Origin of the sequence: Halocynthiibacter styelae (assembly GCF_016123485.1) — a bacterium.
Taxonomy (GTDB): domain Bacteria; phylum Pseudomonadota; class Alphaproteobacteria; order Rhodobacterales; family Rhodobacteraceae; genus Halocynthiibacter; species Halocynthiibacter styelae.
Genome location: NZ_JADCKQ010000007.1, coordinates 56097 through 169824, shown reverse-complemented (window position 1 = coordinate 169824; position 113728 = coordinate 56097). Strand labels below are relative to the sequence as shown.

Annotated in this window: 113 protein-coding genes (2 of these 113 only partly in view); 51 read left to right on the top strand and 62 right to left on the bottom strand. The window is 56.2% G+C overall.

Going from position 1 to position 113728, the window contains the following annotated elements:
* Nucleotides 1-116, top strand: the end of a protein-coding gene (locus H1D41_RS11145; RefSeq protein WP_107497962.1) for an SspB family protein. It extends 382 nt beyond the left edge of the window; 116 of the gene's 498 nt are visible here — the last part of the coding sequence; its start codon lies off the left edge, out of view; its stop codon occupies nucleotides 114-116.
* Nucleotides 117-429: 313 nt separating this feature from the next.
* On the opposite strand, the gene H1D41_RS11140 is transcribed toward H1D41_RS11145, so the two are convergent.
* Nucleotides 430-585 (bottom strand): hypothetical protein, encoded by a 156-nt coding sequence (locus H1D41_RS11140; protein WP_228848976.1) that lies wholly within the window; start codon nucleotides 583-585, stop codon nucleotides 430-432.
* Between the two features lie 12 nt (nucleotides 586-597).
* Nucleotides 598-1518: an AEC family transporter gene (locus H1D41_RS11135; RefSeq protein WP_228848975.1), complete on the bottom strand. Its 921-nt coding sequence runs from the start codon at nucleotides 1516-1518 to the stop codon at nucleotides 598-600.
* 115 nt (nucleotides 1519-1633) lie between these two features.
* Between H1D41_RS11135 and fumC the strand changes: the two genes are divergently transcribed.
* Genes fumC through H1D41_RS11120 form a run of 3 tightly spaced genes read left to right on the top strand, consistent with a single transcriptional unit; the run spans nucleotide 1634 to nucleotide 3513 of the window.
* On the top strand, nucleotides 1634-3028 hold the full coding sequence (fumC, locus tag H1D41_RS11130) for a class II fumarate hydratase (protein ID WP_228848974.1): 1395 nt from the start codon (nucleotides 1634-1636) through the stop codon (nucleotides 3026-3028).
* 33 nt (nucleotides 3029-3061) lie between these two features.
* Nucleotides 3062-3250, top strand: a complete 189-nt coding sequence (locus tag H1D41_RS11125; protein WP_228848973.1) for a DUF4169 family protein — start codon at nucleotides 3062-3064, stop codon at nucleotides 3248-3250.
* Entirely contained in the window at nucleotides 3247-3513 is a 267-nt protein-coding gene (locus H1D41_RS11120; protein ID WP_107497966.1) for a ribbon-helix-helix domain-containing protein, read from the top strand. The genes H1D41_RS11125 and H1D41_RS11120 overlap by 4 nt, the downstream gene beginning before the upstream one ends.
* 65 nt (nucleotides 3514-3578) lie before the next feature.
* Here H1D41_RS11120 and H1D41_RS11115 read toward each other — a convergent pair whose 3' ends face one another.
* The 3 genes from H1D41_RS11115 to H1D41_RS11105 form a co-directional block, all read right to left on the bottom strand.
* On the bottom strand, nucleotides 3579-4961 hold the full coding sequence (locus H1D41_RS11115; protein WP_228848972.1) for a cytochrome P450: 1383 nt from the start codon (nucleotides 4959-4961) through the stop codon (nucleotides 3579-3581).
* Entirely contained in the window at nucleotides 4958-6178 is a 1221-nt protein-coding gene (locus H1D41_RS11110; RefSeq protein WP_228848971.1) for a hypothetical protein, read from the bottom strand. The genes H1D41_RS11115 and H1D41_RS11110 overlap by 4 nt, the downstream gene beginning before the upstream one ends.
* A 121-nt stretch (nucleotides 6179-6299) precedes the next feature.
* On the bottom strand, nucleotides 6300-7067 hold the full coding sequence (locus tag H1D41_RS11105; RefSeq protein WP_228848970.1) for a cytochrome c biogenesis CcdA family protein: 768 nt from the start codon (nucleotides 7065-7067) through the stop codon (nucleotides 6300-6302).
* Nucleotides 7068-7188: 121 nt separating this feature from the next.
* Between H1D41_RS11105 and H1D41_RS11100 the strand changes: the two genes are divergently transcribed.
* The gene (locus H1D41_RS11100; protein WP_228848969.1) at nucleotides 7189-7431 is read left to right on the top strand and encodes a sulfurtransferase TusA family protein; all 243 of its coding nucleotides are present in this window, start codon (nucleotides 7189-7191) and stop codon (nucleotides 7429-7431) included.
* Nucleotides 7432-7490: 59 nt separating this feature from the next.
* Here H1D41_RS11100 and H1D41_RS11095 read toward each other — a convergent pair whose 3' ends face one another.
* On the bottom strand, nucleotides 7491-10640 hold the full coding sequence (locus H1D41_RS11095) for an Rne/Rng family ribonuclease (RefSeq protein ID WP_228848968.1): 3150 nt from the start codon (nucleotides 10638-10640) through the stop codon (nucleotides 7491-7493).
* Here H1D41_RS11095 and H1D41_RS11090 point away from each other — a divergent pair.
* Nucleotides 10621-10830, top strand: coding sequence for a hypothetical protein (locus H1D41_RS11090; protein WP_157947000.1), 210 nt, complete (start codon nucleotides 10621-10623; stop codon nucleotides 10828-10830). The genes H1D41_RS11095 and H1D41_RS11090 overlap by 20 nt on opposite strands.
* Nucleotides 10831-11182: 352 nt before the next feature.
* Here H1D41_RS11090 and H1D41_RS11085 read toward each other — a convergent pair whose 3' ends face one another.
* The 8 genes from H1D41_RS11085 to purC form a co-directional block, all read right to left on the bottom strand.
* A complete protein-coding gene (locus tag H1D41_RS11085; RefSeq protein ID WP_228848967.1) occupies nucleotides 11183-12082 on the bottom strand; it encodes a hypothetical protein in 900 nt (299 codons plus the stop codon).
* Nucleotides 12083-12091: 9 nt separating this feature from the next.
* A complete protein-coding gene (locus tag H1D41_RS11080) occupies nucleotides 12092-13429 on the bottom strand; it encodes a sigma-54-dependent transcriptional regulator (protein ID WP_107497972.1) in 1338 nt (445 codons plus the stop codon).
* A gap of 33 nt (nucleotides 13430-13462) precedes the next feature.
* Entirely contained in the window at nucleotides 13463-15244 is a 1782-nt protein-coding gene (locus tag H1D41_RS11075) for a sensor histidine kinase (protein ID WP_228848966.1), read from the bottom strand.
* A gap of 85 nt (nucleotides 15245-15329) precedes the next feature.
* Nucleotides 15330-15998, bottom strand: coding sequence for a phosphoribosylformylglycinamidine synthase subunit PurQ (gene purQ, locus H1D41_RS11070; RefSeq protein WP_228848965.1), 669 nt, complete (start codon nucleotides 15996-15998; stop codon nucleotides 15330-15332).
* Nucleotides 15999-16007: 9 nt separating this feature from the next.
* Nucleotides 16008-17051, bottom strand: a complete 1044-nt coding sequence (locus H1D41_RS11065; RefSeq protein WP_228848992.1) for a zinc-dependent alcohol dehydrogenase family protein — start codon at nucleotides 17049-17051, stop codon at nucleotides 16008-16010.
* Between the two features lie 90 nt (nucleotides 17052-17141).
* On the bottom strand, nucleotides 17142-18443 hold the full coding sequence (locus H1D41_RS11060; RefSeq protein ID WP_228848964.1) for a reverse transcriptase family protein: 1302 nt from the start codon (nucleotides 18441-18443) through the stop codon (nucleotides 17142-17144).
* A gap of 305 nt (nucleotides 18444-18748) precedes the next feature.
* Entirely contained in the window at nucleotides 18749-18988 is a 240-nt protein-coding gene (purS, locus tag H1D41_RS11055) for a phosphoribosylformylglycinamidine synthase subunit PurS (RefSeq protein WP_228848963.1), read from the bottom strand.
* Nucleotides 18989-18999: 11 nt separating this feature from the next.
* The gene (gene purC, locus H1D41_RS11050) at nucleotides 19000-19761 is read right to left on the bottom strand and encodes a phosphoribosylaminoimidazolesuccinocarboxamide synthase (protein ID WP_107497977.1); all 762 of its coding nucleotides are present in this window, start codon (nucleotides 19759-19761) and stop codon (nucleotides 19000-19002) included.
* 238 nt (nucleotides 19762-19999) lie between these two features.
* Here purC and H1D41_RS11045 point away from each other — a divergent pair, with 238 nt between their 5' ends.
* The 3 genes from H1D41_RS11045 to bmt all read left to right on the top strand — a co-directional run bounded on the left by H1D41_RS11045 (nucleotide 20000) and on the right by bmt (nucleotide 23662).
* A complete protein-coding gene (locus H1D41_RS11045) occupies nucleotides 20000-20314 on the top strand; it encodes a DUF1476 domain-containing protein (RefSeq protein WP_228848962.1) in 315 nt (104 codons plus the stop codon).
* A 168-nt stretch (nucleotides 20315-20482) separates the two neighbouring features.
* Complete coding sequence (locus tag H1D41_RS11040; protein ID WP_228848961.1) at nucleotides 20483-22492, top strand: phosphatidylglycerol lysyltransferase domain-containing protein; 2010 nt, start codon at nucleotides 20483-20485, stop codon at nucleotides 22490-22492.
* Between the two features lie 147 nt (nucleotides 22493-22639).
* A complete protein-coding gene (gene bmt, locus H1D41_RS11035) occupies nucleotides 22640-23662 on the top strand; it encodes a betaine--homocysteine S-methyltransferase (protein ID WP_228848960.1) in 1023 nt (340 codons plus the stop codon).
* Nucleotides 23663-23721: 59 nt separating this feature from the next.
* Here the strand turns inward: bmt and H1D41_RS11030 are convergent, their stop codons facing one another.
* Entirely contained in the window at nucleotides 23722-24807 is a 1086-nt protein-coding gene (locus H1D41_RS11030; RefSeq protein ID WP_228848959.1) for a PA0069 family radical SAM protein, read from the bottom strand.
* A 178-nt stretch (nucleotides 24808-24985) separates the two neighbouring features.
* Here H1D41_RS11030 and H1D41_RS11025 point away from each other — a divergent pair, with 178 nt between their 5' ends.
* Together H1D41_RS11025 and H1D41_RS11020 are read left to right on the top strand one after the other, a co-directional pair.
* Nucleotides 24986-25684, top strand: a complete 699-nt coding sequence (locus tag H1D41_RS11025) for a corrinoid protein (protein WP_228848958.1) — start codon at nucleotides 24986-24988, stop codon at nucleotides 25682-25684.
* Between the two features lie 116 nt (nucleotides 25685-25800).
* Entirely contained in the window at nucleotides 25801-26454 is a 654-nt protein-coding gene (locus H1D41_RS11020; protein ID WP_228848957.1) for a DUF1638 domain-containing protein, read from the top strand.
* A gap of 60 nt (nucleotides 26455-26514) precedes the next feature.
* Here the strand turns inward: H1D41_RS11020 and H1D41_RS11015 are convergent, their stop codons facing one another.
* On the bottom strand, nucleotides 26515-26928 hold the full coding sequence (locus H1D41_RS11015; RefSeq protein WP_228848956.1) for a SufE family protein: 414 nt from the start codon (nucleotides 26926-26928) through the stop codon (nucleotides 26515-26517).
* Nucleotides 26929-27070: 142 nt separating this feature from the next.
* Between H1D41_RS11015 and H1D41_RS11010 the strand changes: the two genes are divergently transcribed.
* Entirely contained in the window at nucleotides 27071-27553 is a 483-nt protein-coding gene (locus H1D41_RS11010) for a hypothetical protein (RefSeq protein ID WP_228848955.1), read from the top strand.
* 9 nt (nucleotides 27554-27562) lie between these two features.
* Here H1D41_RS11010 and H1D41_RS11005 read toward each other — a convergent pair whose 3' ends face one another.
* Nucleotides 27563-31015 carry a YhdP family protein gene (locus H1D41_RS11005; protein ID WP_228848954.1) on the bottom strand — a complete coding sequence of 1151 codons (3453 nt, stop codon included), beginning with the start codon at nucleotides 31013-31015 and terminating at the stop codon, nucleotides 27563-27565.
* 116 nt (nucleotides 31016-31131) lie between these two features.
* Here H1D41_RS11005 and bcp point away from each other — a divergent pair, with 116 nt between their 5' ends.
* The 4 genes from bcp to H1D41_RS10985 all read left to right on the top strand — a co-directional run bounded on the left by bcp (nucleotide 31132) and on the right by H1D41_RS10985 (nucleotide 34524).
* Complete coding sequence (bcp, locus tag H1D41_RS11000) at nucleotides 31132-31623, top strand: thioredoxin-dependent thiol peroxidase (RefSeq protein ID WP_228848953.1); 492 nt, start codon at nucleotides 31132-31134, stop codon at nucleotides 31621-31623.
* Nucleotides 31620-32438: a ferritin-like domain-containing protein gene (locus tag H1D41_RS10995; protein WP_228848952.1), complete on the top strand. Its 819-nt coding sequence runs from the start codon at nucleotides 31620-31622 to the stop codon at nucleotides 32436-32438. The genes bcp and H1D41_RS10995 overlap by 4 nt, the downstream gene beginning before the upstream one ends.
* A 291-nt stretch (nucleotides 32439-32729) precedes the next feature.
* The gene (locus H1D41_RS10990; RefSeq protein ID WP_228848951.1) at nucleotides 32730-34043 is read left to right on the top strand and encodes a DUF5930 domain-containing protein; all 1314 of its coding nucleotides are present in this window, start codon (nucleotides 32730-32732) and stop codon (nucleotides 34041-34043) included.
* A complete protein-coding gene (locus H1D41_RS10985) occupies nucleotides 34033-34524 on the top strand; it encodes a bactofilin family protein (protein ID WP_228848950.1) in 492 nt (163 codons plus the stop codon). Before H1D41_RS10990 ends, H1D41_RS10985 begins: the two co-directional genes overlap by 11 nt.
* Nucleotides 34525-34979: 455 nt before the next feature.
* Here H1D41_RS10985 and H1D41_RS10980 read toward each other — a convergent pair whose 3' ends face one another.
* The 5 genes from H1D41_RS10980 to H1D41_RS10960 all read right to left on the bottom strand — a co-directional run bounded on the left by H1D41_RS10980 (nucleotide 34980) and on the right by H1D41_RS10960 (nucleotide 42124).
* Nucleotides 34980-35783, bottom strand: a complete 804-nt coding sequence (locus H1D41_RS10980) for a DUF2189 domain-containing protein (protein WP_228848949.1) — start codon at nucleotides 35781-35783, stop codon at nucleotides 34980-34982.
* A gap of 166 nt (nucleotides 35784-35949) precedes the next feature.
* Complete coding sequence (locus tag H1D41_RS10975; RefSeq protein ID WP_228848948.1) at nucleotides 35950-36762, bottom strand: hypothetical protein; 813 nt, start codon at nucleotides 36760-36762, stop codon at nucleotides 35950-35952.
* A 139-nt stretch (nucleotides 36763-36901) separates the two neighbouring features.
* The gene (gene prfB, locus H1D41_RS10970; protein WP_228848947.1) at nucleotides 36902-38029 is read right to left on the bottom strand and encodes a peptide chain release factor 2; all 1128 of its coding nucleotides are present in this window, start codon (nucleotides 38027-38029) and stop codon (nucleotides 36902-36904) included.
* Nucleotides 38030-38136: 107 nt separating this feature from the next.
* Complete coding sequence (locus H1D41_RS10965; RefSeq protein ID WP_228848946.1) at nucleotides 38137-40680, bottom strand: penicillin-binding protein 1A; 2544 nt, start codon at nucleotides 40678-40680, stop codon at nucleotides 38137-38139.
* Between the two features lie 193 nt (nucleotides 40681-40873).
* Complete coding sequence (locus H1D41_RS10960) at nucleotides 40874-42124, bottom strand: N-acetylmuramoyl-L-alanine amidase (protein ID WP_228848945.1); 1251 nt, start codon at nucleotides 42122-42124, stop codon at nucleotides 40874-40876.
* Nucleotides 42125-42326: 202 nt separating this feature from the next.
* On the opposite strand from H1D41_RS10960, the gene H1D41_RS10955 reads away from it, so the two are divergent.
* The 5 genes from H1D41_RS10955 (at nucleotide 42327) to H1D41_RS10935 (ending at nucleotide 46975) form a co-directional block, all read left to right on the top strand.
* The gene (locus H1D41_RS10955; protein ID WP_228848944.1) at nucleotides 42327-43682 is read left to right on the top strand and encodes a M48 family metalloprotease; all 1356 of its coding nucleotides are present in this window, start codon (nucleotides 42327-42329) and stop codon (nucleotides 43680-43682) included.
* Between the two features lie 20 nt (nucleotides 43683-43702).
* Complete coding sequence (locus H1D41_RS10950) at nucleotides 43703-44467, top strand: DsbA family protein (RefSeq protein WP_228848943.1); 765 nt, start codon at nucleotides 43703-43705, stop codon at nucleotides 44465-44467.
* A gap of 82 nt (nucleotides 44468-44549) precedes the next feature.
* Complete coding sequence (locus H1D41_RS10945; protein ID WP_228848942.1) at nucleotides 44550-45527, top strand: hypothetical protein; 978 nt, start codon at nucleotides 44550-44552, stop codon at nucleotides 45525-45527.
* A 10-nt stretch (nucleotides 45528-45537) separates the two neighbouring features.
* Entirely contained in the window at nucleotides 45538-46467 is a 930-nt protein-coding gene (locus tag H1D41_RS10940; protein ID WP_228848941.1) for a hypothetical protein, read from the top strand.
* Between the two features lie 79 nt (nucleotides 46468-46546).
* The gene (locus H1D41_RS10935; protein WP_228848940.1) at nucleotides 46547-46975 is read left to right on the top strand and encodes a DUF4112 domain-containing protein; all 429 of its coding nucleotides are present in this window, start codon (nucleotides 46547-46549) and stop codon (nucleotides 46973-46975) included.
* A 388-nt stretch (nucleotides 46976-47363) separates the two neighbouring features.
* Here the strand turns inward: H1D41_RS10935 and ndk are convergent, their stop codons facing one another.
* A complete protein-coding gene (ndk, locus tag H1D41_RS10925) occupies nucleotides 47364-47786 on the bottom strand; it encodes a nucleoside-diphosphate kinase (protein ID WP_107497997.1) in 423 nt (140 codons plus the stop codon).
* 323 nt (nucleotides 47787-48109) lie between these two features.
* Here ndk and H1D41_RS10920 point away from each other — a divergent pair, with 323 nt between their 5' ends.
* The 4 genes from H1D41_RS10920 to H1D41_RS10905 all read left to right on the top strand — a co-directional run bounded on the left by H1D41_RS10920 (nucleotide 48110) and on the right by H1D41_RS10905 (nucleotide 52696).
* Nucleotides 48110-49042, top strand: a complete 933-nt coding sequence (locus tag H1D41_RS10920) for a LysR family transcriptional regulator (protein WP_324250275.1) — start codon at nucleotides 48110-48112, stop codon at nucleotides 49040-49042.
* 78 nt (nucleotides 49043-49120) lie between these two features.
* Nucleotides 49121-50020: a LysR family transcriptional regulator gene (locus H1D41_RS10915; protein WP_228848937.1), complete on the top strand. Its 900-nt coding sequence runs from the start codon at nucleotides 49121-49123 to the stop codon at nucleotides 50018-50020.
* A 235-nt stretch (nucleotides 50021-50255) separates the two neighbouring features.
* Nucleotides 50256-52106: an ABC-F family ATP-binding cassette domain-containing protein gene (locus H1D41_RS10910; RefSeq protein ID WP_228848936.1), complete on the top strand. Its 1851-nt coding sequence runs from the start codon at nucleotides 50256-50258 to the stop codon at nucleotides 52104-52106.
* A gap of 11 nt (nucleotides 52107-52117) precedes the next feature.
* Complete coding sequence (locus tag H1D41_RS10905) at nucleotides 52118-52696, top strand: retropepsin-like aspartic protease family protein (RefSeq protein WP_228848935.1); 579 nt, start codon at nucleotides 52118-52120, stop codon at nucleotides 52694-52696.
* 152 nt (nucleotides 52697-52848) lie between these two features.
* Here the strand turns inward: H1D41_RS10905 and H1D41_RS10900 are convergent, their stop codons facing one another.
* The gene (locus H1D41_RS10900; protein WP_228848934.1) at nucleotides 52849-53307 is read right to left on the bottom strand and encodes a DNA polymerase III subunit chi; all 459 of its coding nucleotides are present in this window, start codon (nucleotides 53305-53307) and stop codon (nucleotides 52849-52851) included.
* A gap of 15 nt (nucleotides 53308-53322) precedes the next feature.
* The gene (locus tag H1D41_RS10895; protein WP_228848933.1) at nucleotides 53323-54795 is read right to left on the bottom strand and encodes a leucyl aminopeptidase; all 1473 of its coding nucleotides are present in this window, start codon (nucleotides 54793-54795) and stop codon (nucleotides 53323-53325) included.
* 138 nt (nucleotides 54796-54933) lie between these two features.
* On the opposite strand from H1D41_RS10895, the gene lptF reads away from it, so the two are divergent.
* The 6 genes from lptF (at nucleotide 54934) to rsmA (ending at nucleotide 62613) form a co-directional block, all read left to right on the top strand.
* A complete protein-coding gene (gene lptF, locus H1D41_RS10890) occupies nucleotides 54934-56058 on the top strand; it encodes an LPS export ABC transporter permease LptF (RefSeq protein WP_228848932.1) in 1125 nt (374 codons plus the stop codon).
* A complete protein-coding gene (lptG, locus tag H1D41_RS10885; RefSeq protein ID WP_228848931.1) occupies nucleotides 56055-57209 on the top strand; it encodes an LPS export ABC transporter permease LptG in 1155 nt (384 codons plus the stop codon). Before lptF ends, lptG begins: the two co-directional genes overlap by 4 nt.
* The gene (locus H1D41_RS10880) at nucleotides 57206-59392 is read left to right on the top strand and encodes an LPS-assembly protein LptD (protein ID WP_228848930.1); all 2187 of its coding nucleotides are present in this window, start codon (nucleotides 57206-57208) and stop codon (nucleotides 59390-59392) included. The genes lptG and H1D41_RS10880 overlap by 4 nt, the downstream gene beginning before the upstream one ends.
* A gap of 158 nt (nucleotides 59393-59550) precedes the next feature.
* Entirely contained in the window at nucleotides 59551-60783 is a 1233-nt protein-coding gene (locus tag H1D41_RS10875) for a peptidylprolyl isomerase (protein WP_228848929.1), read from the top strand.
* On the top strand, nucleotides 60783-61763 hold the full coding sequence (gene pdxA / locus H1D41_RS10870) for a 4-hydroxythreonine-4-phosphate dehydrogenase PdxA (protein ID WP_228848928.1): 981 nt from the start codon (nucleotides 60783-60785) through the stop codon (nucleotides 61761-61763). The genes H1D41_RS10875 and pdxA overlap by 1 nt, the downstream gene beginning before the upstream one ends.
* A gap of 1 nt (nucleotide 61764) precedes the next feature.
* On the top strand, nucleotides 61765-62613 hold the full coding sequence (gene rsmA / locus H1D41_RS10865; protein WP_228848927.1) for a 16S rRNA (adenine(1518)-N(6)/adenine(1519)-N(6))-dimethyltransferase RsmA: 849 nt from the start codon (nucleotides 61765-61767) through the stop codon (nucleotides 62611-62613).
* 688 nt (nucleotides 62614-63301) lie between these two features.
* Here rsmA and H1D41_RS10860 read toward each other — a convergent pair.
* The 7 genes from H1D41_RS10860 to H1D41_RS10825 form a co-directional block, all read right to left on the bottom strand.
* Nucleotides 63302-63955 (bottom strand): DUF4167 domain-containing protein, encoded by a 654-nt coding sequence (locus H1D41_RS10860; protein ID WP_228848926.1) that lies wholly within the window; start codon nucleotides 63953-63955, stop codon nucleotides 63302-63304.
* A 260-nt stretch (nucleotides 63956-64215) separates the two neighbouring features.
* The gene (gene prmC / locus H1D41_RS10855; protein WP_228848925.1) at nucleotides 64216-65061 is read right to left on the bottom strand and encodes a peptide chain release factor N(5)-glutamine methyltransferase; all 846 of its coding nucleotides are present in this window, start codon (nucleotides 65059-65061) and stop codon (nucleotides 64216-64218) included.
* Entirely contained in the window at nucleotides 65061-66110 is a 1050-nt protein-coding gene (gene prfA / locus H1D41_RS10850) for a peptide chain release factor 1 (RefSeq protein WP_228848924.1), read from the bottom strand. The genes prmC and prfA overlap by 1 nt, the downstream gene beginning before the upstream one ends.
* 296 nt (nucleotides 66111-66406) lie before the next feature.
* Entirely contained in the window at nucleotides 66407-66832 is a 426-nt protein-coding gene (locus H1D41_RS10840) for a DUF1499 domain-containing protein (protein WP_228848922.1), read from the bottom strand.
* A gap of 103 nt (nucleotides 66833-66935) precedes the next feature.
* Nucleotides 66936-67913 carry an agmatinase gene (gene speB, locus H1D41_RS10835; RefSeq protein ID WP_228848921.1) on the bottom strand — a complete coding sequence of 326 codons (978 nt, stop codon included), beginning with the start codon at nucleotides 67911-67913 and terminating at the stop codon, nucleotides 66936-66938.
* A gap of 43 nt (nucleotides 67914-67956) precedes the next feature.
* The gene (locus tag H1D41_RS10830; RefSeq protein WP_228848920.1) at nucleotides 67957-68505 is read right to left on the bottom strand and encodes a pseudouridine synthase; all 549 of its coding nucleotides are present in this window, start codon (nucleotides 68503-68505) and stop codon (nucleotides 67957-67959) included.
* 71 nt (nucleotides 68506-68576) lie between these two features.
* Nucleotides 68577-69737 (bottom strand): M20 aminoacylase family protein, encoded by a 1161-nt coding sequence (locus tag H1D41_RS10825; RefSeq protein ID WP_228848919.1) that lies wholly within the window; start codon nucleotides 69735-69737, stop codon nucleotides 68577-68579.
* Nucleotides 69738-69865: 128 nt separating this feature from the next.
* On the opposite strand from H1D41_RS10825, the gene mazG reads away from it, so the two are divergent.
* The 4 genes from mazG (at nucleotide 69866) to H1D41_RS10805 (ending at nucleotide 73446) form a co-directional block, all read left to right on the top strand.
* Nucleotides 69866-70705 (top strand): nucleoside triphosphate pyrophosphohydrolase, encoded by an 840-nt coding sequence (gene mazG / locus H1D41_RS10820; protein WP_228848918.1) that lies wholly within the window; start codon nucleotides 69866-69868, stop codon nucleotides 70703-70705.
* Nucleotides 70706-70778: 73 nt separating this feature from the next.
* A complete protein-coding gene (locus H1D41_RS10815; RefSeq protein WP_228848917.1) occupies nucleotides 70779-71795 on the top strand; it encodes a Fe(3+) ABC transporter substrate-binding protein in 1017 nt (338 codons plus the stop codon).
* A 263-nt stretch (nucleotides 71796-72058) separates the two neighbouring features.
* A complete protein-coding gene (locus H1D41_RS10810; protein ID WP_228848916.1) occupies nucleotides 72059-73000 on the top strand; it encodes a nucleoside hydrolase in 942 nt (313 codons plus the stop codon).
* On the top strand, nucleotides 72997-73446 hold the full coding sequence (locus tag H1D41_RS10805; RefSeq protein ID WP_228848915.1) for a GNAT family N-acetyltransferase: 450 nt from the start codon (nucleotides 72997-72999) through the stop codon (nucleotides 73444-73446). Before H1D41_RS10810 ends, H1D41_RS10805 begins: the two co-directional genes overlap by 4 nt.
* A gap of 59 nt (nucleotides 73447-73505) precedes the next feature.
* Here H1D41_RS10805 and H1D41_RS10800 read toward each other — a convergent pair whose 3' ends face one another.
* Nucleotides 73506-74159, bottom strand: coding sequence for a hypothetical protein (locus H1D41_RS10800; protein WP_228848914.1), 654 nt, complete (start codon nucleotides 74157-74159; stop codon nucleotides 73506-73508).
* Nucleotides 74160-74209: 50 nt separating this feature from the next.
* Here H1D41_RS10800 and H1D41_RS10795 point away from each other — a divergent pair, with 50 nt between their 5' ends.
* The 6 genes from H1D41_RS10795 (at nucleotide 74210) to H1D41_RS10770 (ending at nucleotide 79669) form a co-directional block, all read left to right on the top strand.
* Nucleotides 74210-74920, top strand: a complete 711-nt coding sequence (locus H1D41_RS10795) for an endonuclease/exonuclease/phosphatase family protein (RefSeq protein ID WP_228848913.1) — start codon at nucleotides 74210-74212, stop codon at nucleotides 74918-74920.
* Between the two features lie 66 nt (nucleotides 74921-74986).
* Complete coding sequence (locus H1D41_RS10790) at nucleotides 74987-76258, top strand: cation:proton antiporter (RefSeq protein WP_228848912.1); 1272 nt, start codon at nucleotides 74987-74989, stop codon at nucleotides 76256-76258.
* An 8-nt stretch (nucleotides 76259-76266) separates the two neighbouring features.
* Complete coding sequence (locus H1D41_RS10785) at nucleotides 76267-76668, top strand: Fur family transcriptional regulator (RefSeq protein WP_107498024.1); 402 nt, start codon at nucleotides 76267-76269, stop codon at nucleotides 76666-76668.
* A gap of 224 nt (nucleotides 76669-76892) precedes the next feature.
* Nucleotides 76893-77777, top strand: coding sequence for a DMT family transporter (locus tag H1D41_RS10780; RefSeq protein ID WP_228848911.1), 885 nt, complete (start codon nucleotides 76893-76895; stop codon nucleotides 77775-77777).
* Between the two features lie 118 nt (nucleotides 77778-77895).
* Nucleotides 77896-79170, top strand: coding sequence for a phosphopyruvate hydratase (gene eno / locus H1D41_RS10775; protein ID WP_228848910.1), 1275 nt, complete (start codon nucleotides 77896-77898; stop codon nucleotides 79168-79170).
* Nucleotides 79171-79234: 64 nt separating this feature from the next.
* Nucleotides 79235-79669, top strand: coding sequence for a cupin domain-containing protein (locus tag H1D41_RS10770; protein ID WP_228848909.1), 435 nt, complete (start codon nucleotides 79235-79237; stop codon nucleotides 79667-79669).
* A 2-nt stretch (nucleotides 79670-79671) separates the two neighbouring features.
* On the opposite strand, the gene H1D41_RS10765 is transcribed toward H1D41_RS10770, so the two are convergent.
* Both H1D41_RS10765 and H1D41_RS10760 read right to left on the bottom strand, forming a co-directional pair.
* On the bottom strand, nucleotides 79672-80244 hold the full coding sequence (locus H1D41_RS10765) for a DUF4329 domain-containing protein (RefSeq protein ID WP_228848908.1): 573 nt from the start codon (nucleotides 80242-80244) through the stop codon (nucleotides 79672-79674).
* 74 nt (nucleotides 80245-80318) lie between these two features.
* Nucleotides 80319-81428 (bottom strand): anhydro-N-acetylmuramic acid kinase, encoded by a 1110-nt coding sequence (locus tag H1D41_RS10760; protein WP_228848907.1) that lies wholly within the window; start codon nucleotides 81426-81428, stop codon nucleotides 80319-80321.
* A gap of 67 nt (nucleotides 81429-81495) precedes the next feature.
* Between H1D41_RS10760 and tyrS the strand changes: the two genes are divergently transcribed.
* Both tyrS and H1D41_RS10750 read left to right on the top strand, forming a co-directional pair.
* The gene (gene tyrS, locus H1D41_RS10755) at nucleotides 81496-82749 is read left to right on the top strand and encodes a tyrosine--tRNA ligase (RefSeq protein WP_228848906.1); all 1254 of its coding nucleotides are present in this window, start codon (nucleotides 81496-81498) and stop codon (nucleotides 82747-82749) included.
* Between the two features lie 327 nt (nucleotides 82750-83076).
* Nucleotides 83077-83931: a GNAT family N-acetyltransferase gene (locus H1D41_RS10750; RefSeq protein WP_228848905.1), complete on the top strand. Its 855-nt coding sequence runs from the start codon at nucleotides 83077-83079 to the stop codon at nucleotides 83929-83931.
* Nucleotides 83932-83968: 37 nt separating this feature from the next.
* Here H1D41_RS10750 and H1D41_RS10745 read toward each other — a convergent pair whose 3' ends face one another.
* Nucleotides 83969-84571 (bottom strand): peptidylprolyl isomerase, encoded by a 603-nt coding sequence (locus tag H1D41_RS10745; RefSeq protein ID WP_228848904.1) that lies wholly within the window; start codon nucleotides 84569-84571, stop codon nucleotides 83969-83971.
* Nucleotides 84564-85070 (bottom strand): peptidylprolyl isomerase, encoded by a 507-nt coding sequence (locus tag H1D41_RS10740; protein WP_107498034.1) that lies wholly within the window; start codon nucleotides 85068-85070, stop codon nucleotides 84564-84566. The genes H1D41_RS10745 and H1D41_RS10740 overlap by 8 nt, the downstream gene beginning before the upstream one ends.
* A gap of 127 nt (nucleotides 85071-85197) precedes the next feature.
* Here H1D41_RS10740 and H1D41_RS10735 point away from each other — a divergent pair, with 127 nt between their 5' ends.
* From H1D41_RS10735 to H1D41_RS10705, 7 genes are all read left to right on the top strand, one after another.
* Nucleotides 85198-86400, top strand: a complete 1203-nt coding sequence (locus H1D41_RS10735) for a phosphoglycerate kinase (RefSeq protein WP_228848903.1) — start codon at nucleotides 85198-85200, stop codon at nucleotides 86398-86400.
* A gap of 126 nt (nucleotides 86401-86526) precedes the next feature.
* The gene (locus tag H1D41_RS10730; protein WP_228848902.1) at nucleotides 86527-87420 is read left to right on the top strand and encodes a fructose bisphosphate aldolase; all 894 of its coding nucleotides are present in this window, start codon (nucleotides 86527-86529) and stop codon (nucleotides 87418-87420) included.
* A gap of 183 nt (nucleotides 87421-87603) precedes the next feature.
* Nucleotides 87604-87897 carry an FtsB family cell division protein gene (locus H1D41_RS10725; RefSeq protein ID WP_228848901.1) on the top strand — a complete coding sequence of 98 codons (294 nt, stop codon included), beginning with the start codon at nucleotides 87604-87606 and terminating at the stop codon, nucleotides 87895-87897.
* Between the two features lie 168 nt (nucleotides 87898-88065).
* Nucleotides 88066-89061, top strand: a complete 996-nt coding sequence (gene pdhA / locus H1D41_RS10720) for a pyruvate dehydrogenase (acetyl-transferring) E1 component subunit alpha (protein ID WP_228848900.1) — start codon at nucleotides 88066-88068, stop codon at nucleotides 89059-89061.
* A gap of 26 nt (nucleotides 89062-89087) precedes the next feature.
* On the top strand, nucleotides 89088-90455 hold the full coding sequence (locus H1D41_RS10715) for a pyruvate dehydrogenase complex E1 component subunit beta (RefSeq protein WP_228848899.1): 1368 nt from the start codon (nucleotides 89088-89090) through the stop codon (nucleotides 90453-90455).
* Nucleotides 90456-90467: 12 nt separating this feature from the next.
* Entirely contained in the window at nucleotides 90468-91769 is a 1302-nt protein-coding gene (locus tag H1D41_RS10710; RefSeq protein WP_228848898.1) for a pyruvate dehydrogenase complex dihydrolipoamide acetyltransferase, read from the top strand.
* 320 nt (nucleotides 91770-92089) lie between these two features.
* Nucleotides 92090-92422 carry a carboxymuconolactone decarboxylase family protein gene (locus tag H1D41_RS10705; RefSeq protein WP_228848897.1) on the top strand — a complete coding sequence of 111 codons (333 nt, stop codon included), beginning with the start codon at nucleotides 92090-92092 and terminating at the stop codon, nucleotides 92420-92422.
* Here the strand turns inward: H1D41_RS10705 and cysE are convergent.
* The 24 genes from cysE to H1D41_RS10585 all read right to left on the bottom strand — a co-directional run bounded on the left by cysE (nucleotide 92410) and on the right by H1D41_RS10585 (nucleotide 112659).
* The gene (cysE, locus tag H1D41_RS10700; protein WP_228848896.1) at nucleotides 92410-93264 is read right to left on the bottom strand and encodes a serine O-acetyltransferase; all 855 of its coding nucleotides are present in this window, start codon (nucleotides 93262-93264) and stop codon (nucleotides 92410-92412) included. The two genes, H1D41_RS10705 and cysE, sit on opposite strands and share 13 nt — an antisense overlap.
* A gap of 182 nt (nucleotides 93265-93446) precedes the next feature.
* Entirely contained in the window at nucleotides 93447-93764 is a 318-nt protein-coding gene (locus H1D41_RS10695) for a DUF7742 family protein (RefSeq protein WP_228848895.1), read from the bottom strand.
* Nucleotides 93761-97765 (bottom strand): baseplate multidomain protein megatron, encoded by a 4005-nt coding sequence (locus H1D41_RS10690; protein ID WP_228848894.1) that lies wholly within the window; start codon nucleotides 97763-97765, stop codon nucleotides 93761-93763. Before H1D41_RS10690 ends, H1D41_RS10695 begins: the two co-directional genes overlap by 4 nt.
* A complete protein-coding gene (locus tag H1D41_RS10685) occupies nucleotides 97765-98202 on the bottom strand; it encodes an NlpC/P60 family protein (protein WP_228848893.1) in 438 nt (145 codons plus the stop codon). The genes H1D41_RS10690 and H1D41_RS10685 overlap by 1 nt, the downstream gene beginning before the upstream one ends.
* Nucleotides 98199-99173, bottom strand: coding sequence for a DUF2163 domain-containing protein (locus tag H1D41_RS10680; RefSeq protein ID WP_228848892.1), 975 nt, complete (start codon nucleotides 99171-99173; stop codon nucleotides 98199-98201). The genes H1D41_RS10685 and H1D41_RS10680 overlap by 4 nt, the downstream gene beginning before the upstream one ends.
* Nucleotides 99173-99805, bottom strand: a complete 633-nt coding sequence (locus H1D41_RS10675) for a DUF2460 domain-containing protein (protein WP_228848891.1) — start codon at nucleotides 99803-99805, stop codon at nucleotides 99173-99175. Before H1D41_RS10675 ends, H1D41_RS10680 begins: the two co-directional genes overlap by 1 nt.
* A gap of 73 nt (nucleotides 99806-99878) precedes the next feature.
* Nucleotides 99879-100544: a phage tail tape measure protein gene (locus tag H1D41_RS10670; RefSeq protein WP_228848890.1), complete on the bottom strand. Its 666-nt coding sequence runs from the start codon at nucleotides 100542-100544 to the stop codon at nucleotides 99879-99881.
* Nucleotides 100531-100746 (bottom strand): phage tail assembly chaperone, encoded by a 216-nt coding sequence (locus tag H1D41_RS10665; protein ID WP_228848889.1) that lies wholly within the window; start codon nucleotides 100744-100746, stop codon nucleotides 100531-100533. Before H1D41_RS10665 ends, H1D41_RS10670 begins: the two co-directional genes overlap by 14 nt.
* Nucleotides 100730-101071: a gene transfer agent family protein gene (locus H1D41_RS10660; RefSeq protein WP_228848888.1), complete on the bottom strand. Its 342-nt coding sequence runs from the start codon at nucleotides 101069-101071 to the stop codon at nucleotides 100730-100732. Before H1D41_RS10660 ends, H1D41_RS10665 begins: the two co-directional genes overlap by 17 nt.
* Before the next feature lies 1 nt (nucleotide 101072).
* Entirely contained in the window at nucleotides 101073-101486 is a 414-nt protein-coding gene (locus tag H1D41_RS10655; RefSeq protein WP_107498051.1) for a phage major tail protein, TP901-1 family, read from the bottom strand.
* 24 nt (nucleotides 101487-101510) lie between these two features.
* On the bottom strand, nucleotides 101511-101921 hold the full coding sequence (locus H1D41_RS10650) for a DUF3168 domain-containing protein (protein ID WP_107498052.1): 411 nt from the start codon (nucleotides 101919-101921) through the stop codon (nucleotides 101511-101513).
* Nucleotides 101918-102253, bottom strand: a complete 336-nt coding sequence (locus tag H1D41_RS10645; RefSeq protein ID WP_107498053.1) for a head-tail adaptor protein — start codon at nucleotides 102251-102253, stop codon at nucleotides 101918-101920. Before H1D41_RS10645 ends, H1D41_RS10650 begins: the two co-directional genes overlap by 4 nt.
* Nucleotides 102250-102837, bottom strand: a complete 588-nt coding sequence (locus tag H1D41_RS10640) for a head-tail connector protein (RefSeq protein ID WP_228848887.1) — start codon at nucleotides 102835-102837, stop codon at nucleotides 102250-102252. The genes H1D41_RS10645 and H1D41_RS10640 overlap by 4 nt, the downstream gene beginning before the upstream one ends.
* Nucleotides 102838-103006: 169 nt before the next feature.
* Complete coding sequence (locus tag H1D41_RS10635) at nucleotides 103007-104188, bottom strand: phage major capsid protein (protein ID WP_228848886.1); 1182 nt, start codon at nucleotides 104186-104188, stop codon at nucleotides 103007-103009.
* 218 nt (nucleotides 104189-104406) lie between these two features.
* Nucleotides 104407-104976, bottom strand: a complete 570-nt coding sequence (locus H1D41_RS10630; protein WP_228848885.1) for an HK97 family phage prohead protease — start codon at nucleotides 104974-104976, stop codon at nucleotides 104407-104409.
* A gap of 20 nt (nucleotides 104977-104996) precedes the next feature.
* Nucleotides 104997-105245 (bottom strand): GTA head formation protein, RCAP_rcc01685 family, encoded by a 249-nt coding sequence (locus H1D41_RS10625; protein WP_107498057.1) that lies wholly within the window; start codon nucleotides 105243-105245, stop codon nucleotides 104997-104999.
* Nucleotides 105238-106416 (bottom strand): phage portal protein, encoded by a 1179-nt coding sequence (locus H1D41_RS10620; protein WP_228848884.1) that lies wholly within the window; start codon nucleotides 106414-106416, stop codon nucleotides 105238-105240. Before H1D41_RS10620 ends, H1D41_RS10625 begins: the two co-directional genes overlap by 8 nt.
* A gap of 97 nt (nucleotides 106417-106513) precedes the next feature.
* Nucleotides 106514-107899 (bottom strand): DNA-packaging protein, encoded by a 1386-nt coding sequence (locus H1D41_RS10615; protein WP_449271801.1) that lies wholly within the window; start codon nucleotides 107897-107899, stop codon nucleotides 106514-106516.
* Nucleotides 107808-108155, bottom strand: a complete 348-nt coding sequence (locus tag H1D41_RS10610; RefSeq protein WP_107498060.1) for a hypothetical protein — start codon at nucleotides 108153-108155, stop codon at nucleotides 107808-107810. Before H1D41_RS10610 ends, H1D41_RS10615 begins: the two co-directional genes overlap by 92 nt.
* Nucleotides 108156-108435: 280 nt before the next feature.
* Nucleotides 108436-109611, bottom strand: a complete 1176-nt coding sequence (gene mltG / locus H1D41_RS10605; protein ID WP_228848882.1) for an endolytic transglycosylase MltG — start codon at nucleotides 109609-109611, stop codon at nucleotides 108436-108438.
* Nucleotides 109611-110873, bottom strand: coding sequence for a beta-ketoacyl-ACP synthase II (gene fabF, locus H1D41_RS10600; protein ID WP_228848881.1), 1263 nt, complete (start codon nucleotides 110871-110873; stop codon nucleotides 109611-109613). The genes mltG and fabF overlap by 1 nt, the downstream gene beginning before the upstream one ends.
* Before the next feature lie 108 nt (nucleotides 110874-110981).
* Nucleotides 110982-111521: a GNAT family N-acetyltransferase gene (locus tag H1D41_RS10595; protein WP_228848880.1), complete on the bottom strand. Its 540-nt coding sequence runs from the start codon at nucleotides 111519-111521 to the stop codon at nucleotides 110982-110984.
* Entirely contained in the window at nucleotides 111518-112030 is a 513-nt protein-coding gene (locus tag H1D41_RS10590) for a GNAT family N-acetyltransferase (RefSeq protein WP_228848879.1), read from the bottom strand. Before H1D41_RS10590 ends, H1D41_RS10595 begins: the two co-directional genes overlap by 4 nt.
* Nucleotides 112030-112659 carry a TetR/AcrR family transcriptional regulator gene (locus H1D41_RS10585; RefSeq protein WP_228848878.1) on the bottom strand — a complete coding sequence of 210 codons (630 nt, stop codon included), beginning with the start codon at nucleotides 112657-112659 and terminating at the stop codon, nucleotides 112030-112032. Before H1D41_RS10585 ends, H1D41_RS10590 begins: the two co-directional genes overlap by 1 nt.
* A gap of 98 nt (nucleotides 112660-112757) precedes the next feature.
* On the opposite strand from H1D41_RS10585, the gene H1D41_RS10580 reads away from it, so the two are divergent.
* The gene (locus H1D41_RS10580; RefSeq protein ID WP_228848877.1) at nucleotides 112758-113621 is read left to right on the top strand and encodes an MBL fold metallo-hydrolase; all 864 of its coding nucleotides are present in this window, start codon (nucleotides 112758-112760) and stop codon (nucleotides 113619-113621) included.
* A 74-nt stretch (nucleotides 113622-113695) separates the two neighbouring features.
* On the opposite strand, the gene H1D41_RS10575 is transcribed toward H1D41_RS10580, so the two are convergent.
* Nucleotides 113696-113728, bottom strand: the 3' end of a protein-coding gene (locus H1D41_RS10575; protein ID WP_107498065.1) for an acyl carrier protein. The gene runs 201 nt beyond the window's last position; the window shows 33 of its 234 coding nt (coding positions 202-234); the start codon falls outside the window, past its right edge — the gene reads right to left on this strand; the stop codon is at nucleotides 113696-113698.

Sequence of the window (113728 nt, the reverse complement as noted above, 5' to 3'; positions counted from 1 at the left end):
ACCATGATCCGGATCCTGAAAATGACGAGATCCCGGAAGCCCCCATGGAAGAAAACGCTGAAGACGATACACCGCATGAAGCGGAAGTCGTCAGTCTGGATGCCTTCCGCAAGTAAGGCTCAGGCATGCAAAATCCACCGCATAGGCCTTGCCGGGCCTGTGCGGTTTTTCATTTGCTCATCATCTGGATCATCATTGCCGTTTATAAAAAGGCGGCGCCGCCATCCGGAACCCCACGATTCAGGGTTTTCACCCCTGTGTGAGAAAGCTTTTTCACGGTCCCTGGAGTGTTTTACGCTCCAATCAGGACGTTTCCGTTGGTGCAGGTCTGGTGGCCTGCTGATGTCATGACGCGGTCAAAGATGCCTGTGAGGGATTGAGAAAACGTGAGGTGAGCGTGCGCAGCTGCACAATCGGCGCCCCCTAAGGTTAACAAAACCAGTTTTCCAGTTTTCCAGTTTTCCAGTTTTCCAGTTTTCCAGTTTTCCAGTTTTCCAGTTTTCCAGTTTTCCAGTTTTCCAGTTTTCCAGTTTTCCAGTTTTCCAGTTTTCCAGTGAACTGACGTTGTTCAGAAAACGTCGGCAAGGGGTATCGTCTTTAAAGCGGTAAAAGATACAAAAGTCCGGGCAAAACCAGCATCCCGGCAATCGCCTGCCATGTCATAATATCCGCATACAGCCCTGCATTCCCGCCCATACGCCGCGCGATAATATAACCGTTTGCCGCCGCAGGCACCGCCATGACCATCGCCCCAATCAGCAGTTGCAACGGCACAAGTCCTACCCAGGATCCAAGCAAGATGAAGATCGCGGGGGCCAGCAGCGGACGCAGGATCAGGCCCAGCACGACCAGTGGTCCAACCCGCAACAAACGACGGAAAGTGATGCCGGCCCCCACCGCCAACAGCCCCACACCAAGCGCTGCGCGTCCAATAAAATCAAGGGATTGTGCAATGGGGCCTGGGATGCTCAGACCGGATACACTCAGCGTCAGACCAATGGCACAGGCCTGGACCAGTGGATTTGTCACAATGGTTTTCATCATCACTTTCAGACTGAATTGCCCCGGCCCATAGACGGACAGCATAATGATGTTCACGATATTGATCAGCGGAATCAGAAACGCCATGACGACCGCGATCAATAGGATCCCCTCCTGCCCTGCAATCTGTTCCGCCAGTGCCAGACCAATAAACCCGTTCCAGCGGGTGGCAGACTGGAAAAGAGTGGTGAAAGACGCATCATCCATCCGGCTTTGTGGCAGGATCAGACGCAGCAGGAACATCAGAACGCCAAGGATCACCAAAGTCAGCACCAGCATGGCAATCAGCGGGCCAAAGCGCGACATTTCCAGATCTGATTCTGCGATCGCCCCGATCAGAACCGCCGGAATCAGCAAACGGAAACTCATGACCTCAACCCCGGTCCACTGATCCGCAGGCAGGCCACCACTGACCGCAAGCCCATAGCCACAGAGGATGGTCAGAAAGACCGGCAGAACCAAAAGTGCGAGATCCATAGGCTGTCCTTCATAAATGCGACACAATACCGACGCTTTGCGGATTGGAAATTCTTACCCTCTGCGGTATGAAATGCGCAACCTAAGAACTGGCACCGATCACCGGAGAATGATTATGACCGATACCCGTACCGAAACCGACAGCTTTGGCCCTCTTGAAGTTCCTTCCGACAAATACTGGGGCGCGCAGACACAGCGCAGCCTGATGAACTTCCCGATTGGCTGGGAAAAGCAGCCGGTGGCGATTGTCCGGGCGCTTGGCGTGATCAAACAGGCCTGTGCCGAAGCCAATATGGCCGCCGGTGTTCTGGAAGCCGACAAAGGCAAAGCCATCATTCAGGCCGCTGGCGAAGTGTTTGAAGGCAAGTTTGACGACAACTTCCCGCTGGTTGTCTGGCAGACCGGTTCTGGTACGCAATCCAACATGAACTCTAACGAAGTCATCGCGAACCGCGCGATTGAAATCATGGGCGGTGTGATTGGTTCCAAAGACCCTGTTCACCCGAATGACCATTGTAACATGGGCCAGTCGTCCAACGACACTTTCCCAACCGCCATGCATATCGCAACCGCCATGTCTGTGCGTGATGTTCTGCTGCCGGGTCTCGAAAAACTGCTCGCAGGTCTTGACGCCAAAGCGGAAGAATTCAAAGATATCATCAAGATCGGCCGCACCCACACCCAGGATGCGACCCCTCTGACCCTGGGCCAGGAATTTTCCGGTTATGCCCATCAGATCCGCCAGGGTATTGCGCGCGTAAAAGCCTGCCTGCCTGGCATTTATGAACTGGCACAGGGCGGCACTGCAGTTGGCACCGGGTTGAACACACGTCCCGGCTGGGGTGAAGAAGTGGCTGGCAACATGGCCCGCATCACCGGCCTGCCTTTCGTGACTGCACCAAACAAATTCGAAGCCCTCGCCGCCCATGACGCGATGGTGTTTATGTCTGGTGCGCTGGCGACTGTGGCGGGTTCCGCTTATAAAATCGCCAACGACATCCGTTTCCTGGGGTCTGGCCCGCGTTCAGGCCTGGGCGAGTTGATCCTGCCTGAAAATGAGCCAGGGTCTTCCATCATGCCGGGCAAAGTGAACCCGACTCAGGCCGAAGCCCTGACACAGGTCGCAGCCCACGTCATGGGCAACAATGCCGCGATGACATTTGCTGGCAGCCAGGGCCATTTCGAGTTGAACGTCTATAACCCGATGATGAGCTACAACCTGCTGCAATCCATCCAACTTCTGGGCGATGCTGCCGACAGCTTCACCGAACGTATGCTGAACGGCATTCAGGCCAATGAACCCCGCATCGACAAGCTGATGAAAGAAAGCCTGATGCTGGTCACCGCCCTTGCGCCGACCATTGGTTACGATAACGCAACAAAAGTTGCCAAAACCGCGCATAAAAATGGTACAACCCTGAAAGAAGAAGCGATTGCTCTGGGATTTGTGGATGAAAAAACCTTTGACGAGGTCGTCCGCCCTGAACAGATGATCGGCCCGAAAGCGTAACGAAAAGTTTAACCGGTCAGGGGTGGAACCAGGATGGCGAAGCTCATAAATCTAAACCGGGCCCGTAAACAGCGGGCCCGCGACGCCAAACGTGATAAATCAGCGGAAAATGCTGTAGATCATGGGTTGAGCAAGGCGGAAAAACGCCTTATGGCCACACGCAATACGCGGGCACAAAAGATGCTCGATCAACACAAACACGAAGACGACCACGACGCATGAACAGCTACATTGATACACGGCCTAAAAAACGTTCACTGACCCTGAAGGGTCACCGGACATCTGTTACGCTGGAGGATGATTTCTGGCGGGCGTTTCGGGCGATCGCCTCTGAAAAATCTGTTGCGGTAAATACGCTTGCAGCAGAAATTGACGCAGAGCGTGGCACAGAATCTGGCCTGGCTACGGCCATCCGCCTTTATGTTCTGCGCCACTTTCAGGCAATCGCAAATGATCAGACACAGCCCCAGGCACAAGCCAGCTGATATCTGACACCAGACACAAAAAAACCGGTCATTGTATGCGCAATGGCCGGTTTTTTTGTATGTATTCAGTGTGCAGCATCCCTGCGTTCAAGGCGCAACCAAATGCCATCCTTTGACCGCACCGTCAGATGCGCAACAGGCACCGGTTCACGCCCTTCTGCGCGCGCAATGCGGAAGTTCTTCAGGATCATTGACAGGATCAGCGGCCCTTCTGCCATTGCAAACCCCGCGCCTGTGCAGACACGACTGCCGGCGGAAAACGGGATCCAGGCGTTGCGCATGCACTCCCGGCCATTTTCCGTGTCCCAACGTGTGGGATCAAATCCATCCGGATTTTCCCACAGGCGCTCATGGCGATGCAGATGCCAGGGCGAAATCACCACCTGCGCGCCCGGATCAATGTCACGATCCCGAAAGCGTTCCGGGCAGGTATTCTGGCGCACCATCATCGGCACAGGCGGATAAAGGCGCAGGGATTCGCGGAACACATCGCGGCTGACGCGCAGGGTTTTCAACGCTGAGAATTCGGGATTTTCCAGATCAGCCGCCTCTTGTGCGATCTTTTCCTGCCATTCCGGATACAGCGCCATCAGATACAGCGTCCAGGCCAGCGCCGACGCGCTGGTTTCATGCCCTGCAAGAAAGAAGATCGCCACCTGATCAACCATTTCCTCAGTCGTGAATTTTTCGCCGGTCTGCGGATCTGTTGTGGTCATAATCTTGGTCGCAAGATCATCTGGCGCAGTGCCTGCCTCAATCGCTGCCATACGTTCAGACGTCAGCTGTGTGATCAGATTGCGGATATTGGCGGCGGCCTGGCGGGTGTCTTTGCGAAACAGGCGCGGCATCCAGTCTGGCAGCGGCACAAAAGCCGCGATATTCAGGATCGGCTGACTGCGCTGATAATCACGAAACCGGGTGAAGACCTCGCGCGCGATTTCATGTTCAATCGGGATTGAAAACAGGGTGCGGAAGATCACATCGGCAGCGGCGTGGCTGGTCTCTTCCTCAATCTCAAGCGGCACGCCCTGCCCGACCTCAGCGCGTGCATTCAGACGCGCCACACAGGCCTCTGCCGCGTCCACCATCGCAGGCCAGGTTTCCCGCAAACGCCCGCCTTCAAACGACGGATCAATGATGCGACGCTGACGTTTCCAGGTCTCGCCATTTGTCAGAAAGACGGAATTGCCCAGAAGCGGGCGCAGGCCTTCGGAAATACGGCTTGATTTGGGAAAATCATCCGGGCGCTTCTTCAGAACTTCATCAATCAGTTCCGGCTGATTGATCATATAGCTGCGGAAAAACGGCGTCTTAAACGCCGCCATCCAGGCCCGGTACAGGCGCTGTGGCTGGGCCGACAGAATATCCTGGCGGAACAGTTTCACATACCGCCAGAGCGTCACCTTATCCGGGCGCGCCGGGGGTTTTGGGGGGATCTCATCGTTCATGTCATATCCTTAAACGGCGAGAGCGGGGTTTCCAGACGTGACTTTGACGCAGGACGATCTTTGTAACGATCCCAAAGCGTTACCGGGCCAGCCGTGATCTGGAAGTAATCGTAATCTTTTGGCGCATCAAAGGCGCAGAGATACTGGAAATGCAGTCGGAAAAACCGCCAGCGCAATTCCTGCCAGCGCGCCGGTGTCAGGCTTTGGGTGAAAGCGGCGGAAAACACCAGCGGCCAGTGTTTCTCATCCGGCGCTACGCCGGTCACTGCAACCGGATCACACAGGGCAAAGGCGCAGCCATCCCCCGGGGCTGTCACATCAACCCAGGGGATCTTTTTCTGCCCGGCCATAAAGTGCAGATCAGCCCGTAAGCGACTGGCATTTTTAAGAAATGACACCATAGGCACCACCTGACCAAGGGTCAGGAAGGACAGTACCGGTGCATCGGCTCGATATTCATCGGCCCGCAGCAGATCCGCCAGCAAAGACACGCCGATATGCGCGCCAGAACTGTGACCGACTACAAGAATTTCATCATAATCCTGCGTCAGGGCCTCGCGCAGGCGGCCCCTGAATTCATCAAGCTTAGCTTCCAGTTCCGGCGGGCTGGCTCCATGGTTACGGGCGGACCAGGAATAGTCGTGCATCAGGTAATAAGCGAACAGCTTATTGTCGATCTTACGGAAGAAGCGCAGGGTGAACATCACGGTGGTCAGAAGCACCGGCCAGAAGGCCAGCCCATGGATCAGCCAGGACGTCAGCGTGCCAATCCCCCACCCCAGAAACAGGCCCACGATCAGTTGCAGCGTCAGCATGAAGATCGGATAAAGCGCCGCGATCATCGGGCCTTTGCGGGTTTTCAGCAATCTGCCGAACGCACCAGATCCGATATAAGTCCAGGCGGTGCGGGCCAGCATCAGATAGGTGCGCGGGATGTTCTGTGTCATCGTGTCTTTGACGATGTCGGACCAGACCAGCACCTCAAAATCCGCATGCACATCCTGGTCATCAATTCTGGCATCCACCTGCCAGCCATAGGGGCCGCCGGATTTCGCGGCTTTCAGGGCGATGTCATACCCTGTGATCTCTGCCTGCGCGGAACTTTCCTTGCGGTAAAGCTCGCGGTAGCGGCGGGGATGAAAAGGATCATAACCCGGCAGATAAAAGATCTTACGTCTGCGCACGGGGGTGGCAGAGGATTGCGTGTCTTCAGACATATTGTGGGCACCATTGATCGTCACCCCGCTTTGATAAACCGGGAACAGGGTGAGATTAAGTTAAATTCGTGATGTGCCCGCCGTTGCACCGATGATCTGCGGCATTTGCGCCGCAGAAGGGTTAACCAAAGGCCTGAAGAACCGGGAATTTCTCATTGATCCAGAGGGCAAATTCCGTGAACTGCCCCGTCGCCATCATCAGGCCCACCGTCCAGAGCAACAAACCCATGGTGGCCTCAATCCGACCCATGTGGCGTTTCATCCAGTTCATAAGACCCTTAAGGCGCGGGAAGAAGGCCGCAACCAGCAGGAACGGAATACCAAGCCCAAGGGCATAGAAGCCCAGCAGAAGGACGGAACGGGCGGCATCGCCTTCCATCATCGCCATCGTGCTGATCGCGCCCAGGATCGGGCCAAGGCATGGCGACCAGCCAAAGGCAAAGGCCAGACCCAGGATAAAGGCACCAAAGGCTGATCCACCCTGATCACCAGCATCAATACGGGCTTCGCGGTCCATGAACTTAATCCGGAACACGCCGACAAAATGCGCGCCCATAATCATGATCACGATACCGGCGATGGTCATGAACAACGTCTGATTCTGGATCAGGAACCGTCCGGCAAAAGATGCCGCCAGCCCCATCATCAGAAAGACGACAGACAGACCCATAACGAAAAACACGGCGGCCAGAAGGACTTTGCCACGCCCCTTTGCCTGACCGGTGTCATCGCCTGACATCTCTGTCATGCTGATCCCGCTCATATAGGCAAGGTAGGGCGGCACAATCGGCAGCACACAGGGGCTGAGAAAGGAGATCAGTCCACCCGCCAGTGCGATGAACAATGAAACCAGCAGAGAGGCGTCAAAAATATGGGTCGCGTCAAGCACGGGGCGTCCTTTCAAAGATCAATATGCGGGTATGTCTTTACCGCTCTCGTTATTTAGGCGAAACACGGCAGAAGGTCACGCTGCAGAATGTCACAATGGCGTGCACAAGAGGAGAGCCGGGATGACAGAAAAACCAAAGGCCGATCTGGACGTGGATGCCATCGGGTTGCTTTGCCCCCTGCCCGTGCTGCGCGCGGCCAAACGTTTGCGTGGGCTGAAGCCTGGTCAGGTGCTGCGCCTGGAAACAGATGATCCTGCAGCGGTGATTGATGTGCCGCATTTCTGCAATGAAAGCGGGCATGTGTTGCTGGACCAGGAGGCGGGCGAAAACGCCCATATCTGGTGGATCCGCCATAAGGGTTAAAAACCTGAAGACACAAAAGAAAACGCCGGGCTGTTGACCCGGCGTTTCTTATTTTCAGATCAGCTGCCCATAGACCACCAGCCGCGCCGTTTTGGCTTGGGTGGTTCGTCATTCGCCGGGGCTTCTTCTGTCACGACTTCCGCCACAGGTTCGGCCACCACTTCTTTGGGGGCTTCTTCCGCAACAGGCGCAGCTTCAACCACTGCTGGTTCTTCTGCAGCCGCTGGTGCGACAGGTTCCGCCGGGGTTTCCTCAGCTGCCACTGCTTCCGCAGGGGCTTCTTCCGCGACAGGTGCCGCAACAGGCGCTTTCTTACGGGTGCGACGCGGCTTTGGCTTTTCGGCTTCAGCGGGTGCCTCTTCCGCAGCTTCCGCTGGTGCGTCAGTCGCGGCTTCTACAGGTGCTTCCACCTCTTCCACCTTCTTACGGCGCGTGCGGCGTTTCTTCGGCTTTTCTTCGGCCTCTGCTTCCGCGGCTTCCGGAGTTGCCTCTTCCGCAGGTGCTTCAGTCACCTCATCGGTTTTCTTACGACGGGTCCGGCGCGGCTTTGGCTTTTCTTCCTCAGCAGGTGCCTGTTCCGCAGCCTCAGAAGACACTTCAGCCGGGGGTTCTGCATCCGCAGCAACAACTTCGGTATCCGCTTTCTTACGACGGGTCCGGGTGCGTTTCTTCGGCTTTTCTTCTGCGTCAGCTACCACAGGGGTTTCTTCTGCAGGCTTGCCCTCAGACGTTGCCTCAGCACCCTCTTCGCTGACCTCATCAGACTTGCGGCGACGACGGCGGCGTTTTGGCTTTTCTTCAGACTGTTCAGCTGCATCCGGAGTTTCCGTAGCATCCGCAGGGGTTTCGGTTGCATCCTCAGAAGCAGCGTCCCCTTCTTCAGAGGTTTCGCCTTCCTGGCCTTCAGCACCTTCACCACGGCGACCACGGCCACCACGACGGCGGGAACGACGACGGCGTTTGCGCTTTGGCGCATCCTCATCATCACCCTCTTCGGTGGTCTCAGCTTCGTCCGCTTCCACAGCCTCGTCGATGTCTTCCATCATCTCAATACTGCCGGTGACAACTTCGGCCTCAGCAGGTTTCACACGACGGGTCGCGGTTTTGAAACGCTCGATGGTGAAATCCGGGCTGGTCAGATGCGGATCGGCCTCAAGGCGGATCGAAATGCCATAGCGGGTTTCGATGTCTGAGATATGTTCACGTTTGTTGTTGAACAGATAGTTGATCACCGCAATCGGCGCTTTCAGCAGGACTTCGCGGGACCGCTTGCGCACGCCCTCTTCTTCCAGCGCACGAAGAATGGTCAGGGCCAGGTTGTCATCGGAACGGATCAGACCGGTGCCGTGACAATGGGCGCAAGGCTGTGTTGTGGCCTCAAGCATGCCCGGGCGCAGACGCTGGCGGGACATTTCAAGCAGACCAAAGCCGGAAATACGACCAACCTGAATGCGGGCACGATCGGTTTTCAGACGGTCTTTCAGACGCTTTTCAACCGCGTTGTTGTTGCGGCGTTCATCCATATCGATGAAGTCGATCACGATCAGACCAGCAAGGTCACGCAGACGCGCCTGACGGGCCACTTCTTCTGCGGCCTCAAGGTTAGTCTTCAGCGCGGTTTCTTCAATGGACCCCTCTTTGGTCGCCCGACCAGAGTTCACATCCACCGCCACAAGGGCTTCGGTCACGTCAATCACGATGTAACCACCGGATTTCAGCTGAACCGTTGGGTTGAACATGCCGGCCAGGTAGTTTTCAACCTGGAAACGGGCGAACAACGGCAGTTGTTCCTTATAGCGTTTCACGTTTTTCGCGTGAGACGGCATGATCATTTTCATGAAATCTTTGGCGGTGCGATACCCTGCTTCGCCATCCACGATTACTTCGTCAATGTCGCCATTGTACAGATCACGGATCGTGCGTTTGATCAGGTTGCCTTCTTCATAAATCTTGGCGGGCGCGATGGATTTCAGCGTCAGTTCGCGGATCTGTTCCCACATGCGTTGCAGGTATTCGTAATCGCGTTTGATTTCGCTTTTGGTACGCTGCGCACCGGCCGTGCGCACAATCAGACCCGCGCCCTGTGGCACGTCGATCTCATTGGCGATCTCTTTCAGTTTCTTACGGTCAGCAGCGTTGGTGATCTTACGGGAAATCCCGCCACCACGGGCGGTGTTTGGCATCAGAACGCAATAGCGCCCCGCCAGAGACAGGTAAGTTGTCAGCGCCGCACCCTTGTTGCCGCGTTCCTCTTTCACAACCTGCACCAAAAGGATCTGGCGTACTTTCACCACTTCCTGGATTTTATAGCGGCGCGGGCGTGGTTTGCGTGGGCGGCGGACTTCGGCCTGAACATCGTCATCTGCAACAGATTCGATGGTTTCGTCTTTGTCTTTGGCTTCCGGGCGCTCGGCTTCGTCCCCGTCGTCGTCAGACGCATCTGCGTCATCAGAAGAACTGTCTTGTGCAGAAGTTTCTTCGGTTTCAGTTGCTTCAGCCGTGTCCTCAGCAACAGCTTCGACAGATGCAGCCTCTTCAGCTGTCGCGTCTTCCGCAGGCGCGTCAACAGCATCAACAGTTGTTTCAACCGCTTCAGCAACGGTTTCCTCAGCAACTTCGGCGGTGTTTTCGGTTGCGGTTTCTGCCTCTGCAGCGGTGTCTTCTTCAGAACCGGCTTCAGGGGTTTCAACAGGGGTTTCCCCGACCAGCTCCATAGGGGAGCTGCCTTCAACATCGTCACGATCATCGTCCAGATCCACAACTTCCATGCCGGAAGGTGCATCTGTCTCAGTCACTTCGCGCGTTTCAACCGCATCGGTGTTTTCCGCTTTCGCAGCAGCCGATTTACGGCGACGGCGACGGCGTGGCTTTTCTTCAGACTGCGCATCACGTGCATCGTCTTCGGCGCGCATCGCATCTGCATATGCACGTTCTTCTTCCATCAGAGCTTCGCGATCCGCGAGCGGGATCTGATAGTAATCCGGGTGAATTTCTGAAAACGCCAGGAAACCATGGCGGTTTCCGCCGTAGTCCACAAAAGCCGCCTGCAGGGAAGGTTCAACACGTGTGACCTTCGCCAGGTAAATATTACCTGCTAGCTGGCGCTTATTTTCACTTTCAAAGTCGAATTCCTCAACTTTGTTTCCGTCAACCACAACAACGCGGGTCTCTTCCGCGTGGGTGGCATCGATGAGCATCTTTTTTGCCATTGAATTGTCTTGCAGAGCAGCGACGCAGGCCGGGGCACGCGAAGGCGTGTCGACCGGCGGTCTGTTCTGCTTTGTCCTGATTGGGCGTACGGGGTGCTGCAAATACCGGCGCGGGGAAGCATTGCTTCCCTGTCACGTCGCCCTTGTGCTGCACTGCCTCGCATCGCGTTTCTCTCTGACGTCTTTGTGACGCCTGTTTATGTGCTCTGCGCATCTCGCGGGTTTGTCAGCGCCCGCAGGGCCAGAAGCTGTATCCGGTTGCCGGTTTGTCTGATCATCTGTCGTCAGATCTGTCGGTAACCACATCAGTCTGCCGGAAGCTGGCGTTTGTCGCCCTGCCCCTGGCAGTGAATTCCATCGGCGCACACCTATAGCCGCCGTATGTGCAACATAGTGTCATATACCGGTTAATTACAATGGCAAAACGAACAGAATGTTTTCCTTTGCACAATTCGCAATTCCGGGAATGCAAAACGGCGTGCCTGTGTGTGGCACGCCGCTGGTATAATTCACGATGGGTTAAGCAGATGTGAACGCCGGATTTACAGGCCCAGCCATTTCGCGGGGCTGTCCCAGTGGTCCGTTAATTCATCTGTCACACCCCAGCGGTGGTTGGACAGGAACGGAAAGAACGGATACATCAGAACGCTGCGCTGCGCATATTGCATACGCAGGTGGATTTCCTCACGCTCTGGCAACCAGTTCTGCGGATCGCGGACAGAAACGATCATGCTGTGCACAGAAGAAGGCGGCACCACGGCACCGGGATCAAGTCCCAGAGCTTCCGGGTTCAACTGATCCGTTGGGAAACGCATAAAGATCACAAGGTCAATCACCACAGGTGCGCTGATGGCTTGCGGTTCATAGATATTCGGCCGCGGGCTGATCACGTGCTGAAGGTTGAGGGACGCCAGATCAACAGGCTGGCGCAGATCAAGTGCTGCCACATCTTCCGGCAAAAGCGCATAAAGCCCCTTCTGGTCTTCCGAAAGGTAGATCTCTGCGCAAACTGAATAGCAAAAATAGCGCCCTTCGCTGATCACCAGGATGTTCTTTCCCCGGATCGTCGTCTTTTCCCCAAAGACATTATGCGCCGGCATCAACCGGGCTTCACGTTCAAAGGCCCGTTTATCCAGATATACTGGCAAGGTCGCGATCAACAGAATACAGCCCAGAACAATCAGACTGTACAGGATGGATAACCGCAACAGGGACAGGGCATAGAACACAGCGCCTGTGTAGATAAACAGCGCCCCTGCACCGGCCCAGATCATACGATGTGCATCCGGGCTGAGGCCGGGCGAAACACCGCCCGACGTCATGGCTTTCGCCATCGCGGCCAGGGCTGCGTATCCCAGCATCCAGCAAATCGCCAGGGGAATGCCGATCCACAGCCAAAGCCGGAACCAGCGTGCCCCTGTCACGTTCTGCAAAGTCGCCATTCTGCGCCCTTACCCCAGATAATCTGACCGCTGCAGACCGTATTTCGCCATTTTCTCATTCAGGGTGCGGCGTGGCAGGCAGAGTTCTTCCATCACATTCACGATAGATCCTTTATGGCGGCGCATGGTGTTGTCGATCAGCATGCGCTCAAAGGCTTCGACATATTCTTTCAACGGCTTGCCTTCGGTCGTCATCACCGGTTGCGCGTCATCATCATCGGCCATCAGAAGGCTTGCGATGGTGCCCGAACCGCGACGGTTCTGCAGCACGGCGCGCTCTGCCACATTGATCAGCTGACGGATATTGCCCGGCCATGGGGCCTGCAGCAGTTGCGCCGCTTCCTGGGCGGAAACTTCTGGTGCCGGGCAGCCATATTCTTCGGCAAACTGTTCGGACAGACGGGAAAACAACAGCAGAACATCGTCATCACGGGCGCGCAGCGGTGGCAGCGTGATTTTCAGCGCAGCCAGGCGGAAGTACAGATCCGGGCGCAGGGCGTCTTCCAGGGTCTTGCCCGCTTCCTGCAGGTTGGAAATCGCGATCACCCGGGTTTCGGCCGGGTTGCCCTGATCGTTGATGAAGGTCAGCAAACGCGCCTGAGCGGCCTGGGACAGAGTTTCAATATCTTCCAGAACCAGCGTGCCACCACGGGCGGCTTCCACAAGCGGGATAGAGCCGCCATCATCATCCATCGGACCAAAGAGCGTTTTCAGAAGGGCTTCTTCCTCAAGCGCGGCACAGGACAGCAGGATAAACTTCTTACCCGCGCGCGGGCCAACCGCATGCAGCGCATGGGCAACAAGGGATTTACCCGTGCCGGTTTCACCCTCAATCAGCACGTGACCATCGGCCTGCCCCAGATCAAGAATATCTTCGCGCAGACGCTGCATCGCATCAGAAGACCCGATCAGTTTCTTCATGATCGTGCCGCCGTCAGACAGCTCTTTGCGCAGAGCCCGGGAATCCAGCGTCATGCGGCGGCGTTGGGTGGCTTTCTTGGCCAGTTCGGTCATCCGATCCGGGTTGAAAGGCTTTTCAAGGAAATCCCAGGCCCCCAAACGCATGGCCTCAACCGCCATCGGCACATCGCCATGCCCCGTAATCATGATCACAGGCAGGCCGCTGTCGATGCTCATCAGCTTTTTCAGGAACTGCATGCCGTCCATACCCGGCATACGGATGTCAGACACCACAACGCCTGGATAATCCGGACCAAGGCCTTTCAGCGCCTCTTCTGCAGACGCAAAGGTTTCTGTGTCAAAACCAGACAGTGCAAGCCACTGGCTGATGGACTGACGCATGTCCCGTTCATCATCCACGATCGCAATTTTCATAGCCTGTGCCATTTACTTCACTCCTGCCCGGTATACGGGCTTTTCTCAGCTCTTGTCCTGCGCGGGGGCGGTTGCCGATGTTTCTGCCCCGAGGGTCGGAAGATGCAGAACAAAGACCGCGCCGCCTTCAGCGCTGTTATGTGCAGTTAAGCGTCCGCCGAAGTCGGCTGCAATCCCGGAAGAGATCGCAAGCCCCAGACCAACGCCGTCGCCAGGTTCTTTGGTGGTGTAAAACGGTTCAAACAGGCTTTCGAGATCTTCAATCCCCTCGCCGTTGTCGCGAATGGTCAGGGTCACCTGATGTCCGGCAGACAGAACAATTTCGATGCGTGGTTCGGATGTGAATTTGGTCGCATCCACCGCATTGCGCAGAAGGTTGATCAGAACCTGTTCAAGCCGCAGCGGATCCGCCAGAACCATGGCCGGATCGCGGGGCAGACCGGATTTGATTTCAATCTGGCGCTGCTTCAGCTGAGGTTCCATCATTTCCAGGGCTGCATTCACGCAAACCCTTGAATCTATGGGTTCAAACGTTTCTTTGCTTTTGCGCGCGTAAGATTTCAGCTGACGGGTAATCGCCCCCATCCGTTCAATCAGATCATCAATCCGGTAGAAAGACGACATGGCTTCTTCCGGGCGTTTGCGCTGCAACAGCAACCGTGCCCCGGCAAGGTATGTTTTCATCGCCGCCAGCGGCTGGTTCAGCTCATGGCTGACCGCTGCGGACATCTCACCAAGGGCGGCAAGTTTCGAACTTTGCGCCAGGGTTTGTTCCGCAGTTTTAAGGTTCTTTTCCACCCGTTCACGTTCGGCAATTTCCCGCTGCAACTGACTGTTCAGCGCGCGCAGTTCCGCCGATTCCTGCTGGAACATCCGCAGCTTGCCGGTTGTGCGGCGGCTCATCAGATAGAAGGTCAGGGTCAGCAGCATGGCAAACCCCATAATCTCAATCGCGAGAAACCCGTTCACGCGTTCCCGCACAGAGGCAAAAGAGGTGAAAGAGGCAATGCGCCAGCCCTGAAACGGCAGGCGCGCTTCAAGGCGCAACACAGCCGCCCCTTCAAGCCAGGCATCCGGGGGTTCTGCCCAGTCCACCGTCGCCTGAAAGGCCCGGGTCAGTGCCGAGGGCACAGACTGCACTTCAAGCGCGTCAGCTTCCTGCAACCCCCGCCAGCGCGGTTCAGTTGCCAGCAGGATCGTGCCTTCACTGTCGGTCACAAAAACCGCATCCGAAATACCGGCCCAGGCGGTCTGGAATTTATGCAGGTCAACTTCCACCACGATCACACCAACGGTCTGATCCCCCTGCTCCATCCGGCGCGACCAGGTGAACCGTGGTGTCACCACATCCGGATTTCCGGCGGAAAACAGTGTGTCGTTGCTGCGGATCGCATCAATGAAAAAACGTTCACTGCGCATCGAAGTGCTGATCATATTGCGATCAGTTGAAGCAACGGTGCGCCCATCGGAATCCAGCATAAAGATATTCGCTGCCCCGATTTCATCGTCATATGAAATCAGGCGTTGGCTGGATTGTGAAAAATCACCGGATTGCAGGGCACCGATCAGCGCCGGATCACGGGCCAACAGCTGTGGCACAATCGCATTGCGGCGCAGTTCAGACAGAAGGTTCCCGGAATACAGCGCCAGGCGCAATTCGCCCCGGTTGCGGGTGGATTCTGTGAAACGTTCAGTCAGGAACAGATTGCTGACCCAGACAACAACAACCGCAAAGGCGAAGAACGCGCCAACAAGCAGCCGCATCCGCCAGGACAGCTGAGAGGATTTCTTTGCACGCAGCTCTATTGGGGTTTGTTCCGTAATCATGCCGCGAACCTAGGCGCATTTGACAGGGGCGACAACCACAAGCCCCCCAAGCCGCCCCGCAAGGCGGCTTTCAGCCTCTGGCCGGTCAGGCGGTTTCAAAAAGACCGGCAAGACCTTTGAACATAGGCGCACCTTCAACGGAACCATGGCCCTCGTCAGATGCGCGCTCCGGATGAGGCATCATGCCCAGAACCCGGCGGTTTTCAGACAGAATACCCGCGATATCATCTGCCGCGCCATTCGGGTTGTCGGTGTATGTAAAGGCGATACGGTCTTCCGCCTTCAGACGCGCCAGCGTGTCAGCATCCGCGTTATAGTTGCCATCATGGTGCGCGATTGGCACGTTGATGACGTCGCCTTTGGCCCATTCAGATGTGAAAGCGCTGTCCGCAGTTTCCACTTTCAGACCAACGGTTTTGCAGATGTACTTCAGCCCCGCATTGCGCAGCAGCGCGCCTGGCAGAAGACCGGTTTCGGTCAGGATCTGGAAGCCGTTACAGACGCCAAAGACGTACCCGCCCTTATTGGCGAAATCGACAACGGACCGACAGATCGGGCTTTGCGCCGCAATCGCGCCACAACGCAGGTAATCGCCAAAGCTGAACCCGCCCGGAATACCAACAAAATCCAGCCCATCCGGCAGGGTTGTATCCTTGTGCCACACCATGGTGACATCCATCCCCTGGGCTTCCAGAGCCACTTTCAGGTCACGGTCGCAGTTGGACCCGGGAAATACGATAACGGCGGCTTTCATGGCAGGCTCCTATCGGGAAAAATCAGTGATCACGGCCACACCCGGCGGGGTGAGACCATTGAAGGCTGCAACTTCGTCGCTGGCCTGTGAGAGGGTGATTTCGCGCGCAACAAGGGGGGAAAGATCCACCTGCCCCGCGTCAATCATGTTCAAAAGAGACGGATAACGCCAGCCCGGCATGCCGCGCGTGCCAAACAGCGCAAGCTGCCCGGAATAAAGCGCATCCATCGGCAGGGTCATTTCCGTATGTTTGCCCGCAGGCATACCCACCTGAACCATCCGGCCCAGTTTGCGCAGGCATTGCATGGCGGCACGTGTGGTGGTCTCAATCCCCAGGGCTTCAATCGCCAGATGCGCCCCGCCCCCGGTCAGATCGCGGATCGCGGCAGGCGCATCAGCCTCAGCGGAATTCACCACGTGATCTGCGCCCAGGCTTTTGGCAAAGCTCAGCTTTTCAGGCACGATATCAACACAGATAACCCGCGCCCCAATGGCTTTCGCCAGCAGAAGCGCAGACAGGCCAACACCGCCCGTTCCAAACACCGCAACCCATTCGCCAGGTGCCAGTGCTGCGCGATCCGTCAACGCATGCCAGGCGGTGGTCGTGCGACAGCCAAGCGCAGCAGCCAGGGTCACATCAATGCTGTCCGGCAGACGGGCCAGATTGCCATCGGCCTGAGGCACCGCAATATATTCCGCAAACGCGCCGGGATGGGTGAAACCAGGAACCGCCTGGGTCGGACAGGTTGTCTGATGACCGGCGGCGCAGGACGGGCAACGATTACAGGCCAGAATAAAAGGCGCAATCACGCGATCGCCGACCTTCCAGTCCCGACACTGCGCGCCGGTTTCGATCACTTCACCGCAATATTCATGCCCCGGGATCTGGCCCAGTTTGACATCGGGATCAGAACCATTCCAGGCATGCCAGTCAGATCGGCAAACCCCACAGGCCAGCACCCGCAACACAACACCATCCACAGGGCAGACAGGATCTGCAACCTGACCAAGGGTCAGAGGGGCATTAAACTCTGTGATCTGCGCTGCAAGCATTGCGTGTAAACCGCCAGGGATCTGTGAAGACTTGCGGGCGGCATAGACTGTGGAAGGCGTGGGATCAAGAGAAGATACCACGCGCGCGGGCTATGCTGTGATTTTCTGCGCCTCTGCCCGCCCCAGAAGCGTTAACAGTTTCTCACCCCGTATGGGGTTAAGGTGGCGGAGCCACTGAATACGGCCGATCAGCCGCGCGCGGTAATGCGGATCAGAAAGACGCAGATCACCGGGCCTGCCACAGGCGTGAATTTCGGCCTTCAGCTGATCAAATTCAGCCCGCCGCATATTCAGATGCGCATTCACGACAATGCCGGTCACCACTTGTCGCCCGCCCGACGGCATCACCCGGACTTTCCCGGGATTGCTGCGAAACCCTTCATCCCGAATGATCTCAGGCACCAATTTCAAAAGCCCCCGTCCAAGACCCGCAGGTCCGGAAAACGTCAGATCGTCGACGTATCGCGTGTAGCTTGCCCCAAGTTTTGTGGCGAGGGCGTTCAGGCGGCAATCAAGATTGAACAACAGAATATCCGCCAGCGCAGGGGACGTGGGTGCGCCCTGGGGTAGATGTGGAATGCGGTAAAGCTGCCGCATCGCGAAAGGAAACTGTACCAGAACATCAGGCGCCGTTTCTGTTGTGCACAGCCCCGCCAGTAATCTGGTCACAGCTTCGGGGTAGCCCAGATGGCGAAACACACCAAAGACCCATGCAAAAGAAACAGAGGGGAAGAAATCAGCCAGATCGAAACAGACAACTTCATCGCGACCGCAATGCAGGCGTGCCGCATCCGCGCATCCCTTGCCCGGGGCGAACCCATATGCGGCCTCATGCACCGGAATTTGACGCAGAATCCCTTGCAGGATTTGTCGTTGCACAGCTTTCAGCTGCGATTTCGGTGCCTCGATCAGGCGGTGTCCCCCCGATTTTTTAGCCTCAGCAACGGCGTGATAGTGCCGAATGGTTCTGTAGGCATGGCAGGCGTAACGCCCATCCACATCCGCAAGGTAGTTCAGACGGTCCTCCGGCAATGGCAGCCAATCCGCAAAATCGCCCGGCGTATCCAGATGTGGCACCTCCGGCCGGCCCAGCCCAGATGCAGGCTGCATCCGCGTTTGTGTCAGCACCGGCGCAGGCCAAATCGCTTGCTTCGCGCAATGACGATACAGGCGTTCAAAGGTGGGCCTGCCACGCAAGCCCGCCACCAGCTGCCGTTCCGGCGGAGCAACAGGGCCAGGAAAGGTCTGCAGAAGTTCGGCTGTCAACCGTGCTGAGAGAGCTTTCTGCTGCCCGGGCAATCGCTGCAACAGGCATTGCGACAACTCTGTTTCTGACCAGCGGGGTGCCAGCAAAGATGGGGCAAGGCTTGATGCAAATTGTGTCCGGTTCATGATCCGAATTCCAGAAAGTCTAAATAAAATAAAGAAACACAACCAAACAAAACGCAGCACACGATTTCCGCCAACCTGGTTCTGCGTGCCGGGAGGTGGGTGAAAGCCCACGCGCCGGCGCGCCCCGAATTGCATCGTATTAAAATCAGACGGGGATACCCCGCCCTGCACCCTTAACGGGCACGTTCCGGAAACCGGCACTGCCCTCTGTATCTGCACCGAAACGCTGTAATTTCAAAGATATTTTTCCAACAAAAAAGCCGCCCGGTCCGGGCGGCTTTTGTATTCAGTGTTGAGGGTCTGTCTCAGACGATCTCAATCGTGTAGCTTTCGATCACGGTGTTCGCGAGCAGCTTTTCACACATGTCTTTGACGTTTGCTTCGGCCTTTGCGGCATCGGTTTCTGCGAGGTCCAGTTCAATCACCTTGCCCTGACGCACACCGTCGACACCGTCAAACCCCAGCGCACCCAGCGCATGACGCACGGCGTCGCCTTGTGGGTCAAGAACACCATTTTTCAGCATAATATGAACACGGGCTTTCATGGCAGGGCCTTTCAGTGAACGATTGTCGGTTTGGTGGCCGGGGCCACATTTGCAGGCAGCACGCCAAGACGGCGGGCAACTTCGGTGTAAGCGTCTGTCAAATTGCCAAGATCACGGCGGAAGACGTCTTTATCCAGTTTCTGGCCGGTCTCAATATCCCAGAGACGGCAGCTGTCAGGGCTGATTTCATCCGCAACGATAAGGCGCATGAAATCACCTTCCCAGACGCGGCCGATCTCGATTTTGAAATCAATCAGCTTGATGCCAACGCCATACATCACGCCGGACAGGTAATCATTCACCCGCAAGGCCAGCGCCAGGATGTCATCCAGATCCTGCTGAGACGCCCAGTTGAAGGCGATGATATATTCCTCTGGCACCAATGGGTCGCCAAGGCTGTCATCTTTATACGAGAATTCCACAATCGGGCGCGGCAGCTGTGTGCCTTCTTCAATGCCCAGACGTTTGGACATGGACCCTGCGGCATAGTTGCGCACGATCACTTCCAGCGGCACGATTTCACAGCTGCGGATCAGCTGTTCGCGCATGTTCAGGCGTTTGATGAAGTGGTTCGGCACGCCGATCTGGGTCAGACCATTCATAAAGAATTCAGACAGGCGGTTGTTCAGCGCGCCTTTGCCATCGATGGTGTCTTTCTTCTCAGCATTAAACGCCGTCGCATCATCCTTAAAATACTGGATCAGCGTATCCGGTTCAGGGCCTTCATACAGAACCTTTGCTTTGCCTTCGTAGAGCTTTTTACCTTTGGCCATGGGACCTCCCTGATGCCAGCAACCGGTTGCGCACTGCCGGAACCCGGGCCGGGTCCGCGCGGCTTTGGACGCCCTATAAGCCAGGTATGGCGTCAGAGCAAGACAAGAGGCAGCCGTGTTTCCCCGATACACGTATTTTTCACAGCCCACACGCGAGACTTCCCCTTGATACAACACCCAAAGGGGGGCATATGAGTGTTAACAACAGATTATTTTCATTTCTGAAGGAGAGCCGAAAATGAGCACCTTTGACGATCGCGAAGCCGCCTTTGAAGCAAAATTCGCCCATGATGCGGAAATGCAGTTCAAAGCAGAAGCCCGCCGCAACAAGCTGACCGGTCTCTGGGCCGCAGAACTGCTTGGCAAATCCGGTGATGAAGCTGCTGCTTACGCCGTAGAAGTCGTGAAATCCGACTTTGAAGAAGCAGGCCACGACGATGTTGTGCGCAAGCTGGCCGGTGATCTGGGCGACAAAGCGTCTGAAGACGCGATCCGCGCGAAGATGGCAGAGATGATGGCTGTCGCCAAAGATCAGATCATGAACGAAGCCTGATCCACAGGATCAGTACTGAACACTCTGAAACGCGCCTGACCGGGCGCGTTTTTTTTGTCGCCTCATATTTGTCACCTCATAAAAATTCCCTTCACATTTTATCTGTTAAGACTTCGCTTAGCACGCGCCTGCATAGTGCTTTCCGGGTGAATTATCGGAGGGGTGTGCATGGATTTCGCACCAGGTGGGTCGAAAGACGCAATACAGAAACACAATAGAATACAGGTTTTACGGGCGCGTCCTCTGCCCCCGCGTATCAGATTGCGTCAGGTGATCCGCAACGGATTGCCGCTGGTTCTGGCCGGGGCTTTTCTGATCCTGTTGATGCAGCAACTGGAAGGCCTGGATTTATCCGCTGTGATGGCCAGCGCCCGGCAGGTCAGCGCCCTGCAATGGGGGCTTGCCCTGTTTTTCACCGCCCTCAGTTTCCTTGCCGTCGGGCGTTATGATGTGTTGGTGCACCGGATACTGAAAACAAATGTACAGCCGGAACGCGCCCTGAAAGCCGGGATCACCGCGATTGCCATCAGCCAGACCACGGGGTTTGGACTGTTTACCGGCACGCTGTCACGCTGGCGCATGCTGCCGGAAATTTCCCTGTATCAGGCCGGACGCATGACCGCGATTGTTGCGGTGACCTTCCTCAACGGCTGGCTTGTGACTGTGGCCGTTGTTCTGATGATCAGTGGGACCCCAGACAGCACAGCCCTGGCAAACCTGCCGGCCTTCACAGAATGGCTCATTCCTTTGGGCCTTTTGACAGCTTTACTGTCAGTCCTTTTCTCTTTGCTGCAGCCGCGCAGGCTTCCCCTGCCCGCATTTCCATCGCTTAAAACTCTGTTTTCAGTTGTTACCCTGACCGCGCTTGACACGTTCACTGCCTGTGGCGCGCTTTGGGTGCTTCTGCCTGATGCGGCAAATCCCGGCCTTCAGATGCTGATCCCCGTCTTTCTGCTGGCCTTTGGCCTGGGGCTGATCTGCGGATCCCCGGCGGGTGTCGGTGCGTTTGAGGTTGCGATTTTTGCGCTTCTGCCCCTCGCCCCTCAGGCGGAACTTCTGGCGGGTATTCTCGCCTGGCGGCTGGTCTATTATCTTATTCCCGCCCTGTTGGGTGTGACGGCGCTTGCCTTCGGGCAAAAAAACCTGCCCGTGTCACCACATCAGCCACTGCCAACTGTATTGACAGATCATCCGCCTTCGCCCCTGCTTCAGGCCCGTGCCCCTTTTGCAGAAGCAGGGCTTGCCTGGCAGGGACAGCTAAAGACCAGCACAGCTGTCGGGGCTTCGGTATCCTGGCTGACCGGGGACACAGGCCAGGCCCTTGTCGCCCTGCGCGCACCCCTTGACGCGCCTTCGGACACAGCCGCCCTTCAGGTTTTGACCCGCACCGCCCAGACCCGGGGGAAGCTGCCCTGTCTTTATAAGTGCCCCGCCAGGCTTGCCGCAGTGGCACGCCGCAAAGGCTGGAAGATCCTGCGTATTGCCGAAGAAGCCTGGATCAGCCCTGCAAACTGGACCTTAAATACACCGGCGCGACGCGGATTGCGGCGCAAAATCCGCAAGGTGGAAAAGTCAGACACTGAAATCAGTTACGCCCCCTGGCTAACCGCAGAGGATCAGGCCCGGATGACCGAAATCTCAGCAAACTGGGCCAGGGCAAACCGGGGCGAACGCGGGTTTTCCATGGGGCGGTACTGCCCACAATATCTGACCCGGCAAAAGGTGTTTGTCGCCCGGCGAAACAGCAGGATCATTGCCTTTGTCAGTTTTCACCAGAACCCGAAGGAATGGGCGCTGGATCTGATGCGTCAGGGCGAAAACACACCGGATGGTACAATGCAGGCACTGATCACAGCAGCCCTTGATATGGCACGCGCACAGGGCATTCCCCGGCTGAGCCTCGCAGCCATGCCTTCGCCTGCATATCCGCGGTTATTCAGTCGTGCTGTGCACAAAAAACAAGAGGGGCTGAGACGTTTCAAACTGGGTTTCGCACCGCAGGTAAGCCCACTGTATATCGCCTGCCCGGGCTGGATTTCCCTGTGTGTCTCTGCCATTGATATCGCCCGCGCTATATGTCACCCGCCTGCACTGCATGAAACCCCGGCAAACCGAATGTTCGCGCGACGGTTCAGAACTCCACACTGCCGTTCTGAACGAAATTCACAATCATTATGAATCTTTTTGCTATCTGCGTCCCCTGCCGGCGTTTGCTTTGCCAAGGCATTTCTGGCATGTGCTTTGGATGCTGGTGGGAATAGCCCGGGACAAACCAGCATCTTTCGCTGCGCGGCGCAGCCCAGAAGCAAGATAAAGGCCAGGAATATGAGCACCGCTTCCAAAGTTAATCCCCTGCAAACCATGCTGGACACCCGCGACTGGATTCTCGCAGACGGGGCGACGGGCACAAACCTGTTCAACATGGGCCTGTCATCCGGCGATGCGCCAGAGCTGTGGAATGTGGATGAACAGGATAAAATCCGCGCCCTTTACCAAAATGCTGTCGATGCGGGCAGTGATCTGTTTCTGACCAACAGCTTTGGCGGCAATGCCTCGCGTCTGAAACTGCATGATGCCCAGGGTCGCGTCGGTGAACTGAACCGCGCTGCTGCCGAACTTGGCCGCGAAGTTGCGGATAAGTCTGATCGCGATATCATTGTTGCCGGCTCTGTTGGCCCGACGGGTGAGATCATGGAACCCATGGGCACGCTGACCTATGCGGGCGCGGTTGAGATGTTCCAGGAGCAGGCCGAAGCTTTGAAAGCGGGCGGTGTTGATGTGCTTTGGGTTGAAACCATTTCAGCCCCGGAAGAATTCAAAGCCGCCGCCGAAGCCTTTGAAAACGCGGGCATGCCATGGTGTGGCACCATGAGCTTTGACACCGCCGGCCGCACCATGATGGGTGTGACCAGCACAGATCTTACGGATCTTGTGGGCAAGCTTTCCCCTGCACCTCTGGCCTTTGGCGCCAACTGTGGTGTCGGGGCCTCAGACCTTCTGCGCACTGTGCTGGGCTTCAGCGCCCAGGGATCGAACACGCCAATCATTTCCAAGGGCAATGCGGGCATCCCGAAATATGTGGATGGTCATATTCACTATGACGGCACCCCTGAACTGATGGCCGATTACGCGGTGCTGGCACGGGATTGTGGCGCGAAGATCATTGGCGGTTGCTGCGGTACCATGCCGGAACATCTGCGTGCCATGCGCGAAGCACTTGAAACACGCCCTGCAGGCGGGCGCCCGTCGCTGGATACGATTGCTGAAAAGCTTGGTGGGTTTTCATCCGGCTCAGATGGCACGGATGATGCGGCACCTACCCCGCGACGCACCCGCCGCCGGGGCTGATAAAAGACACAGAACCCGCCGCATTCCGGCGGGTTTCTTTTTCTCAGAACTTCTTTTTCTCAGAACAGTGCCATCTGACGCCCGTTTTCCAGCGGCACCTCAAAAAGATCACATCGCAGATCCGGGGCGTCTTCGTTCAGTCCCAGCCGGGCACAGGCCTGGCGGAACCGTGCGCCAAGCAAAGCCGCATATGGCCCCTCGCCCCGCATACGCTGGTGCCAGGAAGAACTGTATTCTTTGCCGCCGTGCATATCGCGCAGCTTGCCCATCACTTTTTCGATCTTTGCCGGGTAATGTTCCTCAAGCCAGGATTTAAACAGCGGTGACACTTCCTGCGGCAGACGCAGCATGATCCAACTGGCCGCCGTTGCCCCGGCGGACCGACAGGCGCGCAGGATAGCTTCCATTTCATGATCATTCAGCCCCGGGATCATCGGGGAGACCATGGCACGCACGGGAATGCCGGCGTCTGTCAGGTTTTCAATCACTTTCAGGCGTCGCGCGGGCGCAGGCACACGCGGTTCCAGCAGGCGGGATAATTTCGCATCCATAGAGGTGACTGAAACGCCAACCCGCACAAGCCCCCGTTCTGCCATAGGGGCAAGAATATCAATATCGCGTTCAATCAGGCTGCCCTTGGTCACAATCGCCACCGGATGGTTGAAGCGCGCCAGCACCTGCAGAATATCACGCATGGTTTCATATTCTTTTTCAATCGGTTGATACGGATCGGTGTTTGATCCGATCGCCAGAGGCGCCACCTTATAACGCCGCGCCCGCAGTTCCTGTTCCAGAACCTCGGCGATATTGGGCCGCGCGATCAGCTTTGTTTCAAAATCAAGCCCCGGGGACAGGTTCAGATAGGCATGGGTTGGCCTTGCGAAACAATAGATACAGCCATGTTCGCACCCCCGATACGGGTTGAGCGAACGGTCAAAGGGCAGATCCGGCGATTTCACCCGGTTTATGGCAGACCGCACCTGTTCCTCGCGCACCTCAGTGCGCAGAACCGGGGGCTCTTCCCCGTCCCCCGGCCAGTCATCGCATGTGTTTTCCCGCGCAAAAGCTTCATAGCGCGGGGTTTCATTTGTCAGGGCCGCGCGGCCTTTTGCAAGGCTGCGTGGGGGCGCTTCGCCCGATGTCATGGAATCTTCAATCATGAGAACAAAAATAGAACATCAGCATGAAAATTACCACAGAAAGTTCATAACCGTCGTTCTCATTCATCTTCGTGTCGGAAACCGGCAGGTTGCGCGGCGATAAATCGCAGATTAAGGAATTAAGAAACTCCGGGGGCTCCCCGCTTAACGCCAGGAAATACACATGTCTGACGAAGAAGATATCATCCTCTCTGAACTGCCCGATGACGAACTTGTCTTGCAGATGCATGACGACCTTTACGACGGTCTGAAAGAAGAGATCGAAGAAGGTGTGAACATCCTGCTTGGCCGCGGCTGGCAGCCATACGAGGTTCTGACCAACGCACTTGTTGGCGGCATGACCATCGTTGGGAAAGACTTCCGCGACGGTATTCTCTTTGTACCTGAAGTACTTCTCGCGGCGAACGCGATGAAGGGCGGCATGGCAATCCTGAAGCCTCTGCTGGCTGAAACCGGCGCGCCACGTATGGGCACCATGGTGATCGGCACTGTGAAAGGCGACATCCACGATATCGGCAAAAACCTTGTTGGTATGATGATGGAAGGCGCTGGCTTTGAAGTGCGTGACATCGGCATCAACAACGCTGTTGATGCTTACATGGAAGCACTGGACGCCGGTGATGTTGACATCCTGGGCATGTCCGCCCTGCTGACAACCACAATGCCTTACATGAAGGTTGTGATTGACGCGATGATCGAAAAAGGTGTGCGTGATGATTACACCATCCTCGTGGGTGGCGCGCCACTCAATGAGGAATTCGGCAAAGCCATCGGTGCTGACGCTTATTGCCGTGACGCAGCTGTTGCTGTTGACACCGCAAAAGAATTCATGGCCCGTAAGCACAACCAGGTTGCTGGTTGAGGCTAAGTAATCTCTCCTCCGGGCAGTATGCCCGGAAGACTTTGCCCCGGCCCTTGTGCCGGGGTTTTTCTTTGCCAGCCATTGTGGCAAGCTAAAAAGAACGTGGAGATCGCCAGATGCTGCCTGATGACAATACGCTGACAGAAAAAGGCCTTGAGGGCACAACACCAGGGAAACCCGGACGTATCCTGTTGTTGGCCTGCGGGGCGCTGGCGCGTGAAATTCTTGCGATCAAAGACCTGAATGGCTGGGATCACATGGATCTGACCTGCCTGCCTGCGATTTACCATATGTTCCCGGAAAAGATCGTCCCTGAGATCGAGAAAGCGATTGGGAAACATCGCGAAAATTATGCCGACATCTTTGTGGTCTATGCGGATTGCGGCACCGGTGGCCTGCTACAGGCCAAATGTGAAGAGCTGGGCGTTCAGATGCTGAAAGGCCCGCATTGCTATTCTTTCTATGAAGGCAATGACCGCTTTGCGGCACTTGCCGAGGATGAAATCACATCCTTCTATCTGACTGATTTTCTGGTGCGTCAGTTTGATGCGTTCATCGTGAAACCGATGGGGCTGGACCGGCATCCGGATCTGATCAACATGTATTTCGGGAATTATGAGAAACTTATCTATCAGGCCCAGGTAGAAGATCCGGAACTTGATGCAAAAGCCGAAGCAGCCGCTGCAAGGCTGGGCCTGGCATATGAGCGCCGCTTTACAGGCTACGGCGATCTGCAGAATGAACTGGCGACACTGAAAAAGCCGCAGTAATGGGGGCTCTGCCCCCGTCAGCAGGCTGACTCCCCCGGAGTATTTTCAGAAAGATGAAGATCAGGCGCTTTGTGCTTTGGCAACCGCGCGAATGCGATCAACCATGGCGCGCACCCCGTTTGAACGCTGGGACGACAGATGTTCATCGAGACCAAGGCGCGCAAGTTCGCCCTGCGCATCGGTCGCCAGAACGTCCGCAAGCGTCAGCCCGTTGTACAGCGACAGAACCACCGCGATCAGCCCGCGCACGATCATTGCATCGCTGTCGCCTTTCGCCTGAAAGATGCCATCCTCAATGATCGGATGAATCCAGACCTGGCTTGCGCAGCCATCTACCTTATTGGCAGGCACCTGAAGCGCCTCATCCAGGGCTTCCATATTCTTGCCAAGATCAATCACATAGCGATAGCGATCTTCCCAGTCGTCCAGAAAGTCAAAGTCTTCCGCAATATTTTCAAAGGCTTCACTTGCCATGTCGCTGAGATCCTGCTGCTATATGAACACGGGGCTTATGCCCGACAAATGTGATCTAGGGGTTTTGCTGCGAAAGGTCCAGTCGCGACGCTTTGCAAAGCGCTGGCTTTGGGGTAGATCTGACGCAAAGGGAGAGAATTTAATGACGAAATCTGTGGTGAAATCCGTTTCTGTTACGCTGAGCGCCTGTCTGTTTCTGACCGCCTGCGGTGGTTCAGCCAGTTCCCTGAGTTCCGCCAATCCGTTTAACTGGTTCGGCGGAAAAAACCGCGCCGCAGAAGCAGCCACCACAGCAGAGCTGCCCACAGATCCGCGCGCGCTGATACCACAGATTACAGATGTGAAAACCGAACGCGCAACCGGCGGTGTGATCCTGCGTGTAACCGGCCTGCCTGCGCAACAGGGATGGTCGCAGGCGGCGCTTGTGCCGCAAAATGAAGGCATCGCCCGTGATGGTGTGTTAAGCTTTGAATTCCGCGCCCTGCCCCCGCGTGTCAGAACCCTGACCTCAACACCGCAATCGCGTGAAGTTGTGGTGGCCACATTTTTGAGTGATTCCCAATTGTCCGGGGTGCGTAGCATTCAGGTGCTTGGTGCATCCCGCAGCCTGTCGGTTCGCCCATAACTGGCAGAGTTATTCCGTCGGCACCTCTGGGGCGCGCCCGCGGAAGACATCGCGCAGAATACCCGGGGTCAGGATCGACAGCGGGTTTACCCGGACTTTCGGATCATCCGCAGTCCCCTGCAGGCGATAGTTAAACCCAAACAGCCCCTCTCGCCGACGCGACACGGCAGCGCCGACACCGTTCAGCAGGTAGATCGGCGAAACCACGCCGCGCAGATCAAGCCCTGAGGTTCCGAGGTTATAAATCCCTTCCATCGACACCCCGAGAGAGGCCCCAATTGCGCTGCCATCCAGCAGGTTCACATAGCTCGGGGTCAGCACAAAATGCGACTGCACACTGCCGAAGCGAATGCCATCGCCGTTCAGTTGCTGAAGCAAACCAACGACAGAAATCGCGCCCAGGATTTCCGCCAGGGCTGGCGCACCACGAATTTTGATGCCCTCTGCTGTCAGGCGGCCGTCGTAATGGCCTTCCTCAGCGCGTGGCACAAGGAACATATCCATTGAGCCGCCATAGACTTTGGAAAACACACCTGCGGCCCGCAGAACAGCCCCGCTGTCATCGCTGCGGATCCGCACAGAGGTGCCCTCAACTGATGGGCTGAGACGACCAGACACAGACGCCTGCCCGTTCACAAGACCGGTGAAGTCGCCCTGCAATGCAGGCGATGTATTCAGCTGACCGCGCATATTATGCAAGGCAATGCTATCGCTGATCTGCAGGCGATCCAGCGCAAGCGTGATCGGTGTGTTGGAAGAACCTGTCCCGGCACTGCCACCCTGCCCGAAGGTTGTACGCCGGATATCAACCCGCCCGCCGCGCACAGAAATTGCCGGGGACTGGCCTGCATTCCGGGCCGTCAGGGTAACAGGCGCATCCAGCCAGCTGCCGACAGTAACACGGTCAAACACGGCCTCGCGGAAGCTGTTGTTATCGTTCAGAACCACCTGACCAACCGCATTCAGACCATTGCTTTCGAGTTGCAGGCGATCAATCCGTACAGGCGCGCCAAGACGCCCGGAAATCTCCAGGCTGCCACCAGAGGACGCGGGTTTAGACCAGCCGATTTCCCCAATGCGCAAGCGCGCGCCGCGCAGATCGGAACTCAGCCGCATTCGCGGTGCTTCGTTGCGACGCAGGTCAATCGCAAATTCGCCCCGGCTTTCGCCACGAAGGAAACCATCCGGCAGTGCAATGCCGAATTCATCCAGAAACGCCTGATCCAGAATTACCTGACCAGATACCGAAGATTGCCCCGGGTTTTCCGGTGACAGGCTTTGCTGCCACAGCGCATCAAACCGGGCGCCTGTTGTGGCGGTTTCGGCCTTTGCAACAAAACCAGATCCCGAAATTTCAAGCTGTTCATTGTTGGCAAAAACCTGCATCGCATCCGCCAGCACCCATTTGCCGGGCACAATTTCACGGGTGCCCATATTGCGCAGGGTCGCGCGCGCTTCAAAGGGCACATCTTCGGCCTGCAGATCACGCCGCAAAGGCACGGTGATATCGGCCACAACCTGCGCTGTGCCATTTGCAAGATCAACGGGAAGTCCGGCCTTCGTAAAGAATTCAAACGGGCGTTGATCCAGAAGCGATGTCACCGCCGTGATCTTGCCCTGCGCCTGCAAATCCACATGCAGATCCGGCGGTCGCAGACTGATATCTTCCAGCGTCATAACAGAACCACCAACCTGCAGCGTGCCCCCTTCTGGTGGTGCAACCTGGCCTTCTTCCGCCACCAGAACAAAGCGATTGCCCTGCAGGGAACCGTAACCGCGACCATGCGTGATCAGGGGCATCTGGCGCATGAACCGCACGGCTGCGTCCTGAAAACCGAATTGTGCGGTGACAACAGGCTTTTCACCAGGATTCAGACGCAAGGCCGCACTGGCGGGGCCAATCACACCTTCCAGAATATTAGCGTCCAGCCATTTCCGGGTGTTCCCCGCCGCTGCCAATGGCCAGAGCGCCACGACAGAACGTGCCTCCATCTGATCAAGTTCTGCATCAACAGAGACCTCCCAGCCGCCAGGTTTGGCAGAAACCTGCCCCCGGGCCACCAGATGACCATCGCCCTGTTGCAGCATCGCCTGTCCAAGGGTCAGGGTGAACGGATTCAGTTCAAGGCGCAGTTCAACCACACCCTGATCAATACTGACAGGGGCGGCAAAAACGCCGTCAGGGCTGAGTTCCAGCGTATCAAGACGGAACTGCCCCAGAATTTCTTTGGGCCAGCCGTTGCGGATATCGCGCAAAAGCCCCTGCCCTGACATCAGGAAACTGCCGTAATCCGTGGAAACGGAAAGCTCATCAAAGTGAATACGCTGCTGCGCCGGATCAAAACCAAAATAGGCCCGGGCCCCGTCAAACCCCACGGGCACCGTGTCTTCGGTCGGCTTCAGCGCACCCGCACCGATATCCAGCGTGCCATCGGTAGAGGCCAGATTGCCTTCGTCATCAATTTCCGCACGCAGCGCCCCGGACACGGGCGCATCCAGCACCTCAAGCCAGGCCAAAGCCGGGGCCTGGCTTGCGAAGTCAGATGCAGGCAGGCCGATTACATTGGTCGCCAGCACCGCCCGGCGGGATCCTTTAAATGAGGTAAAGGAAACCGCAGCCTGGGCCGGTTTGTCTTCGCCATAAAGCAACTGAAACCCCAGGCGCAGTTCAAGCTTATCCGGCTGTTGGGTCAGTTCAAACGCACCGCCCTCTGCGATCCAGAATTTCGCGGCACGCACATCTTCGTATTGAAAGGTGAAATCTTCCGCGGACATCATCCGGACTGACGCCAGTTCCGGCGTTTCAAAGATCCGGTCAATGCCATCCAGAATATCTGCAAGGTTCCCGGTGCCCTGCAACGCGCTGCCATCCGGGCTTTCAAGCGCCATATCAAACAGCCCGTCAGGATCGCGACGCAAGGCCATAAAACCACCATTCACCGTGACATCCAGCGGGGCAACGGTGGCACGCAGCAGTTCACGACGCGACAATGTCACCCGGATATTGCGCAGTTCTGCAATCGGCAGATTGGTCTGATCCGCCAGCGCCAGGCGTTCAATCCGGATCTGCGGCTGCCATTCTTCGGTCAGGATCACATCAATCCGGCCCAGATCCATCTGACCGCCGGCAAGAGATTCCCCCAGAACTTTTTCAACACGCACCGCCAGGAATTCTGGTGCTTTCACCGCGCGCCCCGCGACAAGTGCCAGTGCGATCGGCACAAGCACCGCCAAGATCGCAAAGAGAACCAGCAGACTGAAAATCGTCGCATGGCGCTGACGCCAGGGTTTCTTCGGCTTTTTCGGCTTGCGACGGCGTTTCTTGCGCCCCTGTTCCAGATGCGGCTGCAACGTCGCCATCAACTGTTCCGGGCGGATTTCCTCATCAGGCACAGCAACAGGTGCAGCGGTTTCAGCCCCTGCATCTTTCGTTTCTTCCAGATCCTTTTCGGGGGTCGTCATCCCGTCTCCGGTTGTTCCTGATCCGCACGACACTGGCTGTCGCACCGGTTTCGCTTTATCTTCGCGCGTTGCACGCTAAAACGGAACCAGAATCTTTGTGAAGGGAAGAGAAGCCCATGCCAACCGATACATCCTACACCCCACCTGAAACTGGCGAAAAAGCGCCTGATTTCGCTTTGCCATCAGATGATCGCGGTGACATCACCCTGTCAGATCTGGCGGGCAGCGCGGTTGTGTTGTTTTTCTACCCCAAAGACAATACGCCGGGCTGCACCAAAGAAGCCTGCGGGTTTTCTGATGACAAAGCCGCATTTGAAGCCGCGGGCGCGCGCGTTTTCGGGATTTCCAAAGACAGCCTGAAGAAACACGAAAACTTCCGCAAGAAACATGGGCTGACCGTGCCTCTTTTGTCGGATGCCGACAGTGAAACCTGTGAAAAATACGGTGTCTGGAAAGAAAAGAAGATGTACGGCAAAACCTTCTGGGGCATTGAACGCACAACAGTTCTGATCGCTTCTGACGGCACAATCGCCCGGATCTGGCGCAAAGTGAAAGTGCCTGGTCATGTCGAAGAAGTCCTGGCCACCGTGAAGGAGCTGTCCGCATGATGACCCTGTCGGAAATGGCGGTAGACGTGCTGACCTGCGCAGATGGCCGTGAAAAGGCGGCGCGCAGTCTTGCACATGGCAAGGCCTGGTTTGACATGCGCAAGACTGGTGATCTGCCTGACATTGGCACAGCCAGCCCGCCGGATTTCCCTGCACGTCCCGACAAACCTGAACTGCTTTCACCGCGTGACGTGCCCCGTCGCCGTCCCGGAACCGACGCCGGGCGCATCGCACTTTTGCACGCCGTCGCGCATATTGAACTGAATGCGGTTGATCTGCACTGGGATATCATTGCCCGGTTTGCTGATGTAAAAATGCCCGGCGGTTACTATGATGACTGGGTCAAGGCCGCTACGGAAGAAAGCAATCATTTCAATATGGTATCTGACTGTCTTGAACGTCTTGGCAGCCATTATGGCGCACTCCCGGCCCACGCCGGCATGTGGCGGGCAGCGGAAGATACGGCAGAAGATTTCATGGGACGGCTGGCGGTTGTCCCCATGGTTCTGGAAGCCCGCGGCCTGGATGTCACCCCCGGCATGATCGAAATTTTCCGCAAGGCAAAAGACGATGAATCTGTTGCCGCGCTTGAAGTGATCTATGCCGAAGAAGTCGGCCATGTGGCCTATGGGTCCAAATGGTTTCACTTCCTCTGTGGCCGTCATGAACTGGACCCGAAGGAACAGTTTCACAGCCTTGTGCGCAAATATTTCCACGGGTTGCTGCGCCCGCCGTTTAACGAAGAAAAACGCGCCGAAGCGGGCCTGCCGCCTGATTTCTACTGGCCCCTGACAGAAGATCTGCCCCAGGAATAACCCCATCGGATCCGGTATCTTCCCGGTGAAATTCCATCAGATCAGACAAAAAACCGGCCATAACCCGCCGGTTTTTATCATTTTGACCCTGTATCGCGCAAAAATTCTTGCCCCAAAGCCGGGGTGGCGCTAACAGATTACCAAAGCCTTAACCTGTGCAAACAGGCTGGCATTGAGGGGTTCTTCAGGCGGTTCACGACGCCACCTGCCGGGACTTGGGACGAAATATCAGCGACCGGGAAACTGTTTCGCTGTCAGGGTTATGCGGCCCTGTGTGACGGGTTAAGTGACGTGGCATTTACTAAGCTGAATTCTTTGCTGGAAAAGCGTTTTCCGGACAGACGTATCTTTTTGCGTTCTGACGAGGAAACCCGTTTTATCCGTCTTTCGCCTTTGGCGCAGGTCACCGCACTGACCGGTGTTACCCTGACCTTTTCCTGGACCGTTCTGGCAACCGCCATTCTGCTGATGGATAACATTGGTGCCGGATCTGTCCGTGACCAGAGCCAGCGGGAAAAAGTCCTTTACGAAGAACGTCTGAACACCCTGTCCTCTGAACGCGATCAACGCGCCGCCGAAAGCCTTGCTGCACAGGCCCGCTTTAACGTGGCGCTGGCCGAAGTGTCCGCCATGCAAAGCCAGCTTCTGGCCGCTGAAGATCGCCGCCGCGAGCTGGAAACCGGGCTTGAGGTCATTCAGGGCAAGTTGAATTCTGCCCTGTCAGAACGCGATAATGCCCGGGACAATGTGAACACACTGACGGCTGAACTGGCCGGTGAGACCGGGTCTGCCCGCACAGAAGCGTCCAGTGTTGCGGATGTCGAAAACACCCTTGATTTCCTGACTGCTGCGCTGGAACAGACCGCAGATGAACGTGACCGTATCGCAGGTTTTGCCACGGCGCATGAAAACACTGTGAAAGATCTGCTGTTTGAAGCCCGCCTGGTGGAACAACGCAATGACCGGATTTTTCAACAGCTTGAGGATGCGGTCACCGTTTCCCTGAAACCGCTGGATGATATGTTCCGCGCCGTAGGTCAGGACCCGGATCGTCTGATTGAATCCGTGCGTCAGGGCTATTCCGGTCTTGGTGGCCCACTGACACCGCTGCTGGTGCCCGGTGCCGACGGCCAGATCGATGCCGACAGCCTGCGCGCCAATGCTATTCTGCGCGAAATGGACCGCGTGAACCTGTACCGTATTGCCGCGCAGAAAGCGCCCTTCGCAATGCCGGTACAAGGAAATTTCCGTTTTACATCTGGTTTTGGCCGTCGCTGGGGCCGGATGCACAATGGTACAGACTTTGCCGGGGCCCATGGCACCCCGATTTACGCAACGGCGGATGGCGTTGTGACACATGCTGGCTGGCAGTCGGGCTATGGCCGATTGGTGAAAATTCAGCATGATTTTGGTATCGAAACCCGCTATGCACATCAGACCCGTCTACACGTTCGTGTCGGCGAACGTGTATCGCGTGGTCAGCAAATCGGCGAAATGGGGAACACCGGACGTTCGACCGGCACCCATCTTCACTATGAGATCCGCGTCGGCGGAACACCCGTAAATCCCATGAACTATATCAGGGCAGCCCAAGATGTTTTCTAAGAGCAAAATCCACGAACCAGGTCCAAAAGCAGGTTCTGACGACACTTCCAAACCAGCAGCAGCACCGGTTGAAAAGCCAGCTGTGCCTGCACCCGCTGCGGCGGCCCCTGCCCCAAAGGCAAAACCACCAGCATCCCAGCTGTCTTCTGACCTGCATATCACAGGCAATCTGAAGACAACCGGCGACATCCAGGTTGAAGGCCAGATTGACGGCGACATCCGCGCACATCTGCTGACAGTTGGCGAAGGTGCCACTGTACGCGGCGAAGTTGTTGCTGACGACGTGGTTGTCAACGGCCGCATCGTTGGTCGTGTGCGTGGCCTGAAAGTCCGCCTGACCTCCACCGCACGCGTGGAAGGTGACATCATTCACAAAACCATCGCGATTGAATCCGGCGCGCATTTCGAAGGTTCCGTCCAACGTCAGGATGACCCGCTGAACGCGTCTGCCAATGCAAAGCCTGCCGCAAAACCTGAATAATCAGGTTTACTGAATTACAAATTTCAAAGGGCACCCACTGCGGTGCCCTTTTTATTTGCCAGCGTCTCATTGCTGGAAACGCAAGGTCACAGCAGGGCTTGGCCTAATTGCCCAAATGCCAGAACCTTAATACCGTATCTCACAGTACAGATCTGCCGCTGCAATAGAACTGACCGGATACCAATGCCTCTGTCGCCCCCCGACATGACAATATAAGGACCTGAGAACATTATCTCAGCCGATTTCTGCCGCCTCATGGCGCGCTACAACACCTGGCAAAACGGCGCGCTGATAAATGCCGCGGATGGCCTCACCGGTCACGCGCATCGCCTCGACAGAGGCGCCTTCTTCGGATCAATCACCGGCCCCACCCCCGGGGCCAGATCCATGCCATGCTGACAGCGGCTGGTGCCATCCCAACCCCGACGAACCTGACAGATCTGGAATAAAACAGTTTATCCCCGCGTCCGCTTGCGCCGTGTGACAGGCACCAGCGTCAGACGGTACAGATGCCAGGATGCATGTCCCAGCACCGGCAACACAACCAGCAGGCCGATAAAGCCAGACAACATGCCGATAAACATCATAACCCCGATCAGCACGGCCCAGAACATCATCACACCAAAGTTCGCGGCCACCGTCTGCACAGACAGGATCATCGCGGTGATGTAATCCATTTCAAGATCCAGCAGCATTGGCAGGGTCATCACAGTGATCGCATATAAAAAGAACGACAGCGCCGCGCCCACGACGGTACCAAACATCAGCATGATCAGCCCGTTCCCTGTCATAAAGAACCCGGGATCAGACACATTGACCAGCGACATCGTTCCCAGAAACAGCGCAAAAATCATATGCGAGATGAAGAACCAGAACAGAAAGATAAAGATCACGATGGCGCAAACGGACGGGATCTGACGATCCTTCTGCCGCCAGATCACCCCCAGGACTTCGCGCCATTCCAGCGGCAGCCCGGCCTCAATCCGGTGGCTGACCTCATACAGACCAATCGCGGCAAAAGGCCCAACCAGCGGAAAACCAAAAACCGCCAGCACAAGCCAGTAGCTTTGCCCCGTCGCCATGGTGATCCAGGTCATGATCCAGCCCGCAATCATATAGGTCGCGGCAAAGAACAGCCCGAACATCGGCGCTTTGCGAAAATCGGCAAAGCCGCGCCCCATGGCGGTCTTCAGGGTTGAAATCGAAATTTCCGCGATATCCGGTCGCGGTGATGCCTCTGGCACAGTGTTCTCTGCCATGGGTCGCCTTCCTGTCTTGCAGCGGTTTCGCGCGTGTCCTCTGGCGCCCTCCTCCGCTCCAGTTCCACCCACTGCTGTTATTGTGGCATCAGGCTAGCAAGGGACAGATTGCCGCGCCAGCATTTTGTCGCAGGCTTGCCCTGAAACCATGCGTCACGAAAGTCGCTTACTCCTGGTAAACGCCACAAAGCGGCGGGCGTGGCGTGCCCATCCCATCGGAGGACATGCCCTCATACCAGCCCGCCCCAAAAGTGATCAGCTGCATTTCGAAAGACAGATGCGCATTGGTATTGCGCCCCTTGCTCAGTTCTTCAACCATTTGCCAGCTCTGCGTTCCGAAAACATCTCCATCCGCGCAATCCGCTGCGTTTCCCTGCCTGCCGGCGGTTTCGATAAAGGGCACGAAAACTTCCCTCAGAACCCGGTGGTTCTCAAGAATCTCGTCCGTTGCCGTTGCCTCTGCACAGCTTCCATGCAGAACCTGAAATCCGGGAGGTGTGCGCAATGGGTCATCGGAATAAAACCGCAGCTCACCGCTTAGTATCCCGGCCGCGATAAATCGCATATATGCCTGAAAGGCATTCTCCTGGTCCCAGCTCCGGTTAATGATCACCAGGTTTCTCAACTTTTGTCCATCCAGGAAACACCCGGGATCACCGTATTCCGTATAGGCATCAACTGCGGAAATCGCAGGTTGGATATCGGGATCATCCAGCGAAATCTCACTCACCACCTGCGGCAATTCTATCTGGCAGATGGGTTCTGGCAGATAGGCCCAATGACCGGACCTGATCGCATCCGGCGCGGCTTTCAGATCATCGATAACCGCCTGCTCAAATCCCGCCTCAAGCGCTGCCGCCTCAGTTGACGGACCAATTGCGCAGCCATGCGGTCCCAGGAACTCTGTCAGGGGGACCTGGGCGGTGACTGGCATGGCCACTGGCAGCAGGCATGCCACAATCAGATTTCTCAACATCATACTCTGTAAATCCTGTCTCTTTCTTTTCAGCGAAAATATCCCCGCCGGAGGCATAAAAGTAAAGGGCACCCGCCTGAAAGGCGGGTGCCCCCGAAACAAAACCAGGCGTGGCCGTCAGGCCGCGCAATCTCTCTTATAATCAGTCGACGCCCTGGGCTTCGCCGCGGGACTTACCCGCAACATCCATCGCCAGTGTCGCCGCCATAAGTCCATCCAGCGCGCCATCCAATACCCCTTTGGTGTCAGAGGTCTCATAGTTGGTCCGCAGGTCTTTCACCATCTGGTAGGGCTGCAGCACGTAAGACCGGATCTGGTTGCCCCAGCCCGCGTCACCGGCGTTTTCATGCACTTCATTCACCAGCGCAGACCGTTTATCCAGCTCGATCTGATACAGGCGGGATTTCAGGGCCTTCATCGCGATGTCCCGGTTCTGGTGCTGGGATTTCTCAGAACTTGTGGTCACAATACCGGTTGGCATGTGGGTGATCCGCACGGCAGAGTCGGTGGTGTTCACGTGCTGACCACCTGCACCGGACGACCGGTAGGTATCAATCCGCAGATCAGACGGGTTTACCTCGATTTCAATGTTGTCATCCACAACCGGATAGACTTTGACTGAGGTAAAAGAGGTATGGCGTTTCGCGGCTGAATCGAACGGCGAAATCCGCACCAGACGATGCACACCGCTTTCCGACTTCAGCCAGCCATAAGCGTTGTGACCGGAAATCTTATAGGCCGCAGATTTGATACCCGCTTCTTCACCAGCGCTCTCAGATTGCAGCTCAACCTTATAGCCCTTCTTTTCAGCCCAACGCACATACATCCGTGCCAGCATAGACGCCCAGTCACAGCTTTCTGTACCACCGGCACCAGAGTTGATCTCAAGGAAGGTGTCATTGCTGTCGGCTTCCCCGTCCAGCAGTGCCTCAAGCTCTTTCTCAGCGGCTTTCTCAACCAGGGCTTTCAGCGCCTCTTCCGCATCTTTGATGACTTCTTCGTCTTCTTCCATCTCGCCAAGTTCAATCAGCTCGACGTTGTCAGACAGATCCTGCGCGATCCCTTTGCAGGTATCCAGCGCATCCACCAGCATCTGACGTTCGCGCATCAGCTTCTGTGCGTTTTCCGGATTGTCCCAGAGGGTCGGGTCTTCAACACGTGCGTTGAATTCTTCCAGACGATGGGGCGCAGTTTCCCAATCCAGGCGCTGCTTCAGCAGTGCAATGGATTTTTCAATGGCCTCAACCCAGTTCTGTGCTTCCGCGCGCATGGCTTTTCCTCTGATCATATTTGTAGCGGTGATAGCAACGCCCCGCCGCGCCGTCCAGCACCCGCAGGGCGGATACTGTTGCGTTTTTCATGAAATTGCAGGCCGCGTCAGTATTCGCCGCCGTCCAGCAGGTCAAAACTGTTGGCCTGGCCGCCGATTTCCACCTGACGTCCGGTGGATGTGGTCACGGTCTGCACATTGTCCCGTGCTTCTTCAAACAACGGCAGGTTGGCCCCCATAGCGAAACCACCGTCAATTGCGGCCCCCAGACCAAAGACAGGTTCTTCCCCATCCCGGAAGTATTCCGCAACCACATTGTCGCCAGAGGCGTCATTGGCCAGACGTGCGCCAGAGAAACGGTCAATCTTAATGAAGTGCCCGCCTTCCGGTACGTCAAAGGCACCGCCACCGTATTTCTCGGTCGCTTCCTGCATGAAACGGTTAAAGACCGGGCCACAGAAACCACCACCGGATGCCCCACGGCCCAGCGGACGCGGGCGGTCATACCCGATGTAACAACCGGCCACGATGTTTGAGGTAAAGCCAACAAACCACACATCGCGCGCCTCATTGGTTGTCCCGGTTTTACCGGCCACAGGCACATTCAGGTTCACACGCCCCGACGCTGTCCCGCGTTCCACAACGCCCCGCATCATAGATGTCAGCTGATAAGCGGTGATCGGATCCATCACCCGTTCACGGTCAGATGTGATGCGCGGGCCATAGCCCGGTGTAATCACGTCGTCATTGCAATCTGTACACTGGCGTTGATCGTGTCGGTAAATCGTGCGACCCCAACGATCCTGCACACGATCAACAAGGGTCGGTTCCACCCGTTCGCCGCCATTGGCAAACATCGCATAGGCGGACACGATCTTAAACAATGTGGTTTCCTGTGCCCCAAGCGCATTCGACAGGAACGGGTTCATGCGGTCATACACGCCAAAGCGTTCCGCATAGCCGCCTACAACATCCATGCCAATTTCCTGGGCAAGGCGCACGGTCATCAGGTTCCGCGACCGTTCAATCCCGGTGCGCAGCGGTGTTGGGCCATAGAATTGACGGCTGGCGTTTTGTGGCCGCCAGATGCCTGCACCGGTCTGAACTTCGATCGGGGCGTCAATAACGATGGTTGCAGGTGTAAACCCGCTGTCCAGCGCCGCCGCATAAACGAAGGGTTTGAAGCTTGAGCCCGGCTGACGTTGGGCCTGGGTTGCGCGGTTAAAGACGGAAGACTGGTAAGAGAACCCGCCCTGCATCGCAATCACACGACCGGTGTTCACATCCATCGCCATAAAGCCGCCCTGGACCTCGGGCACCTGGCGCAATGTCCAGCGGATAAAGCTGCCATCACTGTCGCTGGTCATGGCGCGCACATGTACGACATCCCCGACCTCAACCAGATCACCGGCATTGCGGGCCTGACGGGCAAGGCTGCCATCTTCCAGAAGTTTCCGCGCCCATGTCACGTCACGGGGGACGATCCAGTGACCATCAGCATCTTCTTCCACACCTTCAATGCCGATACGGGCGTGGGTGCTGCTAACGTCCAGAACAACCGCCGGGAACCAGCCTTCGATATCACGCGCAATTTCAACATCCGCCAGCGTCGCACGCCAGTTGTCTTCGCCGTCCAGCAGGGCAGGATCAACCTGATCCACGATACCGTGCCAGATGCCCCGGCCCCGGTCATAATCCTCAAGCGCTTTACGTAGGGAAGAGGCGGCCACGGGTTGCAATTCCGGATCCATGGTGGCCCGCACGGACAGGCCGCCGGTGAAGAATTCCTCTTCGCCGAAATCTTCAGACAGCTGACGGCGGATTTCATCGGTAAAGTAATCACGTGGCGGCAGCGAGCGGCGGAAAGCCGGGTAATCGCCATTCTGAACCGTCCGCAATGGCGCTTCGCGGGCTTCATTATAGGCCAGTTCACTGACATAGCCGTTTTCATACATTTCTTTCAGTACGAAATTACGGCGGGTCACTGCGCGTTCATATTCACGCACCGGATGATAGTTCGACGGGCCTTTTGGCAGGGCGGCCAGATAGGCGACCTCTTCCAGATCCAGTTCGGACAGGGTTTTATTGAAATAGGTCTGCGCCGCAGCCGCCACCCCGTAGGAATTCTGCCCCAGGAAGATTTCGTTCAGATAAAGTTCAAGGATCGCTTCTTTATCCAGCGTGCCTTCAATCCGCGCCGCCAGGATGATTTCCTTGATCTTACGTTCCAGGCGACGTTCACCGCCCAGCAGGAAGTTCTTCATCACCTGCTGTGTAATCGTGGACGCCCCGCGCAGACGCCCGCCCCGCGCTGCATCCCGTACAGCCGCCAGAATACCCAGGGCATCAAAGCCACCGTGATTATAGAAATTCTTGTCTTCCGCAGAAATAAACGCCTGTTTGACCAGATCAGGAATGTCATCCGCCGGGGTAAACAGACGGCGTTCACGGGCAAATTCATCCATGATCCGACCTTCACCGGAATAAATCCGGCTGATGGTCGGCGGTGTATATTGCGACAGCTGTTCATGGTTCGGCAAATCGCGCCCATACATGACAAACACCGCAGCAAGCCCCAGCATCGCCATAAAGACCCCGAGGGTGATAAAACTGAACACGCCGCCCAGCATTCTTGAAATAAAAGCGATCACTCTGTTGCTCCGGCCTGCTCGGCATCTGTTCTGGCGTCTGTTCTGCTGATCTTACCACAAAACCGCGATTCCTGTCTGCGCAACATAAAGCGCCCCTGTCCTGGCGTCAAAACGCTTCGGCCATCTGTTGCCTGCTTCACGCTGCCTTACCCATGAACCGTTGCATTTGCGCAAGCAGCGGCGGGTGGGATTTTCACTGTCGTATCAGCTGCGCTTCTGCGGCGTCCTGCAGCGCCCATTCCTGAAGCGCGCGACGGATGGCGCGGGTCATGGATTGTTCCCATTCAGAAGATAAGATCCGGTTCAGATCGTTTGGGTTGTTCATAAAACCCAGCTCAATCAGAACAGACGGAATATCCGGCGCTTTCAGCACGGAAAACCCGGCCTCAAGATGCGGGCGTTTGTACAGATTGCCGATGTCCTGGCGGATGCTTGCAACCAGCTGCTGCGCCAGATGGGTGCTGCGCGGGGCGGTTTCGCGGCGGGCCATATCCATCAGAACCATCGCGATCTGATCATCATGCCGGCGCAGATCCACCCCGGCCAGAAGGTCTTCACGATCATGACGTTCCGCAAGCAAAGCGGATGCCCGGTCTGAGGCTTCATCAGACAATGTATAAATCGTGGTTCCGGTCGCCTGGCCTTCAGACACTGTATCTGCGTGCAGGGAAATAAACAGATCAGCCCGGGCGGCACGGGCGATGGTCACCCGACGTTCCAGCGAGATAAAGCTGTTGTCATTGCGGGTCAAAACCACGTTAAACCCGCCAGCCCGCACCAGTTCCTCGCGCAGGGCACGGGCGAAATCCAACATAAGATCAGCTTCGTTCAGACCCTGTCGCTGCGCCCCCGGATCCACACCGCCATGGCCCGGATCAAGCACCACAGTCAGCGCACGATCGCCTTGCTGGCGACGAATGATTTCACCGGGCACGTCGACCACATCTTCATCTGCAGCCACCCCGGTGTCCGGCGCACCTGCCCCGGCAAGAAATGCCTCTTCCGGTACAGAAATGACATTCAGGTTCAGGGTGGCCTGCTGGCTGGCGTCATCAATGCGCATGAACGCACTGCGCACCCCCAGGGGCTTGTTCAGTTCCAGCACCAGCCGTGACCAGCCCGGACGCAAAGCCCCGGCGCGCAGATCAGAGACACCAGAAAGATTGCGCAGCTTTGTGCGATCCAGATCACGCCAGGTGACCTCGTTGAAATCCAGAACCAGACGCATGGGGTCCGCCAGCGTATACACCTGAAACGGCACGCCCTGCGACAGGGTCAGCGCCATGCTGAAGCCACCGTCTGTTGCCTCTGTCACAATGGTACTGTCAGGGATCACCCGGGCCTGACCGGTGAAACGGTCCTGTGCTGTAAGGGGCTGCGACGCCAGCAGAGCCAGCCCCAGAAAGGCGGCGATAAAACCATTCGCGCGAAGTTTTGTGATCATCTGCTCTGCTTTGCTTGCCAGGGTTTTGCGCCTTTATCCCCTAAGTCCGGTGCGCTGTGAAGGGTGCAATTCACACGCCTATCGGCACCTTCCCGCCCGTTCCCTGTCACAATCACGCCAACAGGCCCCAGGCCGCTTGCCTATTGCTTCACCACACCACTAGACTGCCCCGTAATCCACATGCCGTGGCCAGAGGATACGAATGTTTTTGCGCAAGTTTATTCAGAAACACATCACCCACCCGCTGAAAATGCTGTGCGCGGCGGGGATTATGACACTGCCCCTTGCACAATCCGCAACGGCCCAGAACCTGATCCGGGATGCGGAACTTGAACATTCCCTGACAGAACTGGCCCGTCCGATCCTGAATGCGGCCGGTCTGTCCCCTTCGCGGGTGAAGATCATCGTGCTGAGTGACCGTTCTCTCAACGCTTTCATCATTGATACGCGCCATATCTTCATTCACTCAGGCCTGATCACCCGCATGGAAGACCCTTCCATGTTGCAGGCGGTGATCGCCCATGAAGCCGCCCATATCGCCAATGGCCATATCTCACGGCGTCTGGCGAATATGCGATCTTCACGCACTGCGGCGGGCTTTGGTCTGTTGCTGTCAGCCTTTGTTGCCGCCGCGGGCAGCCCCGAGGCCGCATCCGGTATTGCCGCCGGTTCTGTGGGCACATCCCAGCGGGTGTTGTTTGCCCATACCCGTGGCGAAGAAAGTTCTGCGGATCAGTCCGGTGCGCGTTTTATGGCGAATGCCGGTGTTAATCCCGAAGCCATGGTGCGCGTGCTGGATCTGCTGCATGGTCAGGAAGTCCTGTCCGTTGGTCGCCAGGACCCATACGCCCGCACACACCCATTATCGTCTGAACGCCGCCGTCAGGTGCGGGGCTATGCCGCCGCCTATGGGGGCAATTCAGACATCACCCCGACCGCGCAATACTGGTTTGACCGGGCGCGGGCGAAACTGTCTGCCTTCACAGGAAATTCGCGGGAAACCCTGCGGCGTCTGCGCCGGACGCGCGGCAATGATGTGACCGAAACCGTGATCCTGCAACGCGCCATCGCCTTTCACCGCCAGGCCAACACCCGCAAGGCGCTGGAAAATGTGAACGCCCTGATCAACGCCCGCCCGAATGATCCGTACTATCATGAGCTGAAAGGTCAGATCCTGCTGGAAAGCCGCGAGGCCACCCGTGCGGTGCAAAGCTATCGCCGCGCCGCACAGATCCTGCCGGATCAGCCGCTGATCCTTGCGGGCTATGGCCGTGCCCTTCTGGCCGCCGACACCCAAAGCAGCCTGCGCGAGGCCAAACGCGTGCTGGAACGGTCCTACAGCCACGATCCACGCCAGCCCCGGATGCTGCGTGATCTGGCGGTGGTTTACAGCAAAACCGGCAACCCGGGCATGGCGTCACTGGTGACAGCGGAACGCTATGCCCTGGCCGGCAACACAGGCAACGCAGAAATTCACGCCCGGCGTGCGGCAGATCAGCTGCCCCGGGGATCCCAGGGGTGGAACCGCGCCCAGGATATGCTACGAAGTGCCAACTAACCTTCAGAGAGAGAATAAGAATGATCCGTAAATACCTGAAATCAAATGCTGTTGGACTATTGCTTGCGGGCAGCACTGCTCTCTCTGCGCAGGCGTTTGATCTGTCCGCCATGACCGAGGCCGAAGAGGTTGAGTTCGGCGAAGCCGTGCGTGCTTATCTTCTGGAAAACCCCGAAGTCATCATGGAAGCCGTCGCCATTCTGCAGGAACGCGAAGCACAACAGGAAGTCGCCCGCGACGTGGATCTTGTGGCTGGTAACCTGGATGCGCTGCACAATGACGGGTTTTCCTGGCAGGGTGGCAATCCTGACGGCGACATCACCATCGTTGAATTCCTGGATTACCGCTGTGGCTATTGCAAACGTGCCCACCCCGAAGTTGCCTCCCTGCTGGCGGAAGATGGCAACATCCGCCTGATCGTGAAAGAATATCCAATCCTTGGCGAAGAAAGCGTTCTGGCCTCTCGTTTCGCGATTGCTGTGAAACAGCTGCATGGGGATGACGCTTATAAGCTTGCGCAGGATGCGTTGATGGCGATGCGCGGCAATGTGAACGAAGCCAGCCTGACCCGCATCGCAGGCGAATTCGGCCATGATATGGCGGCGATTGCGACGCAGATGAATTCTGAAGACGTCTCTGATGTGATCCGCGATACCCGCCTTCTGGGTCAGCGCATGCAGATTTCCGGCACCCCAAGCTTTGTGATCGGTGATCACCTGCTGCGGGGCTTCCTGCCACAGGCCGGTATGCAGGAAATCATCGCCGATCAACGCGACAACGGCTGAAAATAACCGCCATATTTCACCCGGTGCGGCCCCCGCATCGGGTTTTTATTTGCCTATTGTATCTTGTTTTCGGCTTTCCCACATGCCCCACACGCCCTCTTCTGCGTCACCTGCCCCGACAAAATCCAACAAAATCGCGGGTCTTGAATCACTGCCTGGTATTGCGGATGAAATGCTGGCCTGGCGCAGGGGCTACTACAGGCGTATGCAACCCTGGATAACCAGTTGCGCTACAATTTTTGTGCTTTCTCTGCTTCGGGCGTTCAGCACAGGAGGTTTCGCGGCCTTCCTCTGTTTCATCCTCGGCTTTGCCCTGTGCGGCATGCTGATCTACCCCGCAGCAAAAATCAGCAAAGACCTGCAGGAACAGGCCCTGCCCGTTATCTGCAGTGCGATCGGCCTCACCTATAAGGTTCGTTCAGCGGATGGATATAACCGCATCAAGGCCCTTGTGCGTACTGGCCTGTTTCCAGGTCACGATCTGAACTGTGGCTTCGGAATTCAGAAAACCGACAAGAAAGGTGATGTGAAGTGGGATCGGTTCAGCATGTCGCAGACCTATACAGATGATGGTAAAACCCAGACAAAGACCACATTCAAAGGGTCTTTGTTGCAGTTTCAGGCACCGTCAGATATGCCCGACATCGTTCTGCGATTGCCCAGAGGCAAGGCACGCCGGTATCTGGCTGCCAGCCTGTCTGGTGCCGCGGTAAAGCCGATGAAACATGAGGCCGACTTCACCGTATCCCTGAAAAATGGCAGCCGATATGAGATCTACTGCCGGGATCTGAACCTGATGGAAGCAAAGCTTGATCAGATCACCGATCTTCTGGATGCAACATGGATGGAAATCCCCACCGGGGCGGGTCTTCAGGGTTTTGAATGCAACAAAGGTCAGATTTCCATTGTCCTGAAACATCAGGAACGCCTGTTCGATGTGCCCGGCGTATATACAAATAAGCTGAAATTTGTGAAAACCTTCTCAGACTGGCTGGATGTCGCGGCCTTGCCACTGGAAATTTTCCGGATCTGGCATAAAGAGGATACGGTTGAGAAATAAGGAACAACATATGCCCGACACAGCGCCGACCGATCTTTCCGCTCTTGAAGGTATCGCCGATGATTTCCTGCGCTGGCGCAAGTGGATGCAATTTCCTGCGGCCCTGGTCGCGGGATGCAGCCTGCTGCTTTTCGGGCTGGCGTTTACCCCTTATGCCTTTGAAGGCAAGGGGTTTCTGGTCGGACACATCCTGGGCCCGGTCCTGATAATCAGTATGTCCTGGGAAGTTTTCAAACGCCGGGCGCAGAAACGTGTGATCACGCAAGCCCTGCCCCTTATTGCGGGTGTCAGTGGTGTGAACTGTCATGAACCGGACAGATATACATCCATGCGGGTGAAGAAAGCCGGGCGCAGTGGTTTGTTTCCGGCGCAAAAGGCCGATTGCGATTACAGCCTGTCCTGCGGTGATAACAACATCCTGATGACGATGGATCAGTTTGCAACCGCTTCAGGACATCACAATAGCAATCGTTTCAGCGGCTATCTTTTTAAAACAAACAACAGCTTTGACACGCCCGACCTGCTTATTGCAAAGATGGGAAACAAGACAGATTTGCCGGAAAAATTTTATGATCCGGTTGAGATCGGATCAGATCTGTTTGAAGTCTGGTACAGGGAAGATGCAGATAAAGCCCGCAGCACGCTTGCCGATTTACGGCCCCGGATCAGACAAACAACAGACCACCTGACCGATGGTGCACGATTTCACGGGTTGATGATCCGGGATGGCTTTCTGACCCTGGCGGTGCAACATGAAAGCCCGTATTTCAGCTTTAATCCGTTAACGGCCGGTAAAGCGATGCTGTTAAAGCGGTTTTCATCCTGGCTGACGATCTGCGCCCTGCCCCTGCATATTGCAACGATCTGGCACACAGCACCAGAAAGCACACCAGGGCCTGCCTCACACCCCGGCACCACTGGCACGATCGACGGATCATAAACATGTTGGTTTCGCAGCTTTGTCAGTTTCGGCGCACACAGCACTTCAAATTTCCTCTTACAATACCCATATATCAGTCATGAATGATTTTTCTGACGCCGATATTTACAATACGCCCCTTCCAGCCCAAAGGTCTGAAACACACCCCTTTCACGTGACCTCGGACCCTCTGACCGAAGAGGAGTTGAAGCGGCTGGACAACATCGCCTGGACAATGGAAAACCTGCTGCCCCTGCCCGGTACATCCGTGCGCATCGGGCTGGACAGTTTCCTGGGGCTTGTTCCCGTGATTGGCGACCTCTGCACGCTTGTGCCCGCGGCCTACATCATCCGTGCGGCGGCGCGTGCGGGCGTGTCACGCCGGGTCTTGATCCGCATGTGTCTGAATGTTGGTGTTGATCTTTTGGTTGGTGTGGTTCCCATCGTCGGGGATATTTTTGATGCCACCTGGAACGCAAGCACCCGGAACATGCAGCTTCTGCGGCTCTGGTTGCATCAGAATCAATAATTTCTTCCCAAAATACCAAACTGCAACCGGGACGGGTTTTTTCCCCATCAAGCACAGCCAACACTCTGCTATTGCACCGCTTGTGGGGCAGAATGTGACTGAATGGACAGCTGTAAAGCATCCGGAAAAGTGATATTCTTCAATAAGTGACATGACAAGTTGACTATGTTTTGGAGTAAAAAAATGCGTACCTTTGTTCTGGCCACCCTGGCCGCAGCAGCCCTGTCCGGCTGCAGCTATAAATATGATCCCATCACAATTACAGATCCTTCCGTGGAAGCCGTGAACTAAGTTCTGGCGGACACCCGGATTTCGGGACCATAAGACATAAAAAGCCCCGCATGATGGATCATGCGGGGCTTTTATAATTTCAGTCGGAAGCCTTGCTTCAGCCAACCAGTTCCAGACCGGAGAAGAAGAATGCGATTTCTTCTGCAGCGGTTTCAGGTGCGTCGGAACCGTGTACAGAGTTCTCACCGATGGACAGTGCGAATTCTTTACGGATGGTGCCTTCCGCAGCTTCTGCCGGGTTGGTTGCGCCCATAACTTCGCGGTTTTTCGCGATGGCGTTTTCGCCTTCCAGAACCTGAACAACGATTGGCTCAGAGATCATGAATTCACAGAGTTCGCCAAAGAATGGACGCTCAGAGTGAACACCGTAGAACTGCTGAGCCTGTGCCAGTGTCAGCTGGATGCGCTTGGATGCAACAACACGCAGGCCAGCTGCTTCGAATTTTGCAACGATTGCGCCAGTCAGGTTGCGTTTGGTTGCGTCGGGTTTCACGATGGAAAAAGTACGTTCCAGGGCCATGTCGGTCTCTTTCAGAAAACTGTTTCAGGTCAGAAGCCCCATGCCTCTGCCTGTTGCGCCAGCGCCTTAACACGCCTGTCGCGCCCGGAAAACCCCTCACAAGTCTAATGGTGAAAATTTGCCGGAAGAGAACGCCCAAAAGTTACAAAACCTGCCTGAAGAAATCGCCCACAGCCCCTGACTGTGGGCATTTACTCGTTACACGCTGCAAGCTCGTCATATGTTTAAAGGGGCGGTTCCGAAGGTCGGAACCGGACAAGATTAACACCTACATCTTACAGATATGACTTTATTTTCAAAAGCATGTATATTAGATTTCAAGTATGGAGAATGTTAATATGTTGGCGTTATCCCTCCAGGATATACGCATGTTTATAGTGATCGCGGACACTCAGAGCGTCAGTGAAGCCGCCCGGAGACTAAATGTCAGTCAGCCCACGGCAAGTTACGCTCTCGAAAAACTTCGACGGGGTTTCAATGATCCCTTGCTAATCAGAAGCGGCGGCAAGATGAACCTGACTGAAACCGGGAAAGCACTTGCCAGCACAGCCACGTCATCTCTTGAAGAATTCAACCGAATTACAAGACAGGCCAACTTTGATCCACTGACGTCCGATCGCACATTCAAGATTATGGGGGCAACTTCAGAACTGACAGGCCCATATGCTGGCCTTCCTGGCAAATTTCGAAATCGCGCGCCAGGTGCTGCGTTTTCTTACGTTACCTATGACCGGACGAATTGCCATGAACGCCTGCACGAAGATGTAGATATTTTTGTTGGCACTAATCTCCCGGATGCTCCGTCAATTGAACGGCATGTCCTGCGAGAGTATCCGGTTGGCATCTACTACGATGCCTCTGTGCGCTCCGCGCCTGAAACCATTGAAGATTTCGTCAATGCAGAGTTTGTGACCTATAATGATCGGCATTCCATCGTTGGGAATGTCGACAAAGCTCTGAGGGAAATGAATTATCCGCCCAGAACTTTCCGGTTTGTCGTGAATGATTTCTCATCTTATCCAGACCTTATTACCGGCACGGACCTGCTGGTCACCGCCAGCCTTGCCTTGCGGGATTCAATTTTCTCCAGATTTGCAATCGCGCCAATCCCGGAACCGCTTAAGGTCAAACCAATTCCACATTACATTGGCTGGAGCAAACGCAAATCAAATATGCCCTGCCTGCGCTGGATGGTTGATCTTTTTCTGGAATGTAACAAAATCAATCAGGACATCGCCAGCCCGGCACCGCAATAAAGGACATTCCCCGCTGCGAACCCCTCTGCACCATATTTTGATGTTTGACCTCAGGGCTTCACCTGGTAAGAAAAGCCTATGAACAAACATCGCCTACATAGCCTGTCTTTGCAGGATCTTTCAGTCTTCATCGCAGTTACCGAACTTGGAAGCGTGGGGAACGCCGCAAAAGCGCATGGCATCAGCCAACCAAGCGCAAGCTATGCGTTGGACAAAATGCGCCGCGTCTATGACGATGAACTGCTGATCAGATCCGGGGGGATCACGCGGCTTACCCCCCTTGGGCAATCCATCGTTGATAAGGGAAAACCCGTTCTGGCCGATTTTCTGGAAGTCCGGCCCGCTTTGCAATTTGACCCGACAACCTCAACACGGAATTTCACGGTCATCGGGTTTTCATCCCATCTGCTCGGCCCCTACAAACGCCTGATTGACGCCCTGAAACAGCGCGCGCCAAATATTACATTTTCCTATCACTATGCACGTTGGGACAGTATAAACGATCAGTTGATGGACGAAGCCGATCTGTATCTCGGCATCGCACTTCCAGAACATCCGGAAACCCAAAGCAAACCTCTGGCGGCTTATTCTGTTGTCCTCTGCTACGACGCGGAATCGCGCCCGCCGCCCCGCACGGTTGAAGATGTGGTGAACGCGGAATATGTGCAGCTCCGGTCAGGATCGCCGCATTCAAACAATATCGTGGATGCCTGGCTGATAAAGAACGGCTATTCCCCCAGAGAATTCCGCTACACCGTCAGCGACTCGGCCGTATTGTCTGAAATCGTACGTGGAACTGACATTCTGATTTCCGCATCTACACTGGTCCATGAAGATATTTTTTCTGACCTGGCAGCCGTGCCTTTCCCAGCTGATCTGGGCGATTTGCCCTATGAACTGAGATGGAGCAGACACCGCGACAAAGACCCGGCATTGCTCTGGTTGATTGATCTTGTCACAGAACTTGCAGACGACTGAGCTGAAAACAACAAAACCCGCAGTACCAACTGCGGGTTTAAGCACTCGTAATAACATTGGTCCGTCACCGTACCCCGAACACACACTTCAGGGCATGTGATTTACTAACATGAACGCCCGGAATTAAGGGACTCATCATTTCAGATGATCAAAATCCAAAATTTTGATTTTTCCATGGCTCGTTGTGTGTATTCCGGCCATTGACCCGGCCCGCTGCATCCGGCACACCCCCTTTATGATCAAGCTTGAAGATATCACTTATTCCGTCGCCGGCCGTACGCTGGTTGAAAACGCCTCTGTTTCCATTCCGGAGGGCCACAAAGTTGGCCTTGTCGGTCGTAATGGGACGGGGAAAACCACACTATTTAAGGTGATTTACGGAGAAATGCCGCTGGAAGGTGGTTCCATCACCCTGCCAAAGCGCGCCCGTATCGGTGGCATCAGCCAGGAAGTTCCTTCCTCTGACACGTCACTGATTGAAACGGTTCTGGCCGCAGATACCGAACGTGCTGACCTTCTCGCCGAATCTGAAACAGCGACTGACCCGGATCGCATTGCTGAAATTCAGATGCGCCTGTCTGATATTGACGCCTGGTCCGCCGAAGCCCGCGCCGCATCTATCCTGCGTGGTCTTGGCTTTGATCCCGAAGCGCAGAAAAAACCCTGTTCCGCCTTTTCCGGCGGCTGGCGCATGCGTGTGGCCCTGGCGGCGGTGCTGTTTTCGCAGCCTGACCTGCTGTTGCTCGACGAACCAACCAACTATCTTGACCTTGAAGGCGCGCTTTGGCTGGAACATTACCTGGCCCGCTATCCGCACACCGTCATCATCGTCAGCCACGACCGCGGCCTGCTGAACCGCGCGGTCGGCGGCATCCTGCACTTGGAAGACAAGAAACTGACCTTCTATCAGGGCAATTACGATACATTCGCGGAAACCCGCGCCGCACGCCTGCTGGTCGCACAATCCGAGGCCACCAAACAGGAAGCCCGCCGGGCTCACTTGCAAAGCTTTGTGGATCGTTTCCGCGCCAAAGCCTCCAAAGCGGTTCAGGCCCAATCCCGCCTGAAAATGATCGCAAAGATGCAACCGATCACCACGCCAAAAGAAGCGGCCCTGAAGAAATTCAGCTTCCCGACACCCGAAGAACTGTCCCCGCCGATCATCAATGTCGAAGGCGGTTCAGTCGGATATGGCGACAAGGCGATCCTGCAACGTCTGAACCTGCGCATTGACCAGGATGACCGCATCGCGCTTTTGGGTAAAAACGGCGAAGGCAAATCCACCCTTTCCAAACTTTTGTCCGGTCGCCTTGATGTGATGGGCGGCACGATGAACAACTCGTCCAAACTGCGCATTGGCTATTTCGCCCAGCACCAGGTGGACGAGCTGCATATCGACGAAACCCCGATTGATCACGTCCGTCGCCTCCGCCCCTCTGAAACACCCGCAAGATTCCGCGCGCGCCTTGCTGGCTTTGGTATTGGCACCGAACAGGCGGATACGCTGGTTGGCAGCCTGTCAGGGGGCCAAAAAGCCCGCCTGTCCCTGATGTTGGCCACGATTGACGCGCCACATCTGCTGATCCTCGATGAACCGACCAACCACCTTGATATCGAAAGCCGCGAGGCCCTGGTCGAAGCCCTGACTGCCTATAGTGGCGCTGTCATCCTTGTCAGCCACGATATGCACCTGCTGGGTCTTGTCGCAGACCGGCTGTGGCTGGTGTCTGGCGGACGTGTCGAACCCTACGACGGTGATCTTGAAGACTACCGCAAATTCCTGTTGCAGAAAGATGCACCGCAAAAGGAAAAGAAAGCCGCGAAACCTGTCGTTAAGAAGGTTTCTCAGGACCGGATTAAGGAATTGCGCAGTGAAGTCCGCAAATCCGAAGAACGTCTGACCAAACTTCAGGACATGGAAGTTAAACTGACAGCAAAACTTGCGGATCCTGCGATGTATGATCCGGAACGGGCGGCAGAAGCTGAAGTGTTCCAGAAGAAATATGGCGAGCTGCGCAATGCGCTGGAGCGGGCCGAAGAACTCTGGCTGAAAGCCCAGGAGAAGTTGGAAAAAGCTCAGGTCTAGGAGAAAACCCGATGGATGGTGACCAGATTGCACGGCTGTTGTATCTTGGCTTTCTCGTTGTGGCCCTCGGCGGCTGGTATGTAACCCAGAACCGCGCCTCTCTCAGCAAGAACCTGCAGTTTGCAGCGATATGGGGCTTTATCTTTATCGGCACCGTCGCCGTGATTGGTCTCTGGGAAGATGTGCAGCGTTCCACCAGCGCGCGCCAGTCCGCCCAAAGCAATGGCAGCATCGAAGTCCCCCGCGCCCGCGATGGTCACTACTACCTCACATTGACCATCAACAACATGCCTGTGAATTTCGTGGTGGACACAGGCGCAAGCCAGATTGTCCTGACAGAAGACGCCGCCCGCCGCGTTGGCCTGACCCCGGATGAACTTTTATATCTCGGTTCCGCACAGACAGCCAATGGCAGCGTGCCGATTGCCCAGGTTACCCTTGATCACGTGCAGCTCGAAGACATCACCGACCGCAACCTGCGTGCCGCGGTGAATGGTGGCGAACTTTTTGAAAGCCTGCTGGGAATGGATTACCTCAACCGCTTCTCCCGCATTGAAATTGCAGGTGGCAGGATGATCCTGCATCGTTAACAGCGCTTTAAGCTGCCTCCCGCCATATATGCATACAGAATGTGCATAAGCTGTGCATGCATTGAGCACGGGATAATCTCTTTCTTTTCAGTCCAAATATCCCAGGGGAATCTGCGCCTGCGCAGATGGGGGCTGGCCCCCTTCATGCCTGATCAGCTTTCAGCCTTCTTCACCCAACGCCCGTCTTCCTGCGCCCAGTATTGCGCCGCAACACCTGCGCCGGTCACAGCTTTCCACTGCGTGCGGGCATGGGCCACCGCATCCGGGTCAAACCCGTCAAACAGGATCATAGCTCGTTCCAGCCCCGCAACCTCACCCGGGTCAACATCCGCCCCATCCACTGACATCAGACAGTGCGCCCCGTTGGGCATCTCGGCATCCACGGTCAGCAAAACCGGCTGATCCGCATCATGCGGACCACCAGCCAGGCCATGAGGCAGAAAGTCACCAGGATCACCTGTCCAGAGACGTTGATCCAGTTGCTGCATCATCAGCGGATTACGCCCACGCAGACAAATCCGCCACCCGGCCTGCCGTGCTTTTGAGATCAGCACAGGCAGGACGTCGCCCAGGGGGCTTTCCGTCAGGTGATAAAAGAAAACAGAGCTCATTCAGCGCCTTACAGCTTACACTTCATCCATTAGTCGGTTCAGGGTCATCACGCCCCAGCCACTAGCGCCTTTAGGGGCATAAGCGGTTTCGGTCGGTGTGGAGGCCACGCCCGCGATGTCCAGATGGATCCAGGGCATGTCTTCTTTCACGAAACGTTTCAGGAATTGTGCCGCTGTCACTGAACCTGCCCCACGCCCGCAAGAATTGCGCATATCTGCGATCTTGGATTTCAGCAGCTTGTCATAGGCCGGAGACATCGGCATGCGCCATGCGCCTTCGCCCTCAGCCTCAGCCGCTTTCAGCATCGCTTTGCACAAGTCATCATCATTGGCGAACACGCCCGCATTTTCATGGCCCAGCCCCACAATAATCGCGCCGGTCAGGGTCGCCAGATCAATCATGCCGCGTGGCTCAAACCGTTCCTGCGCATACCAGAGCACATCTGCCAGAACCAGGCGCCCTTCCGCATCGGTGTTGATCACCTCAACCGTGTCGCCCTTCATAGATTTCACGACATCACCCGGGCGCTGCGCCCGCGCGGATGGCATGTTCTCCACCAGGCCAACCAGACCCACAACATTGGTCTTTGCCTTGCGCAGCGCAAGCGCGCGCATCACGCCCGCCACGACACCGGCACCACCCATGTCCATGGTCATGTCTTCCATGCCACCGGCTGGCTTCAGGCTGATACCGCCGGTGTCAAACACCACGCCTTTGCCAACCAGCGCGAATGGGGCTTCGTCTTTCTCACCACCATTCCAGCGCATAACAACGACTTTCGACGGGCTGTCAGACCCCTGCCCAACCGCCAGCAACGTGCGCATGCCGAGTTTTTCAAGTTCGTCTTCTTCCAGGATTTCAACATCCAGACCAATTTCCTGCATCGCCGCCAGGCGGGCTGCAAAATCATCGGTGGTCAGAACGTTTGCCGGTTCATTCACCAGATCACGGGTGAAGAACACACCTTCCGCCACAGCCGCCAGCGGCGCGGCATCACGGGCCACGTCTTCCGGTTTGTTCACCATCATGGTCACATCGCCACGGGTTTCTTCGCGTGGGGCACCACTGTCTGTGCGGTAAATGTCGAATTCATAATCGCGCAGCGCAAGACCGAAAGAGATTTCTTCCGCGCGGGCAATATTTCCGCCCAGAACATGCAGAGCTCCTTTGCCCTTCAGCTTAGCCATCGCAACGCCCGCTTTACGCGCAAGTTCCGCAGATGGACGACGGGACAGTTTCACAACAACCACGGCCTCTGCCGCCATGCCAACCGGATAGGCCAGCAGCTTTGTCTCAGCAGACTTCATCTTTTCAAAAGCTTCATCTTCCGCCAGTCGCGCCAGCGCGCCTTTCATCAGACGGTTCACACGACGTGCGGTGACATCCAGCTTTCCATCTTCGGCAATGAACACCGCCACACGGCCTTCGAGCGCTGCAATTGCATCAATATCGGTTTCTTTAAAATGAATTTCGGTCGGCGTTGTCATCGCTCTCTCTCCTGAAGGCGGCAAGGTTTTTCCTATTGCTACCCCCATGGACGAGGAAACACCAGATAGCAGTTTTACCTGCACAGGAATTCAGCTAATCTGACCGCCAGAGCAACAGGAAACCATAAGGGGCCGGAAGTGGCGCGATTCGACAGATATCTGATTTCGCAGCTGATGGTTTTATTTGGGTTTTTCTCACTTGTGCTGGTCATGGTTTATTGGGTCAACAAAGCAGTTGGCCTGTTTGACCAGCTGATCGCAGACGGACAATCTGCCACGGTTTTTCTTGAATTTTCCGCCCTGACCCTGCCCCGCGTCGTGCAAATCGTCCTGCCGATCTCAGCCTTTATCGCAACGGTTTACACAATCAACCGCCTGTCGCGTGAAAGCGAACTGGTTGTGGTGCAGGCAACTGGCTTTTCCTCTTTTCGGTTGGCGCGGCCTGTCCTGGCCTTCGGCCTGGCTGTGGCGATATTCCTGTCGTTGCTGTCGCACATTCTTGTCCCCGCTGCCGCACGTCAGCTTGCGGAACGCGAATCCGAAATTGCCCGCAATATTTCTGCCCGTTTTTTTTCGGATGGCAGTTTTCTGCATCCGACCGAAGGGCTGACGCTGTATATCCGGGAAATCGAACCATCCGGCGAGATGGTCGATCTGTTCCTGTCTGATCAGCGCAATGCTGCCAGACCAACCACCTATACCGCCCGACGTGCGCTGCTGTTGCGGTCAGACGAAGGGCCGCGCCTTCTGATGTATGACGGCATGGCGCAGACACTGGACCGGGATGCAAACAAGCTTGCGACAACCTCCTTCACTGATTTCACCTATGATATCAGCGCCCTGATTGGTGATTTCGGCAACCGGAAACCCGCTGTCGGCGAATTGACCACAGGGCAGCTTCTGCGTGCAGATCCACGGCTGATCGCGCAAACCGGATCAAACCCCGCCCAGTTCAAAGCCGCAGCCCATGGCCGCATTGCAGAACCGTTCCTTGCGATGGTCACAGCCCTTGTCGGGTTTTCCTGCCTGCTTCTTGGCGGTTTCAGCCGGTTCGGCATCTGGCGTCAGATTGTCTTTGCGGTGGTTCTGCTGGTGGTGATCAAGGTCCTGGACAATGCCGTTGTGGATATCGCCCGCAAAGACAGCAGCCTTGTTGCGCTGATGTATCTGCCTGTTGTTGTGGGGCTTGCCGTGTCAGCCGTGATTTTGTGGATTTCCGAACATCCGGCCCTCTTCCGTCGTCGCCGGCAGGAGGCCTCATGAAACTGCATCTCTATTTTGCCCGACGCTTTCTGATCACATTCACCGCTGTGTTTTTTGTCTTCCTTGGCATTCTTCTGCTGGTGGATGTCGCAGAACAATTGCGCAAATTCGGGGATCTGAATTTGGCTTTCAGCGAAGTCCTGTCGCTGTCTCTGCTGAACATTCCCGCCACGCTGTACCAGATCCTGCCCCTGATCACGATCCTTGCGACGCTTGCGCTGTTTCTGGGGCTGGCACGGTCCAGCGAACTTGTGGTGACACGTGCGGCCGGGCGTTCGGCCCTGCGATCCCTTGTGGCACCCGTGGTGTCTATTTTCCTGATCGGTGCTGTAGCTGTGTCTGTCCTGAACCCGATTGTTGCCGCAACATCCGGCGAATATGAAAACCGGGTCAGTGTCCTGCGCTCTGGTGCGACATCTGCGCTGTCAATCAGCGACGAAGGCCTGTGGCTGCGTCAGGGCAACCCCGATGTGTTGCCTGGTGAAACCAGCGAAACGATGGATCCGGCGACCCCCCGACAGACCGTTATTCATGCGCAGGAAGCAAGCCTTGGCGGCACGCAATTGCGCGAAGTAAGCTTTATAAGCTTTAACGCCCAGGGGTTGCCACTGGAACGGATCGAAGCGGAAAGCGCGATTCTGGAAAACGGATCCTGGCTGCTGACACATGCCAAGATCTGGCCTCTGTCACGGACTTCAGGGTTAACCGTAAATCCGGAACGTGACGCGTCCGAGCACAGCGAAATCACGCTTGCGACCACTTTGACGGAAGAACAGATCCGCGACAGTTTCGCTGATCCTTCGGCTATTGGAATCTGGGAACTTCCGGGGTTTATCACCCAACTTGAAAACGCAGGTTTTGCGGCCCGGGCGCATTCGGTTTTCCTGCATACAGAACTGGCCCTGCCCCTGATGCTGGTGGCGATGGTTCTGATTGGCGCGGGCTTCACGATGCGCCACACCCGGCTTGGCCAGACAGGCCCGATGGTGTTGATGGCCATTCTTCTGGGCTTTGCTTTGTTTTTCCTGCGCAATTTTTCCCGTGTGCTTGGGGAAAACGGCAATATTCCGATTGAACTGGCGGCCTGGGCGCCGCCGCTTGTCGCGATCATGCTTGCGATGGGGCTTTTGTTGCATATGGAGGACGGATGACACCGCCAAAGAAACCAGTTCGCAGCCTTGGTATGGGGCTTGCGATTGCGACCACTGCTTTGTCCTTCTCTCTGGGCACAACAGCCCTGCAGGCCCAAACCGTGCCGACGTCGCGCCCCGTCGCCCAGAACCAGGTCAGCTATGCCAGCCTGATCGCAGATGATCTGCGCCTGGTGGGACAATCCGGGATCGTGGCCTCAGGCAATGTCGAAATATTCCACAATGGTGTCCGCCTTCAGGCGCAGGAACTGCAATATGACCGGCGCAATGAAACCCTGACCCTTGTGGGACCAATCCACCTGACGGACGGCCCCGAGCGGATCATTCTGGCGGATTCCGGTGATCTGTCTGCGGATTTGCGCAATGGCGTGCTGCGGTCTGCCCGCATTGTCCTGGATCAGCAGCTGCAACTTGCCGCTGGTGAAATCGGACTGGTTGACGGCCGCTATGCGAGATTGACAGATACGGTCGTGACCTCGTGTCAGACCTGCGCCGAAAATCCTGTACCACTCTGGCAGATCCGGGCGCGTTCCGTAGTGCATGACCAGGAAGGACGTCAGCTTTATTTCGATAATGCCAGCTTCCTTGTCAAAGGTGTCCCGATCCTCTGGCTGCCGCGTCTGCGCCTGCCTGATCCGACCCTGAAGCGCGCCACCGGCTGGCTGTTGCCGGAACTGCGTTCCAGTTCCCGCCTGGGCACCGGACTTGCGACGCCTTATTTCATCCGGATGGGGGATCACCGTGATCTGACGCTGACACCCTGGCTGTCTACGAAAACCAGAACACTGGAAGCCCGCTATCGTCAGGCTTTCCGCACCGGGGATATTGAATTCAACGGTGCCTGGTCATCGGATGATCTTCTGACGGACAACCGCTGGTATCTTTTTGCAGAAGGCAGTTTCGCCCTGCCCCGGGATTACCGGCTTGATTTCGATATCGAGGCCACATCAGACGATGCCTATCTGCTGGATTATGGCTATTCGGGCAAAGATCGCCTGGATTCAGCCATCTCCGTTTCCCGGGCCCGGCGTGACAAATTCGTTCTGGCAGAACTGACACATTTCAACACTTTGCGGTCGAGCGAATCCAACAGCACCCAGCCGACAATTGTCGGAGATTTCCTGCTGCACCGCCGTACGGAACCTGCCTGGATCGCCGGGGAACTGGACTGGCAGATTGAAGGACATACCCACTATCGCAGCTCCAACACACCCGGGGATGCCGGGCGCGATGTTGCAAGGCTCAGTGCGCGCACGGACTGGCGCAATAGCTTCACGCTGAACAACGGTATGGTCTTTGCGACAATGGCCGGCGGCGATCTGGATTACTACACCTATACGGATGAAGCCGCAGGAGAACAGGAAGGCCTGTTTTACACCGGAACAATCGGTGCAGAACTGCGCTGGCCTCTGATCCGGCGTGAACAATCTGGCGTCACGCAATTGCTGGAACCGGTGATGCAGATCTTTTACGGGCGCAGCAACCGCGAGGCCATTCCAAATGAAGATTCCGTATTGCTTGAGTTTGACGAAGGCAATCTCTGGTCTGATAGCCGTTTTGCCGGATCCGACCGTGTGGAAACTGGTCTGCGCAGTAATATTGGTGTCAGCTGGACCCGTCAGGATCCGGCGGGCTGGTCGCTGGCCCTTGTCGCAGGTCGGGTTTACCGCGAAAACGGTATTGCCGCTTTAACCCCAGGATCGGGGCTTGAGGGAACAAGTTCTGACTGGCTGCTTGCCGGGCAGATTAACTTTGCCAACGGGCTGTCCGTTTCCAATCGGGCCCTGTTTGACGATCACCTGGATTTCTCGCGCAATGAAACCCGCATTCACTGGGCGAGTGATCGCGTTTCTCTGGGATCCTCTTATCTGTGGATTGAATCCGCCCCGGCGGAAAACCGGCCTCAGGCTTCTGAATGGGCCTTTGACGGAAGCTATAAATTCAACGACAACTGGACCGGATCTGCTGACTGGCGCTATGATTTCATCAACGACCGCGCCGCACGCATCGGGCTTGGGCTGGAATATCGCAACGAATGTGCGGCGATTGATTTCACCGCGTCCCGGCGCTTTACCCGGACAGATACGATCAAACCGACAACCGATTTCGGGGTTACCGTAAAACTTTCAGGCTTTGGCGTGAACACCGGTGGCAGAACGCTTGCGCGACACTGCAATCGTTAGGTAAAAGAAGGCAACCACAGATCATCAGCCCTGAAACAATGCGTTTCATGTGAAATGACACTTAACAGAGACGGTGACGTCAGACCCCGCAGAGGACAATGGCAGTGAAAATGAATTTCTTTCAGCAAAGAACCGCGCATCTGGCAGGTGCTACTCTGATGAAAACCCGCAACCTTCTGACTGCTGCAGCGCTGGGGGCATTGTCAGTCGTTACCCTGGCTGAAACCGCTTCTGCACAAAACCTTTTTGCCCCGGCGGCAAAGGTGAATGACTCAGTCGTCACCAACTATGAGCTGCGCCAGCGTATCACCTTCCTGCGCCTCCTGCGCCAGCCCGGTGATATTGAAGCAGAAGCCCTGAAAGGCCTGGTCGATGATCGCCTGCGTGCAGAAGCCTCTACACGTGCAGGTATCACCGTATCCGACACGCAGATCGAAGCGGGGATGGAAGAATTTGCAAGCCGTGCTCAGCTGTCACGTGAACAATTCCTCGCGGCAATTGCCCAGGAAGGTGTCGCTGAAGAAACCTTCCGGGATTTCGTATCCTCAGGGATCGCCTGGCGTGAGCTGATCGGCGGGCGCTATGCCCCGCGCGTTCAGATCACCGAAGCTGAAATTGACCGTGCCCTTGCCCTTGCTTCCGGCAGCGGTGGTGTGCGTGTGCTTCTGTCTGAAATCATTATTCCAGCCCCGCCCGAAGCCATTGATCAGGCCCGTGCAGAAGCCCTGCGCATCAGTCGCAGTGTCTCTTCTCAGGCAGGTTTCGCAGCCCAGGCCCGCGCTGTATCAGCGTCTCAGTCCCGTGGGCGCGGTGGTCGGATTGACTGGCTGCCGATCGGCAACCTGCCACCTGCAATCCGCAGCCAGATCCTGGCGCTTTCCCCGGGTGACATCACGGCCCCTATCGAAGTCCCCAATGCGATTGCCCTGTTTATGCTGCGCGCGGTTGAGGAAACCGACGCGGCAGAAACCGAAGTGGTTTCAGTGGAATACGCCCGTTATTTCATTCCGGGTGGACGCACTGAAGCTGCGCTGAACCAAGCCGCGAAAGTCATCAATACGGTCGACAGCTGTGATGATCTTTACGGCGTAAATCTGGGGCAGGATGCCTCACGTCTGCAGCGCGATACACTGGCCATTGCCGATGTGCCGGATGACATTGCCCTGGAAGTGGCCCGTCTGGATGACAATGAAATTTCAACGAACCTGACAGTTCAGACAGAGGCTGGTCCTCAGCTTACGGTTCTGATGCTGTGTGGGCGCGTGAACGCAATTGTCGAAGACACATCACGCGAAGAAGTGCGCGGCCAGCTGCGCCAGCAACGTCTGGGCTCATATGCAGACAGCCTGTTGGCAGAGCTGCGCGCTGACGCCACAATTACTTACGAATAATGGCTGATCTTCCCATTGCCCTGACCTGCGGTGAACCCGCAGGTATTGGCCCCGAACTGGCGGAAACGGCCTGGCAGGAACTGCGCACAGACGGACCGGAATTCTTTCTGATCGGGGACGCGAACCACCTGCCCGGCAATGTGCCCCATAAGCGCATTGATGACCCGACAGAGGTTGCAGATATATTCCCGAATGCCCTACCCGTCCTGCATCAGGACTTCGGCGCCCCGCGCCGTCCGGGCGCGCCGGACCCAATCCATGCAAAAGGCGTGATCAACGCAATTGAACGCGCTGTGTTTCTGGCACAAAGCGGCCAGGCAGCGGGCCTCTGCACCCTGCCAATCCACAAGAAAGCCCTGAAAGATGGGGCTGGTTTTGCCTTTCCGGGACATACCGAATTTCTCGGGCATCTGGGCAATGTCGATCATGTCGTGATGATGCTGGCCTCGCCCCTGCTGCGCGTGGTGCCTGTGACAATTCATATTGCGCTGTCTGATGTTCCGAAGGCGCTGACCCCGGACCTTCTGGAAGACACCATCCGCATTACGCACGAAGGCCTGAAACGCGACTTTGGCCTGAGCGCCCCGCGTCTTGCCATTGCCGGCCTCAACCCGCATGCAGGTGAAGGTGGCGTGATGGGACGCGAGGATATGGACCTGATTGCGCCGGTTCTTGAAAAGCTGACACAAGAAGGGCTGAATCTGCGTGGCCCCCTGCCCGCTGATACTATGTTCCACGCCCGCGCCCGCGAAAGCTATGACGCCGCGATTTGCATGTATCACGACCAGGCGCTGATCCCGATCAAAGCGCTGGATTTTGATCGCGGCGTGAATGTCACCCTGGGCCTGCCCTTTGTACGCACGTCACCCGATCATGGCACCGCGTTTGATATCGCAGGCAAAGGTCTTGCCAATCCGGCTTCAACACTCGAAGCCCTGCGCCTTGCCGCAAAAATGGGCGCTGCCCGAAAGGACGCCTGACATGGCCACCATCGACAATCTGCCCCCCCTGCGCGACGTGATTGAAACCCACGAACTGGCTGCAAAGAAATCACTGGGGCAGAACTTTCTTCTGGATCTGAACCTGACCTCAAAAATTGCCCGATACGCAGGCGATCTGTCCGGCTGTGACATACTGGAAATCGGCCCTGGCCCTGGTGGCCTGACACGGGGGCTGTTGGCAGAAGGTGCGCGCAAAGTTCTGGCGGTGGAAAAAGACAGCCGCTGTATCACCGCCCTTGAAGAGGTGCAGACAGCCTATCCCGGAAAACTGGACGTGATCAATGCTGATGCGCTGGAAATTGACGTGTCTAAGCACTTGCAAGCCCCCGTGCGTATCGTTGCAAACCTGCCTTATAACGTGGGCACGGAATTGCTGGTGCGTTGGTTGACGCCGGATGTCTGGCCACCGTTTTGGGAAAGCCTGACACTCATGTTCCAGAAGGAAGTGGCAGAACGCATCACCGCAGCCCCTGGCAGCAAAACCTACGGGCGGCTTGGCATTCTGGCGCAATGGCGTTGTCAGTGTCAGACCGTGATGACCCTGCCCCCAGAGGCCTTTTCCCCACCCCCGAAAATCCATTCTGCGGTTGTGCATCTGAAACGCCGGGAAGAACCTTTATTTCCCGCGGATCCCAAAGTTCTGAACCGTGTCGTCGCCCAGGCCTTCAACCAGCGTCGCAAAATGCTGCGATCGGCGCTGAAAAACTTCGTACCGGATATGGAAGATCATATTGTAGCTGCAGGTCTGAAACCAACCGACCGTGCGGAACAGATTGACATTGAAGGCTTCTGTGCGCTCGCCCGGCAGATCGCCCCGCATATGCGTTAAGGGTAACCTGGTCCAAACAATATTCTATGTTCTCAGCTCACGATTCAGAGGAATGTTATCCAATATCATGGGGCTGTTATTGAGCTACGCATATTCATCAGCAAGAGTGGTCTTGTCACAGGATTAACCTGTGGAAACGACAAAAAGCGAGTGAATACAATGAGTATTAGACATCAAATCACGTCAGCATTTTTTGCTGTTACAGCAACTTTCGCATCAGTCACAACGGCCAGTGCTCTGAGTGAATGCAACGCACAAGGGCATTGTTGGGATGTTGTTGTATGTTCTGGTAACTACCCATGCTCTATCGCACCTCCTACTGGAGCAGTCATGATAGATGGCCCCGATGGTTCAGCCACAGTCGGGGTTAGCTCAGTTGCTGTCGGCATCGACACGGCCACTGTCGGAGCTAACTCAGCTAAGATCGGAGTGAGTTCAAGAGCCATCGCCCTACCGTTGCAAGGTGAGGTTCAGATCGAAGAGTGATCGTTTATTGTGATGGCTTCGAGGGCCATCACTTTACATCAACTCTACGGTTATGCTTTTTACGACTTGCTGCCCCTGCGTTCAAACAACAGAGTGTGCAAGGCATTTAGGGTAAACGCGGTCCCGGCCTGAAGTTGACAAAAATCGCAATATAACAAAAAACCCGCCTGTTTTGAGGCGGGTTTCGATATCTCAACGTCCGTTACTCAGCCGCTTCCGGGCTGTCCGGGGTGTCGCCTTCGGACGCCTTCTTCGGGGCGCGACGGCGGGGCTTTGGTTTGGCATCTTCCACGGCAACGCCACCCTCCGCATCCTCTGCCGCCGGTTTGCGACGGCGGGGTTTGCGGGCCGGTTTTTCTGCGGCTTCCGGTGTATCCACAATCTCAGCTGATGGTGCGTCAGTGATAAAAGACGGCAGATCCGGCTGAGGTGCCTCAGATGGATCAATCACATCCGCAGGCCCGGTTGACTGCACAGCAGCAGGTTGCGGCGCATCTGCCGCATCCTGGCGGTTATCACGCTGTTCTTTACGCGCTTCATGCCGGGCATCACGTTGCGCCTGGCGTTCACGGTGCTGTGCTTCCTGTTCCGCGCGGCGGGCTTCCTGTTCGCGGGTCGCATCGCCCAGCAGACGGATATAATGTTCCGCATGCTGCTGAAAGTTTTCTTCGGCCACACGGTCGTTGGCCAATTGCGCATCACGGGTCAGCGCCTGATATTTATCAATAATTTGCTGCGGGGTGCCACGCACTTTGCCTTCCGGACCGGAACTGTCGAACACGCGGTTGACGTTATTCCCGTTGGAATTGCGATTGCGGTTCGACTTACCACGCGAGCGTTGTTTAGATGATCTCATTTTTAATCTTCGCTAAACTTCAGATGTATTGGCCTGAGTGTTTCTCATATCGTTGCCGCAACCGCGCGTCTTGCGTGGGGTCATCATCGACCGGGTCAAACAATGTTCTGGCTTACAGCAGATCAGAGCGCCATGGGCTCTCGCCTCTGCTGATACAGGAGTAACCATGCACCTAAGCGCATTACAAGGATAAACTTAAAGAAATGCTGAAAATTTGCGAGTTTTGGCCAATTTGGACGGGAATATGGCAGGAATCGCGATCAGACCGGCATTTTCCCTGCCACCACACGATCCCGCCCGTCCAGATCCTTGTGAATCTGAACATCAGTCAGGCCCGCCACCTCAAACATCAGCTGAATCGCCTGCCCTTGCGTCAGGCCACATTCCACAGCCAAAAGCCCGCCTGGTGACAGATAGTCCTGTATCTGCGCAGTGATGATCCGGTATGGGGCAAGCCCGTCATTCTCTGCATTTGGATAAGGTGTCAGGGCGATATGGGGTTCGTGGTCAAAGACTTCCGGTTGCAGATCCTGCATTTCCGCGCTGGTGATATAGGGCGGATTGGACAGGATCAGATCATAATGACCTTCAGCCTCACCAAACCAGTCGGATTGTTTCAGTTCAAGCCGCCCTGCCACCCCATGGGTTTCGGCATTTCGTTTTGCAACCTCAAGCGCATCAACAGAAATATCAAAGGCCTGCCCTGACAGATCTGGACGTTCAGCTAACACAGAAACTGCAATTGCGCCCGATCCGGTGCCCAGATCCAGCAGGCGCTTTCCCGGATGTTGCAACGCAATTTCCACCAGACGTTCAGTTTCGGGGCGCGGATCCAGCACAGCGGATGAGACATGGAAGTCACGTCCGAAAAACGCCCGGGTCCCTGTGATATGGGAAACCGGCACGCGACAGAACCGCTGCTTGATCGCGCTCTCAAATCGGGCCCGCGCCACATCAGAAATATCATCCCCAAGGGCAAGCGTCAGTCGTCCCGGTTCAACCTGCATAGCCCAGGCCATCAGGCGACGTGCATCGTTGGCGGCCCCGGGAACAGCGGCCTCTTTCAGCTGCTGAACACCCTGAAACAAGACTTCCTGGGCGCGCATCACAGATCCTCAGCAGCCAGGCGTTGCGCCGTATCATCGGCGTGCAGCGCGTCGATGAACTCATCCAGATCCCCGGCAATCACCTGATCCAGCTTATAAAGTGTCATATTGATGCGGTGATCGCTGACGCGTCCCTGTGGGAAGTTATAGGTGCGGATACGTTCCGACCGGTCACCAGACCCCACCTGCCCTTTGCGTGCCTCTGATCGTTCATCATGCAGTTTCTGACGTTCCAGATCATACAGCCGGGTCTTCAAAACCTGCATCGCGATTTCACGGTTGCGGTGCTGAGATTTCTCAGAACTCACCACAACAATTCCGGAAGGAATATGGGTGATCCGTACGGCGGAATCTGTGGTGTTCACATGCTGCCCGCCAGACCCTGAGGCACGCATGGTATCAATCCGGATATCACCGGGATCGACTTTGATATCGACATCCACCGCTTCGGGCAGCACGGCAACCGTCGCCGCAGATGTATGAATACGCCCGCCGCTTTCGGTTTCAGGCACGCGCTGCACCCGGTGCACACCGCTTTCAAATTTCAGCCGCTGAAAGACGTTTTCGCCCTTCACATGAATGACCGCCTCCTTAATGCCACCAAGTTCCGAAACGCTTTCTTCCAGCACGTCAAACTTCCAGCCGCGTCCTTCGGCGTAGCGTTGATACATACGCAGCAGATCCCCGGCAAACAACGCTGCTTCATCCCCACCGGTGCCGGGACGGATTTCAATCATCGCGGGGCGTGCATCAGCTTCATCCTTTGGCAGCAAAGCCACCTGAAGCGCCTGCTCCTCCACCGGCAGACGTTCGCGCAGCAAGGGCAGTTCTTCTTCTGCCAGTTCCTTCATGTCCACATCTTCCAGCATGGCTTCGGCTTCAGAAATATCCTCAAGCAACTGCTTATAGGCCTGTACCTGTTCAACAAGCGGCCGCAGTTCAGAATATTCGCGTCCAAGCGCTGCAATATCGCCAAGGCCAGCGTTCATCTGCGCTTCGACATATTCAAATCGCTCGGTAATGCGGGAGAGTTTATCAAAAGGAACCATGTCTATCCCTTCAGCTATTTGCCGGATTTGGTCAAGGGCACGATCCGTGCTATCGTACCACCATGAGATATATTGCCCTGATTTTTATGTTCACGGCAGCCCCTTTGCAGGCGGATGTCACCGGGCCGGGTGGCCGCGTTATTGATTGTTATTGTACAGATACATCCGGCGCACGACAGGAGCTGGGAGAGGAGATCTGCCTGTATGTGGATGGCCGTGCCTTTATGGCCCGCTGTGAAATGTCGCTGAATGTGCCCATGTGGCGCGACACTGGTGATCTTTGCCTCAGTTCGCGCTTACAACCGCGCAAGGGTCAGCCAGTTCAGAATACGCCGCTGATTTACCCCGAGATCTGACTTCCCAAACCGCAGGTGGCCATGAATGTGCAGATGATCGCCCGAGACCCAGATATTGGTCGTATCCGGGAACCCCCAGAAATGGGTTCGCGTGACAAAGCTGATATGTCCCGCGTCCAGGCTGCCACCCAGATGGGTGGTACGGGCGTTCTCTTCAATGATCCGCACCAAACGCGCCATAGCTTCGGCCATGGGTTCATCCGGCTGGCGCACAGCTTCAAACCCACCATCTGTGCGATAATCGCCCACCTCAGTTTTCGGGTAACTCTGCAAATGAAAATCTACCGCCTCATGCGGCACGTGACGCACATAAAAGCGTACAATCAGAACAGCCGTCAGAAGCCCCGCCAGAAACCATGTCATCATTTTTATCTTCCTTTGCAAAGATTTCAGGCCTCCGGCGGGAGTATATTAAGCAAGATGAAAAGGATCTGAGCCAGCCCCTTCATCTTGCCTCAAATACTCAAACTCAGAGTTCGCCGCGCGCGCGTTTACCCCAGCCGTAAAGGCACAGCAATTCGGTTGCCACATGGGCCCCGGCCACGGCTGTTGCGCCGGTGGTGTCGTAGGATGGGTTCACTTCAACCACATCCATACCAAGCAGGTTAATACCACGCAGCCCGCGCAGCATCGTTGCGGCCTGTGCGGACGTCAGACCACCCCAGACCGGCGTACCTGTGCCCGGCGCGTAAGCCGGATCCAGTGCGTCGATGTCAAAGGTCAGATAAGTCGGGTGATCGCCCATGATTTCTTTGATCTTAGCAACGGTCGCCTCTGGCCCAATCCGGTGTACTTCCGGCGCATCAATGATGTTCATGCCCATTGGATCTGGATTGTCTGTACGAATACCCACTTGCACGGAACGCTTGGGGTCAATCAGCCCCAGTTTGATGGCTTTGTAGAACATTGTGCCATGGTCGATACGCTCCATGTCATCGTCTTTCCAGGTGTCGCCGTGGGCATCAAACTGCAAAAGCGCCAGAGGCTTGCCGAATTTCTCGGCATAGGCTTTGAGGATCGGGAAACTGATATAGTGATCACCACCCAGAACCAGGCTGGCGGAACCAGCATCAAGGATCTTCGCGATATGGGTCTGCAACGTTGCCGGGAAATCCTGGATCTTACCGTAATCAAAGGCCATATCGCCATAATCCGCGACATTCATGTCGTTCATCGGATCAAAATCCCATCCATAGGGTTTGTCCGGCGCCTGAAGGCTGGAGGCCTCACGGATCGCGCGCGGCCCAAAACGTGTGCCGGGGCGGTTGGTGACGCTCTGGTCAAAGCAAATGCCTGTCACGGCCACATCTACGTCTGTCAGGTCTTTGGTGTATTTGCGGCGCAGAAAGCTGGGTGCGCCCGCAAAGGTCAGCTCATTTGACAGGCCCCGGTGGCTGTCGCGGGTGATGGCCATATCTTCGTGATTTTTCGCGTCTTCCAGTGACATTTCATCCCCTCCCGGATAATATGATCAAATTATTTAACGCCCTTTATGCGTCACGCCATGTCCCGGTTTCAAGCCCTTCCATTGTCCAGTCCCCAATTGAATAGCGAATAAGACGCAAACAGGGATGTCCAACCGCCGCACACATGCGCCGCACCTGGCGATTGCGCCCTTCTGTAATCGTCAGGCGCAACCAGCTGTCGGGCACAGATTTACGCACACGGATCGGTGGGGTGCGCGGCCAGAGATCTTCGGGTTCCTCCATCAGATCCGCTTTTGCCGGACGGGTCACTCCATCCTTCAGAGACACGCCATCGCGCAGAGCCTGAAGGGCTGCCTGATCCGGCGTACCTTCCACCTGAACCCAATATGTCTTTGGTTTCTTAAATTTCGGACTGGCGATGCGGTTTTGCAGCTTGCCGTCATCCGTCAGCACAAGCAGCCCTTCGCTGTCCCGGTCAAGCCGACCGGCGGCATAGACCTTTGGCACATCAACATAATCGGACAGCGTTTCGCGCTTGCTGCCCTCTGTGCCCTTATCGGTAAACTGGCTGAGAACGCCAAAAGGTTTGTTCAGCAGGATCACACGAGACATCAGCACAGCCTTTCAGTGGGTCGACCGGAGTTTTTGAAAAACTCCGGTCCGGAATTTTCGTAAAATTCCGTTTACGCAGGTTGCGCAGTTTCCACAAGCTTTGCAAAGAAGCTTGCCCCAAGCGGCGCAACATCATCGTTAAAGTCGTAGTTCGGATTGTGCAGCCCTGCGCCTTCACCGGTACCAAGGAACAGATAGGATCCGGGACGCGCCTGCAGCATGTAAGAGAAATCCTCTGCCCCCATGCCGCCAATCGCATTCGGATCTACTTTATCCGGGCCCACCAGATCCTGTGCAACTTTAGTGGCAAAGGCGGTTTTCTCGGGCGTGTTCACCGTCGCCGGATAACCGCGTTCATAGTTCAGCTCTGCCTCAACCCCGTAAGCCGCAGCGGTTCCTGCCACGATCTCACCCAGGCGGGCTTCAACCATGTCCTGAACGTCTGTTTCAAAGGTACGCACAGTGCCACCGACAAAACCATCATCTGCAATCACATTATCGGCGCTTCCCACATGGATTTGGGTCACAGAAACAACCACTTCCTGCATGGTATAGTGATTGCGGCTGACAATGGTCTGGATCGCATCGACCATGGCCACAGCGGCCACCAGCGGATCTTTGGTTTCCTGCGGATAAGCCGCGTGACCGCCCTTGCCTTTGATGTTAATCTCAAACGTATCGACGGCCGCCATCACAGGGCCAGGTGTCGCGGTAAAATACCCTTCCTCAAGGCCGGGAATGTTGTGAATGCCGTAGACCTGACTGATGTCGAACGTATCCATGATGCCTTCATCCACCATCACACCAGCACCGCCGCCGCCTTCTTCCGCCGGCTGAAAAATCAGCGCAACGCGGCCAGAAAAGTTGCGGGTTTCAGCAAGATAACGTGCGGCCCCCAGCAGCATGGTTGTGTGGCCATCGTGCCCACAGGCATGCATCTTGCCTTCCACAGTGGAGGCATGTTCAAGCCCGGTGGTTTCCTGCATTGGCAGCGCATCCATATCCGCACGCAGACCAATGGTCGGGCCGTCAGATTTGCCCTCAATAATCGCGACGACACCAGATTGCGCGATACCCGTGTGAATATCGGCAACGCCAAATTCCTTCAGGCGTTCCACCACAAATGCAGCGGTTTCATGGCAGTCAAACTGCAGTTCCGGATGCATATGCAGGTGGCGACGCCAGGTTTTCATATCCTCGGCATAAGCAGCAATTCGGTTGATCACGGGCATGGTTTTATCCTTTGTGGGGTTTGCGCTAACTTCCTTTGAAACCCCGCCCGGCGCAAGCCCGTATTCTCACGGCAGTTGGCAAGCCCGCCCCCCTCTGTTACCGAAGCATTAATATGAAAGGACAGCCCATGGCCCGCGATTATTCTGCTTCCGATGCAATTGTTCACACCCCTAGCGGCGGGATGGAACGGCTACGTGAAATCATGCGGCGTCTGCGCGACCCTGAAAGAGGCTGTCCCTGGGATATTGAACAGACGTTCGCCACCATCGCCCCTTACACGATTGAGGAAGCCTATGAGGTCGCGGATGCGATTGAACGGGAAGAATGGGGGGAACTGAAGGGGGAGCTGGGCGATCTGCTGTTTCAGTCGGTGTTTCATGCACAGATGGCCGAGGATGCCGGGCTTTTCACCTTTGAAGAGGTCGCGGACACGATGTCCGACAAGATGGTTGCCCGCCACCCGCATGTCTTTGGCGATGAGAGCCGCGAGAAATCCGCTGAACAGCAGACCGCGGATTGGGAACAGATCAAAGCAGCAGAACGGGCAGATCGTGCGGAAAAAGGGGCGCTGGACGGTGTGGCTGTTGGCCTGCCAGCCCTGCTGCGTGCGTATAAATTACAGAAACGCGCGGCCAGGGTAGGCTTTGACTGGCCGGAAACCACCCAGGTGTTGGATAAAATTCGCGAGGAATGCGACGAGCTGGTCGAAGCCCGCGACACCCTGACCCAGGCAGAGGTTGAGGAAGAAATGGGAGATCTGCTATTTGTCATGGCCAATCTTGCCCGTCACCTGGGGGTGGAACCAGAAGCCGCTCTGCGTGCTGCCAACAATAAATTCACCAAACGTTTTGAAGGTGTTGAAGCGCATCTTGCATCCATGGGAAAGCGTCCGGAAGACAGTAATCTGGAGGAAATGGATGCGCTTTGGGACCGCGTGAAAGCGGAACAACGCCAGACATCTGACTAAAACATTCAGATATTGACCTGAGTAAATCAGTCAGATTAAAAAGACGCGAACCTGTACTGATGGAGCGCGTCTGATGTCCGCACTGAAACCCACCCTGTTTGCCAGCACTCTGCTTGCTGTTGCTGCCCCTGCATCTGCAGAGGAAGTGAATATCTATTCTTACCGCCAGCCCGAGCTGATCAAACCCCTGACCGATGCGTTCACCTCTGAAACCGGCATCGATGTAAATGTAGTGCATCTGAAACAGGGTCTGGTAGAGCGCCTTCAGGCAGAAGGCACGCGCTCCCCTGCGGATCTTGTGTTCACCGTGGATATTTCCCGTCTGAACGCGGTTGTGGAAGCCGATCTGACCCAGAGCGTCGAAAGCGATGTACTGAACGCAAACGTGCCTGATCTCTATCGTGATCCGGAAGGTCGCTGGTTTGGCCTGACCACCCGCGCACGTATTGTCTATGCCTCTCGCGATCGCGTCGCTGAAGGTGAAATCACCACTTATGAAGATCTGGCTGATCCGAAATGGGAAGGCCGTATCTGCACCCGGTCCGGTACCCATGCCTATACGGTTGCTCTGACTTCTGCCATGTTGCACCACCATGGTGAGGAAGAAACCCGCGCCTGGCTTGAAGGTGTGAAAGCCAACCTGGCCCATCCGCCCGAAGGCAATGACCGCGCACAGGTAAAATCCATCTGGGCCGGTGAATGTGACATTTCGCTGGGCAACACCTATTACATGGGCAAAATGCTGAGCAATGAAGAACAGCAGGCCTGGGCGGATTCTGTGCGCATTGTTTTCCCGGAATTTGAAGACGGCGGCACCCATGTGAACGTGTCTGGCGTGGCGATGACGGCGCACGCACCAAACCGCGAAAATGCGCTGAAAATGATGGAATTCCTGACCTCTCCGGCAGCGCAGGAAATCTATGCCGAAGCCAACTTTGAATACCCGATCGCACCGGGTTCCACCCCGGCGGAACTGGTTGCAAGCTGGGGCGAATTCACGGTGGATGACGTGAACCTCATGGACATTGCACAACAGCGCGGCGCGGCCCTGCGCCTGACGGAAGAAGTCGACTTCGACGCGGGCAACTGATCCGCTTTATCGGATCAGATCCGTTCTGAAAGTTTCCCTGACTGGCCCGTGGTATTTCTGCGGGCCTTTCTTTTGCCCGGAAGGCTCCCGCCGCCCTCCAGACAGCAAAGCTGTATTTCAGGCGTTGGGCATGGCACGCTGCGCGTGCAGGGCGTCTCTCACCGGCCCATCGGCAGATCTTCTCTGCTTCCCGTCACCGGCACCTTTCCGGGCTGGACATTCTCTGCGGGGAAAGCCACTGTCAGCCTCTCACGGAGGGCGATATGACAGCACGCAAAATCATCATTGATACGGATCCAGGCCAGGACGATGCGGTGGCTATTCTTCTGGCACTTGCCAGCCCCGAAGATATGGATGTTCTGGGCATCACCTGTGTTGCCGGAAATGTGCCGTTAGAGCTGACGCAGAAGAACGCACGCATTGTCTGTGAACTTGCCAGGAAGACAGATGTGAAGGTTTTTGCCGGTTGTGATCGCCCCATGAACCGTCCTCTGGTCACTGCCGAGCATGTGCATGGGAAAACCGGCCTTGATGGCCCGGTACTGCCCGATCCGGTTATGGAGCTGACACCGGGGCATGCTGTGGATTTCATCATTGAAACCCTGCGAGAGGAAACCCCTGGCACTGTGACACTCTGCCCATTGGGGCCGTTGACAAATATTGCGAGTGCCTTTGAGAAAGCACCTGACATTGTGGATCGTGTGCAGGAAGTTGTCCTGATGGGCGGTGGATATTTTGAGGGCGGAAATATCACACCATCCGCCGAATTTAACATCTACGTTGATCCCCTGGCCGCAGATATTGTGTTTAAATCCGGCATCCCGATTGTGGTCATGCCGCTGGATGTCACCCATAAAGCTCTTGTCACGAAACCCCGCAATGATGCCTTCCGCAAAATCGGCACACATGTCGGCCAGGCGGTCGCCGATATGACGGATTTCTTTGAACGTTTCGACAAAGAAAAATACGGTTCTGACGGCGCGCCCCTGCATGATCCCTGTGTCACAGCTTATCTGATAAAACCGGATCTGTTCACAGGCCGCCATATTAATGTTCAGATCGAAACCCAGTCTGAACTGACGATGGGGGCAACGGTTGCAGATTGGTGGCGGGTTACAGATCACGCGCCAAACGCCCTGTTCATTGGGGACGTGGACGCAGATGGGTTCTTTGCCCTGCTGACAGAAAGGCTGGCCCGGTTATGAGCAATATGCTGTCTCTCTGTAGCCCGGATGACCGGGAACGCCTTGCCAACATGGTGATGCAATTTCACACGGAAGAAGAACTTCCGACGACGGACGCTGAACGCGCGACAGGCATTGATATACTGTTTTCCGGCGAGATGCAGGCGGCAGCATGGCTGATTGGGCCGAAATCTTCCCCGGTGGGCTATATCATTGTATCCTTTGGCTTTTGCATGGCGATTGGCGGGCGGGAAGCCCTGATTGATGAAATCTGGATCCGTCCCTCTGTGCGTGGACGTGGTATGGGCAGCCAGTGCCTGATGGCGATTATGAAAGAGCTGGCAAAGATGGATGTGCAGCGGGTCAACCTGGATGTGGCAGCGGATAATCCAAAAGCCAAAATGCTTTATGAGAAACTTGGTTTCAGAACCCATGAACTTTACCAGCGCATGAGCCGCAGGTTCTGAGACACGCGGAAACTTTCAAAGTTTCCGTTCCGTTTTCTTTGAAAGAAAACGGGCGCAGTCTATTTACGCCGCCATCTGCGAAACCATCCCCGGTTTTCGCGAACAAACTGTGTAATCTGTCCCGTCAGGCTGCCCTTCTCGCGCCCCTTCAGCCAGGCAAAACCTGCGGCCGCACCGATCAGAGCGCCCAGCCCGTCGACCATCAGATCCGCCATTGTATCGACCAGGCCTGATTTCTGCATATTCAGCCCAAAAACCTGATCCATGCCAAATTCAAAAATCTCCCATACGGCCCCGATTGTCATGGCAAAGCAAAAGGCAAAAAACGCCATGCCCCAGGGCGGCGCAGCATAGCGATCACCTTCAAACAGCATCAGTACAAAGATAAAACCGATCAGCCCGAACCCCACGGCGGATCCACCATGCAACAACACATCCCACCATCCGTAGCGTTCATAAAAGTCAAAAGCCTCGCCCAGAAAAATTGTCCCGAAAATAAAGAAAACGACAGCCGCAAAGAAACCATGCGGCAGGCGGATCTCAAACCTGTTGGCAAAAAACACCGGAAGCAATGACAGCGAAAACGTCGCCACGGCAATAAACGCCAGCGACCAGTTGAACGTCACAAGGGCCGCAAGAAGTGCCAGGGCCAGAAAGCCCCAGATCACAAAGACAATTCTGCTTTGTTCCCGGATCGGGTTGAGGTTCTTCATTGTTTACCTCCACATCTGGTTTCGCGCTACACGCATCCTATATCCTTAATATGACCCTTCGCATCGCAAGCTACAATATCCGCAAATGTATTGGCCTTGATCGCCGCCGGGACCCGGCGCGCACGGCCCGGGTTATTAATGATCTGAGCGCAGACGTGGTGTTGCTGCAGGAAGCGGATAAACGCCTTGGCGCACGCCCTGCGGCCTTACCCCGTAGCGTGATCCGGGAAGAAACCGGGCTGTCTGTTTTCCCGGAAGGCGGAGGCGCTGACAGCCTGGGCAGCCATGGAAACAGCATACTGATCAGCGAGAACATCACCCCACAGGGCATTCATTTCATTGATCTTCCCGGATTTGAACCACGCGGCGCGCTGATTGCGGATCTGACGACACCTCAAGGTGATCTCCGCATCTGTGGCCTTCACCTTGGCCTGCGACGCCGGGATCGGCAGCGCCAGATGATAGCACTGCAGGATCACCTGAACACGCTGACAAACCGCCCCACCATCCTTGCGGGCGATTTTAACGAATGGTCGCGCAATAAAGGGATGGAGCCTCTTTCGGATTACACGATCCTCACCCCCGGCCGCAGTTTTCACGCCGCACGTCCCATCGCGCATCTTGATCGCATCGCCCATTGCAACGCCTGGCATTTGCACAGCGCAGGCGTGATTGAAAGCCCGCTTGCCCGCCGTGCTTCGGATCATCTGCCGATCTGGGCCGATTTTTCTAAGGCTTTTCCACAGGTCGCGCCCATCTGACCTGTGGCCTGAACGCATCGGGCGTGTTAGAAGCGGCAAAAATATGCGCAGCCAGAGGCCTTTCAGATGACCTTATTACAGATCAGTTCCCTTCTTATCGTCCTTGCCGGTGCCTTCGGCGCGATTAACTATCTGTTTCTGAAGTTGCCCTCCGCAATTGGTATCCTGGTCGTTGCGCTTCTGGCCTCTGTCGGCATTCTGATTGTTGATGCGTTTGCCCCCGGTCTTGGCATTGCGGATCAGGTGCGTGGCATCGTGCTGAGCATTGATTTCTCTGATGCATTGCTTGAAGGCATGTTGGGCCTGTTGCTGTTTGCCGGTGCATTGCATGTGAAACTGTCTGACTTGCGCGGCGAATGGCGCGTGGTCTTTCTGATGGCGACCATGGGTGTGGCCCTGTCCACAATGATTGTCGGCTTTGGGTTCTCCTGGATCACAGGCATGCCGCTGATGATTGCGCTGGTCTTTGGCTCGCTTATCTCTCCGACTGATCCCGTGGCGGTTCTGGGCGTTTTGCGCGAAGCCAATCTGCGCAAAAGCCTTGAAACAAAGATCGCCGGTGAAAGCCTGTTTAACGATGGCGTTGGCTATGTGGTGTTCCTTGTGCTGGTTGGCCTCGCCTTCCCGGATGTAGGTGGGCACGGCGGTGGACACCATGGCGAAGAACCATCCCAGCTTGCTACTGCCGCGCAACTCTTTGTGCAGGAAGCCATTGGTGGCGCTGTGCTTGGTATTGTTCTGGGCTGGCTGACCTTCCGCGTCATGCGCCGCATTGATGACTATTCGCTTGAGGTCCTGCTGACCCTCAGCCTGGCGTTTGGTGGTTATTCCCTTGCGGTCTGGTTGCATTTCTCTGCACCGATTATGGCGGTTTGCGCAGGCCTTCTGATTGGCGATATCGGCGCGAAACACGGCATGTCTGAGGAAACCCGCAAATATGTTGATGCGTTCTGGAAGTTGATTGACGAGATCCTGAATGCGGTTCTGTTCCTGATGATCGGCTTTGAAGTCTTCGCTGTTGCCTTCTCGTTCGACGCATTGATCGCCAGCTGCTTTGCCCTTGCTCTGGCCCTGTTCGCCCGTTTTGCGGCGGTTTATGTGCCTGTCACCGTGCTGCGCCCCTTCCGTACATTCAGCCCCGGCGTGGTTCCGATCATGACATGGGGCGGGTTGAAAGGCGGGATCTCTGTGGCCCTGGCCCTGTCCCTGCCCGACAGCGAATGGAAACCCCTGATCCTGACCGCGACCTATGTGATTGTGTTGTTCTCGATCATCATCCAGGGGCTGACAGTCACCCGTGTGGCAAATCACTTTGGTCGTGAACCGGATCTGGTGTAAGCAAAACTATGAGTATCGTTAAACGCCTTGAAGCCTCCGGTCTGCGTAAGACCGGACAGCGCCGCATTATTGCGCAGGTGCTGGACGCCGCCCATGACCACCCGAATGTGGAGGAACTCTTTGCCCGTGCCGCAAAAGAGGATGCCGGAATTTCCCTTGCCACAGTGTACCGCACGGTAAAACTGTTTGAGGAAAATGACATCCTGGAACGGGTGGAATTCGGCGACGGACGCGCACGTTATGAGGCCGCAGATCGCGAACATCATGACCACCTGTTTGATCTGGACACCGGTGAAGTCATCGAGTTCGTCGACCCTGAGATCGAAGCCCTTCAGGAAAAAATTGCCGAACGTCTGGGATACCGCCTGAAAGGCCACCGGATGGAACTTTACGGCGAAAAGATTAAGTGACACTCGCCAGGTGCGATCTTGCCTGTCGCGCGCATTTTGGTTCCACAAAAATCCCGGGGGTATGGGGGCTGGCCCCCAGCCACATTCCGATTGGATACAATTTCCGACCCCAAAGTCGCTTTTGTGCTTGAACCGCCTGCGACAGCCTGTCACCACTGACGCAATGCAGGGGATAACCACTGCAGCTTCCTGACATTGACTGTCTCTTAAGTAACGGAGTCCCCATGGACAATCTGCGCGGTATTCTTCTGGTCGTAGTGGCCATGGCTATGTTCACCATTGAGGACAGCTTTATCAAATCCCTGGCCGAAACCTTTCCCGTGGGTCAGGTTCTGATTTTTCTGGGGATCGGCGGTTCTTGTGTCTTTGCAACTGTTGCATTCGTCAATCGTCAGCCCATCATTGGCCCGCGTGTCTTCAGCAAGATGCTGTTCTGGCGCACCCTTGGGGAAACCGGATCGGCACTGTTCTTCGCGACCGCTCTCTGGCTGGTGCCCCTGTCGATTGCCGCTGCCCTGCTGCAGACCACATCCCTGATTGTGACCATTGGTGCGGCTTTCCTTTTGGGTGAAAAAGTTGGCTGGCGGCGCTGGACCGCAATCTTTATCGGCCTCTTTGGTGTGCTGGTGATTATCCGTCCGGGCTTTGACGGGTTTCAGCCCGCAGCCCTGCTTGCCGTCGCTGCCGCTGTGGTGCTTGCCGGACGGGATCTGGCGACACGTCAGCTGCCTGGTGGCACCCCATCCGTTGCTGTATCCTTCTGGGGGTTCATGGGCGTTATTCCCGCCGGGATCTTCCTGCTGCTGCTACTGGATGCACCTGTCTGGCCTGAATTCCATCAGCTTCTGCAATTTGCCGCCTGCGTGGTCTTTGGCTGCTTTGGTTACTACCTGATCGTGACAGCCATGCGCATGGGCGAAGCATCCGCTCTTGCGCCTTTCCGTTACTCGCGTCTCGTCTTCTCAATCATCCTCGGCTATTTCATCTTTGACGAAGTCCCGGATTTCTGGACGCTTGTCGGTTCCGGCATTATTATATCCTCCGGCATCTACGTCATCATGCGTGAACGTCGTGTGCTTGAAAGCCGCGTACCGCCTGTGGATGAATAAGCAACCACCCCACACAGGGTTAGCGTAAACACCGGGCAAACACCCGGAAAGCGCTGGCTATCTGCGCCACTCTGCCCTACATATGCGGCAAAATTCTATTGCCGCCGAGGAGCCTCTGATGAGCACGATTTTCGATATCCACGCCCGTGAAATTCTGGACAGCCGGGGCAACCCGACCGTTGAAGTTGATGTTGTGCTTGAAGATGGCATGATGGGCCGCGCAGCCGTACCTTCCGGCGCATCCACCGGTGCCTGGGAAGCCAATGAAAAGCGTGATGGCGACAAGAACCGTTACAAGGGCAAAGGCGTTCTTGCGGCTGTTGAAGCCGTAAACGGCGAGATCTCCGACATGCTGACCGGTTTCGACGTGACCGAGCAGGCCGCGATTGACGCTGCGATGATCGAACTTGACGGCACCGAAAACAAATCCCGCCTGGGCGCGAACGCGATCCTGGGTGTGTCCCTGGCGGCGGCAAAAGCGGCGGCTGATTTCTCTATGCAGCCTCTGTATCGTTATGTGGGTGGCACACAGGCGCGCGTTCTGCCGGTTCCGATGATGAACATCATCAACGGTGGCGAACATGCCGACAACCCGATCGACATCCAGGAATTCATGATCATGCCGGTGTCTGCCGGTAACATCCGTGATGCCGTACGTATGGGCGCTGAGATCTTCCACACGCTGAAAGGTGAACTTTCCGCCGCTGGCCTGTCCACCGGCATTGGGGACGAAGGTGGTTTCGCGCCAAACATCGCCTCTACCCGTGAGGCGCTCGATTTCGTTCTCAAATCTATTGAAAAGGCCGGTTACATCCCGGGTGATGATATCATGCTGGCGCTGGATTGTGCCGCGACAGAATATTACAAGAACGGCAAATATGAGATTTCCGGCGAAGGCCTGAGCCTGTCTTCCGAGGAAAACGTTGCTTACCTCGCGGCCCTCGTCAAAGACTATCCGATCCTGTCTATTGAAGACGGTATGGACGAAGATGACTGGGACGGCTGGAAGATGTTGACCGATGAACTGGGCGGCAAAGTACAGCTGGTGGGCGACGATCTGTTTGTGACCAACCCGACCCGTCTGGCCCAGGGCATTGAAAAAGGCTGTGGTAACTCCCTTCTGGTGAAAGTGAACCAGATCGGCACCCTGTCCGAAAGCCTGACCGCTGTGGATATGGCGCACCGCAACCGGATGACCTGCGTCATGAGCCACCGTTCCGGTGAAACCGAGGATGCGACAATTGCAGATCTCGCCGTTGCCACCAACTGCGGCCAGATCAAAACCGGTTCCCTCGCACGGTCCGACCGGTTGGCGAAATACAACCAGCTGATCCGCATCGAGGAAATGCTGGGCGACACAGCCGCCTACGCCGGGAAATCTATCCTGCGCTGATATCAGCCCTTGCACGATTTCAAAGCCCTGCCATTCTGGCGGGGCTTTTTTGTTGGAGAATACGATGACCACCGCCCAGGACCTGATCAAGTGCCTCAACCTCGCCCCGCATCCCGAAGGCGGGTATTACCGGCAGACCTGGATTGCGGATGCATCTGAAGGTGAACGTGCGGCGGGGACCTGTATTTTCTTTCTGCTGCAAGAAGGCGTACGCAGTCACTGGCATAAGGTCGATGCGGTTGAAATCTGGCACTATTATGCCGGTGCGCCGCTGATCCTGCATCGCGCGGAAAGTGAAACCGGCCCGGCAACGCAGGATGTTCTGGGGCCGGATGTGATGGGCGGGCAAATGCCCCAGCTGATCGTCCCAACGGGACATTGGCAAGCTGCGGAAACCACAGGGGACTGGACGCTTGTCGGCTGTACCGTATCACCTGGGTTTCAGTTTGAAGGCTTCAAGCTGGCACCTGCTCACTTCACCATTCCCGGCAAAGTATAGATCTATTCAATCGGCTGGTTGAACAGCACCTCCAGATCCGCAGTGGTTAAGCTGTAAGGCACCTTTTTATCAGGGCTTTCCTGATACAGTGAATCAAACGGCATGCACCGGTAACCACACAGCTGCCGCGCCTGGCGTTTCTGATTTTCCACAAACCAAAAGCGCCCCCCCGGGGTGGTGATATATCCGTTTTCAAAACGCGCGAAATCCCCTTCCATATCCTGAAGGGAGGGCACTTCGTTATAGCTGGCCGGATCAAAAGCGGCATGCGTGTGATAGCTGGCAAAGATTTCCACATTGCCCTGAGGCAGCATAGGCAGACAACTGGCCGCCTGGCCTTTCTGGGCACGGGTCGCTTTCAGTTCATCCTGTTCGCGATAAATAAAGCCGCAATACTCAAGATCGACGAAGATAGAATGCGCATTCAGTTCTTCCATAATGCTGGCGGCAAAAACATGCTCTTCCACGTATTTGTCGTACCCACCTACAGGTTTATATCCTTCGGCGGCAACCGGGGCTGCACTGATGGCCATAAAGGAAGCAATAAACAACGAACGTAGGTTCAATAGTGACATGGAAACTCCTGGACAGTTCTTTTTTTCCGATCCTGCCCTGGAGTGATGTTTATTACAAAGGATTTCGTACTCACCTAGCGACGCAATTTACCCGGCTTCGAGATATGCCCCCCAACCACCGGCGCGTGGCAGCCCGTGGTACCGGGTGCTGAGTTCGGCAGACCATATCTGGTCCGCACCGCAAGATAGGCAAAAGCCTGGGCTTCCAGCATATCGCCATCAAGGCCTGCATCCTCGACCGGGGCCACCGGGCAATCCATCAGAAGGGACAGCATGGACATCAACATCGGGTTTTTGCGCCCGCCGCCGGTTACCAGGACGCCTTCGGGCATTTCCGGGCAATGACGCAATCCCCGTGCGGCAGAGGCCGCAGCAATCGCTGTCAGCGTGGCGCAGGCGTCGGCATCTTCCAGAACTTCCACCAGTTCAAGAATATTCGGGAAGTCATTGCGATCCAGTGATTTGGGCGGTTCGCGGTAGAAATAGTCATATTCCAGGAAATCGCTGACGATACCTTCATCGACTTCGCCTTCGGACGCCAGCGCACCATCTTCATCCCATGGCAGGCCACGCCGGGACAACATCAGATCATTGATCGGCGCGTTTGCGGGGCCAGTGTCGAAGGCCAGCAATGCACCAGGATCTTCGGGACGTTCTTTGGTGGGGTCGACATAGGTGATATTGCCAACACCGCCGAGATTAAGGAAAGCCAGCGGGCGTTCCGCATTGATCAGTTTGGCACAGGCGAAATGAAAGAACGGCGCAAGCGGCGCGCCCTGCCCGCCCATTTCCATATCTGTCGTGCGAAAATCCCAGACCACCGGGGTGTTCAGCACTTCGGCCAGGACATGGCCATTGCCACACTGGTGGGTGCGCCCGTTGTCCGGGTCATGGGCCAGGGTCTGGCCGTGAAAGCCGATCAACTGCGCCTCCCCAAAAGGCGACAAAGCCTCGGCATGGGCGGTTTCGATCATTTCGGACAGGTCTTCGATCCCCGGATCGCCCTGCCAGTGACCAAACCCCGAGGCAATCGTTGCGCGTTCCTCTGGTGTCCATTCACGGTACCGGCTTTCGCCAAATTCCAGAATCTCATGCCCGTCGGTCAGCACCATCGCCGCATCGATCCCGTCCAAAGACGTGCCTGTCATCGCACCCAGCGACCAGATTGCATCCTGTTTCAACATTCGCTTTCCCTTTTAACCTGCCCCCGTTATATCCGTAGCACAGATAGAATTCTATGGATGAAACGTAATGACCTGGCACCCCAAATCTGACTTTATGCGTGTGATGATCGAGCGCGGCTTTCTGGCCGATTGCACCGACTATCAGGCGCTGGATGACGCGTTTATGGCGGGGGTTGTGCCAGCATATATCGGCTTTGACGCGACTGCAAAATCTCTGCATGTCGGGTCCCTTATCCAGATTATGATGCTGCGCTGGTTGCAGAAAACCGGCCATAAGCCAATTGTTCTGATGGGCGGCGGCACAACAAAGGTGGGAGATCCGTCTTTCCGTGCTGATGAACGCCCGCTGCTGACGCCTGATCAGATCGATGACAACATCTCTGGCATCAAGAAGGTCTTCAGCTCCTACGTCAGCTTTGGCGATGGTGATACTGACGCGACAATGGTGAATAACGCGGAATGGCTGGATGATCTGAACTACCTTGAGTTCCTGCGCGACATTGGTCGTCATTTCTCGGTGAACCGGATGCTGGCCTTTGAAAGCGTGAAATCACGTCTTGATCGTGAACAAAGCCTGAGCTTCCTTGAGTTCAACTACATGATCCTGCAAGCCTATGACTTCCTGGAACTGAACCGCCGTTACGGCTGTCTGTTGCAGATGGGTGGATCGGATCAGTGGGGCAATATTATCAACGGGATCGACCTGACGCGCCGTGTGCTGGACAACCAGATTTTCGGCCTGACGTCGCCCCTGCTGACAACCTCTGACGGCAAGAAAATGGGCAAAAGCCAGGATGGTGCGGTCTGGCTGAATGCGGATATGCGTTCGCCTTATGAGTTCTGGCAGTTCTGGCGCAACACGACGGATGCAGATGTTGGCCGCTTCCTGAAGCTTTACACCGAAATGCCGATCGAGGAATGTGAACGCCTGGGTGCCCTGGAAGGGTCCGAGATCAACGACGCCAAGATCATTCTTGCAAATGCCGTGACAACGCTGGCCCACGGTGCCGAGGCCGCCGCAAACGCGGAAGCCACTGCACGGGAAGTGTTTGAAAAAGGCGGCATGGGGGATGATCTGCCGACGCTGAAACTGTCTGCGGCGGATATCGGTGACGGCATCTCCATCGTGCAGCTGATCGTGAAATCCGGCCTCGCGAAATCCGGCAAAGATGCGAAACGTCTGATCGGTGAAAACGGGGCGAAGATGAACGATGCACCGCTGGAAAGCACCGGTGTTGTGCTGCAGGCGTCTGATCTGGCCGAACCTGTAAAGCTGTCTGCTGGTAAAAAGCGCCACGCTCTGGTCGTGCTGGAAGGTTAATCTTTTCCTGACATTCTGAAATGCAAGGCCCTGCAGCATCTGATGTTGCAGGGCTTTTTATATCAGGGCGCGCAAAACCTCCGCCATTCCTATGAAAATGAAAGGAATTGAGAGGATCAGAGCAAGCAGAAGCGCCGCCGCCGGTGTGAATTGCGGGGCGGGAATATCTCCCGTTTTTAATCTGCGAACGTTCTGGTGTTTCATAAGACTATTAACCAGATTTAAAGTTTAATTTTCATTAATGGGCACATGGAAAATCGGCCCCCTCTCCTGCCCCTGCAACAAAGCCCGGAGTTCGCACGCTGCCTGATAGCCATGGGACAACTTGTGACGCACCACGTATGCAATAGCAGCGGCCTGTCCTGGCAGGTGCAAAGCAAAGGGATTGGCGGCTTTGGCCTTGTGGATCTGGTAACGCGCGGACCTGTCGGAAATATGGAAGCCTGGCTGCAGCACTGGCAACAGTATCACAACACAACACCGCTGTTGCTCAATGCGCCCCCCTGCAGATCAGATCTGTTGCGAAATCATGGCTTCTGGCCGCTGATCACCCCTGTAACTCTGGGCATAACCGATCTGGGGGGCGCGCAAAACATGCGCAGCGCCATGGGGCAGAAATGGCGCAACAGATTGCGGCGGGCGGAAGCGTGTAAAATCAAAGTGAAATGCTATGATCTGCAGGACCGTCACTGGCTGATTGCCACGGAAGACACACAGGCCCGGCAAAAAGGGTATCGAGGGTATCCGGCAGGGTTCTCAACGATGTTTGGACAGATCAACCCCGGACAGGCGAAAGTGTTTGAGGCACAGTACCAGGGTGAGATCATCGCCGGAATTGTGGTGCTGTTACACCGACGGATGGCCACCTGGCAGATCGGACACAACCTTCCCGAGGGACGGCAACTGAATGCCATGAACCTGCTTTTATGGCGTGCTATGTGCTGGCTGTCAGAACGAGGCTATATTCAGCTTGATCTGGGCGTTCTGAACGGAAAAGATGCAGAAGCCCTGACCCGTTTCAAACTTGGAATCGGGGCAAACGCACAGCGTCAGGGTGGAACCTGGCTTTATATGAACACACTCGCGCCTCTGGCAAGACGGTTGCCATCACGCCTCTCTGGTTTCAGAAACTTTTGTGGAGGTGAGCCGGAAACTTTCAAAGTTTCCGAACCGTTTTCTTAGAAAGAAAACGGCGCCGCGAGAGGCGCCGTTCTAAGTATTATTCAGTCACAGTGACAGACTTCATATAGTCGGGGTCATCGACCGAACCACTGCCGGGGGCACCACGTTTGATGGCATCAACCACCTCCTGACCTTCCACAACCTGACCAAAGACAGTGTACTGCCCGTTCAGATGCGGGGCTGGTTCAAACATGATGAAGAACTGGCTGTTCGCGGAATCAGGATGACCCGAACGCGCCATGCCAACAGTCCCGCGATCAAAGGAAACATCCCCGAATTCGGCAGGAACATCCGGTTGGTCAGAGCCACCAGTGCCGGCACGACGCAGGTTTTCGCCGAGACGGCCAAATTCCACATCACCCGTCTGCGCCATGAAGCCATCAATCACGCGATGGAACACCACCCCGTCATATTTTCCATCCGAAGCCAGCGTGGTCACACGTTCCACATGCTGCGGTGCAACGCCAGGCATCAGATCAATCACGATCTGACCCTGGGTGCTGCCGTCAACCTCGATCACCAAATTCGGTGTGTCGGGGTTGTCCTGGGCCTGCGCCGGGAGCGTTGCAAAATAGAACACCCCCAGAATGCCAAGCCCCAGCGCCCCAAGGGTTGCCGGAAGAACGTCAAGCTTAGGCATCTGACGCCACTTTCACAGAAGTCATGCGATCCGGGTTCATTGGTGGCTCGCCACGCTGAATTTCGTCAACAATGTCCATGCCTTCAATCACCTGACCGTAAACAGTGTACTGACCGTTCAGGAAGTCATTGTCTTTGAAGTTGATGAAAAACTGGCTGTTGGCAGAGTTCGGGTTGGCGGAACGTGCAGCGCCGATGGACCCACGTGCATGTGGAACCTTAGAGAATTCAGCTGGCAGATCATCATGGGAAGATCCACCCGTGCCCGCGCGGCCAATGTTGAAATCTTTGTCCCAGTTGCCGTTTGCAACGTCACCGGTCTGCGCCATGAAACCGTCAATCACGCGGTGAAAAACAACACCATCATATTCGCCGGCACGCGCCAGGGTCTTCATACGCTCTACGTGCTTTGGTGCAACGTCTGGCAGCAGTGCGATGGTCACAGTGCCTTTGGTGGTTTCCATGATGATGGTGTTTTCGGGATCTTTGATTTCAGCCATTTTGGGCGTCCTTTGTATGATATTTGCCGCGAAGCTTATCTAAAGCACCCGCCGGGGAAAAGCAGAATTGACGTATGTGCCGGGATGTTGTGTTAAAGGATGCGAAATTTATGCTTTGGAGTGCGTTATGGCTGCCGCAAAACCCTGGAAGACACTCGATGATATGGATCTGGCCGGCAAGGTTGTGCTGATCCGTGTGGATATCAACGTGCCAATGGAAGACGGACGCGTCACCGATATGACCCGGATTGAGCGGATCCTGCCCACGGTGAAGGATGTTCTCGCTGCCGGTGGCAAACCGGTGTTGCTGGCACATTTCGGCCGCCCCAAAGGCGAAGTGCGCGCAGATATGTCCCTTGGCATGGTGCGCGAGGCTCTGGAAGGCGCGCTTGGCAGCCCTGTCAGATTTGCCGCAAACTGCATTGGCGCAGAAGCCAAACAAGGCGTTGCAGCACTGGAAGCCGGTGAAACCCTGCTGCTGGAAAACACTCGTTTCCACGCAGAAGAAACAAAGAATGACGCGATGTTCGCAGCATCCCTTGCGGCGCTTGGCGATATTTATTGCAATGATGCATTTTCTGCGGCCCACCGTGCTCATGCATCTACTGAGGCGATCGCACGTCTTCTGCCTGCCTGTGCCGGACGTCTGATGCAGGCGGAACTTGAAGCCCTGGAAGGCGCACTTGGCGCGCCGGAACGCCCGGTTGTGGCTGTGGTTGGTGGTGCGAAAGTATCGACCAAACTGGACCTCCTGGGCAATCTTGTGGGCAAAGCGGATCACCTGGTGATTGGTGGCGGCATGGCGAATACGTTCCTTGCGGCAAAAGGCGTGAACGTCGGCAAATCCCTGTGTGAACATGATCTGGCCGATACCGCCCGCGAGATTCTTGCGAAAGCTGAGGCGGCCGGTTGCGAAGTCGTTCTGCCGCGTGACATCACTGTTGCGCGAGAATTCAAAGCCAATGCCGACCACGATATTGTCGCGGTGGATGCTTGCCCTGATGATGCGATGATCCTGGATGTTGGCCCAGACAGCAGCGCCTATATCGCAGAGGTCGTGAAGGGCGCGAAAACTCTGATCATGAATGGCCCGCTTGGTGTGTTTGAAATGGAACCTTTCCAGACCGGTACTTTTGCGATGCTTGACGTGATTGCTGCGCAGACCAATGCCGGTGCGCTTGTCTCTGTTGCTGGTGGCGGTGACACGGTGGCAGCGATCAATGCGGCAGGGAAAGGCGATGATTTCTCTTATATCTCCACCGCGGGCGGCGCGTTCCTTGAATGGATGGAAGGCAAGACCCTGCCCGGTGTTGCCGCGCTTGAAGATTAATCTGCGTTTAACGTAACGCAGCTATGATGCGCCTGCATGGACATGTTGGCGCTATCACAATTGCCAGCCCTGCCCCGCTGGCCTAAAAGCGGGGCAGATTTGTAACCAATTGCCCGGGCGGAACGAATGTCTAAAGAAAAACAAACCGAACAGATGACCAATGGCGGCGGCTTTGTAGCGGCTCTGGACCAGAGCGGCGGTTCCACCCCGAAGGCGCTGGCGCTTTATGGTGTGGAAGCAGACGCTTATAACGGCGAAGCCGAAATGTTCGATCAGATCCACGCGATGCGCACACGGATCATCAAATCTGACGCTTTCACAGGCGCGCGCGTTGTTGGCGCGATCCTGTTTGAAATGACCATGGATCGTGACGTGGACGGCGTGCCGACTGCGCAATATCTGTGGGACAGCTGTGGCGTTGTGCCTTTCCTGAAGATCGACAAAGGTCTGGCAGACGAAGCCAATGGCGTTCAACTGATGAAGCCGATTGATGGTCTGGATACGCTGCTGGAAAAAGCTGTGTCCAAAGGTATTTTCGGCACCAAGATGCGTTCTGTGATCAATCAGGCGTCCTCTAAGGGCATCAAAGCCAATGTTGCACAGCAGTTTGAACTGGCTGGCGATATTCTGGCCCATGGCCTGATGCCGATCGTTGAACCTGAAATCAACATCAACATGGAAGACAAATCCGACGCGGAAGATATGCTGCGCGACGCGATCCTGGCGTCTCTTGATATGGTGCCGGAAGGCCAGCAGGTGATGCTGAAACTGACCCTGCCAGAAGCGGCAAACCAGTATAAAGCCCTGGTGGATCACCCGAAGGTGATGCGCGTTGTGGCCCTGTCCGGCGGTTATAACCGTGATGAAGCCAACCGTCGCCTGTCTGAGAACAGCGGCATGATTGCAAGCTTCTCCCGCGCGCTGACCGAAGGCCTGTCTGCACAGCAGTCAGAAGCAGAATTTGATGCGACCCTGGATGCCTCCGTTGGGTCCATCCATGCGGCATCTGTTGCAGGCTGAATTCAGCCGGATAAGATTTGAATGGGGCGCTGCGGCGCCCTTTTTTATGCGATAAATCTGACTCACTTTTTTCGGATCATACAAAAAAATCACAAAATCGAATCATAAGGGATTCACAAAGCGAATCACTTGTGGCATTGTGTATTCACCGCCCGAAAAGAGGTGGATATATTGAGGCTATCGATGAAGACCAGACCCGCCATCGGACCATTTCTGTATTACGGCACATGTCTTTTCTTAGGCATGTACTTCAGCTTTACGGCTGTGCAGGGCGATGGCGGGCTCTTCCAACGCGTTCAGGCAGAAGCTGAAGCGCAGGAGCTGCATGAGACATTGGAAATGTATCAGGCAGAAGTCGCCGATCTGGAAAACAAAACCCTGCGCCTCTCTGACAATTTCCTTGATCTTGATCTGCTGGACCAACAGGCCCGTGATCGCCTGGGTTACGTTCGCGCAGACGAAGTGATCATTCCCTGATCTGAAAATCTCTATTTGCCACTGGCCTTGCCTCCCCCGTGACAGTAATCGCTTCACCGGTATTTGAGGTATTATAGTTTTTTCTCGCCTTGCCGGAATTTATCCTTTATATATAGTTTAACGCTAAACTAACTGCAATCTCGCGCCCCACCCAGGAGGTAAGACGCCATGGCAGCAAAGAAAAAAACCGGGAAATCAAATACTTCTGCAGAGGAGTTATTGGGTTACTACCGGGATATGCTACTGATCCGACGATTCGAAGAAAAGGCCGGCCAGCTGTATGGCATGGGGCTGATTGGTGGTTTCTGCCACCTTTATATCGGTCAGGAAGCCGTCATCACCGGCATTGAAGCCGTGACCGAGGAAGGCGATAAACGCATTACCTCATATCGCGACCACGGCCATATGCTGGCCTGCGGCATGGATCCGAAAGGCGTGATGGCCGAACTGACCGGGCGCGAAGGCGGCTATTCCAAAGGCAAAGGCGGCTCTATGCATATGTTCTCGAAAGAGAAACATTTCTACGGTGGTCACGGCATCGTAGGCGCGCAGGTGCCTCTGGGTGCGGGTCTGGCATTTGCAGATAAATACATGGGCAATGACCGGGTGAGCTTTGCTTATTTTGGTGATGGTGCAGCCAACCAGGGCCAGGTCTATGAAACCTTCAACATGGCATCTCTCTGGAAACTGCCGGTGATTTTCGTGATCGAAAACAACCAGTACGCCATGGGCACAAGCCAACAGCGGGCGTCTTCCACGCCTGACCTTTACACACGCGGTGCTGCTTTTGGCATCCCGGGTGAAGAAGTGGACGGCATGGATGTTCTGGCGGTGAAAGCGGCAACAGAAAAAGCCGTGGCCCACTGCCGTGCTGGCGAAGGCCCCTATATTCTTGAGATGACAACATATCGTTATCGCGGCCATTCCATGTCTGACCCGGCGAAATATCGCACGCGGGAAGAAGTCCAGAAAGTACGCGAAGAACGCGATGCGATTGAACATGTGCGCGAGCTGATCCTTGCGGGCAATCACGCGTCAGAAGATGATCTGAAAGCAATTGATAAAGAGATCAAGAAGGTCGTGAATGAGGCCGCTGATTTCTCACGCGAAAGCCCGGAACCGGCGCTTGAAGAACTTTGGACAGATATTTACGCGAGAGCGTAAGCCACTGACAGGACGGAGAAAAACACATGGCGATTGAAATACTGATGCCTGCCCTGTCCCCTACGATGGAAGAGGGTACGCTGGCGAAATGGCTGGTCAAAGAAGGTGACACCGTGGAAAGCGGCGACATCCTGGCTGAGATCGAAACCGACAAAGCGACTATGGAATTTGAAGCGGTGGATGAGGGCGTAATCGGAAAGATCCTGATTGCAGAAGGCACGGCGAATGTGGCTGTGAACACCGCGATTGCGGTGCTGCTGGAAGAAGGCGAAGACGCATCCACAGCGGCTGTTTCGGCCCCTGCCCCCGTTGCCGATGCCGCCCCGACAGCCACAGAAACCGCAGCGCCCGTGGCAGCCACCCCGGTTGCGACTGTGGTGCCAGAGGATACCGAAATTCCGGCCGGCACAGAGATGCGTTCCACCACGGTCCGCGAAGCTCTGCGCGACGCGATGGCCGAAGAAATGCGCCGGGACGAAACTGTTTACCTGATGGGTGAAGAAGTGGCGGAATACCAGGGCGCTTATAAAGTGTCCCAGGGTCTGCTGGATGAATTCGGCGCGCGCCGTGTGATCGACACGCCAATCACCGAACATGGTTTTACCGGGATTGCGACTGGGTCTGCCATGGCGGGCCTGCGCCCGATTGTCGAATTCATGACCTTCAACTTCGCGATGCAGGCGATTGACCATATCATTAACTCTGCCGCCAAAACGCTTTATATGTCTGGCGGTCAGATGGGGGCGCCCATGGTTTTCCGCGGTGCCAGTGGTGCCGCCGCCCGTGTAGGTGCCCAACACAGCCAGGATTATGCCGCATGGTATGCACAGATCCCGGGCCTGAAAGTTGTGATGCCTTATTCTGCAGCCGATGCCAAAGGCCTGCTGAAAAGCGCGATCCGCGACCCGAACCCGGTTGTTTTCCTTGAAAACGAGATCCTCTATGGCCGCTCATTTGATGTGCCCGTTCTTGAAGATTACACCGTGCCAATCGGCAAAGCAAAAATCTGGCGCGAAGGCACTGATGTGACCATCGTGAGCTTCGGGATCGGCATGCAATATGCGCTGGAAGCAGCGGATAAGCTGGCGGAAGACGGGATTTCTGCGGAGGTCATTGATCTGCGCTCTCTGCGTCCGATTGATTACGACACAGTTCTGAATTCTGTCATGAAAACAAATCGCTGCGTCACGGTTGAAGAAGGCTGGCCTGTCGCCTCCATCGGCAACCACCTGTCCGCCACCATCATGGAACGTGCCTTTGACTACCTCGATGCGCCCGTGATCAACTGCTGTGGCAAAGACGTACCAATGCCATATGCGGCCAATCTTGAAAAACTGGCGCTTGTGACCACGGATGAGGTCATCGCGGCAGTCAAACAAGTCACGTATCGTTAAGGGAGACAGGCAATGCCAACAGAAATTCTTATGCCCGCCCTTTCCCCCACAATGGAAGAAGGCACGCTGGCGAAATGGCTGGTGAAAGAAGGAGATACCGTGGAAAGCGGCGATCTTCTGGCCGAAATCGAGACCGACAAAGCCACCATGGAATTTGAAGCCGTGGATGAAGGCGTGATCGGGAAGATCATGATCGCAGAAGGCACGGCGAATGTCGCCGTGAATTCCGTGATTGCTATACTTCTGGAAGATGGTGAAAGCGCTGATGATATCAGTACAACACCTGCAGCGGCACTGTCGGCGAAGTCCGACGCAGGGACTGAAGCAGCCCTGCAGGTGGCCACTGAAGCCCCTGCCCCTGCGACAGCCGCTTCGGCAGCGCCCGCGAAAGACGGCAACCGTATCTTCGCGACCCCTCTTGCACGACGCATTGCGGCTGACAAAGGTCTGGACCTGACGCAAGTCGCTGGCTCTGGCCCGCGTGGGCGGATCATCAAGGCGGATGTGGAAGGTGCAACGGCAACCGCCCCTGCCTCTGTGGCCGCTACCACTGCTGCTTCCACGCCAGTGGCTCTGCCGCAATCCGCAGACGCAGCCTCTGTTGCCCGCATGTATGAAGGCCGCGAATATGAGGAAGTGGCGTTGGATGGTATGCGCAAAACCATTGCCGCCCGCCTGACGGAAGCCAAACAGACCGTGCCGCATTTTTATCTGCGCCGCGATATTCAGCTGGATGCGCTTCTGGCCTTCCGGGGTCAGCTGAACAAACAGCTGGAACACCGGGGCGTAAAGCTTTCCGTCAATGATTTCATCATCAAAGCCAGCGCGCTTGCACTGCAACAGGTGCCTGACGCCAACGCTGTCTGGGCCGGTGATCGTGTCCTGAAGATGAAAGCTTCTGATGTTGCGGTCGCCGTAGCAATTGAAGGCGGCTTGTTCACACCTGTCCTGCAGGATTCCGAGGTGAAAACACTCTCCGCGCTCTCCAGCGAGATGAAAGATCTCGCCTCCCGTGCCCGCGACCGCAAACTTGCGCCACATGAGTATCAGGGTGGCAGCTTTGCGATTTCAAACCTCGGCATGATGGGCATTGATAACTTTGATGCCGTGATCAACCCTCCGCATGGGGCGATCCTGGCCGTGGGTGCGGGTAAAAAGAAACCTGTGGTGAATACTGATGGAGATCTTTCTGTCGCCACTGTTATGTCCGTGACCCTTTCCGTCGATCACCGGGTCATTGACGGGGCACTTGGGGCAGAGCTTCTGGAAGCGATCGTTCAGAATCTAGAAAACCCGATGGCTATGCTGGCCTGAAGCCTCTGACAATAAAACAAAAAACCCGCCAATCCGGCGGGTTTTTCTGTTAGCCCTATCAGTAAGGAAATCCTTACCTGGCAATTTACGGCAATTCGCGCTACAGTTGTGTCGTGACCAGTTCGGCTGGATGAACTTCCTCATCGTCTAAACCTCCGGCCTTTTCCAGGTACATTCGAATGTACGAGTCGTTCCGGCCTGAGTGAACGTAACGTTCTTACCCCTCTCGTGCAGGGCCCGCGAGAGGTTTGATCTGCCTCAAAGTCTACCATTTCTCCCCCGCTATCAGGAATATGTAACCTGATACAAAGGATCCTGAAATGGACTGGAAAGCTTCCCTCGCACATACCGCTTCTTTGCTAAAACCCATGCGCGCTGAACAGGGCGATACAGCCAAAGGGTTTCATGCCTTGCATGAAGCCGCCTTCACGCCTGATGCTCTGGACACAAAACACAAGGAACTGATCGCGCTCGCCATTGGTATTTCAAAGCAATGCAACGACTGCATTGGTTTTCACGTAAAGGCCGCAATCCGCGCCGGTGCGACCCGCGCGGAGATTGAAGAAATGGTCAATGTCTGTGTTCTGATGAATGGCGGGCCCGGCTACATGTATGGCGCCAAAGCCCTTGAAGCTTTTGATCAACTGTCCTGAACATCCGCCGGCAAAGCCTGCTTCCCGCTCAGAAGTTGATCCATGGTGACAGAAGGTTGATCACAACCTGCTTCGCCGACAATCTTCGCGGGCACACCAGCCACAGTTTTGCAGGGGGGAACCTCCTGCAAAACCACAGAACCTGCGGCAATGCGGGAACAATGCCCCACTTTGATATTGCCCAGCACTTTCGCACCAGCACCAATCAGCACACCATCACCGATTTTCGGGTGACGATCTTCATCTTCTTTCCCGGTCCCGCCCAATGTCACGGAATGCAGCATGGAAACATTGTCCCCGACCACTGCCGTTTCCCCGATCACGATGGAATGCGCATGGTCAATCATAATGCCACGGCCAATGGTGGCACCCGGGTGAATATCAATGCCAAAGCATTCCGACACACGCATCTGAAAGAAATAGGCCAGATCACGCCGCCCCTCTTTCCACAGTGCATGTCCGATACGATACGCCTGCACGGCCTGAAACCCTTTGAAATACATCAGAGGCTGCAGCAGGCGATGGCATGCGGGGTCACGTTCTTCAACTGCAACCAGATCCGCTCTGGCGGCTTGCAGAATATCTGGGTGACGTTGATACATGTCATCCGCCACTTCGCGCAAAAGCTGCTCAGACATCTCACCAGATGCCAGCTTCAGCGCAATACGATACCCAAGGGCCTGCGCCAGCGTCTTGTGATGCAGAACGGTTGAGTGCAACAGACCACCCAGCAGAGGCTCCTCACCATGAGCTTCTGCGGCCTCTTCCCGGATACGCGTCCACACCGGGTCGATTTCCCGCAATTCCGGTGCTGTGTTATGAGTACTTTCACTCCGTCCCATCTGGCGTCCTCCGGTAAGCAATGCCTCAGATTTCTGGACTTAGGCATTCAGTGCATTGCTGTCGAGGTTACCACACTGGCAAAAGGAAAAATATCTCCAGGATAGAAAAAATCAGAACATTCCCCTTCGATCCGCCCCACCACGGAAATAATTCCCGCAAACCGCAGGGCAGTCAGGTTTTCTCAGAAAATTCTCTTCAGTTCGTTCTTTTCCGCCTTTTCTGAACGCCAGTACGAGATTTCCTGAAAGATCAACATGAGGTTTGCTGCCTCAGCACCCCCACCCGGCACTAAGCCGCGATCTGCAGCACCGCAGACCGCTGCCAATGTCCCATCCCCCCATTCCGGATGCCTCTTGCCATGGGTTTTACGCCAGGCATCAGCGGCCTCCGCACAACGCAGTGCATTTCTCACAGCATCCCGACGCAAGTGACGAGGGATGTCTCGCAGCGCCGCACTTAACGCCAACACATCCTGCCAGAGGATCGGGCGCAAGCTCATGCCGGCACCTCGATCTCACTAGCCAGTCCCGGCCCGAAAAGCGTCGAAATCTGGCTCACCTGCACGACATATGGTGCGACGGCGCCATCAGCCGTCTGCATCCCGGCAGAATACCCCCATTCCGGCACACTCACGGTCTCTTCCCGGACAAGCGCACCAGCGACCCAGACCTTGACAAGGTAAAGCTCACTCTCTTCGCCAAGAGGCACCTCAAATCCCTCCCAGCTGTCCCCATCCACACGTGTCCGACGGATCCAGCTGAAATGACGATCCCCACCGTCCTCACGCAGTTTCAGATGTGCCGGAGCATAGGGACGCAGACCATTCCCCTTAAAGTTGCCGACCAGATGCAGATATGACGGATCGACAATCGGCCTGCTCGCCGGACCGACACGGTAATGACGATCCAAACCACGCGCTTCAATCGCACGTTCGATTTGTTGCGGCGCGCTATTCATCAGAACGAACAGGCTGTCTGCAGGCCAGTCCACCGGCATCAACCCATCACTGCCCTTCTGTCCACGCAGAAAACCTTTCAACTCCCAGGTATCCGGTGCCAACAGGTTGGCCTCTTCAAACTGTATCAACTCCCAGCTCTCAGCCGTACCATCCCCGATTGCCACAAGGTTTGCCCCATTCAGGACATCCTCCCACGAAACAGATGACAGTACTCCAGTCGACAGTTTCACCGTTAAGACCGCACTGCGATCCTTCACCCCTACAGGGCCGCGCTTCAGCTCTGACAGAGTCACACCAAAAACCGCACCTGTCGGGAATAGTGTGTTCAGCTCATAACCACTGTCATTGGCTGAACTCATCAGCGCCACAGTTCCGGGCCAGGGTTTCGCCGCAACTGCCATCCAGGGTGCATGTGGCACGTCATTCCCGCCAATCAGAGGCAGATCCATAAAGACCGGCAGCACAGGCACCGGCGGCAGGAAAGGCCGCAGCACCGGCGTTTCAAGATTGCTGTCCCCCGGAACATACACACCAGGTTCCACCCGCACAGCATCAACAATCTGCAGACCGGATTGCTCCACATGATCAATGCGATACAGCGCATTGACGCCCTCTTCATCCGGCAGATGCACCACATCCCCCGCCCCCAAAGGCAATCGTGAGGGCGGCAGAGCAAAGCGAATTGTATCACGCGCCACCCGTGCTTCCGCCAGCCAGCGTTCAACCGTCGCCCGCGCTTCATTGCCAGTCATGGCCAATGGCAGCTCATTCTGGCTGACAGAATAAGTCGCCTCATCCGGAAAAACCGCCTCTGACGCCCGCGCATCATAGTCTCCGCCGCTTTCCACATGGTTCAGCCTGACACGCCCTGCCACTTCGGCAACGGGCGCACGTGTGGTCTGGACACGTGCCTCCTGCTCATCAGAAACAGCAAGGTCACCGGAGGGAACAGAAATCTCTGCCCGCCCATCCCGCTGACGGAATTTCAGAACCCCCTCGCGCTCTACCGCATCAAATCCATAGGCCAGCATCAGGGGCTGCAGCGCCGCCCTTGCATCACGTCCGCCATCGTCCAGATAACCACGCAAATAGCCATGCAACTCCGAAACATCGATCTTCTGAACACCAGATCGTTTGCAAATCCCCTCGACAACCGCTGCCAGGGCCCAGCCAGACGACCGGCCATTCAGCCAGTGCCCACGCGGATAGTTCACCCCATCCGACCAAAGCGCTCCATTGTTCGGAAACCACGGGTAAGGTCGCGCATCCCAGGCCCAGACATGGGCGCGTGACATATCCACCATCTGATGCCCGCTGTCCGGATCCACCGGGTTATGCGCCGGATCAGCCCAGTAAGCCTGCACCGCGCCCAGCGCGGCCCGCTGCATCAACTCATCACGCGTGCCATCAGAATAATGCGGCAACGCACTTTCGGATGACTTTGGATCAAGGAATTTGTTCGGCTCATTCGCACCTTTGTCGATCGCAGCACAGCCATATTCCATAAACCAGATCGGTTTGCTTCCCGGCACCCAGACATTCGGATCCGCCTCACGCACGCCACCACCCCGGCGATTGTAATGCAGCCTGGTCCACCAGGAATGAATGTCCTTGTAACGAAACACCCATGGCTCATTCTCTGCACCGTCCGTAATCGGCGTGCGGATCTGGGCATCACGGGCCTCACCAGAATGGTAATACCAATCATAGCCCTCACCACCCATTACATTGCCACGCAGATAATCCGGATTATAGATCGCCCCCCAATCCGCATCCAGGTGATCATGCCCTTCACGCCAGTCGGCAAGTGGCATGTAGTTATCCATCCCGATGAAATCGATGTTCGGGTCCATCCAGAGCGGATCGAGATGAAAGAACACATCACCAGATCCATCCTGCGGGTGATAGCCGAAATATTCGGACCAGTCGGCGGCATACCCAATCTTCACTTCAGGCCCGAGGATCATGCGCACATCCGCCGCCAGGGCAATCAGCGCATCAACGGCCGGGAATGTATCATTCTCCCCGCGATATTGCGTCATGCCACGCATTTCGGAGCCGATACAAAAGGCATCAACGCCCCCCCCAGCGGCACAAAGATGGGCGTAATGCAGGATAAAGCGTCGATAAGACCATTCTGCAGGTCCGGTATAATTCACGGCGGTCTTCACACTACTGCCCGGATCGACCTCCGCAATCGCCCCATGGGCTTCCGGGGCGGCAGCGGGAACAGTGACCGTTGCAAAATCACTGGCATCAGCAGTCCCAAAGAATGCAGCCACCTCAACATCCGCAGAAGTCGTACCATCGGTACTCCCCACCTGGCCGGGTGCCTTATTCCCCGTGATGCGCCCGCGCCATGGCAGACGTGGCTGATCGGTTGCAGCGCTCCAAGGATCAGACAGGCCATTCCCGGACAGCTGATCCATCAGAATAAACGGGTAAAACACCACTTCCCGCCCGGCATCTCGCATATGGGTGATCGCTTCTATCACCGACTGATCTGTCGGCGTGCCCCCATAGATCGCACGCCCGTCATCTTGCGGGATCAGTTCCGCTGTATCGCGACGCACCCCGCTCACAGCCCAGGGCATAGCAGCGGCGTCATTTGTGTTCTGTTCAACCTTCGGACGTAGGGTACAATGCCCCATCCGCAGATCATCACCAAACCAGCTGACCACAAGCGAGGTTGACTTACATTCCGGTAAAGCACTGCCCAGCGCCGCAACCGAGTTTTCAAAATCCGTAAGCCCCGTGGGTGTGTTTACATTCGCGCCACGCAACAGCCCTGGTCCGTCACTGTAGTGAACAGGCGTTGTCGCCAGGCTATATTCCCCCGTCCCCGGGATCAGAGCCACCCCCTGCACCCCTTCCGCCAGTGTAGAGGCTTCAGAGATCACATCACCTTCAACACCTCGCTCTGGCCTTTCCACCTCAAAGGACAGTTGCGGGATACGGTTCCCAAACGGCCCAAGCGGCAGATCCTCAAACACCACATAGGCAATCCCACGATAGGCAGGCGCATTTCCCACCCCCTGTACTGCCTCAATCTTCGGGTCCGGCATCTGATCTTCGCGCCCGGTATAGACGCGCATATTCAGACCTTCCGGCGCAATTTCATCCCCGTCGGCCCAGATCCGGCCAATACCGCTGATTTCCCCCTCACAGACGGCAACAGCAAGGCTCACGCTATACTCATAACTCGTGACCTTCGGTCCCTTAGGCGCACCTTTACCGCCGCTGCTTTGCGTGGTCGCAGAGGTTTCCAGAAAATCAGAAGCCCAGATCACATGCCCCCCGACACGCATCGCGCCGTACACATGCGGGATCGGGGCACCTTCAGATGCCGTCATCAGACGAAAACGATCCACTTTCCCGGTTTCCACAGGATCCGCACCACTTCCCATAATCCGCGCATCAATCGCCCGCCCAATGGTGGCACCAATCGCCCGGCCAATCACTGCACTGGACAGCCCCAGAACCGTGCCGCCCACAGCAGAACCCAAAGCCGCGCCAGCGGCCCCTAATACAATCGTCGCCATCAGTTCTTCTCCTGTGGAAATTCAAACCGCGCCGCAATCCGGCGCTGCCAGGGTGTGCTCAGCGGGCTTTCGGTCACCGCGTGACCGCTATAGGCATGGATAAAGGCAGGCGTGTCACCGAATATGCTCTGGATCCCCAGATGTTTTGCAACCGCCCCACGGCGCATACGAAACAACAGCACATCCCCCGTTGCCGCCTGTGTCAGTGGTTTCACCACCAGATAGCGGCAGGCCGCCCGCCAGAGCACCTCATCGCGGCCCGGCTCAGACCAATCCGCTGTATAAGGCGGCACGTCCGCAGGCTCCCCGCCCAGCACCTCCCGCCAGATCCCCCGCAAAAGCCCCAGGCAATCACAACCTGCGCCCTTTACGGACATCTGATGCACATAAGGCGTGCCAATCCAGCCCCTTGCAGCTTCTACAATTTGGCTGTTCATGCGCCCGGCCCTTCAAAGCCCGGATCACCGCCATTACCGCCACCACCAATACCAAAGCCATCAGACACCGTGTCACCGGTAACAAGCGCACCACCCTCATTGCTGTCCGCCTGCTTTGGAACCGCCATCAACCAGTCTTCGCCGGGCATATGCGGGAAGCCGCGAAAATTCAGGAAGTTGTCAAACTTATAGCGGCAGGTGGCCACGCGCTTGTCACAACCTGCCTCAAGCCGGATCAGATCACCTGGCCCGATATCCGCCTGCAGACTATCCCACAGTTCAACCATACGACCATCCGCAGAAAGTCGGTCATTCTTGATCACCGCCACCAGCCCCTGCGCCTTACCAGACAGAACTTCCAGACGGCCACGTTCAAACCAGCGGTGATCAAAGCTATCCATGGTACTCAGATCCTCAAAGCGAAAGACCCGCTGCCTCTCAACCACCTGTACAGGCAGCTCCACTGCATAGCCCGGGGTATCCAGATCAAAGCGACACAGCCCATCCCCAAGCACCGCAGAACAGGGTGTTTGAAACACCCGCCCCTGTGGCTGGTTAAGGGCCTCGGTCAATCCGCGCAATTCTGCCTCAAAGGCACCATTGCCCCGCGTCAGCTGGCCGACCTCACCGCGGAACTGTAAAACACGCTGTTCCACATCGGCCCAGTTCACAAGCCAGGCCCGCACTTCCGCACCATCGAACCGGCCCGCGATGATATCCTCTTCTGTCACCGCAGCAGAGGTCAGCGCACCCATGGCCTCGCTGTTGTCAACGGACAGGCCCGTGGTCTGCATCAGGGCCTTCGCCGTCAGGCCCGTGTTGGCAATGAAATCAATGCCTTCAAAAGAAAGGTTCATATCGTGATCGGTAAAGCCGTAAATCTGCCCGTCACGCCGCACAATCGCCCAGGCCCCGCAGGTGGTTGTCACTCCTTCGCGCAAATGGGCCGCAAGATCCGCTGAAAACGCCATCAGACACGTACCTCCACCACGGGGACATTGGGCACATCACCGGCCTGAAAACTGGCGACAGACGTCATAATGCGATCCACATCAAAACGCACAGGCACGTCAAATTCAAACCCGGCCTGCACCTCTGCACCCTCATCCGGCGGATGGTCAAAATGCACCATACCCGTCAGAGGATCGACGCTGTATCCGATGGTTTCCTGCAACGCGTCGCCATCAAGGCCAATCTTCACCGAATGTTCCACCGGCTTTGTGATCGGGCGTTCATAGCTGTGCTCACCTGACACATAATGCTTCACCAGCTGAAAGCTTTGCGTCACACCATCCCCAATCGCGATGACCTGATCCGTATAGCTGACAGCATCCGCTGACCGCCCCGTGCGGTAATCAGACCAGTCCTTCCAGCGAAACCCGTGCAATTGCCCACGGCGCGCCTCAAAAAACGCAATCAGCACCGCGATGTCATCCAGAGAACGCATCCCCAGCCCGGCATCATAACGCCTGCGCGAATGCGCCCAGGGCGTGTTGCGTTCCTCAAACCCATTGGCAAGCGTCACCACATCTGTGCGCCGCTCTGGCCCGCCCAGCGACCCGAAACTCAGGTTCGCCGGAAATCTGACTTCATGAAACCCCATGGGAATACCCTCCGTTCAAAGAAAAAGAGGCCCGGAAAACCCGCGCCTCTGACTGCTGCTCATATCTGTGTATTCACCGGTTTCGGGCACCCTGACCAAGGGCCCGGCCCATCTGTGCGGCAATCTGACTGCGCGACCGCTGGAAGCCGCTCACATCCGGTGTTGAGATATTCATCACCACCTGCACAGGTTTGGCATTGCTGCCATCCGTGCGCACACCCAGCCTGCCGTCAGAACCACGGGACAGCGGCATAATCGCCTCTGGTCCTGCTTCGCCCATCAGGCCCGTGCCACCCCGCATGGGGAACATCGTTGGCCCGCTGACAATCCCGCCATTGGCAAAGGGCATCACCCTGCCTTGCGCAAAAGATCCGCCATCAGCAAACTGAAACAACCCGTTAAACAGGCTGTTCATGCCTTCGCCAATCAGCCCGCCAATGCGATCCGTAACCGGTTTGACGGAAACAGAATATGCGGTGTTCAGCATCGACTGCGCGACAGTGTCCAGTGCCACCGACAGTTTGTCCCCGTCAAACACCAGCCCGTCAATCGCCCGCTTCAGCCCGCGGGACACCCCGCGACTAAGCGTTGTGACCTCTTTCGCAGTCCCACCCATGGCCTCATCCAGCCGTGACAGTTCATTGCCAAAGGCCTGGGTCATCCCCGTCGCAGACCCCAGGGCCGTCTCAAGGGTTTCAAGGCTCTGATCAAGATTATCGACCTCATCAAATTCCGCCATCACTCTCTCCTTTCACCGCCTCATCCGGGTATTGTGTCAGCAGCGCATCAAGCCTGCCCCGGCTGAAAGCGCGCCCCTGACCGTCAACACCCAGGATCAGCATCAGTTCAGCCGGGGTCAGCTGCCAGAATTCATGGGGCTTCAATCCCGCCCCACGAATACCGGCCCGCAAAAGCGCACCCCATTCAAACGCCTGCGCCATCACCGTGCCCTTCATCCGGCAGGGCAAAAGCCCGCGTCAGCAATTGCGCGGCCACACGGGCCGCCTGCAAAGGGCCGCCCTCAATGTCCACATGCACAAGATCCCGCGCCTGACCCTGCCAGCCCCCACCACGCAACCCGGCGACAATCAGCGCCAGGACATCACGGGTGGAAAACTGCCGCGTTTCAAACCGTTCCACCAGATCTACAAGCGTCCCGGTTTCCAGCACGCTTTCCAGTTCCGCCAACGCACCCAGTGTCAGCTTCAGAACGTGGCGTTCCCCATCCAGGGTCAGCGCCACTTCACCACTCCAGGGGTTCGCCATATTAAAGCGCCGTGAAGGTCAAAGCACCGGCAGAAGCCAGCGAAAGCTCATAATTCGCCTCGCCATTGTGTGACCCGCTGTATTCCAGTGACGTCACCATAAACGGCCCTTCAATCACCCCGAAATCCGGCACAACCACCTGACAGGCGGGCACTTCGCCATCAAAGAAAATCTGACGCGCACGTTCATCGGTGCCTTCGTCCTTAAACACGCCGGATCCGCTGATAGATGCGGATTTCACACCCGCACCACCCAGCAGTTCCCGCCAACCGCCTTCGCTTTCAAGGCTGGTGACATCTACAGTTTCCGCATTGAAACTGATCCGCGTCGCCCGCAGGCCCGCTACGGTTTCAAACAGCCCTGCGCCGGTCATATCCATTTTGATCAGCAGATCTTTCCCATTCTGAGCAACCATTCGTTTTCTCCGGTCTTGGTAAGGTTAATTGTCTTCCACGCGGGCGCGGAAACGAATATCAATGCGCCGGGTTTCCCCGACACCGACACGCCGGGCCGTGGCCCGGTCAAATCGCAGGTAAATCAGGCGGCCACGCGCAAGGATCAGCTCGGCATCAATCAAAGCGTCTGACACCACAGCGGCCACATCTTTTGCAGTCTGAAAACCAGCGGCATCCGTCACAACACTGATCGTGACGTAGTGCAACGCACCCGCCCCGGTCTGATCTGACCGGTCCCGCACATCTTCCGGACCAAGGCTGACGTAAGTCGCTGGCACCGTGCCCGCAGGCAGCGTGTCATAAATCGCCGTCCCCACCAAAAGCGCCAGATCCGTGTCTGCCACCAGCCGCTGATAGACAGCAGATTGCAGGGCAGAAGAAACAGCATAACTCATGAGGCAACCTCCTCTTCCGTATGACAAATCAGATACTGGCCACGCGGATCATGTTCTTTCACCGCCGTGATCTTCCAGATCCTGGTGCCATCTGTGAAACGCTGCTCTGGTCCCGGGCGCGACGGCGCCCCCAACGGGCCACCGCGCACAAGAATGTTGTAACGCACCACTGACCGGGTCGAGAGGTTCGCAGATTTCTCGCGTCCTGCCGCAGCCTCAAGCCGCGCCCAGAGCGTTCCCTGCGCAACCCAGCTCTGCACCCAGCCCCCGGCCCCATCCGGGTTCAGCACCGGATGTTCCAGCGTCAGTTCTTTGTTGAGAACATAACTCACCGTGCACCCCCCAATGATCTGACTGTGCGAAAGCGGGCAATCAGGGTTTCAATGGCCCCTGAAAACACATCTTCGCTGTTGCCATCCCGGTTCTCATACAACCCGGCCGCCAGCATAAAGACCGCCTGTGCAAGATCCGCCGGGACGTCCCCCCAGGCAACATAACCCGCCTGAAAACCTATCTCTGCCTCACCCGCAGCCGGGATCTGCGGCAGGATACCCCCTGTCGCCACCAGACGCGGACGAAAATCATCTTCCTGCAGGCGATAGCGCGCGGGATCAATCACCACCGCATCCCCCACACGATCCACGATCTGCAGGCTGACCAGCGACGTCACAGGGGCCACCGGCAAAGCCTGACAAGACGCATCCCGCCAGCCCGTGGTGCGCCAGAGAAAATCACGCGTCAGCAATACTTTACCCGTGCGTGCTTCGATCATCGCAAGCGCCGCCCTCAAGGCGCGCTCTAACACGCCATCCTGCACTGCATCATCGGCAAACCCTGTGCCCAGACGCAGATGGTCCCTGAATTCAGCCAGCGGCAAAGCGGCCGAGAGAACCGGGGTCTGCTCGATTAACATCATAAAAATCTCCGAAATTCTGCCCCTCCGGCCCGGAGCACCGGGCCTTCTGAAAAGACGCGCGCCACCCATATCGCCCGAACGGAGGGGAGCAGCTGGAAAACATGGAAATATGCAGCGCGCGCCACGTGTCAGAACAGGCATTCGCCCGATCCGACACTCTTCGCAATGATCAGCTCACCGCGAATTTCAGCAGTTTGATCGCTGCAAAATCGCTGACGTCACCGCCAACACGTTTGGTTGCAAAGAACAGAACATGCGGCTTGGCAGAAAACGGATCACGCAGCACACGCAGATCCGGGCGTTCTGCCACGGTGTAACCGGTGGAAAAATCACCAAAAGCAATCGCATGGGCATCGGAACCGATATCCGGCATGTCTTCCGCAATCAGAACCGGATAGCCCAGCAGACGGGCTGGCTCGCCCGCGGTCAGACCATCCGTCCAGAGGAAACGACCATCCGCATCCTTCATTTTACGCACAACACCTGCGGTCTTGGAATTCATCACAAAAGACGCATTCGCGCGATATTCCGCACCCAGGGCATAGACCAGATCCAGAATAGAATTCGCCGGGTTTGCACCGTCAAAATCACCATCCGCACCCGTGGCAATATAACCAAGATTGCCCCAGGACCAGGTGCTGTCTTCAACGATCGTATGGTTCAGCAGACCGCGCGGTTTGTCGACACCATCCCCATTGATAAAGGCCGCAGCTTCCGCACGGGCGAATTTATCCGCGATGCGACCAGCCAGCCAGCCTTCAATATCAAACGCAGCATCATCCAGCAGACGCTGGGATGCTTTTGGCAAAGCAGACAGTTCATGTAATGCAATGGAAATGCGGTCAAACTGCGGGGATGCGGTTTCAGTGACCGTCCCCACTTCATCCGCCCAGCCGGCGCCAAGTTCCGTGTGATCCACCAGCACATCGTAAGATGTCGCTTCAACATTCACCACATTCGCAATGGAACGCAGGGATGCCGAAGATTTCAACACAGACATAATCGTATCCGATGTCTGCGGGTCCACAAGATAACCGCCGTCAGCCGCCACTGCGGTGCTCATGGATTTGCCTTCGATCTCAAGGCCGCGCATCGCGTCCTCATCACCGGAACGCAGATAAGCGTTGAAAGCCTTCTGATGTGGCACCTCGGCCTCGGCAGATGCGGAAAGGGCGGGACGCCCGGTGATCACAGATTTACGTTCAAACATAGTCAGCCTGTCTTCCTGTTGTTGAAGCTTTGAATTGATGTCGCTCATGAACCCCTGCAGCGCGGTTTTCACCTCCGCCACCGGGGAGATATCACCAGACAGAATCTCTCTGTCCCGTGACGTCGTCTCGGATTTATTCATTCAGATTTTTCCTTATTCTGATCGGGAACAGTTGTGTGTTTCAGCAATGTCCCGCCCGGTGGAAACACCGGGCAGCACCCGACCGCCCCCATGGGCGGGTGCTTCACACCCACCCGCGGCCGGGCACTGCCCTTCCGCAAAATAGTGACCATCAGTTTTGCAGCAGTATGCCTGCACCCTTTTCAGGAGGTTCAGCCCCCGCAGCCAGCCCGTCCGGGTCAGCCTTCAGGGCCGGAGTGAAGGATCTGACGGGCCGCTTCAATTGCCCCCGCCAGTTCCCGCAGATCATCATGCTCGGGCAGTTCGCCCTTCGCCCCAATCCGCGCTTCCGGCAGCATCGGAAAGGTCACAAGCGACACTTCCCAAAGCTCCAGCTCATGCAGAAGCCGCTGGCCTCTGTCGTTCTTTGTCGCCTTCTTCGTGCGATAGCCAATTGACAGCCCGTCAATCGCGCCCGCCTCAATCAGCGCCGCTGCCTCGCGGCCCTTTTCGACCTCATCCAGAAGGCGGCCCTTCACATAAAGGCCCTTTTCATCTTCCCGGATTTCATCCCAGGTGCCGATGGGCTGCGCCGGATCATGCTGCCAGAGCATCTTCACGTTGCGCCCCTTCGCCCGCAGCGCTTTCAGCGAGGCCGCATAAGCCCCGCGTTGCACCACATCACCGCCCTTATCCGGCACACCGAAATACGACGCATAGCCTTCAATCGTAATTCCATCCGTCAGGGTCACGGCCCCGTCCGCCCGGCAGAATTTCACTTCCAGCCCGGATTTGCTTTCAAAATTCATGCTCTTTCCTTCCGCCACGCCTATTTCGGCACCGCATCAATGATCGATGTCACCCCCTGCGCGAGGATCACCCCGACAACACTGTAAACTGTCAGCCAAAGCCGCTTTTCCAGACGCTCAATCATCATCTCGATCCGTCCAAGCCGCTCACCAAGCGCATCAAACTGCATCTGATTGACCCGTTCATTGGCATCAATCCTGGCCCGCGCCGCATCAAAACTGTCGTATAAAAAACGCGATCCTGTCTGTTTCCCCGGCGTTTCACTCATCGCTGTCCACCCGCTTTGGCAGGCCCAGCAGGCTGCGTTTCTCAGCCTCTGTCAGGAAATCCGCATCCGCGATGCGACGCCATTGCGCCTCACGTTCCCCCGACAGCGCCGGCACCTGATCCAGATCCGGCTGCAACGTCACCTGTTCTCCGGCAATCCCCGACAGCCATTCTGAAATCGTCGCCGTCACTTTGGTTGCCAGCGGCAGAACCGTCAGGCGGTAAAACGCCCGGTGCGCTTCCTGATAATTCGCATAGGTCGCATCCCCCGGAATACCCAGCAACATCGGAGGCACACCAAAGGCCACGGAAATTTCCCGCGCGGCGGCTTCTTTTGTCTTCTGGAATTCCATATCAGACGGGCTGAACCCCATGGGCTTCCAGTCCAGCCCCCCTTCCAGCAACATCGGACGCCCGGCATTCGCCGCGCCCTGATGATAACTCGCCATATCCGATTGCAGACGTTCAAACTGATCCTGGCTCAGCTGGCCTTCACCACCGGAATAGACAAACGCCCCAGACGGGCGCGCCGCATTGTCCAGCAGGCCTTTGGACCAACGGCTTGCGGCATTATGCACATCAATCGCACTGGCAGCCGCCTGCATGGGCGACAGACCATAATGATCATCCTGTGGGTGAAACGTCTTGATATGACAGATCGGTTGAATGTCCCCGGTCATGTCAAACCGGTGCCGACGCCCGCCAACCGCATATTCATAGGCCACCGGCCAGCCATCCGTGCCCGGCACCACATTCATCCGGTCCGAGCGCAAAACATGCAGCTCCGCCGCCTGACCTTCCTCATCCGGCACAACTTCGAGATAGCCATTCCCCGACAAAAGCATCTGGCCATACAGCGCCTCAAACAGTTCCGCACGCCCTTGGCCCGCATTCGGACGCCGCACCAGATCCAGCACCGGGTGCTGTTCAAACCGCTGATCCGCATTCTGTAACACCAAAGGCAATGCTGCCGCCGCTTCCGCAATCAGCTTGACCGAACGAAACCCCACGGGATTGCCGGTGAACCCGGCCTTCGTCAGGCTCACCACATCCCGCGGGCTCCAGGCCACGCGGCCAGACATGCCGCCCTGCATTGCAATCACCGGACCCGCCGCCGAGGCTTTGACCTCCGCCGCGCCACGCGCTGATTTTTTCAAAAAATCAAATACCATAGAGCTCGCTCCTCATGTGATTCATCTGGCCGCACCAGTTCAGGCGTGACCCGCGGATCACCCCGTTTCATCTTTTCAAATTCTCAGATATCCGCCGCTAAAGGCTGCGCACCTGTGGCCGCCTGTAGCTGACTGCCGGATCGATCATCAGGGCCTGTAAAGCCCAGACAAGCGCGTCAACACGGTCCGGGCTGCCCGGCCCCGCGTAACCCCGCGCGCTCATCAGACACATCTGATCCTCAAGCCTGCCCAGCCCCCGGACATGCCGCACACGTCCCTGTTCATAAAGCGCCGCGACAGGTTCCGCCCGGGCCACTTTCCCCCGGCTGGCCCGCACGCCGGTATAGGGCACAAGCGGGTCAATCTGACGAATGATGGTTTCCACCATATCACCGCCCTGATTGACCTCTGCTACCAGGCGTTCCGCGCCAAGTTCATCCCGCGCACTGATCGCAGCCTGCGCCCATTCCATAGGTGAGCTGGCCGAAACAGATGCATCCTTCAGAACCCAGGCCCGCCAATCCTGCGGCGCGCCCTGTGTCACCACTCCGGCAACAATAATCCCGCAATCATCCGATCCCGCATGTCCCGTCACCGGCGGGTCCACCGCCACGACCACCCGGTCGAATTCCGGCGCGCTTTCGCAGCGCGCCCCTTCAATCATCTCCTGTGTCCAGAGCGCGCCTTCCGCGTCCTGCAACAACACCCCGTCAAGCTCCTGCCGCCCCAGCCGCGTACCGGCATAACGCGCCCGGACCTCTTCAATGAAGCTATCCGCCAGATAGGCCCTGTTCGCCTCTGTCGGCGCGTGGGTCATCACCGTTGACGGGTTCTCCATCAGAGATTTCAGCACCGGCACATTGCGTGGTGTCGTCGTCACGCATTGGCGCGGCATATCCCCCAGACGCAGGGCAAACTGCAACATATCCCAGCTTTCCTGGGATTTCTTCCATTTCGCCAGTTCATCCACCCAGGCCGCATCAAATTGCGGCCCCCGCAGATTTTCTGGCTCATGCGCGGAAAACGCCTGGGCCATTGCACCATTGGGCCAGATCAATTGACGTTTACCGGCATGCCACTCCGGGCGACGATCTGCAGGCGAACAGGCCATAATCCCACTGTCCCCGAAAATCATCACATCCCGCACCTGATCAAAGGTTTCCCCCACCAGCGCCACACGGCCTGACCGCCCGGCATCCAACGGCATGTCCCCCTCAACCTCGCTGCGCACCCATTCGGCCCCGGCCCGGGTCTTCCCCGCACCACGGCCGCCAAGGCACAGCCATGTCCGCCAGTCGCGCCCATCTTCACAGGTCTCCGGCGGCAGTTGGTGCGGCAACGCCCAGAACTCAAACAAAAAAGGAAGCGCCATCAGCGCTTCCTCTCCAATCTCACTCAGAAACTCTTCCTGTTCCTGAGGCGTCGCGCAGGCAAGCAAGCCTGCGCCCGATCTCAATGCGTGCCTTTCCGAGATCAAGCGCATATCCGGCGCCATCCCGGGCAACACCTTTAAGTTTTGCTCTGCGCTCTTCAAGTTTCTGCCCCTCTTTGACGAAATAGCCCAGCGTCTCATTATAAGACGCCAGTTCCTTCTTCACTGCGCTGTCAACCGGCCCCCCGCCCGCTTCCAGCAACCTGATCCGATCCTTCAGAACTTTTTCTGCGCCACGGAACACGATTTCAGCCGACGAAAGAATCCCTTCTGCCGACTGCCCTTTTTCGGGTGTAATATCTACCATTGTGTCGTTAACCCGCCTCTCATGCTGACCGCACGAGCAGAAACAGAAAAGCGGCCCCAGGTTGCCCCGTGCCGCTTACCCACTTCTTCCAGCTTGTCACAAGTTGTACATTGGACCGTTCGATAAGTCAAGCGAAATACACGCATAGGGAGAGTTCGCAAGATGTAAGAAATACTTCACACATCAAAGTAAGAGACTGACTTTAAACGATTTCTTTGAAAGAAATCGGCCCGGAGTATTTGAAATACTCCGGGCCGAAAGCGATCAGCTCACCTCAAAATCAGTTCCCTGCTGCAGCCGCTTCTTCCGCGCGCTGCGCTTCAATCTCGCGCCATTTGGCAACATTGGCATTATGTTCCTGCAGGGTCCGCGCAAAAGCGTGCCCGCCAGTGCCATCCGCCACAAAGAAGATGAAATCCGTGTCATCCGGGTTCAGCGCCGCTTCAATCGCAGCCTTGCCCGGGTTGGCGATCGGTGTGGGCGGCAGGCCGTCAATCACATAGGTGTTCCACGGCGTTTCACGGCGCAGTTCAGACTGGCGGATACCGCGCCCCAGCGATCCCTTCCCCTGTGTGATCCCATAGATCACCGTCGGGTCGGTTTGCAGACGAATGCCCTGGTTCAGACGGTTCACAAAAACACTGGCCACCATCGGACGTTCAGACCCGACACCGGTTTCCTTTTCGATGATAGACGCCATGATCAGTGCTTCCTGGGCATTCGCATACGGCAGACCTTCTGCACGGGCCTCCCAGGCTTCTGCCAGGACACGTTCCTGATCGGCGACCATCTGCGCGATCAGTTCATTGCGATCCATGCCCACACGCACATCTTCACCTAATGGTGCCAGCGTGCCCTCTGCAGGCACTTCAGCAATCTCACCAGACAGGAAATCCGCGTTGTTCAACGCTTCCACAATCTGCCAGGAGGTAATCCCTTGCGCCATTGTGATCCGGTAGCGCACAGATGGATCGTCGCGCATTTCCGTATAGGCCGCTGGCACGTCATCCTCAGCCGGGTTGAAGCTTACAACTTCAACATAGCGACTGGTTTCAGGATCAAGTTCGTTCACCTCAACCTTTGCGCGCAGAATACCAATGCGATAGTTGATTTCCGTGCCGCAGGTCGACCGCCCACTGCCGGTCACAATCTCATTGATGTCCTGCATAGACGCCCCTGCCGGCACCAGAAAGCTACCGGCTTTCAGCAGATGCGCACGGCCAGAGTATTGTGCCCCGGCCGCAAAGATCGCACGTGTGGACACAGCGCGCTGTGCCTCCAGGGTATCCGCCACATCTTTCATGTCAGCCCCGCCCTCAACACGCAGACAAATCGCCTGCGCCAGCGGTCCCGGGGCCTCATATTGTTTCTTGCCCCAGGCCACCACAGCGACCCCGGCAAAACTCAGAACCCCGATCAGGGTCAGCGCATTGGCTGCGATGTGGCGTGCAAACATCAGTCGCGGACCTTCCCGACCACAAGCGACGCATTGGTGCCACCAAAGCCAAAGCTATTGGACAGCGCCACGTTGATTTCGCGCTTCACCGCTTTCTGTGGTGCCAGGTCCAGCGGGCTGTCGACAGCCGGGTTTTCCAGGTTCAGGGTTGGCGGAGCCACCTGATCGCGGATCGCCAGAATACAGAAGATGGCCTCGACCGCACCAGCCGCGCCCAGAAGGTGGCCGATTGCAGATTTCGTGGACGACATGGTTGCGGTTGACGCGGCATCCCCCATCAGACGTTCCACAGCGCCCAGTTCAATCGTATCCGCCATAGTCGATGTGCCATGGGCGTTGATGTAGTCAATGTCTCCAGGTGCAACACCCGCACGTTTCAGAGCCGCAGACATAGACCGGAAACCGCCATCGCCATCAGAAGACGGCGCTGTGATGTGGTAGGCGTCGCCGGACAGACCATAGCCAAGAACCTCGGCATAAATCTTCGCACCACGGGCTTTTGCGTGCTCGTATTCTTCCAGAACAACAACACCCGCGCCCTCGCCCATGACAAACCCGTCACGGTCGCCATCATAAGGACGGCTCGCGGCCTTGGGATCGTCTTCACGCTTGGTGGACAGCGCCTTACAGGCGTTAAAGCCCGCAATGCCAATCTCAGAAATCGGGCTTTCTGCACCACCGGCCAGCATCACATCCGCATCATCCAGCATGATCAGACGCGCCGCATCACCGATTGCGTGCGCACCGGTGGAACAGGCGGTCACAACCGCATGGTTCGGGCCTTTAAACCCGTAACGGATGCCAACCTGACCGGAAATCAGGTTGATCAATGCGCCGGGAATAAAGAACGGCGACACACGGCGCGGGCCTTTTTCTTTCAGCAGAACCGCAGTATCCGCGATAGAAGACAGACCACCAATGCCGGAACCAATCATAACGCCTGTGCGTAGACGGCTTTCTTCATCCTCAGGCGTCCAACCGGCGTCATTCACAGCCTGATCTGCAGCTGCCATACCGTAAAGGATGAAATCATCAACCTTACGACGTTCCTTCGGGGCCATATAAGCATCCGGGTTAAACGTGCCGTCAGACCCATCGCCAAAAGGGATCTCACAGGCATATTTCGTGGTCACACGTTCCGGATCAAACCGGGTGATAGGCCCCGCCCCGGACTGGCTGTCCAGAATTCTTTCCCATGTGGTGTCCACACCATCCCCAAGCGGGGTAACCATGCCAAGACCTGTGATAACAACGCGACGCATATGCCTGCCCTTTTTTCAGTTGTTTCCTTGCGGGTTCATAACTTGCCTGCCCCCCCGGGGGCAAGGGCCTGCTGCGGTGAAGGAAGGGTTTCGGCAGGAAAACTACACTTACGGTGCAAGCCCGGCCTTGTCAGGCTTCCGTTCCATCAGAATAAGCTGTGCACCCTGATATTCTGCACGCCGCATTTCACGGTATCCCGCCTTGCGGGCCAGATGGAGAGAGGCTTCATGTTCAAGTTCAATCATACAAACAGTCCGCATCCCGTCACTGCAGTCATCCATTCGCAAATGAGCGGCCAGAACAGCCTCCGACCCATAGCCTTTCCCTGAAAATTCAGGCGCAATCACCCAGCCACATTCCGGCGAGACATCAAAGTCACTCCCAAGCCTGCGTTCGCCATAAAAGAACCCCACCTGACCGATCACCGCGCCGCTTTCACGCTCCTCAATCACCCAGTTCCCAAACCCATTGGATTTCCAGGACTCCAGGTTCTTCTCCCAGACCTCCCGGCACTTCTCGCGCGAGCGCGGCACGCCACCGATAAAACGCACAACCTCCGGGTCTGCCCAGATCCTGACATAGGTTTCAAAATCACTCTCACGCGGCAGGCGCAGGATCAGGCGTTCAGTTGTTACCATTTCGCTCATGGTCTGACATGCCGATAAACAATATCTTCCGGGTCTGGCCTTTCGGCATCCGGGTCAACTACTGCCCCCAGCCGTTCCGCCACCCGGGCCGAGGCTTTATTATTCTCATCCACATAGCTGACAACACTCTCAAACGGCAGGTTCGCAAAAACCCAATCTCGGAAAGCCCCGGCAGCCTCAGTGATATAGCCTTGTCCCTCAAACCCATCATACAGAAACCAGCCAAGCTCTGTTTCCGGAAACTTCGGCCCGGCGTTCAGACCAACCTGCCCGACGGTCACACCGTCCTCCAGTCGCTCAATCATCAGGGCACCATGCCCATAAAGATGCCAAAGCGCGATATCATGGCAGAACCAACCCCAGATCTGATCATCCTCCCATGGTCCGCCCATAAAACGCACGCGATCCGATGCCATCATCACGCGATATGCAGGCCAGTCCTCCATAGTCATCGGACGCAAGTGGAGGCGTTCGGTCATCATCTCAGGCAAATCAAATCTAAATCGCATTATGTATTCTCCATTTCCCCAGGCAGCCCCAGAATAAAGGCAGAGGCCAGTTCTGCTATCTGTTTAATATCCGCATCCCCCGTGTCCCAGCCATTCATCCAACGCTGCGCCAGCAGGGTGATAATCATATTGCCCCGCACCATGGCAATCTGACCAAGCCTTGGCCGGGCTGGCGGGGTGTCAAACAATTGCGCAAGAATGGCAGATTCCACATCCAGGATCTCCACAATGCGTTTCTCATGCAGATCAAAGGCGTTTGGCTTACCGTCATGCACCTCTGCAAAATCCTGTAAAACCATGCGCGCAATGCCTTTGCGATCGGACAGGAACTGTGTGTCACGCAGGCAGAGCAGTCTGATCTGTTCACGCGGCGTTAACCCGTCCGGCATCTCAAGATTGGCGGCACGGATGTCCAGCGCCTGTACAACCACAGCCGAAAGAACACCATCTAACCCTTTGTAGTGATTGTAAATTGAGGCAGGCTCAATCCCCACACGCCGGGCGATTTCGCGCAATTTCACCGCAGATAGACCCTCTTCACCACAAATCCGTTCCGCTGCCAGAAGGATCGCCTCTGCCGTGGAAAACGCCTGAAATTCCTCTGCTATTTTACGGGGTCTGCCGGCCATACTCACGTACCTGTGATCTTTGAATTTCGATTTTTGTTTGACGCAGTTCCTAACATTGTTAGTTAAAACTACCAACGTTAGTTTTGAAAGGAAACAGAATGAGATTCGCTGCCACCCTGACCGCCACCCTGGCCCTGGCCACACCGGCATTTGCACAGGACACAGCCCCACTCACAGAAATCGGAGAGGGCACATATCACTTCTGGTCCATGGGCTATTCCAGCCTTGTGGTCGTAGGGGAAGATGGCGTTCTGGTCACAGATACGGCCTTCACCCCACGTGCTGAGGCGATGAAAGCCGCCATCGCTGAGATCACCGATCTGCCTGTCACTTATGTCGCCCTTAGCCATGAACATTTCGACCATGTCGGCGGCAGCGAGGTGTTCGCCGGCGCACAGGTTGTGGCGCAGGAGAAGGTTGAAGATTTCACCTCTCTTTCGCCGCTCATGCCTTTCCCGGAAATTGATCAGACCTTTGACGATGCTCTGACAATTGACCTGGGTGGGATCTCGGTTGATCTGAAACACATCGCAGTTGGTGATGGCGTAGCGACGACCGTGGCCCACATCCCCGCAAACGGCACTGTGTTTTCCGTTGATATGTATGAACCCGAATCTTTCACTGTGTCCGAGTTCAAAGAAGACACCAATTTCATCGGCGTACGCGAAATTCTGAATGAAATGGTCAGCTGGGATCCCGTTTATGCGATCAACGGTCATTCCCCGGGAAACTCTGTAGACGCGCTGAAGGAAAACGCGGAACTGATGGACAAACTCTATAGCACCGTCCTGCCCCGCTTTGAAGAGGCCTTCGCCAGCGGTGATCCATCCGCGCCATGGCAACTGCTGTTTTCAATCTCGGGCGAGATTGAAATGCCGGAATACGCCAGCTGGGAAGCCTATGACATCGCCTTCCCCGCCTATGTCCGTCGCATGGCCCTGTCGATCATGCACGGTGGTTGAGGTTCATATTCCGTACAAACAAAAACGGCGCCCGCAACAGGCGCCGTTTTCGTATTCTTTAAAGCGATTAAAGCTTAAGAAGCTTCAGTGATGAATTTCACTGCGTC

Bases quoted from the DNA above. Each gene is read 5' to 3' on its own strand.
- tyrS (WP_228848906.1), top strand. From the start codon at position 81,496: ATGACCTGGCACCCCAAATCTGACTTTATGCGTGTGATGATCGAGCGC.
- H1D41_RS10670 (WP_228848890.1), bottom strand. From the start codon at position 100,544: ATGGCGGAATTTGATGAGGTCGATAATCTTGATCAGAGCCTTGAAACC.
- H1D41_RS10630 (WP_228848885.1), bottom strand. From the start codon at position 104,976: ATGAATTTTGAAAGCAAATCCGGGCTGGAAGTGAAATTCTGCCGGGCG.
- H1D41_RS10685 (WP_228848893.1), bottom strand. From the start codon at position 98,202: ATGAACAGCCAAATTGTAGAAGCTGCAAGGGGCTGGATTGGCACGCCT.
- H1D41_RS10915 (WP_228848937.1), top strand. From the start codon at position 49,121: ATGAACAAACATCGCCTACATAGCCTGTCTTTGCAGGATCTTTCAGTC.
- H1D41_RS10975 (WP_228848948.1), bottom strand. From the start codon at position 36,762: ATGATGTTGAGAAATCTGATTGTGGCATGCCTGCTGCCAGTGGCCATG.
- bmt (WP_228848960.1), top strand. From the start codon at position 22,640: ATGAGCACCGCTTCCAAAGTTAATCCCCTGCAAACCATGCTGGACACC.
- mltG (WP_228848882.1), bottom strand. From the start codon at position 109,611: ATGTTTGCACGCCACATCGCAGCCAATGCGCTGACCCTGATCGGGGTT.
- cysE (WP_228848896.1), bottom strand. From the start codon at position 93,264: ATGGGACGGAGTGAAAGTACTCATAACACAGCACCGGAATTGCGGGAA.
- H1D41_RS10615 (WP_449271801.1), bottom strand. From the start codon at position 107,899: ATGCGCTTGATCTCGGAAAGGCACGCATTGAGATCGGGCGCAGGCTTG.
- H1D41_RS10760 (WP_228848907.1), bottom strand. From the start codon at position 81,428: ATGTTGAAACAGGATGCAATCTGGTCGCTGGGTGCGATGACAGGCACG.
- H1D41_RS11120 (WP_107497966.1), top strand. From the start codon at position 3,247: ATGAACAGCTACATTGATACACGGCCTAAAAAACGTTCACTGACCCTG.
- H1D41_RS10745 (WP_228848904.1), bottom strand. From the start codon at position 84,571: ATGCCTAAGCTTGACGTTCTTCCGGCAACCCTTGGGGCGCTGGGGCTT.
- H1D41_RS10800 (WP_228848914.1), bottom strand. From the start codon at position 74,159: ATGAAGAACCTCAACCCGATCCGGGAACAAAGCAGAATTGTCTTTGTG.
- H1D41_RS10895 (WP_228848933.1), bottom strand. From the start codon at position 54,795: ATGACAACGCCGACCGAAATTCATTTTAAAGAAACCGATATTGATGCA.
- H1D41_RS11135 (WP_228848975.1), bottom strand. From the start codon at position 1,518: ATGGATCTCGCACTTTTGGTTCTGCCGGTCTTTCTGACCATCCTCTGT.
- H1D41_RS10580 (WP_228848877.1), top strand. From the start codon at position 112,758: ATGAGATTCGCTGCCACCCTGACCGCCACCCTGGCCCTGGCCACACCG.
- H1D41_RS10680 (WP_228848892.1), bottom strand. From the start codon at position 99,173: ATGGCGTTTTCAGCGGATCTTGCGGCCCATTTGCGCGAAGGAGTGACA.
- H1D41_RS11065 (WP_228848992.1), bottom strand. From the start codon at position 17,051: ATGCTTGCAGCGCAGATCACAGAGTTTAATGCCCCTCTGACCCTTGGT.
- H1D41_RS10625 (WP_107498057.1), bottom strand. From the start codon at position 105,245: ATGAGTGAAACGCCGGGGAAACAGACAGGATCGCGTTTTTTATACGAC.
- H1D41_RS11110 (WP_228848971.1), bottom strand. From the start codon at position 6,178: ATGTCTGAAGACACGCAATCCTCTGCCACCCCCGTGCGCAGACGTAAG.
- H1D41_RS10805 (WP_228848915.1), top strand. From the start codon at position 72,997: ATGAGCAATATGCTGTCTCTCTGTAGCCCGGATGACCGGGAACGCCTT.
- ndk (WP_107497997.1), bottom strand. From the start codon at position 47,786: ATGGCCCTGGAACGTACTTTTTCCATCGTGAAACCCGACGCAACCAAA.
- H1D41_RS10730 (WP_228848902.1), top strand. From the start codon at position 86,527: ATGTCTAAAGAAAAACAAACCGAACAGATGACCAATGGCGGCGGCTTT.
- H1D41_RS11090 (WP_157947000.1), top strand. From the start codon at position 10,621: ATGAGCATCTTTTTTGCCATTGAATTGTCTTGCAGAGCAGCGACGCAG.
- H1D41_RS10960 (WP_228848945.1), bottom strand. From the start codon at position 42,124: ATGATCACAAAACTTCGCGCGAATGGTTTTATCGCCGCCTTTCTGGGG.
- H1D41_RS10780 (WP_228848911.1), top strand. From the start codon at position 76,893: ATGGACAATCTGCGCGGTATTCTTCTGGTCGTAGTGGCCATGGCTATG.
- H1D41_RS10815 (WP_228848917.1), top strand. From the start codon at position 70,779: ATGTCCGCACTGAAACCCACCCTGTTTGCCAGCACTCTGCTTGCTGTT.
- H1D41_RS10635 (WP_228848886.1), bottom strand. From the start codon at position 104,188: ATGAATAAATCCGAGACGACGTCACGGGACAGAGAGATTCTGTCTGGT.
- H1D41_RS10620 (WP_228848884.1), bottom strand. From the start codon at position 106,416: ATGGTATTTGATTTTTTGAAAAAATCAGCGCGTGGCGCGGCGGAGGTC.
- H1D41_RS10725 (WP_228848901.1), top strand. From the start codon at position 87,604: ATGAAGACCAGACCCGCCATCGGACCATTTCTGTATTACGGCACATGT.
- H1D41_RS10830 (WP_228848920.1), bottom strand. From the start codon at position 68,505: ATGTCTCGTGTGATCCTGCTGAACAAACCTTTTGGCGTTCTCAGCCAG.
- H1D41_RS10650 (WP_107498052.1), bottom strand. From the start codon at position 101,921: ATGAGTTATGCTGTTTCTTCTGCCCTGCAATCTGCTGTCTATCAGCGG.
- H1D41_RS10810 (WP_228848916.1), top strand. From the start codon at position 72,059: ATGACAGCACGCAAAATCATCATTGATACGGATCCAGGCCAGGACGAT.
- prfA (WP_228848924.1), bottom strand. From the start codon at position 66,110: ATGGTTCCTTTTGATAAACTCTCCCGCATTACCGAGCGATTTGAATAT.
- H1D41_RS11075 (WP_228848966.1), bottom strand. From the start codon at position 15,244: ATGATTACGGAACAAACCCCAATAGAGCTGCGTGCAAAGAAATCCTCT.
- H1D41_RS10740 (WP_107498034.1), bottom strand. From the start codon at position 85,070: ATGGCTGAAATCAAAGATCCCGAAAACACCATCATCATGGAAACCACC.
- mazG (WP_228848918.1), top strand. From the start codon at position 69,866: ATGGCCCGCGATTATTCTGCTTCCGATGCAATTGTTCACACCCCTAGC.
- H1D41_RS10710 (WP_228848898.1), top strand. From the start codon at position 90,468: ATGCCAACAGAAATTCTTATGCCCGCCCTTTCCCCCACAATGGAAGAA.
- H1D41_RS10900 (WP_228848934.1), bottom strand. From the start codon at position 53,307: ATGAGCTCTGTTTTCTTTTATCACCTGACGGAAAGCCCCCTGGGCGAC.
- H1D41_RS10665 (WP_228848889.1), bottom strand. From the start codon at position 100,746: ATGGCGCAGGCGTTTGAATGGGGTGCGCTTTTGCGGGCCGGTATTCGT.
- H1D41_RS10875 (WP_228848929.1), top strand. From the start codon at position 59,551: ATGAAAACCCGCAACCTTCTGACTGCTGCAGCGCTGGGGGCATTGTCA.
- H1D41_RS10790 (WP_228848912.1), top strand. From the start codon at position 74,987: ATGACCTTATTACAGATCAGTTCCCTTCTTATCGTCCTTGCCGGTGCC.
- lptG (WP_228848931.1), top strand. From the start codon at position 56,055: ATGAAACTGCATCTCTATTTTGCCCGACGCTTTCTGATCACATTCACC.
- H1D41_RS10675 (WP_228848891.1), bottom strand. From the start codon at position 99,805: ATGGGGTTTCATGAAGTCAGATTTCCGGCGAACCTGAGTTTCGGGTCG.
- H1D41_RS11095 (WP_228848968.1), bottom strand. From the start codon at position 10,640: ATGGCAAAAAAGATGCTCATCGATGCCACCCACGCGGAAGAGACCCGC.
- H1D41_RS11060 (WP_228848964.1), bottom strand. From the start codon at position 18,443: ATGAACCGGACACAATTTGCATCAAGCCTTGCCCCATCTTTGCTGGCA.
- H1D41_RS11010 (WP_228848955.1), top strand. From the start codon at position 27,071: ATGACGAAATCTGTGGTGAAATCCGTTTCTGTTACGCTGAGCGCCTGT.
- H1D41_RS10955 (WP_228848944.1), top strand. From the start codon at position 42,327: ATGTTTTTGCGCAAGTTTATTCAGAAACACATCACCCACCCGCTGAAA.
- H1D41_RS10795 (WP_228848913.1), top strand. From the start codon at position 74,210: ATGACCCTTCGCATCGCAAGCTACAATATCCGCAAATGTATTGGCCTT.
- purQ (WP_228848965.1), bottom strand. From the start codon at position 15,998: ATGAAAGCCGCCGTTATCGTATTTCCCGGGTCCAACTGCGACCGTGAC.
- eno (WP_228848910.1), top strand. From the start codon at position 77,896: ATGAGCACGATTTTCGATATCCACGCCCGTGAAATTCTGGACAGCCGG.
- H1D41_RS11115 (WP_228848972.1), bottom strand. From the start codon at position 4,961: ATGAACGATGAGATCCCCCCAAAACCCCCGGCGCGCCCGGATAAGGTG.
- bcp (WP_228848953.1), top strand. From the start codon at position 31,132: ATGCCAACCGATACATCCTACACCCCACCTGAAACTGGCGAAAAAGCG.
- H1D41_RS10735 (WP_228848903.1), top strand. From the start codon at position 85,198: ATGGCTGCCGCAAAACCCTGGAAGACACTCGATGATATGGATCTGGCC.
- H1D41_RS11005 (WP_228848954.1), bottom strand. From the start codon at position 31,015: ATGACGACCCCCGAAAAGGATCTGGAAGAAACGAAAGATGCAGGGGCT.
- H1D41_RS10940 (WP_228848941.1), top strand. From the start codon at position 45,538: ATGCCCGACACAGCGCCGACCGATCTTTCCGCTCTTGAAGGTATCGCC.
- prfB (WP_228848947.1), bottom strand. From the start codon at position 38,029: ATGCGCGCGGAAGCACAGAACTGGGTTGAGGCCATTGAAAAATCCATT.
- H1D41_RS10695 (WP_228848895.1), bottom strand. From the start codon at position 93,764: ATGAGCTTGCGCCCGATCCTCTGGCAGGATGTGTTGGCGTTAAGTGCG.
- H1D41_RS10595 (WP_228848880.1), bottom strand. From the start codon at position 111,521: ATGAGCGAAATGGTAACAACTGAACGCCTGATCCTGCGCCTGCCGCGT.
- pdxA (WP_228848928.1), top strand. From the start codon at position 60,783: ATGGCTGATCTTCCCATTGCCCTGACCTGCGGTGAACCCGCAGGTATT.
- H1D41_RS11045 (WP_228848962.1), top strand. From the start codon at position 20,000: ATGAGCACCTTTGACGATCGCGAAGCCGCCTTTGAAGCAAAATTCGCC.
- H1D41_RS10785 (WP_107498024.1), top strand. From the start codon at position 76,267: ATGAGTATCGTTAAACGCCTTGAAGCCTCCGGTCTGCGTAAGACCGGA.
- H1D41_RS10985 (WP_228848950.1), top strand. From the start codon at position 34,033: ATGTTTTCTAAGAGCAAAATCCACGAACCAGGTCCAAAAGCAGGTTCT.
- H1D41_RS11100 (WP_228848969.1), top strand. From the start codon at position 7,189: ATGACAGAAAAACCAAAGGCCGATCTGGACGTGGATGCCATCGGGTTG.
- H1D41_RS11020 (WP_228848957.1), top strand. From the start codon at position 25,801: ATGCTGCCTGATGACAATACGCTGACAGAAAAAGGCCTTGAGGGCACA.
- H1D41_RS10935 (WP_228848940.1), top strand. From the start codon at position 46,547: ATGAATGATTTTTCTGACGCCGATATTTACAATACGCCCCTTCCAGCC.
- H1D41_RS10860 (WP_228848926.1), bottom strand. From the start codon at position 63,955: ATGAGATCATCTAAACAACGCTCGCGTGGTAAGTCGAACCGCAATCGC.
- H1D41_RS10920 (WP_324250275.1), top strand. From the start codon at position 48,110: ATGGAGAATGTTAATATGTTGGCGTTATCCCTCCAGGATATACGCATG.
- purS (WP_228848963.1), bottom strand. From the start codon at position 18,988: ATGAAAGCCCGTGTTCATATTATGCTGAAAAATGGTGTTCTTGACCCA.
- H1D41_RS11085 (WP_228848967.1), bottom strand. From the start codon at position 12,082: ATGGCGACTTTGCAGAACGTGACAGGGGCACGCTGGTTCCGGCTTTGG.
- H1D41_RS10995 (WP_228848952.1), top strand. From the start codon at position 31,620: ATGATGACCCTGTCGGAAATGGCGGTAGACGTGCTGACCTGCGCAGAT.
- H1D41_RS10770 (WP_228848909.1), top strand. From the start codon at position 79,235: ATGACCACCGCCCAGGACCTGATCAAGTGCCTCAACCTCGCCCCGCAT.
- H1D41_RS10880 (WP_228848930.1), top strand. From the start codon at position 57,206: ATGACACCGCCAAAGAAACCAGTTCGCAGCCTTGGTATGGGGCTTGCG.
- fumC (WP_228848974.1), top strand. From the start codon at position 1,634: ATGACCGATACCCGTACCGAAACCGACAGCTTTGGCCCTCTTGAAGTT.
- prmC (WP_228848925.1), bottom strand. From the start codon at position 65,061: ATGCGCGCCCAGGAAGTCTTGTTTCAGGGTGTTCAGCAGCTGAAAGAG.
- H1D41_RS11015 (WP_228848956.1), bottom strand. From the start codon at position 26,928: ATGGCAAGTGAAGCCTTTGAAAATATTGCGGAAGACTTTGACTTTCTG.
- pdhA (WP_228848900.1), top strand. From the start codon at position 88,066: ATGGCAGCAAAGAAAAAAACCGGGAAATCAAATACTTCTGCAGAGGAG.
- H1D41_RS10610 (WP_107498060.1), bottom strand. From the start codon at position 108,155: ATGGTAGATATTACACCCGAAAAAGGGCAGTCGGCAGAAGGGATTCTT.
- H1D41_RS10840 (WP_228848922.1), bottom strand. From the start codon at position 66,832: ATGATGACATGGTTTCTGGCGGGGCTTCTGACGGCTGTTCTGATTGTA.
- H1D41_RS10945 (WP_228848942.1), top strand. From the start codon at position 44,550: ATGCCCCACACGCCCTCTTCTGCGTCACCTGCCCCGACAAAATCCAAC.
- H1D41_RS10980 (WP_228848949.1), bottom strand. From the start codon at position 35,783: ATGGCAGAGAACACTGTGCCAGAGGCATCACCGCGACCGGATATCGCG.
- H1D41_RS10715 (WP_228848899.1), top strand. From the start codon at position 89,088: ATGGCGATTGAAATACTGATGCCTGCCCTGTCCCCTACGATGGAAGAG.
- rsmA (WP_228848927.1), top strand. From the start codon at position 61,765: ATGGCCACCATCGACAATCTGCCCCCCCTGCGCGACGTGATTGAAACC.
- H1D41_RS10905 (WP_228848935.1), top strand. From the start codon at position 52,118: ATGGATGGTGACCAGATTGCACGGCTGTTGTATCTTGGCTTTCTCGTT.
- H1D41_RS10825 (WP_228848919.1), bottom strand. From the start codon at position 69,737: ATGCCCGTGATCAACCGAATTGCTGCTTATGCCGAGGATATGAAAACC.
- H1D41_RS10765 (WP_228848908.1), bottom strand. From the start codon at position 80,244: ATGTCACTATTGAACCTACGTTCGTTGTTTATTGCTTCCTTTATGGCC.
- H1D41_RS11030 (WP_228848959.1), bottom strand. From the start codon at position 24,807: ATGACATCGGGCGAAGCGCCCCCACGCAGCCTTGCAAAAGGCCGCGCG.
- H1D41_RS11080 (WP_107497972.1), bottom strand. From the start codon at position 13,429: ATGGCACAGGCTATGAAAATTGCGATCGTGGATGATGAACGGGACATG.
- H1D41_RS10590 (WP_228848879.1), bottom strand. From the start codon at position 112,030: ATGCGATTTAGATTTGATTTGCCTGAGATGATGACCGAACGCCTCCAC.
- purC (WP_107497977.1), bottom strand. From the start codon at position 19,761: ATGGCCAAAGGTAAAAAGCTCTACGAAGGCAAAGCAAAGGTTCTGTAT.
- H1D41_RS10660 (WP_228848888.1), bottom strand. From the start codon at position 101,071: ATGGCGAACCCCTGGAGTGGTGAAGTGGCGCTGACCCTGGATGGGGAA.
- H1D41_RS10585 (WP_228848878.1), bottom strand. From the start codon at position 112,659: ATGGCCGGCAGACCCCGTAAAATAGCAGAGGAATTTCAGGCGTTTTCC.
- fabF (WP_228848881.1), bottom strand. From the start codon at position 110,873: ATGCGTCGCGTTGTTATCACAGGTCTTGGCATGGTTACCCCGCTTGGG.
- H1D41_RS11040 (WP_228848961.1), top strand. From the start codon at position 20,483: ATGGATTTCGCACCAGGTGGGTCGAAAGACGCAATACAGAAACACAAT.
- H1D41_RS10690 (WP_228848894.1), bottom strand. From the start codon at position 97,765: ATGGCGACGATTGTATTAGGGGCCGCTGGCGCGGCTTTGGGTTCTGCT.
- H1D41_RS11025 (WP_228848958.1), top strand. From the start codon at position 24,986: ATGTCTGACGAAGAAGATATCATCCTCTCTGAACTGCCCGATGACGAA.
- H1D41_RS11125 (WP_228848973.1), top strand. From the start codon at position 3,062: ATGGCGAAGCTCATAAATCTAAACCGGGCCCGTAAACAGCGGGCCCGC.
- H1D41_RS10705 (WP_228848897.1), top strand. From the start codon at position 92,090: ATGGACTGGAAAGCTTCCCTCGCACATACCGCTTCTTTGCTAAAACCC.
- H1D41_RS10910 (WP_228848936.1), top strand. From the start codon at position 50,256: ATGATCAAGCTTGAAGATATCACTTATTCCGTCGCCGGCCGTACGCTG.
- H1D41_RS10640 (WP_228848887.1), bottom strand. From the start codon at position 102,837: ATGATGTTAATCGAGCAGACCCCGGTTCTCTCGGCCGCTTTGCCGCTG.
- H1D41_RS10655 (WP_107498051.1), bottom strand. From the start codon at position 101,486: ATGGTTGCTCAGAATGGGAAAGATCTGCTGATCAAAATGGATATGACC.
- H1D41_RS10950 (WP_228848943.1), top strand. From the start codon at position 43,703: ATGATCCGTAAATACCTGAAATCAAATGCTGTTGGACTATTGCTTGCG.
- speB (WP_228848921.1), bottom strand. From the start codon at position 67,913: ATGTCACTGGAAGACGCGAAAAATCACGAAGATATGGCCATCACCCGC.